We start from the raw sequence: 110,589 nt of genomic DNA, 5'->3' as shown, positions 1-110,589 counted from the left end.
AATCAGAAAATGACGACGATTCAAGGTCATGGCTCAGCTCCGGAAGGTTTGGTTATTTGATGAGAGCAGTCGACAGGAACGGGAAGATCGAGAGCAGGACCAGCAGCACGCAGGCCGCGAAGAAGAAGGGCAAGGTCACGATGAACATCTTGCCGGTCTTGGCCCCGGTGACGGCGGAGGCCACGAAGAAGCACAGGCCCACCGGCGGGGAGAGGAAGCCCAGCACGAGGTTGATCACCACCACCACGCCGAAATGGATGGGGTCGATGTGATAGACCTCGGTGGCGATGGGCAGGAGGATCGGAACCGTCATGATGAGCCCCGGCGCCCCGTCGATGACGGTGCCGATGACGAGCAGCACCACGTTCACCAGCAGCATGAAGGAGATGGGGTCGTGGGCCGCGGCCTTCACCCAGCTTGCCACCTCCTGCGGCACCCGTGCATAGATGAGCACCCAGGTGAGCACGGCCGCCGCCGCGACGAGGAACAGCACGGCGGCGGAATAGAGCCCCGCACGCAGGAACATGGCGGGAAGCTGGGAGAAGTGCAGCTCCTTGATCCAGTAGCGCCCCACCAGCGCCGCCGCGACCGCGCCCACCGCCGCTGCCTCGGTGGCATTGGCAAGGCCGGTGAGGATGGAGCCGACGATGACGAACGGGATGAGGAGCGTCGGCGCGCTGTCGAGGATCACCGCGCAGCGCTGGCGCAGCGACATGCGCTCCGCGCGGGGGTAATTGTAGATGAAGCCCATGAGCGCGATGACGATGCAGAACAGGCCCGTGAGCAGCACGCCGGGAATGATGCCGGCGATCAGCATGTCGCTCACCGGCACCTGCGCCATCACGCTGTAGACCACGAACATGATGGAGGGCGGGATGATGGGCCCGAGCATGCCGGCATAGGCCGTGAGCCCAGCGGCGAAGGTCTTGTCGTAGCCCTTCTTCTCCATCTCCGGCACGAGGATCTGGGCCATGATCGCCACCTGGGCGGTGGCCGAGCCCAGGATGGAGGAGACCAGCATGTTGGCGATCATGTTCACATAAGCGAGCCCGCCCTTGATGGAGCCCACAAAGGCCATGGACAGGTCGATGATGCGCCGGGTGATGCCGCCGCCATTCATGATCTCGCCGATGAGGATAAAGAGCGGGATGGCGATGAGGCCGTAGCTGTCCACCCCGCCGAAGAGCTGGCTCGGATAGGTCTGGTAGAGCAGCGGATTGCCCGTCGCCTCGATGAAGACGATGCCGGCGAGGCACAGGCACAGGCTGATGGGCACGCCCACCAGCATGAAGGCGACGAAGGCCGCGGTGGTGACCATGTCAGCTCACCCCTTCCGCCGCCGCGAGCGCCGAGCGCCGCATGGGCGCAGCCGCAAGGCCCAGGTCCTCCATCAGGTTCGCGAGGCCGTGGATCACCATGGAGACCGCGAAGAGCGGCATGACGAGGCTCACCGCCCAGGTGGGCCAGCGCAGCGTCTGGGTCTGCTCCGTGTAGAGGAAGTTGAAGGTCTGCCCGGCATGCTCGCGGGCATCGAACCCGGCGCTGGCAATGCCCACGGGGTCCATCCACACCCAGCACATGGCGGCGAGCGCAAGGCCGAAGGCCACCAGAAGCAGCGTCGATATCACCTGCGCGAGGCGCGCCATCTCGGGGGAGAGGCGCTCGGTGAGCAGGGTTACCGAGAAGTCGAGCCGCAGGCGGGTCATGGCCGAGGCGCCCACGAAGGTCAGCCACACCACCGCATAGATGGACGCCTCATCCACCCAGTAGAGCGGGATGCCGGTGTAGCGGGTGACGACGTTCAGGAGGATCAGCCCGGTCAGAAGGAACATGAAGCCCGCGATGGCGGCCTTTTCCACCTTCAGCAGTCCCTCGGAGAGCTGGACGAGGAGGTTCAGGCCGCCGCCGCGGCGTGCGTCCTGGGGGCTGCGGGACATCGGCTGGGCATTCCTTGTGCATGTGCGAAAAATAAGCTTCCCCAACGAATGTAGATTTTATACATTTTCATCGTCAATCCCCTTCCTCATGTTTTTCGGCTAGTCCCGCCTGATGACCCCCCGCCTGAAGCACCGCACGCTGTCCGCCGCCATCGTCGACCAGCTGCGGCTCGCGATCCTCAACGGCACCCACCCCGCCGGCACTCAGCTTCGGCAGGATGCGCTGGCGGAAGCCTATGGGGTGAGCCGCATCCCCGTGCGCGAGGCGCTGTTCCAGCTGGATGCGGAAGGGCTGGTGCGCATCACGCCCCAGAAGGGCGCCATCGTTTCCGAGCTGTCGGTGGGCGAGATCAACGATGTGTTCGAGCTGCGGGCCATTCTGGAGCCGCGCCTGCTGGAGCGCTCCCTGCCGGCCTTCGCGGACGGCGACCTCGTTCTGCTGGAGGACATCCAGGCCCGCTTCATCGCGGCCACCTCGGTGCGGGACGTGGCGCAGTTCGGCATCCTGAACGCCGAATTCCACATGGCCCTCTACCGCCATGCCGATCTCCCCCGCACCCAGGTGATCGTCGCCTCCCTCCTGCAGACCAGCGACCGCTACACCCGCGTGCAGCTTTCAAACGCGGCGGCCATGGCGGTGGCCGTGGCCGAGCATGCGGAGCTGATCACGCTGTGCCGGGCGGGGGATAAGGAGGGCGCGTGCGGCCTCCTCAAGCGGCACATCGAGACGGTGCATCGGGATCTGCTGCGGGTGGTGGAGAAGGGGACCTGAGGCCGGCACTGCCTTCGCGCCCGGGGCGATCCCGATCATATCGGCTTTAAAGCCTCACATCCGCACGCCATCATCCGCCCATGTGCGGACGATTCGCCCAGGGGCGCGAGCCCATCCATTACATCCAACGGTTCGGGGAGCATTGGCTGGACCGGGTCATCCCCAACGTCCCGGCCCGCTACAATGCGGCGCCGACGCAGGATGTGCTGGTGATCCGCCGGAACCCGAAGACCACGCGCGGAGAACTGGGCGTGCTGCGCTGGGGGCTGGTGCCCAATTGGGCGAAGGACACCACCATCGCCTTCAAGACCATCAATGCCCGATCCGAGACGGTGCGCACCACCGCCGCCTTTCGCGACGCCTGGAAGGCTGGGCGCCGCTGCGTCATCCCGGTGGACGCCTTCTATGAATGGAAGCCGGGCACAAACCCGAAGCAGCCTTATGCCATCGCCCAGCAGGACGGCGCGCCGCTGGCGCTCGCCGGGCTGTGGGACGGCTGGAAGGATCCCGCCTCGGGCGAATGGCTGCGCACCTTCACCATCCTCACCTGCGCGCCCAACCCCTTCATGGCCCAACTCCACGACCGCATGCCGGTGATCCTGCCGCACGACGGGGTAGAGCACTGGCTGTCGGCGCCGGACGGGTCCGAGGCGTTGCGGCCTTATGAGAGCGAGGATTTGAGGATGTGGCCGGTGTCCACGCGGCTGAACTCGCCGCGGAACGAAGGGGCGGATCTGCTGGAAGAAGTGACGCCGGCTGTGCCATTGACGCTGGCGCTGGGTGACTGAAGCGGCCCGTCAACACAGCGACACCGTCATGCCCGGGCTTGTCCCGGGCATCCACGTCTCTCCATGAGTCCGCACTCAGCGGAACCCCGTGGATCCCCGGATCAAGTCCGGGGATGACGAGCGGAAAGGACGCCTAAAGCTTCCGCGGCACGGGCGCCTCGTCCTCGTCCACCAGCGGACCCGGGTCGTCCGGCAGGGGCGGCAAAGCGACGATGGGGTCCGGCGCAGGCTGCACCGGCCGGGGGCGGGCGCCGTTGGAGGATGCGGGCGGCGGCGGAGGGGCCGGCGGGGGTGGAGGCGGCGCGGGAGGCTCCGGCGCGATTTCGGCTTCCACCAGCTCGATCTTCGGCTCCGGCGGCGCCACGGCGGGAACCGGCACGGCGGCGATGGCATCGCGCACGCGCTCGGCCTCGTGCTCGAGGACCGGGGTCGCGGAGACGCCGGGCGGCACCTCCCACATATAAGCGTCCAGGCGGCCGGTGACGGGCGAGATGGCCGCCCATTGGTCGGACACCACACCATCGGCGATCCAGGCCGGATCGCGCGGGGCACGCACGGCACGGGCGGCCCATTCACGGGCCTTGCCAATGTCGGAATGCTCGCGGGCTTCCAGTTCCGCCATCAGGAAGCAGATGCGCTGGGTCGGCTCCTGCGCGAGGGGCGAGAGCACCGCCCGCGCCTCGGCGAATTCCTGCGCGTCGATGGCCGCATGGGCGAGGGCGATGACGCTTTCCGGGTGCCCCGGCGCCTTGCCGGCCAGCACGCGGATGCGCTTCAGCCGGTCCCGCGCCGCATCGCCCGGCCGCAGATGGGCATAGGCCTCCGCAAGGTCGGGATGGGGGGTCACCGCATAGGCCTCGGTGATGATCTTGGCCGCGCGCCGCATGTCGCCGGCCGCGCCCAGGAGGCGCCCGGCCACGGCAGCGGCGGGAACCAGAGTGGGGGCGAGGCGCACCGCCTCGATGGCGCGCTCCTTGGCCACCGGGGGCTCGCTGATCTCCAGCGCCATGGCCTCGGCGGCGAGCAGCACCGCGCGGTGGCGGCGGTGGGTCGTCTTGTCCATGGCGCGGGCCGCCATCTGCCGTTCCAGCACGGCGCGGGCGCCGGCATAGTCACCGTCCGCGCACCGTGCCTCGATCACCGCATCCGCCGCCCAGGCGAGGGCCGGCGCTTCGCGGGCGGCCTCCTCGGCGAAGGCGCGGGCGGAATCGGTCTCGCCCGCGCGCCGGGCCTCGATATAGAGGCCGCGCAAAGCGATGAGCCGCGTCTCCGGCGCTTCCAGCATGATGCGGAAAGAGCGGGCGGCAAGGTTTCCGTCGCCGTCGAACTGGGCGGACTGGGCCGCCAGCAGGTGCGTCAGCGGCTCGTGGGGGAGATAGCGCGCCGCCTCGTCGCGGGCGGCGCGGGCCTGGGCGCCATCACCGGCGCCGATGGCCATCAGGCCGCGGGAGAGCGCGTTCCAGCCCTTCTCGCGCCGGCGCCGGCGCGAGAAGCCGGCGAGGAGCCGGGGAGAGGAGAACAGCAAGGCGATGAGCCGCCAGACCAGCAGCAGCACCGCGCTGAAGGCGGCCAGCGCCGCGAGCGCCACCGGCACGGTGGTCTCCAGCCGCCAGCCTTGCCAGACGATGACCATCTCGCCCGGCCGGTCGGCGAGCCAGGCGGCGCCGAAAGCGATGCAGGCCAGAACGATGAGGAGCAGGACGAGACGGATCACGGCACCTTCCCGGAAATGGCGGCGAGCGCCTGCTGATAAAGGGCGGAGGCGGTGTTGGCGGCGTCGCGGCGTGCCGCGATCTCGGCGGTGATGTCTTTCAGCTTCGCCTTGGTCGCGGGCGGCAGGGCCTCGATCTGCTTCAGGGCAAGGTCGAGGTCTCCGGCACGTGTCGCCGCCACCACCGCATCGAGGGCCGCCGCGTCATCCGGACGGGCTGCGGTCTCGGCGGGCTTCAGCCGCACCAGGGTCTCGGCGCTGGAGACGATGCGATCCATGATCGAGCTACCGGAGGCGGCATCGGCCGCCCCGGGGGCTGCGGACGCACCCGGGGCGCGGGCAGCGTCGGCGAGGCGCTGCGCCAGCTTGGCGGGCGGGGCATAGCCCTGGCTGGCATTCTGCGCGAACGGGTCGAGCGAGCCGGCCGAGGGGCCGAACACGGCGCGGGCGGCATCCAGCTCGGCGGCAAAGGGCCGGCCGGAGAGGATCGCATCCTTCAGCGCGCCCAGCACCACGACGGCGGCGGAGGCCCGGTCCAGCGACACGGCGGCGGTGGCGACCTCGTCCACGCGCTTGTTCACTGCCGCGACCTGCCCCGAGACGGCCGCCACCTGCGGCCCGAGGCCGGCGGACTGGGACGCGGCGGCGGTGAGCGCCTGCACGCTCTGCTTGAGGCCGGCCACTTCCGTCTGCGTCGCGGCGAGTGCGCGCTGCAGATCCGCGGCCGGCTGGCCCGCAGCCTCCAGCTTGGCGAGCCGCCCGTCGAACTGGGTGACGCGCCCATCAAGCTGGGTCAGGCGGGTGTCCACGTGCGCCAAGGGCTGGGAGATGTCGACCGGCTGGCGCGCTTCCAGCGCGGTCAGGCGCTGGAGCAGCGGCTGAAGGTCGGTGGTGGGCCCGAGCTTCAGGCTGCCGGTTTCCACGAGGCCGTAGGCGACCGCGCCGGCCGCCAGGGCGCCCGCCACCGCCCCGATGGGGAGGGCAAGCCAGGGCGAGGGGCCCTGGCGGGATTGGCGCACGGAGGCAGCCGGCGCCTGAGGCCCGCGCGCCGCGGCCGGTTCACCATTAGCCGGGGCATCGTTTGGAGAGGGCAGCGGTTCGTCCACGGCGCCCTCGGGCGCGAGGCGCGCCACGGCCGCCTCGATGGCGGCGGGCGAAGTCGGCGCGTCGGGACGGGCGGCATCCTGCCGATTCGGATCGTCGCTCGCCATGGCCTCCTCGTCCGTCTCTGCCGGTCCCTATGGGCTTAAACCGGCGGCATGCCGGGAGCAACCTCGGCCGCTTCCCCCAGCAGTGCCAGCAAGGCCTCTTCATGGGGCTGCGGGGCAAGCGTGACCGCCATTCCTGCCGCCGCCAGCGGTGCGGCGACAGCCTGCGAGAGGCAGAAGTGTCGCAGCGCACGGAACGGTTCCATCTGCCCCGCCTCGGAGACGCAGCGCAGAAGCGCGCGCACCGTTCGGGGAGAGAAATGCAGCGCGGCGTCCAATGTCCCGTCCCGAAGGGCAGCGCGCGTCTCTGAACTGAGCGCCTCGGCCTCCGGCGCGCGATAGACGATGTGGGTGATGACGCTCACGCCCCGCGCCGCCAGCAGGGTGGCGAGATCCGCCGCGCGGTCCTCCCCCGCCGGGTGAAAGATGCGGGCACCGGGCTTGAGCCTTTCGGCAAGAGTGCGGGCGAGCGCGGCGGCGTCCCCTGCGCAATCCATGACATTCAAAAAGCCGGCCGCCCGCGCCTCGGCGGCGGTGCGGCTGCCCACGGCAAAGGCGGGAAGGCCCTCCAGCCGCCCCGCGACGGCCCGGGCGGCATTGGGGCTGGTGAAGGCCACCGCGTCGAACGGCCCCGCGGGAAGCGGCGCGCCGGTCTCCACGATGCGCAGCATGGGATCGCTCACCACCTCATGCCCCAGCCCGCGGAGCCGCGCGGCGGTCAGCGCGGCGCCGGGCTCGGGACGGGTGAGGAGGATGCGCATGGCCTAGAGGCCGAGTGCCCGCGCAGGCGCGGACTGGCGCAGCTCCGTCCCGCATGCGGCGCCCAGGCGCGCGGCGTCCGCCACGGGCGCGCGGACGTCCGCTTCGGCAGCATCCCGCCCGTCCGGGCTCAGGACCAGGCCCTTCAGCCGCACCTCCCCGCTTTCCACAGTGGCGAGGCCCGCAATGGGGGTGCGGCAGGAACCGTCGAGCGCCGCGAGGAAGGCCCGCTCGGCGGCGAGCGCGATGCCGGTGGCGCGGCAGGCAATGGCGACGATGGCGGCGTTGGTCGCCTCGTCCGCGATGCGGGTCTCGATGGCCACCGCGCCCTGGCCCACGGCGGGCAGGAAATTAGCGGTGTCGAGGACGGCGCTGGCCTCATTCGCGATGCCGAGCCGGTCGAGGCCGGCCAGTGCCAGCAGCGTGCCGTGGAATTCGCCGCCGCGCACTTTGGCAAGGCGCGTCTGCACGTTGCCGCGCAACAGCGCCACGTCCAGGTCCGGCCGCAGCCGGCGCAACTGGGCCTCGCGGCGTAGGGAAGCGGTGCCGATGCGCGCGCCTTGCGGCAGGTCGGCAAGGCCCGCACCCTCCCGCTGGATCAGGGCATCGCGCACGTCCGCGCGGGGCAGGTAGCCGGCTAGGTGAAGGCCTTCGGGAAGGAAAGTGGCCACGTCCTTTGCCGAATGCACGGCGAGATCGATGCGGCCGTCCGTCAGCGCCTCCTCGATCTCTTTGGTGAAGAGGCCCTTTCCGCCGGCCTCCGCCAGGGCCCGGTCCTGGATGCGATCGCCGGAGGTGCGAATCACCTCCACGACAATGCTTTCCGGCGTCCGGCCGAGCGTTTGGGCGAGCGCGTCGCGCACCGCGTGGGCCTGCCACAGGGCGAGCGGCGAGCCGCGCGTGCCGATGGTGAGGCGTGCATTGAAGGCGAGGGGGAAGGCAGGGCTGGCTTGTGTCATGGCTATTGGCGATGATAGCCGGGAATCGTGGCGCGATGGAGCGGCGTTCCGGCGCGGGCATCCGGTGAGGAGGACGAGGTGGCGGACCTGCTGGTGCTGGGCATCGAAACGACCTGCGACGAGACGGCGGCCGCCGTGGTCTCGCGCTCGCCGTCCGGCGCGGGCCATATCCTCTCCAATGTCATCCGCAGCCAGATCGAGGACCATTCGCCCTATGGCGGCGTGGTGCCGGAGATCGCGGCCCGCGCCCATGTGGAAATGCTGGACCTCGTGATCGCCGAGGCCATGCGCAATGCCGGCATCGGCTTCAACGACCTTGCCGCCATCGCCTCGGCGGCGGGGCCGGGGCTGATCGGCGGGGTCATCGTCGGCCTCACCACGGCGAAGGCCCTGGCGCTGGCCTCGCACCGGCCGCTGGTGGCGGTGAATCATCTCGAAGCCCATGCCCTCACGGCCCGGCTGACCGACGGCATCGCCTTTCCCTATCTGCTGCTCCTGGTCTCCGGCGGCCACACCCAGCTTCTGGCGGTGGAGGATGTGGGCCGCTATCGCCGCATCGGCACCACCGTGGACGATGCGGTGGGCGAAGCCTTCGACAAGGTGGCGAAGATGCTGAGCCTGCCTTATCCCGGCGGCCCGGAGGTGGAGCGGCAGGCGGCGCTGGGCGATGCCGACCGCTTCTCCTTCCCGCGCCCCATGTTCGGCCGGCGCGAGCCGGACTTTTCCCTTTCCGGCCTGAAGACCGCCGTGCGGCTGGAGGCCGACCGGCTGGCCCCGCTCAGCGAGGACGATGTGGCGGACCTCTGCGCCTCCTTCCAGGCGGCGGTGGTGGACCTGATCTGCGACCGCGTGCGCGCCGGCGCGCGGCATTTCCGCGACCTTGTGGGCAGCGCGCCCACCGCCCTCGTGGTGGCCGGCGGGGTGGGGGCGAACGCCGCGATCCGGGTGGCGCTCCAGAAGACCGCCGCCGAGATCGGCACGCGCATCGCCGTGCCGCCGCCCGCGCTCTGCACCGACAATGGCGCCATGATCGCCTGGGCGGGCGCCGAGCGCCTGTCGCGCGGTCTCACGGATTCCTTAAGCATCAGCCCGCGCGCCCGCTGGCCGCTGGACCCCGCCTCCGCCGGCGCCAAGGCGTGAGCATGGACCGTTTTGCACGCATCGGCGTGGTGGGCGCGGGCTCCTGGGGCACGGCGCTCGCCAATGCGGCGGCACGCGCCGGCCGCGACGTGGTGCTCTGGAGCCGGGATGCCGCCCAGGCGGCTGACATGGCGGCGACGGGCGAGAATCCGCGCGGCCTGCCGGGTGTGAAGCTGGAAGCCGGCGTTCGGCCCAGCGCCGACCTGTCCGACCTTTCGGAATGCGACGCGCTGCTTCTGGTGGTGCCGGCCCAGGCGTGCCGGGAGGTTGCGTTCGCGCTGGCGGAGGTGGTGCCCGAGGGCACGCCGCTGGTCTCGTGCGCCAAAGGCATCGAGCGCGGCACCGGCGCGTTCGTGACCGACGTGATCACGGCCGCGGCGCCGAGCCTTTTGCCGGCTGTCCTGTCCGGCCCCAGCTTCGCGGCCGACGTGGCGAAGGGGCTGCCCACCGCGGTGACCCTTGCCGCGAGCAACCTGTCCCTCGCCCGGGATCTCGCGACGGCGCTCGGCTCCGGCACCTTCCGGCTCTACCATTCCGCTGATGTGCGTGGGGTGGAGATCGGCGGCGCGGCGAAGAATGTGCTGGCCATCGCCGCCGGCATCGTCGCGGGGCGCCGGCTCGGGGCCAGCGCGGGCGCGGCGCTGACCGCTCGCGGCTTTGCGGAGCTTCTGCGCTTCGGTGCCGCCTTCGGCGCACGGCCCGAGACGCTGACCGGCCTCTCCGGCCTCGGCGACCTCATCCTCACCGCCTCGGGCCCGCAATCGCGCAACTTCGCCCTCGGCCTTGCTTTGGGTGAGGGCAGAGCGGCGGGCGGCAAGCTGGCGGAAGGGGCCTATACGGCGAGCGTGCTGGTGGAGATGGCCGCCGCCCACGGCATCGACATGCCCATCTGCTCGGCGGTGGATGCGGTGCTCACCAACCGGCTCACCATTGCGGATGCCATCGAGGCCCTGATGGCCCGGCCGCAAAGGTCGGAGACGGCGGAAGGGTAGGGGAACAGGGCGCTCTTGTCCTGGACAAGCGAGCGCGTAGCGCGAGTGCAGATCCGGGACCCAGCGCAAGACTCCGGCGAAGCCGGCATGAGCGACCAGCGTGGAAGCGCCATCGCCGCGTAGCGGCGCCGGCGGGGTGAAGCGCCTTCGGCGGTTCTTTGCGCTGGATCCCGGATCTGCGCTCAAGCTTCGCTTTCGCTTGTCCAGGACAAAGCGGAAGCACATGTGTCCGCAGCAGGCTCGTTTGGGAATGGGTGAAATCCTCCCTTCTCTTGCCGCAAAGCTGAGGCTGGCTGCGGCCGTTCTTTGAGGAATACAGCCATGCTGACGCGGCGCTCGATTCTTGCTGGCGGTCTTGCCACGGCCCTCCTGGGGCGCGGCGCCTTTGCGCAACAGCCGGCGAACGATCCCCTCCAGGCGCTCATCGACGAAGAATGCGCCCGCGCACGGGCGCAGCAGAATGCCAAGCTGGCTTTGGTCCTGGGCATGGTGGGGCCGCAGGGCAAAGGGCGGCTGCTGTTTGCCGGCAGCGACGGCCTCACCAACCCCATGGGCCAGCCCCTCGCGCTCGACGCCAGGACGCCGTTCGAGATCGGCTCCATCTCGAAGGTCTTCACCTCGGCTTTGCACTACCGCACGCACGGGCCCTTCCAGGGCACGCTCGGCTCCTGGCTCGGCAACAGCGCGACCTTGTCTTCCGGCGTGGCGGCTCTGACGCTGGAGAACCTCGCCACCTACCGGCCCGGTTTGCCCCAGGACAATCAGGGCGGGGCCTACCCGCCCGGCACACTGATGAATTTCAAGAGCCTGTTCGGCTATCTCTCCAGCTACCAGCCGCCGTCCGCCCAAGGCACCTGCTATGTCTATTCCAACCTCGGCTGGTCGCTCCTCGCCATGGCGGGCACCGGCATTGCGGGCGCGACGGCGGAGGGCTTCGCCAATCGCTATAATCGCAAGCTGAAGGATTTCTGCGCCACCTTCGGCGCGCCGGATACCGCCTGGTTCCGGCCCGACATGAAGCCGCGACTGCCCCTGGGCTACACCAAGCCCTGGCGGCCTTTGCCGCCCGGCACGCCCTATCGCCCCGTGAGCCCCACTGGCGTCGGCTCCGGCGGCATCATCTCCACCGGCGCGGACATGCTGGCCTATCTCCGGCTGAACATGGGGCTTCTGGAGGGTGGGCTTTCCGACCCGGCGCTCGCCTACCAGCAAGGCGCGGGTATCCAGACACCCGCGTGCAAAGGCCAGGGCGCGCCGCACACGTCTTACGGCTGGTTTCGCGCCAGCATGCAGACGCCGGGCGGACCCGTGACCGTGCTGAACAAGAATGGCGGCGTTGCGGGCTTCACCTCCTGGATGGGCTTTTCCGCCTGGCAGGGCACGGGCAAGCCGTCGCCTTACGGCCTCTTCGTGCTGGCCAACGGCCCCGTGGCAACGCCCACCGGCCTCAGGGCGATGAAGCAGCTTCTGGGCGTGTGAGCCTCACCCGCCCGCAAGGCGCGGCCAGAGGAACCGGAAGAGCAGCACGGCGGCGATGATCCAGACGGCGACCACCGCGATCATCCCCGCTTTGCTCACGGGCCGCCCCTCTCGCTCCGCCGCCGCGGTGCGGAACTCCGCCATCAGCGGCGCCGGGATCAGCCGCACCGTCAGAAGGATGCCGAGGGGCACGATCAGCAGATCGTCCAGATAGCCCAGCACCGGCACGAAATCCGGGATGAGGTCGATGGGCGAGAGCGCATAGGCGGCGACGGACGCCGCTGCCACCTTGGCGAGGAGCGGGGTCCTCCTGTCGCGCGCGGCGATCCACAGCGCGATCACGTCCCGCTTGATACGGCGCGCCCAGTCCTTGGCGGCGGTGAGCCACGCGCTCATGGCCCATCTCCGCCCCAAGGCCGCATCAGCTTTGCGACGCCAGCGCCGCCTTGATGAGCGCCTGCGCGTCCTCGCTCGCCCATTCGGCAGGGCCGGCAAGGAAGCCGATCTCGCAGCCATTGCCGTCCACCAGCAGCGTAGTCGGCAGACCGAAGCCGCGGCCGGCGGCGCGCAAGGCGGAGAAGGTCTTGGTGCCGGGGTCGGCATAGAAGGAAAGGGACTTCACGCCGATCTCGTTGAGGAACGCCTTGGGCTTCTCCGCATCGCGGGTGTCGAGATTGATGGCCACCACCTGGAACCTGTCCCCGCCCAGGGTCTGCTCCAGCGTGTCCAGCGCCGGCATCTCCTTGCGGCAGGGCACGCACCAGGTGGCCCAGAGGTTCACCAGCAGCAGCCGGCCCTTGAAATCGGCAAGGCTCATGGGGGTGCCGGCGGCATCTGCAAAGCTCAGCGGCGGCAGGCGGCGCGGCTCGGTGGCAAGCGAGAAGGCGGCAATCTCGCCCTTGGCGAGGCCCTTCAGGCGCGCGGCCGCTTCCACCGCCGGCGCGCAGGCCGGATCCTTCACGGGCGCGGCGGCCGGCTGCGCCTCATTCTGCGCCACTTGCGGCGCTGGCGCATTGCGGGAGCCGCCCTCCATCACGTATAGGGCGAGCGCCCCGGCCAGGGCGCCGGCCACCACCGCCGCGCCGAGCACGGCGATCATGCGCCCGCGTCCGGTCTGTTGTGCGGGGGGCGGGGTCGGGGCGTCGGGTTCGGTCATCAAGGAGGTCCGTCATGAGCAACAAGATGTGGGGCGGGCGGTTCTCCACGGGCCCGGATGCCATCATGGAGGAGATCAACGCCTCCATCGGCTTCGACCAGCGTCTTTACGCCCAGGACATCGCCGGCTCCAAGGCCCATGCGGCCATGCTGGCCGCCCAGGGCATCGTCGCGGCGAAGGATGTCCAGAAGATCCAGAAGGGTCTAGACACGATCCTGTCAGAGATCGAGGCGGGCACGTTCACCTTCCGGCGCGACCTCGAAGACATCCATATGAATGTGGAGCAGCGCCTCGCCGACATGATCGGCCCGAGCGCCGGGCGGCTCCATACCGCCCGCTCGCGCAACGACCAGGTGGCCACGGACTTCCGCCTCTATGTGCGCGACACCATCGACGCCCTGGACGCCCAGATCGCGGACCTGATGAGCGCGCTCTGCGAGAAGGCACTGGCCCATGCCGCGACCGTGATGCCCGGCTTCACCCATCTCCAGACCGCCCAGCCCGTGACATTCGGCCACCATCTCATGGCCTATGTGGAGATGCTGGGGCGTGACCGTAGCCGGCTGAGCGATGCCCGCGCCCGGCTGAACGAATCGCCCCTCGGCTCGGCGGCGCTGGCCGGCACCTCCTTCCCCATCGACCGGGACGCCACCGCCAAGGCGCTCGGCTTCGACCGGCCCACCGCCAATTCGCTCGACGCCGTCTCCGACCGCGACTTCGTGCTGGAGACCCTGGCGGCCGCGTCCATCTGCGCCATCCACCTCTCGCGCTTCGCGGAAGAGGTGGTGATCTGGACCTCGCCCTCCTTCGCGCTCATCAAGCTGTCGGACAAGTTCACCACCGGCTCGTCCATCATGCCGCAGAAACGCAATCCCGACGCCGCCGAGCTGGCGCGCGGCAAGGCGGGGCGCATCGTCGGCGCCCTCACCGGCCTGCTGGTGGTGATGAAGGGCCTGCCGCTCGCTTATGCCAAGGACATGCAGGAGGACAAGGAAGGGGCGTTCGACGCCTTCTCGGCCCTCTCTCTGGTGATCGCCGCCTGCGCCGGAATGGTGCGGGACCTGGAGCCGGACGCCGCCCGCATGCGCGCCGCCGCCGGCCAGGGCTATTCCACCGCCACCGATCTTGCGGACTGGCTGGTGCGCTCGCTGGGCATCCCGTTCCGCGAGGCGCATCATGTGACGGGGCGCATCGTCGCCATCGCCTCTGAAAAGGGCGTGCCGCTCCACCGCCTCACGCTGGAAGAGATGCAGAGCGCGGACAAGCGCATCACGCAGGACGTGTTCTCCGTGCTCTCGGTCACGAAATCCGTGGCGAGCCGGACCTCTTATGGCGGCACCGCGCCGGTGCGCGTGCGCGCCCAGGCCCGGCGCTGGCTGAAGAAGCTCCAGCCGAAGGCCCGCTGACCCGGAAGGCCGCTTCAGATGGCCGCACCTCGCTTCGACGACGCCTTCCGCACCCGCCTGCACGATCTGCTCGTCTGGCGGCGGGACGTGCGGCTGTTCCGGCGGGACCCGCTGCCGGACGGTATGCTGGAGCGGCTGGTGGAGGCCGCGTGCCTCGCCCCCTCCGTGGGGCTGAGCCAGCCCTGGCGGTTTGTCGTCGTCGAGGACGCAGCCCGGCGTCAGGCGGTGCGCGCCTGCTTCGAGGCGTGCAATGCCGAAGCGCTGGCGCGGCAGGCGCCGGAGCGGGCCGCCTCCTATGCCCGGCTGAAGCTCGCCGGGCTGGACGATGCGCCCTGCCACCTCGCCGTGTTCGTGGACCGGCAGACCCGGCAGGGCCACGGCCTCGGCCGGCTCACCATGCCGGAGACCATCGACTATTCCGCCGTCATGGCGGTGCATACCATGTGGCTTGCCGCGCGGGCGGAGGGCATCGGCCTCGGCTGGGTGTCCATCCTCGACCCTGAAGAGGTGACGCGCGCCTTGGACGTGCCGGCGGACTGGCGCTTCATCGGCTATTTCTGCCTCGGCTATCCCCAGGCGGAGGCGGAGACGCCGGCGCTGGAGCAGCTGGGCTGGGAGCGGCGGCGGGCGGCTCTTTCCACCATCGTGCGGCGGTGACGCCCGCCATTCCCTCGCGCTCGCAACCCGGAAGAAGCCCGGAGATGACAGCCCGTTAGGGACGCCGCCACCCAAGGGCTCGCCTTTGCCGCCGCCGCCGCTATAGTGGCGGCGAATTCGCCTGGAACTGCCGCACCGTGTCTTTCCGCCCCCTCCTTCTGTCGTGCGCCGTCGCCCTCGCTCTGGCGGGCTGCGGCGTGAAGGGTCCGCTCGAGCTGCCGCCGAACGCCAATGGGACGCAGCCGCCGCAGGCCAGCACCCCGCCGGGCCCCGCGCCCAGCACCATGGCGCAGGATTCGCGGCAGGCGAGCGAGCAGGCGTGGGGCGCCAATCCGGTCGATACCGGCGGCATCAACCCGCCTGACATGCCGGGCAATTCGGTCTCGCGGCCCGCACCGGCCGCCACCACCACGACCCAGAAGTCCTTCTTCCTCGACTTCCTGCTCTGAGGGCAGGCACCTCCCATGCATCATTTTGCTCATCGCGACGGCCGGCTTCATGCCGAGGACGTCGATCTGACGGCCCTCGCCCGCAGCGTCGGCACGCCGTTCTATTGCTATTCCACCGCCACCCTCGAGCGCCATTACCGGGTCTTCACGGAGGCCTTCGCCGGGCGCGACGTGACGCTCTGCTATGCGCTCAAGGCCAATTCCAACCAGTCGGTGATCGGCACCCTCGCCCGGCTCGGCGCAGGCGCGGACATCGTCTCGGGCGGCGAATTGAAGCGGGCGCTGGCGGCCGGCGTGCCGCCGAAGCGCATCGTCTTTTCCGGCGTCGGCAAGACGCGCCAGGAAATGGCGGATGCGCTCGATGCCGGCATCCTCTGCTTCAACGTGGAGAGCGAGCCCGAGCTTGAGGCGCTCTCCGAGGTGGCGAGCAGCATGGGCGCCCGCGCGCCCGTCTCCATCCGCGTCAATCCCGACGTGGACGCCAAGACCCACGCCAAGATCTCCACGGGGAAGTCCGAAACCAAGTTCGGCATCCCCATCTCCCGCGCCCGCGCCGTCTATGATCAGGCCGCGCGCCTGCCGGGCATCGCCATTTCCGGCGTGGACATGCATATCGGCAGCCAGATCACCGACATGGCGCCGTTCGAGAACGCGACCCTGCTCCTGGCCGGTCTCGCGCGCGATCTCCTGGCCGCAGGCCACAAGCTGCACCACATGGATCTCGGCGGCGGCCTCGGCGTGCCCTATGCCGCCTCCGACCCGGTGCCGCCCGCGCCCACCGCCTATGCCGAAGTGATCACCCGCGCGCTCGGCGACCTGAAGCTGCCGCTGGTCTTCGAGATGGGGCGGATGATCGTCGCCAATGCCGGCATCCTCGTCACCCGCGTGCTCTATCTGAAGCGGGGCGAGAACCGCACCTTCGTGATCGTGGATGCGGCCATGAACGACCTCATCCGGCCGACCCTCTACGAGGCCCATCACGACATCGTGCCCGTGACGGAGACGGCCGCTGCCGGGGAGGTTTCGACCGTGGACGTGGTGGGCCCGGTCTGCGAGACCGGCGACTATCTCGCCCTCGGCCGCGCCATGCCGCTGCCGGAGCCGGGCGATCTCCTCGCGGTGATGACCGCGGGCGCTTATGGCGCGGTGCAGGCCAGCACCTACAATACGCGGGCTTTGGTGCCCGAGGTGCTGGTAAACGGCGGTGACTGGGCTCTGGTGCGCCCCCGCGTCACGGCCGAGGCCTTGATTGCGCTGGACAAAACAGCTCCCTGGCTGGGCTGACAGGTATCGGGGAAGAGCAGGAACCCACTGCTCCCCATCGGGTTGATCCGCAAAGGAGTTACCCGATGGACAGCTCGACACCCGCGCGAGAGCGCATGCACACCGGCAGCGAAGCCCGGCGGGAAACCTCTGCCGCGCCCCCCGATCACATCCATTTGCTGGAAATGATGGAGCGCGAGGAGGGCCGCCACGCCTCGGTCGCGGACCAGCCCTCCTGGCAGCTCTGGGGCATGATGGTCGGCTTCATGGCCGCCGGCGCCGCCATCCTCGCCATCCTGTCGGTCTCCGCCGCCTGAACGGTGGCAGGCACTAGGACGAATCGACATTCACTCTTGGAGACTATGGCACCAAGTGCCGTCATGCCCGGGCTTGTCCCGGGCATCCACGTCTCTCCTTTAAGCCCGCACCCGGCGGAGCCCAGTGGATGGCCGGGACAAGCCCGGCCATGACGGCAGCAATGGCGGTGAACCTGCTTCTTTCTGAATGCCGATTGGCTTCGGCTTCGTCCCGATCTGGCACATCGCCGCTTCCGCAAGCGAACCCGCCGGGAACAGGCCGTGTCCGAATCGAACATCGCCCGCCGGTCACGTTCTGTTCACGCTCATGGCCGGGCGTCCCAAAACGGGACAGCGCCACCCTCCACCTGGAACTTCACGCGAACATCCCGTGTCCGAATCGGCAGCCGGCGTAAGGTCCTGTTCCGTTCCCGGCCGGCGCGTCATGACCCTTGCTCCTTGGCCTCGGCCATGGCCTTATCGCCGCGCCGGATGCTCCATGCCGGCGCCTGCGGGAGACGGCCCATGCCGGTGAGCGGACCCAGCCTGTTCGTCCTCGTTCTTCTCGCACTGGCCATTGCCATCGTCTTTGCCGGGGTGAAGACAGTGCCGCAGGGCTATGAATTCACCGTCGAGCGGTTCCGGCGCTATACGCGCACGCTCAAGCCCGGCCTCAACCTGATCCTCCCCTTCATCGACCGCATCGGCAACAAGGTGAACGTCATGGAGCAGGTCCATGACGTGCCGACCCAGGAGGTCATCACCAAGGACAATGCCACCGTCGCGGTGGACGGGGTGGTGTTCCATCAGGTGTTCGATGCGGCCAAGGCCAGCTACGAGGTCTCGCGGCTCGAAGTCTCCATCCTCGCCCTGACCACCACCAATATCCGCACCGTCATGGGGTCCATGGACCTCGACCAGCTCCTGTCCCATCGCGACGAGATCAATGAGCGCCTGCTGCGGGTGGTGGATGCGGCGGTCTCGCCCTGGGGCGTGAAGATCAACCGCATCGAGATCAAGGACATCGTGCCGCCGGCAGACCTCGTCGCCGCCATGGCGCGGCAGATGAAGGCGGAGCGCGAGAAACGCGCCATCGTGCTGGAGGCGGAGGGCCTGCGTCAGGCGCAGATCCTGAAGTCTGAAGGGCAGAAGCAGGCCCAGATCCTGGAAGCCGAAGGGCGCCGCGAGGCGGCCTATCGCGACGCGGAGGCCCGCGAGCGCCTGGGCGAAGCCGACGCGAAAGCCACCGCCATCCTCTCCAGCGCCGTGTCGGGCGGGGATCCGGCGGCGCTCAATTATTATATCGCCGAGAAATACGTGAAGGCGTTCGAGCGCCTCGCTTCCGCGCCCAACCAGAAGGTGGTGCTGATGCCCTATGAGGCGACGGCGCTGCTCTCCACCCTCGGCGGCATCGGCGAGCTGGCCCGCGAGGCCTTCGGCGGTGCGGCGGCGCAGGCGCCCCGGCGCGCCTCGGCGCCGACCGGACCAGCCGTTTCCCGCCCGCCGGAGGCGTGACCATGAATGTGGCCTGGTTCGCGCTGAGCCCCTGGGGCTGGTTCGTGCTGGGGGGCATCCTTCTGGTGCTGGAGATCTTCATTCCCGGCGCCTCCCTGGTCTGGCTCGGCATCGCCGGCTTCATCACGGGCCTCATCGGCTTCGCCATTACGCTGCCCTGGCAGGCGCAGATCTTCATCTTCGCCGTGCTCGCGGTGCTGGCGGTGATCGTGGGGCGGCGGCTGTCCCCCGCACAGGGCGAGGCCAGCGACCGGCCCTTCCTCAACCGCCGGGCGGACGCGCTCGCCGGCCGGATCCTCTTCCTGGAAATCCCGATCCATGGCGGTGTCGGCGCGGTGCGGGTGGACGACACGCTCTGGCGCGTCGAAGGCCCGGACCTTCCCGCCGGAGAGCGCGTGAAGGTGGTGCGCGCCGAAGGCGCCGTCCTGATCGTCGAGCCCGCCGACCAGGGGACCCCGACCGCATGACCACCCCCGCCCGGGAACAGCCGGCCTCCCTCGACGCCTTCCCCTTTCGCCACAGCATATCGACCCGCTGGGCGGACATGGACATCTACGGCCACGTGAACAACGTGGTCTTCTATTCCTTCTTCGATACGGCGGTGGCCGCCTATCTGATGGGAAGCGGCGTGCTCGATCCCTGGAAAAGCCCGGTCATCGGCCTCGTGGTGGAGACGCGCTGCGTCTATTTCCGGGAGGTCAACGTGCCGGAGCCGGTCATAGCCGGGGTGAAGGTGGGGCGGCTCGGCAGCAGCTCGGTGCGCTACGAGATCGGCATCTTCCAGGGCGAGGACACGGCCGCCTGCGCCCAGGGGCATTTCGTCCATGTCTATGTGGATCGGCAGACGCGACGCCCCGTGCCGCTGCCGGAGGAGATGAGGGCGGCGCTGGGGAAGCTTGTGGTGTGAGCACGGTAGCTCCCTCTCCCGCTTGCGGGGGAGGGGGCGGATCAAGCAAAGCGACGCTGGTAATTGCGGGCATTCACCCTTCCCCCTCCCTAACCCTCCCCCGCAAGCGGGAGAGGGAATGGCAAAGGGGGCTGCCCCCTCAAGGCCCCAGCAGATCAATCAAAGGCGGGATCAGCGGCTCATCCGCCGGCGGCATGTCCAGCTCGCGCAGCTTGCCGGCGCGCACCCATTTCAACGCCGTATGCTCCAGCGCCTGGACCCGGCCATCCCAGCGCCGGCAGATCCAGAGCGGCATGAGCAAATGGAAGCTGTCATAGGCATAGCTGGCGAAGGTGAGGGGGGCGAGACACGCCTCCTTCACATCGATGCCCAGCTCTTCCTTCAGCTCGCGGATGAGGGTCTCCTCGGGCCGCTCGCCCGGCTCCATCTTGCCCCCGGGAAACTCCCAGAGGCCCGCCATGGCCTTGCCCTCGGGGCGCTGGGCCACCAGGACGCGCCCGTCCGCATCGACGAGCGCACAGGCCACGACCAGGGTGATCTTCACGAACGGTAGTCGCCGTTGATGGCGACATATTCCTTGGTGAGATCGCAGGTGAGCACCCGGTCCGCGCCCTGGCCGAGGCCGAGGTCCACGGTGAGGTCGATCACGTCGTTCTTCATGTATTCCGAGACCGTGGCCTCGTCATAGGTCGGGTCGCGCATGCCCTCAGCGGCGACGCGGATGTCGCCGAAGGAGATGGCGAGGCGGTCGCGGTCGGCGGGCTCGCCCGCCTTGCCCACGGCCATCACCACGCGGCCCCAATTGGCGTCCTCGCCGGCCACCGCCGTCTTCACCAGCGGCGAATTGGCGATGGACATGGCGATGCGCCGCGCCGACTTGCGCGAGACCGCGCCGGTCACATGCACGCGCACCAGCTTGCGGGCGCCCTCGCCGTCGCGGGCCACCTGCTCTGCAAGGTCCGCCAGCACCTTCTGGAGCGCCTTGCGGAAGGTGCGCACGCGCGGATCGTCATAGGACTTGATGGCCGCGACCCCGCGCGCCTTGGCGGCGCCGGTGGCGAACAGGAGGAGCGTGTCGGAGGTGGAGGTGTCGCCGTCGATGGTCACGGCATTGAACGTGTCCCGCACGCCCTTCGACAGCATCTTCTGGAGCACGTCGGCGGCGATGGGCGCGTCAGTGAAGACGAAGGAGAGCATGGTCGCCATGTCGGGGGCGATCATGCCGGCGCCCTTGGCCATGCCGGCAATGGTCACGTCCACCCCGTCCAGCGCCACGGTCACGGTGGCGAGCTTGGGGAAGGTGTCCGTGGTCATGATCGCCCGCGCGGCGTCGATCCAGGGACCCGGCGCGAGACGGTCGGAAGTGGCCTGGAGCACGCCGCCGAACTTGGTGGCGTCCAGGGGCTCGCCGATGACCCCGGTGGAGGCGAGCAGGATTTCAGACGGCTTGCAGCCGAGCGCGCGGGAGGCGATCTCGGCGGTGAGCTCGGTCGCCTCACGGCCCTTGATGCCCGTGAAGGCATTGGCATTTCCGGAATTGACCACGAGGCCCCGCGCCTTGCCCTTCTTGAGCACGGAGCGGCACCATTCCACGGCCGCCGAGGGACAGAGCGAGCGGGTGGTCACGCCGGCCACCGTGGTGCCGGATGTGAAGGCCGCGAGCAGGACGTCGGTGCGGTCCTTGTAGCGGATGCCGGCGGCGGCGGTGGCGAAAGTCACGCCGGGAACCGGCGGCACCTGGACCTCGACCTTGGGCGCGAGGGGGGATACGGACGCAGACATAGGCCCACCTTTGGCGTCGCCGGGGAGTCGGCGGGGTTGGATGTGCCGCAGGTCGCGGCAAGAGGCAAGGGGCGGGCATGGACGCCCGCGAAAACAAAAGGCCGCCCGAAGGCGGCCTTTCACCCGAAGGAGCGCGAAGCTCAGTTCTTGGGCGCAGCCGGGGCTGCGGGGGTCGCAGGCGCAGCGGCACCGGCCGGAGCAGCCGGAGCAGACGCAGCGGCGGTCTTCTCCACCTTGGCGTCGGCACGCAGCTTGGTCACGAGGTCGGTCTGCGCCTTGCGCACCAGATACTGGTCGATCTGGTCGGAGACCTGGTCATAGGTCGGCACGGGCTTCGTGCGCTTGTCCTCGACCTTGATGACGTGCCAGCCGAACTGGCTCTTCACAGGGTCGGACACCTGGCCCTTGTCCAGCTTGAACGCCGCTTCGGCGAATTCCGGGACCATCTGGTCCTTGGTGAAATAGCCGAGATCGCCGCCGTCCTCGGCGCTGTCCTTGGAATTTTCCTTGGCGAGCTTGGCGAAGTCCTCACCGGCCTTGGCCTTGGCGGCGATCTCCTTCGCCTTGGCCTCGTCATCCACCAGGATGTGCCGGGCGTGGACCTCGGTCTCCGGCTTGTTGGACGCGACGAACTCCTCATAGGTCTTGCGCTTGGCGTCCTCGGTGACCGCCTTCTTCGCCTCGGAGTTCATCAGCGCCTCCATGAGCGCCTTGGTGCGGGCATAGGCGATGCGCTGCTGGAAATCGGGGGTCTGGTCCAGCTTCTGCGCCGCCGCCGCCTGGGCGAGGAGCGTCATGTCGGTAAGGAAGGAAAGGACATAGTCCTTGCGCTGGTCGCCCTGCACCTGCGGCAGGCCGGGACCGATATCTTCTTCCGCGATGACCACTTCGCTGGCGCGGATGGGGGTGCCGTTCACGGTGGCGACCACCGGATCGGCATCGGACTTGGTGGCGGTCTGGCCGGCGGCCGTGGCAGCGGGCGCCGCCTGGGCGGGTGCTGCGGGCTTGGCCGGAGCGGGAGCCTGGGCCTGCGCCACGCCAAGGGCGAGCGCCGAAAGAGCGGCCGCCAGCACGGCGGTTTGGGCGGAACGCGTCATGTGCGGTTGTCCTTCGTCTGACCTCAGGGGCGCCCCCGCAGGGCCCTCCCGGCGGCGCGCACCCTCGCTCAGCTTCAAGAACCATGCAAGGGGACTGCACGCTGCTTTTACCGCCTCGACTCTCGCCATGACCCTATGGCAAGGACGGGGTGGCAAAGGGGCATTCCTGCGGCGGAGCGGAGCCCGTGTGAGAAATCCGCACGAGCGGCCTTCCGCTTCCGCGCGTGAAGCTGTATAAGGCGCGCCTCCAATCCAGAAAGATGGTTTCGCTGGCCCGCGCGAACCGACGCTGCGGGCGGGGCTGAACACAACGTTTGCCGGAGTTTTGGACATGGCTGTCCCGAAGAGAAAAACCTCGCCGTCCCGTCGCGGCATGCGCCGCTCGGCTGACGCGCTGAAGCAGCCCACCTATGTCGAGGACAAGGATTCCGGCGAGCTTCGCCGTCCGCACCACCTCGACCCGAAGACCGGCATGTATCGCGGCCGGCAGATCCTGAAGCCCAAGGCCGAAGCCTGAGGCTTTGAAGGCGCCCGTTCAAGCGGGCGCCGGCCGGGGTGCGACATGGCTGCGCAGGGCGCAACCTATTGATTGTACTGCCGCCTCGGCCTTTCTTCCGCATCAAGAGCGGTGACTTTTCCGCGTGGATGTGCGACCCATCGGTGACTGCTTCGGCCGGGCAACGGCCCGGGCCGCCGAGGAGGACGCATGCTCACGCCCATCCCGCTGCTGATCGTTCCCCTCGCCATCTACAACATCATCGTCTTCCTCACCCCCGGCGTGGAGTGGGGCGCCTCCATCGCGTCCATCGCGATGATGTCGGGCGCCACATGGCCGATCACGGTGGGCGACGCATTCCTCGCCTTCTGCCTGTTCATCCTCCTGTTCGAGGTGCTCAAGGCGACCCGCATCTCCTCGCGATCGATCATCGATCACATCCTGTCCATCCTGGTGTTCGTGCTGGCTTTGGTTGAATTCCTCCTGGTGCCTCAGGCGGGCACGTCGGAATTCGCGTTGCTGGTGGCCATCATGCTCCTGGACGTGATCACCGGCTTCTCGGTCTCCGTCCGCGTCGCCCAGCGGGATGTCGCGTTAACTCCCCCCAATGGGTGACATACCGCGCCGTCCCGGCGTGCTAGTGTTGGTATCCTGATCTTCTGGAATTGATCGTGAACGTGCCACCCCCCCGCGAGGCGCAGCCGGCGCACGCTTCCACCATACCGGAAGGCGACGCCTATTCCTTCGCGGGCATGTCCACGCGCGGCCAGCTCATGGACGCCTTGGCCGATATGATGGGGCCTCACGGCGCGCCGGGCGGCTGGTGTCTGCTTCTTGTGGGCATCGACCATCTCGGCCGCATGAACGACAGCTTCGGCTTCGAGGTGGCGGACCAGGTGGTCGCCGAGATTGCCCGGCGTGTCAGCGTGCGGACCGGGACGCCGGACATCATCGCGCGCTTCTCGGGCAGCAAGTTCGCCATTCTCGCGCCCTGCCCGGACGCGCCGGGACATGCGGAAATGCTGGCCGGGCAGATCGGCTGCGCCATCCGCAGCACTCCGGTCGAGACCTCGGCGGGGCCCATGCCGGTGAACGTCACCATAGGCGGCGTCCTCGCGCCGCCGCGCGGCACGCAATCGGAGGTGATTGCGAACGTCCAGGAGGCGTATGACCTGGCCAAGCGCCACGGGCGCGGCTCCTTCCACCTCTTTGAGCGCGATCCCGCGCTTGAGCAGCGGCGGCGGACAAACCAGAAGACCGCCGAGGAAATCGTCAGGGCCATCTGGGAGGGGCGCGTCTCGCTCGCGCTGCAGCCGGTGGTGGACATGCGCAGCCGCCTGCCGGTCTTCCACGAGGCGCTCGCCCGCATCTCCCCGGTGCCGGGCGCCAGCCTGAAGGATGCCGGCCAGATCGTCGAAGCGGCCGAGCGGCTCGGGCTGATGGGCCTGCTCGACCGGCACATCCTCGTGCTCGCGACCCAAGCGCTGCATCGCGATGCGGACCTTCGCCTCTCGGTGAACGTCTCCCCTTCCTCCATCGCCGATCGGGAATGGCTGCATCTTTTCGCCGGCGAAGTGACGTCGGAGATCGGGCCGCGCCTCATCCTCGAAATGACGGAATCGGCGGCAGTGCACGATCTCGCCATGGTGCGTGCCTTCGTGTCGGAAGCGCGGGCGCGGGGCGCTCGGGTCGCGATCGACGATTTCGGTGCGGGCTCCACCTCGTTCCGCAACCTGCGCAGCCTCGGGGTGGACATGGTGAAGATCGACGGCAGCTTCGTCGTGAACATGCGCACATCGGCAGACGACCGGGCCTTCGTCCGGGCCCTGATCCAGCTCGCACGCCAGCTCGGCCTCACGACGGTGGCGGAATGGGTGCTGGATGAGCCCACCGCCCAGGAGCTCGCCGAAGCCGGCTGCGATTATATCCAGGGTGAGCTGACCGGGCTGGCGACGCCCTATGAGATGCCGGGTGAAGCCCGAAAGGGCGCAGGCCAGCCAACGCCTTGCCCGGGCTCGCCCCAGGCCTCTCCTGCATGATGCAGCCCTCGCGCGTCTGAGATGGCCGGATCACGTCCGGCCACGACGCGAGGGAAGCAGGAAGCCGCCTAACTACTCCGAGCCTTCCGGCTTGGAGGCCAGCTTTTCCAGCTTCTGCTGCATGTCCGCCATCTGGCGCTTCAGCACTTCCAGGTCGTCGGCAGGCCGCTGCTCCGGCGCGACGGGCGTGGCACCCGCGACGCCTTCCTCACCCTTGTTGAAGGGCAGGAAAATATTGAAGGCGCGCTCGAACATTTCCATGTTGCGCCGCACATGCTCATCGAACCCGCCGAAGGGTGTTCCCGTCAGCGTTTTCGCCACATGGTCGCGCATCTTCTCCTGCTCTTTGGTGAAGCTGTCGATGGACATTTCCAAGTAACGCGGAACCATCATCTGCATGCTGTCGCCATAGAAGCGGATGATCTGCCGCAGGAAGGCGATGGGCAGAAGATTCTGGCCCTTGTTCTCCTGCTCGAAGATGATCTGCGTCAGCACGGAATGAGTGATGTCGTCGCCATTCTTCGCGTCATAGACGACGAAATCCTCGCCTTCCTTGACCATGTTGGCGAGATCTTCGAGCGTGACGTAAGTGCTGGTGCCGGTGTTGTAGAGCCGGCGGTTGGCGTACTTCTTGATGGTGACTGGCTCTTGGGTCTTGGCCATTTCGCGCATCCGTTTCCTCGTTCCACTTAGAAGGGTACGGCGTTTCCCGCGGCGCGGCTACTGTTTTTGTGCGCAGCATGACAAGTCATTGTGCGCAGCATAATACGTTCTCACGCCTCGCTTTCTTGCCCTCGGCTGCGCTCCCGCATTGACATTGGCCGCCATTGACACGACATCGCACGGCAACGGACGATGCGCTGCACGGGGCATGGCATGTCGGACCGGTTTCGCCCGCAAAGGCCCCTCGCCTGCAGGAGATCAGCATGAGTGACGACGTCGTCATCGTCGGGGCCGCGCGCACCCCGGTGGGTTCGTTCAACGGAGCCCTCGGCTCCCTTCCTGCGCATGAGCTCGGCGCCATCGCCATCAAGGCCGCTTTGGAGCGCGCGGGCGTGAGCTCGGAAAAGGTGACCGAGGTGATTCTCGGCCAGGTGCTGACCGCCGCCCAGGGCCAGAACCCCGCCCGCCAGGCCTCCATCGCCGCCGGCGTGCCCATCGAGAGCCCCGCCTGGGAAGTGAACATGGTGTGCGGCTCGGGCCTGCGCTCGGTGGCGCTGGGCGCCCAGGCGATCCTGACCGGCGACAGCGACATCGTGGTGGCCGGCGGCCAGGAATCCATGAGCATGTCCACCCATGCCGCGCACCTGCGCAACGGCACCCGCATGGGCTCGCTGGACCTCACGGACACCATGATCAAGGACGGCCTGTGGGATGCCTTCAACGGCTACCACATGGGCAACACCGCCGAGAACGTGGCGACCAAGTATCAGATTACCCGCGCCGACCAGGACCAGTTCGCGGTCGGCTCGCAGAACAAGGCCGAAGCCGCCCAGAAGGCCGGCAAGTTCAAGGAAGAGATCGTCCCCGTCACCATCTCCACCCGCAAGGGCGACGTGGTGGTGGACACGGACGAGTATCCCCGCCACGGCGCGACCATCGACGCCATGGCGAAGCTGAAGCCGGCCTTCGTGAAGGACGGCACGGTGACCGCCGCCAACGCCTCCGGCATCAATGACGGCGCCGCCGCCGTGGTGCTCATGAGCGCGAGCCGCGCCGCCGCCGAAGGCAAGAAGCCCCTCGCCCGCATCGTCTCCTGGGCGCAGGCCGGTGTGGACCCCGCCGTCATGGGCACGGGCCCCATCCCTGCCTCCAAGGCAGCGCTGGCGAAGGCCGGCTGGACCATCGACGACCTCGACCTCATCGAGGCCAACGAGGCCTTCGCCGCCCAGGCCATCGCGGTGAACAAGGAACTGGGCTGGGACACCTCGAAGGTGAACGTGAACGGCGGCGCTATCGCCATCGGCCACCCCATCGGCGCCTCGGGCACCCGCATCCTGGTGACCCTGCTGCACGAGATGGAGAAGCGCGACGCCAAGAAGGGCCTCGCCACCCTGTGCATCGGCGGCGGCATGGGCATCGCCATGTGTGTCGAGCGCGACTGACGCTTAAGGACTACGCCTTATGAAGGCCGGTTCCGCCCCCTTATCGGGGAACGGGACCGGCCTTTTGTGTTTTCATACGTTTGTTTCGCGACAGGACGACGCGGAAGAAAGGTGTCGAACACGTGCGTGACGTTGCGTAGAAGCAAAGTGGTCGGCACTGCTTCGGGTTCAAATAACCAAAGCAAACTCAGAGGGAGAGAAACATGGCGCGTACCGCTCTCGTGACAGGCGGAACCCGTGGCATCGGCGAGGCCATCTCCATCGCGCTGAAGGGCGCCGGCTACAACGTGGCCGCCAACTATGCCGGCAACGATGCGGCCGCCGCCGCCTTCAAGGAGAAGACCGGCATCCCCGTCTTCAAATGGGACGTGTCCGACTTCGAGGCGTGCAAGGCCGGCGTCGCCCAGGTGGAAGCCGGCCTCGGCCCGGTGGACGTGCTGGTGAACAATGCCGGCATCACCCGCGACGCCACCCTGCACCGCATGACGCTGGAGCAGTGGAACGCGGTCATCAACACCAACCTGAACAGCGCCTTCAACATGTGCCGGCAGGTGATCGAGGGCATGAGGGCGCGCAAGTTCGGCCGCATCGTCTGCATCTCGTCCATCAACGGACAGAAGGGCCAGTTCGGCCAGACCAATTATTCCGCCGCCAAGGCCGGCGAGATCGGCTTCGTGAAGGCGCTTGCGCAGGAGAGCGCGGCGCTGGGCATCACGGTCAACGCCATCGCCCCCGGCTATATAGCCACCGAAATGGTGCGCGCGGTGCCCGAGGACGTGCTGAAGAAGATCATCTCCACCATCCCGGTGGGCCGGCTCGGCGAGCCGGAGGACATCGCCCGCTGCGTGCTGTTCCTGGCGGGCGAGGATGCCGGCTTCATCACCGGCTCCACCCTCACCGCCAATGGTGCGCAGTACATCACCTGATTGAAGGCAGAAGAGCTGCCGTCATGGCCGGGCTTGTCCCGGCCATCCACGGGGCTCCGCCAGGTGTGCACTCAAAGAAGAGGCGTGGATGCCCGGGACAAGCCCGGGCATGACGAGGCGTTGGGGAGGGGAATGACCGAACGGCTCTCGTCCGGCACCGCGACGCGCATCGGCCTCATCGCCATCGCCCTCTGGTCCACCCTCGCCCTGGCCACCGCCGCCACGGGCGCGGTGCCACCGTTCCTGCTCACAGCCCTCACCTTCTTCATCGGCGGGCTCGTCGGCCTCATCGCAGCCCTGCGCGGTCCCGGCCTCCGCGTGCTGCGCCAGCCGCTCTCCGCTTGGCTGCACGGTGTCGGCGGGCTGTTCGGCTACCACTTCCTCTATTTCACCGCGCTCAAGCTCGCCCCGCCGGCCGAAGCCGGGCTCATCAACTATCTCTGGCCGCTGCTCATCGTGCTGCTCTCGGCACTGCTGCCCGGTGGCGGGCTCCGGCCGGCGCATATCCTCGGTGCGCTGCTGGGGCTCGCCGGCGTCGTGACGCTGCTGGTGGGCAAGGGCCTCACGGGCTTCAGCCCGGCCTACCTGCCCGGCTATCTCGCGGCCTTCGCCGGAGCCTTCATCTGGTCCACCTATTCGGTGGCCTCGCGCCGCTTCGGCCGGGTGCCCACGGAGGCGGTGGCGGGCTTTTGCCTGGGCACGGCGCTCCTCGCCTTCCTCTGCCACCTCGCCTTGGAGCCTGCCATCTGGCCCTCGGGCGGGCGGGAATGGTTCGCCGTCATCGCGCTCGGTATCGGCCCGGTGGGCGCCGCCTTCTATGCCTGGGACATCGGCATGAAGCGCGGCGACGTGCGCTTTCTCGGCGTCGCTTCCTATGCGGCGCCGGTGCTCTCCACCCTGCTCCTGGTGCTCGCCGGCTATGCGGAGGCCAATTGGTCGCTGGGCGCGGCCTGCGCCCTCATCGTCGGGGGCGCGGCCCTTGCCGCCAGGGCAGGGCGTCATTGACTTGTCAGAGTGCGGTTGAGGCTTTAGCACTCCGCGCCAATCATGATGCCCGCTGAAGAGCGGGTCACACAGGAAAGTCCCATGGCCACCCACAAGCTCCTCCTTCTTCCCGGCGACGGCATCGGCCCTGAGGTCATGGCGCAGGTGAAGCGCATCGTCGCCTGGCTGGAGGCGGAGGGCCTCGGCTCCTTCGCGCTGGAAGAGGACCTGGTGGGCGGCTGCGCCTATGACGCCCACGGGGTCGCCATCTCCGAAGGCGCCATGGAGAAGGCCAAGGAAGCCGACGCCATCCTGCTCGGCGCCGTGGGTGGTCCCAAGTGGGCCAACGTGCCGTACGAGGCGCGCCCGGAAGCCGGCCTGCTGCGCCTGCGCAAGGACCTCGCTTTGTTCGCGAACCTGCGCCCGGCCTTGTGCTACCCGGCGCTGGCGGACGCCTCCTCGCTGAAGCGCGAGATGGTGGAAGGCCTCGACATCCTGATCGTGCGCGAGCTCACCGGCGGCGTCTATTTCGGCGAGCCGAAGACCATCCTCGACCTCGGCAATGGCCAGAAGCGCGCCATCGACACCCAGGTCTACGACACCTACGAGATCGACCGCATCGGCCGCGTGGCATTCGAGCTGGCCCGCACCCGCCGCAACAAGGTGACCTCCTCCGAGAAGCACAATGTGATGCGCTCCGGCGTGCTCTGGAAGGACGTCATCACCGCCCTGCACGCCAAGGACTACAAGGACGTGGAGCTGGAGCACCAGCTGGCGGATTCGCTCGCCATGCAGCTCGTGCGCTGGCCCAAGCAGTTCGACGTGATCGTCACGGACAATCTGTTCGGCGACATCCTCTCCGACATCGCCGCCATGCTCACGGGCTCGCTGGGCATGCTGCCGTCCGCCTCGCTGGGCGCGGTGGACGCGAAGACCGGCCGCCGCGCGGCGCTCTATGAGCCTGTGCACGGCTCGGCGCCCGACATTGCCGGGCGCGGTATCGCCAACCCCATCGCCATGATCGGCTCACTCGCCATGGCGCTGCGCTATTCCTTCGGCATGGGTTCTGTGGCCGACCGCATCGAGGCCGCCATCGCCGCCGTGCTCGCCTCCGGCAAGCGCACCAGCGACATCCGCACCACCGGCTCCACGGTGATCGGCACCGAGGACATGGGCGACGCCATCATCGCCGAACTGGGCGCTGTCCAGGCGTGATGCTCCGACGGCTGGGACCCGGTCCCGGCCGTCCATACGCGCGCAAAAGGCCCGTCACTCCACCTTGATGTCGTGGGATTTGGCCACACGGGCCCATTGCGCGATTTCGCCGGCGAGGAAATCGCGCAACTCGGCGGGCGTGCTGCCGATGGGTTCGGTACCGGCCGCCCGCAGCTTCTCCGACACCTCCGGAGACTTCACCGCCTCCTGAACGCGGGCGCTCAGCAGCTGCACGATCTCGTTCGGCGTGCCGGCCGGGGCGAAGATGCTGTACCACTGATTGACTTCCACGCCGGTGACCCCCGCCTCCTTGAAGGTGGGCACATCGGCCACGGGCGCGAGGCGGTGGGACGAGGCGATCGCGAGCGCGCGCAGCTTGTCCTGCTTCAGATTGGTCCCCACGCCCTGGATGCTGATGAACAAAGCGTCCACATGCCCGCCCATAACGTCGGACAGCGCCGGAGCCGCCCCCTTATAGGGCACATGGGCGAGGTCCGTTCCGGTCTGGGCGCTGAACTGCACCATGGCGAGATGCTGAAGCCCCCCAATGCCGTTCGAGGCATAAGTGAGCTTGCCCGGCGCGTCCTTGGCCTGACGGATGAAGTCGGCGAGATCCTTCACCTTCAGGCTCGGGCCCACCACCAGGAGGAAGGGCTGGACCGCCACGAGGGAGATCGGCGCGAAGTCCTTCTGCGGATCGTAGGGCAGGCGGGGCGACACGGCCGGGTTGATGGCGTGGGTGTCGGAGATGGCGACAAGAAGGGTGTAGCCGTCCGGGGCGGACCGGGCCACGAATTCGCTGCCGATGGCACCCGAAGCCCCGCCGCGATTGTCCACCACCACCGGCTGGCCGAGGCTCGCCGACAGCTTTTCCCCGATGAGGCGGCCGATGAGATCCGCCGAGCCGCCCGGAGGGTAGGGGACGACGAGCCGTATGGAGCGGGTGGGATAATCGAGCGCCGCGGAGGGCGCGGCCCACAGTGCGGCGCAGGCCATGGCGAGCCCCGCCAGGGCGCGGCGGGACAAGACTGGCGCGCCGCGAGGGTGCGCTTGGCGTTTCTGTTTCATCCTGTTGGTCCTCCCGGTTTGTTGTTCTGATGGTGCCGTTCAGGCGGCCGCCCGGCTGCCTTCGCGCTCGACCACCTGTCCCTGGCCGCGCAGCATCGACTGCACTTCGCCGATATCGAGGGCGCGGGGCGGCACGCCCTTCAGCGCCGCGAGCGCCGCCATGGTCCCCGCTGCATGGCCGGTGGCCATGCAGACGGGCTGGCCGCGGGCCGAGGCGGACGCGGCATGGGTGGCGGAGATGGCCCGGCCGGCGACGACCACATTCTCCAGCCCCTCGGGCAGGAGCGTCCGCGCGGGCACGCCATAGGAGCGCATGATCTTGCTGAGGTCGGTGCCCCCGACCTTCGCCGCGCCGCTGGGGGCGCCCACGTCGTGGATATCGAGGGGGTAGGCGCCGCGCGCCACCTGGTCGGGAAAGTCCCGCCCGCCCATGACGTCTTCCGCCGTGAGCACATACTCACCGAGGATATGGCGCGTTTCACGCACGCCGACCTGGAACGGGGTGGAGACGATGTAGCACCCCCCGAATCCGGGCACGTATTTGCGAAGGAAGCGCGTCCCTTCGAGGATCTGGAGCTGCGTCTCCACTTCCGCCCGGGTGAGGTCGTCGGGATCGGTGCCGCGAATGCCGTGGACGCGGGTGATGTTGATGGTCACCTCGTTGCGGCCCGGGAGCGGATTGAAGCCGAAATAATCGCGCGGGATGGTGTAGTCGCCCGCCGCGCGGGCCTTGCGGATCAAGGCGCCGAAGCCCGCGACACCGACGCCGGGCTGCTTGCGGAATTCGGCAATGCTCGACGTGCCGCCTTGCTGGTCGGGCGGAAGCTCGAAATCCTCGGGATGGGCTTCCAGATAGGCCCAGGTGCGGTCGAGATCGACGCCGCCCACGCGGAAGATGGCCGACACCGGCTGGACGAGGCTGTCCCCCTCGCGGCCATAGCTGAAGCGCGCGCCGGACAGGGCCGCGAGGTCGCCATCGCCCGTGCAATCGACGAAGCAGGCGGCGGGGATGACTTCGAGGCCGGCCTTGTTCGCCACGCGGATGGCCTGGACCGTCCCGTCCTGCGTCAGGGTATCCACGAGATAGGAATGGAACAGCAATTTCAGGCCGGAGGCCTGCGCCATCTCGATGAGGCGCAGCTTCAGCATTTCCGGGTCCTGGCCCATGATGGAGCCGTGGCGCGGATGCTGGGTGACAATGGTGGCGCCGCCCATGTCGCGCATCCCATCGATCAATTCGGCGCCGATGCCGCCGAGTGCCGGTACACCTTCGCCGTCATTGACGCCCTTCAGCGACATCCCTAGCGTCAGAACACCACCGAGCGTGCCGTACTGCTCCACGAGCAGCGTCTTCGCACCGGTGCGGGCTGCCGCAATTCCGGCGATCGCACCGGCCGTGCCCCCCCCCACCACGACCACGTCGAAACCTTGCCGCAACCTCATGTCCCACGCTTCCTCTATGCCAGCCGGAGTATCGTCTCATCGATCTCCATCGTCTTTCATGTTATGTTGTCATAACAAGTAGAGTTCCGCAATGCCTTCTCTCCCCTCCGAGCGTCTGATCCCGCTCTACCGACAGGTGTCGGACCAGCTGCGCGCGGCGATCATGGCGGGGGAGTTTGCTCCCGGCGCGGCCCTGCCGAGCGAAAGCGAATTGTGCACGCGCTTCAGTGTAAGCCGCATTACGGTGCGCAAGGCTCTCGACGAATTGGTGGAGCGACGCCTCATCGTCCGGCGGCAGGGCGTGGGCTCCTTCGTCCGGGAGGAGACGGAGGCGACCTGGTCCATGGCGCTCACGGGCGTTCTGGACGAAGCGCTGGCGCCGCACCGCTTCGTGGTCTCCCAGGAAAGCACCTCCGCCCCGCCTCCCGAGCTCGCAGCTATCGCCGCGCTTCCGGCGGGCATGCGGATGAAGATGTTCGCGGGAACGAACCTCTTTCCCGACGGCACCCCCCTCATGTTCCTGAGATACTATTTCCCCGGCTTCATCTCGGATCGGCTCACCTCCGCCATGCTGGAGGGGCCGGTGGCGCCTTTCCGGCTGGTGGAGCAGGTGGCGGGGATCGCCATCGACCACGCCGTGCAGATGACCGAGCCGGCCATTGTCGACCCTATCGCGGCGAACGCCATCGGGCTGGCGCCGGGGACTGCCATCCTGCGTTCGCTGCGCGTCTATTTCGACCTGCGCGGCCGCGTGGTGGAGCTGCTCGACGCCACCTACCACCCGGCCCACTATCGGCTGCAGGCGACGCTCTATCCTTCAGCCACGCGCCCGTCCGCTCCGCCAAGCTGAGCGGACGGGCTTACTTATTGAAGAGAGGCAAATTTACCATCTGACGGGAATCGCAAAGCGATTCCCGTCAGATGGATTTGGCTCTGGCTCACCGCCCCACGAACACCTGGTCGAGGATGGCGCCGGAGGCGAACTGGTCGGCCTGCACCTTGTTCCAGCCGCCGAACACGTCTTCCACGGTCACGAGGCGAACTTCCGGGAACTGGCCCGGAAACTGGTCCATGACCGCCTTGTTGTTCACCCGGTGGAACGCCTTGACCGCGACGGTCTGGCCGGCCGGCGTGTAGAGGAAGTCGAGATAGGCGGTGGCGAGCGGGCGCGAGCCGCGCTTGTCCACGACCTTGTCCACCACCGCCACCGGGAATTCCGCGAGCAGGCTCACGGAGGGGATGACGGTCTTCAGGTTCTTGTCCTTGTAGAGCAGCTCGATGGCGCGGGTCTCGGCCTCGAAGGAGACCAGCACGTCGCCGGTCTCGCGCTCCACGAACGTGGTGGTGGAGCCGCGGCCGCCCGTGTCGAACACCGGCACATTGGCCAGCAGCTTCTTCACGAAGGCATTGGCCTTCTCGGCGTCGCCCTTGAACTGCTCCAGCGCGTAGGCATAGGCGGCGAGATAGGTGTAGCGCGCATTGCCCGAGGTCTTCGGGTTCGGGAAGATGACCTTCACGTCGTCGCGGATGAGGTCGTTCCAGTCCTTGATGTTCTTCGGGTTGCCCGCGCGCACCAGGAAGGCCGGGAAGGAATAATAGGGCGAGGCGTTGTTGGGGAACTTCTTCTGCCAGTCCTTGGCGACGAAGCCGGCCTTGGCGAGAACATCCACGTCCAGCACCTGGTTGAAGGTGACTACGTCCGCCTCGAGCCCCTCGATGATGGCGCGGGCCTGGCGCGAAGTGCCCGCATGGCTCTGGTTGACGGTCACTTCCTGACCGGTCTTCTGCTTCCAGAGAGGGATGAACTCCGTGTTCTCGGCGGTGAACAGCTCGCGGCCGATGTCATAGGAGACGTTGAGGATGGAGTTCGGCCCCTTGTATTCCGACTGGGCGAAGGCGAAGCCGGGCGCCATCAAAGCGGCAAGGCTCAGGGTCGAGAAGGCGCGGCGGGTCAGCATCGGGCTCTCCTAATTACGCTCTAACGACGTAATTTATGGTAATTCACGATTGATTATTACCACGCGGCAGGCGTGGATTCAAATGGGCCCATCCGCTTACCCAACGCGCTCCCTCTCCCGCTTGCGGGGGAGGGCTGGGGAGGGGGCAGATGCGACCTCTCTATTTTCCCGGCGTTTCCGGCCTGCGGCCGCCCCCCTCCCTGACCCTCCCCCGCAAGCGGGAGAGGGGACGGTGTGGTTATGGGGAGGAAGGGCCTATGCCGCGCTCTTCTTGTTCTGCCGGTTGTGCACCAGATCATCCACCACGGCCGGGTCCGCCAGCGTGGAGGTGTCGCCCAGATTCTCGAACTGGTCCTCGGCGATCTTGCGCAGGATGCGGCGCATGATCTTGCCCGAACGGGTCTTGGGCAGGCCCGGGGCGAACTGGATCAGGTCGGGAGAGGCGATGGGGCCGATCTCCTTGCGCACCCAGGTGACCAGTTCCTTGCGCAGCTCCTCGCTGGGCTGCTCGCCGGCCATGAGGGTCACATAGGCGTAGATGCCCTGGCCCTTGATGTCGTGCGGGAAGCCCACCACCGCCGCTTCCGAGACCTTGGGATGGGCGACGAGCGCGCTCTCCACCTCGGCGGTGCCCATGCGGTGGCCGGAGACGTTGATCACATCGTCCACGCGGCCGGTGATCCAGTAATAGCCGTCCGCATCCCGCCGGCAGCCGTCGCCGGTGAAATACTTGTTGGGATAGGTGGAGAAATAGGTCTGCTCGAAGCGCGCATGGTCGCCATAGACCGTGCGCATCTGGCCCGGCCACGAATCCGCGATCACGAGATTGCCCTCGGCCGCACCGTCCAGCACCTTGCCCTCGGCATCCACCACCTGCGGCTTCACGCCAAAGAAGGGATGGGTGGCCGAGCCGGGCTTCAGCGCGGTGGCGCCGGGCAGCGGGGTGATGAGGATGCCGCCGGTCTCGGTCTGCCACCAGGTATCCACGATGGGGCAGCGGCCGTCGCCGACCACCCGGTGATACCATTCCCAGGCTTCCGGATTGATGGGCTCGCCCACCGAGCCGAGGAGGCGGAGCGAGGCGCGCGACGTCTTCTTCACCGGCTCCTCGCCGCTCTGCATGAGCGCACGGATGGCGGTGGGCGCGGTGTAGAAGATGTTGACCTTGTGCTTGTCGATCACCTCCCAGAAGCGGGAGTTGCTGGGATAATTGGGCACGCCCTCGAACATGAGGGTCGTCGCGCCGTTCGCGAGCGGGCCGTAGACGATGTAGGAATGGCCGGTCACCCAACCCACGTCCGCCGTGCACCAATAGATATCGCCCTCGTGATAATCGAAGACGTAATGGTGCGTCATGGAGGCGTAGACGAGATAGCCGCCGGTGGTGTGCAGCACGCCCTTGGGCTGCCCCGTGGAGCCCGAGGTGTAGAGGATGAACAGCGGGTCTTCCGCGTTCATGTGCTCGGAGGGGCATTCGTCGGTCACGAGGTCCGCCGCCTCGTGATACCAGACGTCCCGGCCCGGCTCCATGTTCACGGTTCCGCCGGTGCGGCGGACCACCACCACATGGTCCACCCCGCCGCCGAGGCGTTCGATGGCGGCGTCCACATTGGCCTTCAGCGGCACCTTGCGGCCGCCGCGCAGACCCTCGTCGGCGGTGATGATGCAGCGGGATTCGCAGTCCGAGATGCGCCCGGCGAGGCTATCAGGGGAGAAGCCGCCGAACACCACCGAATGGATCGCCCCGAGCCGCGCGCAGGCCAGCATCGCATAGGCCGCCTCGGGGATCATGGGCATGTAGATGGTGACGCGGTCGCCCTTCTGGACATCCCGGTTGCGCAGGACGTTGGCGAACCTGTTCACCTCCGCATGGAGCTCGTTATAGGTGATCTTCCGGGATTCGGCGGGGTCGTCCCCTTCCCAGATGATCGCCACCTGGTCGCCGCGGTCGGCCAGATGCCGGTCGATGCAATTGTAGGCGACGTTGGTGACGCCGTCCTCGAACCATTTGATGGAAACCTTGCCCGGCGCGAACGAGGTGTTCTTCACCTTGGTGAAGGGTTCGAACCAGTGGATGCGCTTGCCGTGCTCGGCCCAGAAGCTTTCCGGGATCTCGACCGATTGCCTGTAGAGCTCGGCATAATAGTCCGCATCCACGAAGGCGCGCTCAGCCCATTCCGCGGGGACGTCATAGATCTTGTCGGTCATGGGTCGTTTCCCCTCCATCGGGCATGGGGCGCAATGGGCGCCGCCTTTGGTTGGCTGGATTATGATGAGCGCCCAGGGGCTCCACAAGGCGCCGGAGCCGAGACTTTGGGCGAACGCAGCGCCGGGCGGGCGCGGGCCTCTTGCCGCACCCTCCGGCCTGTCGGCGAAGCGGGCTTCGCCTTATAGAGCCGGGATGCATTCCTCTGTCGGCAAACGGCCATGATGATCTGGGTCCGCATCCTCCTTTTTGCCGCCGGCCTGTTCGGCGCAGCGGGTGTCGCGGCGGCGGCGGTTGCGGCCCATCTGTCCGGCGGCAGCTCGCTCGCGACGGCGGCGCAATTCCTCATGATCCACGGCGCTGCCCTTGCGGGCATCAGCGCCGTCGCGCTTCAGATCTCTCGCGGGCGGGGCGCGCTGCTCGTGGGCGCGAGCGCAATTGCCATCGGCACGCTCCTATTCTCGGGCGATCTCGCCCTGCGCGCCTTGATGGACATCAAGCTTCTGTGGGGCACCGCGCCATTCGGCGGCACCCTGATGATCGCAGGCTGGCTCGTGGTCGCGGCCGGCGGCGCTATGGCCGCCACACCGCGCCGCTGAGTGGAGTTAGCCGGTTACATCCGGAACTTGGCGTTCTGCCCCAGGTCTGCACGCTTCTCGCCCAGAATGGCCGACGCCATCTTGAAGCCGGTGGTCAGCGTGCCGTCGCCCTGCCAGACCTCCGCCTGCTCGGGCGTGACCTTCAGCAGGAGCGCATTGGGATCGTCAGGACCCGCGGGGAAATAGGCCTCCATGGCGGTGGACCAGATCTCCTTCAGCTTCGCCGTGTCGCGCACCAATTGGGCGGCGCCGGAGACGGACAGGTAGAAGCGGTCGCCCTCGTCCATGAAAGCAAGGCAGACCTGCGGGTTGCGCTCGATCTCCTCGTCCTTGGCCGCATGCACGTCGGTGACGAACCACACGGCGCCGTCAGCGGGCTTCGCCACGGGCGCCATGGGGCGCGCGCGCAGGCGGCTGCCATCCATGTCGATGAGCATGCAGGAATGGCGGCTCGCCATTTCCTCCCAGATGTCTTGGATGTCCATGATGCGCACCTCGTCTCACCGCCCCGTCGTGCAACGGCGGGGAGGGGCGGGTGTTCCCGTCAGGCCGCCTTCGGGCGCCAGACGCAGGTGCGCTTGATCTCCATGTCCTCCAGCTCGCGGGTCACCGGCACGCTGAATTCGGCCAGCTGCTCCAGCCGGTCCTTGGGCAGATAGGAGCGGCCGGGATCGCCGATCAGCACGAGGGCGCCTCTGCGGGAGAGGGACAGCAGCCAGTCGAACACGCGGGCGGCGAGATCGCGCTCGTAGCAGATGTCGGCGGCGAGAATCACGTCCCAGCCGTCATCGCTGTCGATCAGGTCATCGCCCGCGGGCGAAAGGGCGACGCCGTTCGCGGCACCGTTGAGGCTGATGGCCGCCAGCGCGAAAAGATCGATGTCCGCGCACACCACCCGCGCCGCGCCCGCCTTGGCGGCGGCTATGCCCACGAGGCCGGAGCCGGAGGCGAAATCGAGCACGGTGCGCCCCGCAACCAGCTCCGGCCGATCGAGGATGAAACGCGCCAGCGCCTGCCCGCCGGCCCAGGCGAAGGCCCAGAAGGGGGGCGGCAGGCCCATCTCGCCCAGCTCCTCCTCCGTGCGGTGCCAGAGCGGCACCGCCTCGTCGGCCACATGAAGGTTGATTTCGGGGACGAGCGGGACGGGCCGCAGGCGGGTCTCGGCGCGGACAAACGCTAGGGGATCAAGGCTCACGCTCACATGGCGCCATAGGCGAGGATCATGTCCCATTCCGCGTCCGTGACCGGCTGGACGGAGAGGCGGGAGAACTTCACCAGCGCCATCTCCTGGAGGCGCGGATCGCCCTTGATGGTCTCAAGGGTCACCGGCGTCTTCAGCGGCTTCACCGCCTTCAGGTCCACCATCACGAACTTGCCCGTGGCGTCCGAGGGGTCGGGATAGGCTTCGCGGATCACCTCGACGATGCCGACGATCTCCTTGCCCTCGTTGGAATGATAGAAGAAGCCCTGATCGCCTTTCTTCATGGCCATGAGGTTGAGCTTGGCGGCATGGTTGCGCACGCCATCCCAATGGGTGCCCTTGGCGCCCGCCTTCACCTGATTGTCCCAAGACCATTTCTCGGGCTCGGACTTGTAGAGCCAATGGGCCATCTGGACCTCCGGAACGGCGTTGGGCTGGGACCTTGGCTTTAGCGAGCCAGCGATACAATTGGCAAGGCTGGTTTTCGGGGCGGCCCGGTTGAATCTCGGGTTCCGCCTGTTAGGGTCACGGCCGCTTTAAGGGAGGCATTCATGGTCTATGAGATTGCGCAGCTCACCATCAAGGACGGCGAAGAGGCCGCGTTCGAGGCCGGCGCCAAGAAGGCCGTGCCCCTGTTTCAGCGGGCCAAAGGCTGCATGGGCATGAGCATCGAGCGCTCCATCGAGAACCCGCAGCACTATACCCTGATCGTGGAATGGGAGACGGTGGATGACCATATGGTCCATTTCCGCAACTCCCCCGATTTCCAGGAATGGCGTGGCCTTGTGGGCGGTACCTTCGCAGCCCCGCCCCAGGTGCACCACACCCAGGTGGTGCTGGACGGGTTTTGATCTTCAATGCACGAGCCGTCATGGCCGGGCTTGTCCCGGCCATCCACGGGGCTCCGCAAATACTGAGCCAACGGATGGACGTAGATGCCCGGGACAAGCCCGGGCATGACGGTCTTCCAGCTCACCGCGTCGGAACAGGCTTCTCGCCGCGATAATCGTAGAAGCCGCGGTGGGTCTTCCGGCCGAGCCAGCCGGCCTCCACATATTTCACCAGCAGCGGGCAGGGCCGGTATTTCGAATCCGCCAGCCCCTCATGGAGCACCTGCATGATGGCAAGACAGGTGTCGAGGCCGATGAAATCGGCCAGCTGCAGCGGCCCCATGGGATGGTTCGCGCCGAGCTTCATGGCCCGGTCGATGGCATCCACCGAGCCGACGCCCTCATAGAGGGTGTAGATCGCCTCGTTGATCATGGGCAGCAGGATGCGGTTGACGATGAAGGCCGGAAAGTCCTCGGCCACCGCATAGGTCTTGTGCAGGCGGGTGACGAACTGCTTCGAGCTTTCGAACGTGTCGTCATCGGTGGCGATGCCGCGCACTAGCTCCACCAATTCCATCAGCGGCACCGGATTCATGAAATGAATGCCGATGAAGCGCTCGGGCCGGTCGGTGGCGGCGCCGAGGCGGGTGATGGAGATTGAAGAGGTGTTGCTGGCGAGCAGCGCTTCCGGCCGCAGGATCTTGCAGAGATCGGTGAAGATCTTGCGCTTCACCTCTTCCCGCTCGGTGGCGGATTCGATGACGATGTCGCAATCGGCGAGGCCTTCCATCGCAGGCACCGCGGCGATGCGGCTGAGCGCCTCCTGCCGGGCCTCCTCCGTCACCGTGCCGCGCTGCACCTGCTTGGCCATGTTGCCGTTGATGGTGGCGAGGCCCGAGCGGATGCGGTCCGCATCCGCGTCGTTCAGCATCACGTCATAGCCGGCCAGCGCGCAGACATGCGCGATGCCGTTGCCCATCTGACCGGCGCCGATCACTCCGACCTTCTTGATCTCGAGCGGCATGATGCTTTCGTCTTTCGCCTTCCTGGGGGCTTTCGCCCGTCAGCCCTTCGCCTTGGCGATCTCCGCCTTGAGCTCGGGCACCAAGGTGAACAGATCGCCCACCAGGCCGTAATCGGCAACCTGGAAAATAGGCGCCTCCTCGTCCTTGTTGATGGCGACGATGACCTTGCTATCCTTCATGCCGGCGAGATGCTGGATGGCGCCGGAAATGCCCACCGCCACATACAGCTCGGGAGCGACCACCTTGCCGGTCTGGCCGACCTGGAGGTCATTGGGCGCATAGCCCGCATCCACCGCGGCGCGCGAGGCGCCCACGGCCGCGCCGAACGCATCCGCCAGGGGCTCGATCACCTCGGTGAACTTCTCCTTGGAGGCGAGCGCGCGCCCGCCGGAGACGATGATGCGCGCCGCCGTCAGCTCGGGACGGTCGGACGAGGACAGGGCCTCGTCCACGAACGAGGAGACGCCCGGATCTTCCGCCGCGCCCACGCTCTCCACGGGGGCGGAGCCGCCCTCGCCGGTGGCGGCGAAGGACGCGGTGCGCACGGTGATGACCTTCTTGGCCTCGCCGCTCTGTACGGTCTGGATGGCGTTGCCCGCATAGATGGGCCGCTCGAACGTGTCGGGCGCCACCACCTTGATGATGTCGGAGACCTGCATCACGTCCAGCAGCGCGGCGACGCGCGGCAGCACGTTCTTCACCGAGGCGGTGGAGGGGCCGAGGATGGCGTCGTAATTGCCCGCCAGCGAGACGATCAGCGCCGCCAGGGGCTCCGCGAGGCGGTGGGCATAAATCGGGCCGTCGGCGAGGAGCACCTTCTCCACGCCCGAGAGCTTGGCGGCGGCATCCGCGATGGCGGAGACATTCTCGCCCGCCACCAGGATATGAACCGGCGCGCCGAGGGCGACGGCAGCAGTGAGGGCCTTGGCGGTGGTGCCGTTGAGGCTCTTAGTGTCGTGTTCGGCGATCAGCAAAGTCGTCATCAGATCACCCCAGCCTCGTCCTTCAGCTTCGCCACGAGTTCGGCCACCGAACCCACCTTCACGCCCGCCTTGCGGCCGGCGGGCTCCGACGTCTTCAGCACCTTCAGGCGCGGCGTCACATCCACCCCGTAGGCGTCCGGCGCCTTCTCGTCGATGGGCTTCTTCTTCGCCTTCATGATGTTGGGGAGCGACGCATAGCGCGGCTCGTTGAGGCGCAGATCGGTGGTGACGATGGCGGGCAGGGTCAGCTTCACCGTTTGCAGACCGCCGTCGATCTCGCGGGTGACCGAGACGGAGCCCTCTTCGAGAGCGACCTTGGAGGCGAACGTGCCCTGGCCCCAGCCGAGCAGCGCCGCCAGCATCTGGCCGGTCTGATTGGCGTCGTCGTCGATGGCCTGCTTGCCGAGGATGACGAGGTCGGGCTTCTCCTCGCCCACCACGCCCTTCAGGATCTTGGCCACGGCCAAAGGCTCGGTGGTGGCATCGGTCTTCACCAGGATGCCGCGGTCGGCGCCCATGGCAAGCGCGGTGCGCAGGGTCTCGGAGGCCTGGGCGGGGCCGATGGAGACCACCACCACTTCCGTGGCCTTGCCGGCTTCCTTCAGGCGGAGCGCTTCTTCGACTGCGATCTCGTCGAACGGATTCATCGACATCTTGACGTTGGCAAGCTCGACGCCGGAACCGTCGGATTTCACGCGAACCTTCACGTTGAAATCGACGACACGCTTAACGGGGACGAGGATCTTCATACGGTGTGCGCTCCCTAGCCCGGCTTACTGAGTAAGGCTTCGGGAAGGACTCCCGAGCTCGTTTGCCGCCGCGGGACCCGCAGCGCAGCAAAACCTTGGGGGCGGCAACGTAGGAGTGGCCCGAAACCCTGTCAACGCTCAAGGAAAGGGCGGCTTACTTCTCCCGGAAGGAGCGGGTCAGCGCATCGGTGAGCGGCCGCGTCAGATAGGACATGACGCTGCGTTCCCCGGTGTTGAACACCACCTCCGCCGGCATGCCCGGGCGCAGGCGCGCCTTCATGTCGTCGGGCACGTCCGTGTTGCTCACGGCGACCACCGCTTGATAGTAGGGCTGGTGGGTCTGCTCATCCATCAACCGGTCCGGCGACACGCTGCGCAGCTCGCCGACGATGAGCGGCGTGGTGCGGGAATGGAAGGCGGGGAAGCGCACCTCCACGCCGTCGACCCCGTTGTGCAGGCGGTCGATGTCGGTGGTGGGCACCTGGGCGTCGACGATCAGCTCGTCATTCTGCGGCACCACTTCCAGCATGGTGTCGCCCGGCCGCACCACCGCCCCGACCGTATAGATCTTCGGGTTGATGTTCTGGACCACGCCGGCGCGGGGCGCCCGGATGTCGATGCGCTTCAGAACATTCTCGGAGATGTTCAGCTTTTCCTTCAGGTCGGAAATCTTCTGGCGCGTCTCGACGATCTGCTGGGCGATCTCCTCCTGCTGCTTCTGGGTCAGCTGCTGGATCTGCATCGACATTTCGCCGATATTGGCCTGCGCCTTGGCGGTGTCGGCGATATTGCGGCCGACCACGCCCTGCAGGCGCGCCTTCTCGCGCTGGAGCTGGGCGAGGCGGGGCTTGGAGACGAGGCCCTTGTCGGAAAGCTTCTGGATGCCGTCCAGCTCGTCGTCGATATAATAAAGCTGCTGGTCGGCGGAGGCGCGCTCGCGGGTGAGGCCGTCAATCTCGGTCTCGCCCTGCTTGATGCGGTTCTTCAGGATGCCCACCTGCCCGTCCATGGAGGACTTGCGGTCGCGGAACTGCGCCTCCTGGTCCGCAATGGCCGCCTTCACCACCGGGTCGGAGGCACGGGCGAGGAGGGTTGGCGGGAAGGTGACGGCGTTGGCCATGGCGCGCTCGGCGTCCAGGCGGGCCTCGGTGGCAAGCTGGGTGTCGAGCTGTGCGCGCACCGAATCAAAATTGGCGAGCGAGGAGGTGGGGTCGAGGCGGAACAGGACCTGGCCGGCCGTCACCACCTGGCCGTCCTTCACCAGGATCTCCGCGACGATGCCGCCTTCCAGGTGCTGCACCACCTGCCGCTTGCTCTCCACCGAGACCACGCCCGGCGCGATCACCGCGCTCTCGATGCTGGCGAGGGCCGCCCAGCCGCCGAACACCCCGAACGTGAGGATGATGACGCCGTATCCCATGGACGCCACGCGGCGATAATCGCCCGTGGGCACCGGCGCGGGAAGGCCGGAGACCGGGTCGGTCAGCGGGCTGTCGGTGGGCACGGGCGGGAGGACGATGTCCTTCACCGTCGCGAGGTGCTTGCGCGCATCGGCGATGAACGGGCGGGCACTCTCCGGCACGTGCTGAGATATCCTGGCGCGCAGATTGCCGAAGAACCCGGCATCGGCGGGCGCCGGGGGCTCACCCGAAGCGGGGGCGCCGGACATCTGGCTGGTATTGGGCGTCTCGTTCATCTCACGCCTCCGCTGGCTGAGCCTCGACGCGCGGCGCCGGCGCGCCCTCGGGGCGCACGAGCCGCGGGCCGAGCACCTTCGCCAGCACCTCGTCGCGGGGGCCGAAACCGTGCACCGTGCCCTCGTTGAGAAGGAGGATAAGGTCGCACAGGCCGAGGCTATTGGTCTTGTGGGTCACCAGGACGACGGTGGAGCCCGCCTTCTTCAGCGCCTGCACGGCCGTGGTGAGCGCCTGCTCGCCCGCCGCGTCGAGGCTGGCATTGGGCTCATCGAGCACGATCAAGGCCGGCTTGCCATAGATGGCGCGAGCGAGGGCCACGCGCTGGCGCTGGCCGCCGGACAGGGCCGCGCCGCTCTCGCCGATATCGGTGTTGTAGCCCTGGGGCAGGCGCTGGATCATCTCGTGCACGCCGGCCATCTGGGCGGCCTCGACGATCTTCCCCTCATCGCGCACGCCGAAGCGGGCGATGTTGTCGGCGATGGTGCCGGCGAACAGCTCCACATCCTGCGGCAGGTAGCCCAGGGACTTGCCGAGCTGCTCCGGGTCCCAATGCGACAGGTCCGAGCCGTCGAGCCGCACGGCCCCGGCGGTGGCGGGCCACACGCCCACGAGCACGCGGGCGAGGCTCGACTTTCCGGCCGCGCTGGGGCCGATGATGCCGAGCGTGGCGCCCGCCTCGACCGCGAAGGAGACCCCGCGCAGCACCGGAACCTCGCGGCCCGGGGCATGCACCACGAGGTTCTCCACCTGCACGGCTCCGGTGGGGTCGGGCAGGCGCATGCGCTCGTGCTGGGTCGGCAGCATGCGCAGCAGCTCCTGCACGCGGCGATAGGCCGAGCGGGCGGAGACGATGCCCTTCCAGTTGCCGATGGCGGTCTCGATGGGCTGGATGCAGCGGCCGACCACGATGGAGGCGGCGATCATCATGCCGGGGGTGATCTCGCGATTGATGGCGAGATAGGCGCCGAGGCCGAGGATCATGCTCTGCATGAAGACGCGGTTGAACTTGGTGGCCGAAACCAGGAAGGCCGCGCGGTCCGAGGCGAGGCCCTGCCAGCCGAGCGCGGCGCCCCGATGGGTGGCCCAGCGCTGGCGCAGCTGGCGCACCATGCCCATGGCCTGGAGCACCTCGGCATTGCGGAAAGTGGTGACCGCCTGGTTGTTGGCGCTGATATTGGCCTTGGTGGCCCGGTCGAGGATCGGCCGCGTCACCCGGTCATTGGCGAAGGCGAGGCAGCCGGAGATGAGGCAGGCCAGGACCGCCAGGATGCCGTACCAGGGGTGCAGCATGGTGGCGAAGATGATGTAGATGGGCACCCACGGCACGTCGCAGAAGGCGATGAGGCCGGCGCCGGCGAAGAAGTCGCGCACCGTGTCCACGTCGCGCAGCGCCTGCACGTGGCTCGGAGAGGGCTTGCGCAGCGAGGCGCGCTGGACGGCGTCGAAGGCGGATTCCTTGACATTGTCGTCGAACTTCACACCCGCGCGCACCAGAAGCTGGGTGCGGAAGGTCTCCAGCGCGGCCCCCACCGCATAGAGCACGGCGACGATCAGGGTCAGCAGCACCAGCGTCTGGATGCTCCGCGAGGAGAGCACCCGGTCATAGACCTGCATCATGTAGATGGAGCCGGTGAGGCCCAAAAGGTTGATGAAGAAGCTGAAGGCGACCACGCTCCACATGGCCGGAACCACGGCGCGCACTGCAAGATCGAGCGCGGTCGCCGGCAATGAGGCGTGCGCGTGAGACGCCGAGATCGGCTGTGCCATGGATCACCCGGTTCGATGCCGCCCCCCCGTGAGGCGCCGAAAGTCCCTCGGTTTCTCGCTTGTCGCCGCAATCCCGTCCGCTGGCAAGCCTTACGCGACACGCGCTGCGCGCAAAGACCTAAAACTCCGTGAAACCGGCCGGTTTCTCGGCCTTCGCGGCCATTGTCCCAAAGGTATTTGGGACGTTCGGGCGCATGCGCGCTTCGCACTCGCCGCATAGGGGTCTTCGCGCTCGCAAAAAACGTTCTAGACTGGGGGCAAAGCAATCCAGGGTAGGAACAGGCATGTCGAGCGCGGTCTGGGCAGTGATCGGTGAGCCGGTCGAGGATAGCAGCGACAAGGACCGGCCGCTGCGCGAGGACATCCGGCGCCTCGGGCGGCTGCTGGGCGACACGGTGCGCGAGCAGGAGGGCGAGCCGATCTACCATCTGGTGGAGATCGTGCGGCGCACCTCGATCCGCTTCCACCGCGATGCGGACGAGGGCGCCCGGCAGGAGCTGGAGACCATCCTGGGCGAGCTGTCCCCCGATGTGGCGGTGCAGATCATCCGCGCCTTCAGCTATTTTTCCCACCTCGCCAACATCGCCGAGGACCTGCACCACACCCGCCGCAACCGGGCGCACGCCATCGCCGGCTCGGCGCCCCGCGCCGGCACCGTGGCCAACGCCTTCGCCCGCGCGGCTGCCGCCGGCAAATCGGCTTCGGACCTGCGCGCCTTCTTCGCCGAAGCGCTGATCAGCCCCGTTCTCACCGCCCATCCCACCGAGGTGCGGCGCAAGAGCACACTGAACCGGGAAATGGAGATTGCCGGGCTTCTGGACCACGCCCAGCGGGTGGAAGCGACGCCGGAGGAGGCGAAGGTCCAGGAGGAGGGGTTGCGCCGCGCCATCCTCACCTTGTGGCAGACCGCTTTGCTCCGGCGCATCAAGCTTACCGTCATCGACGAGGTGACGAACGGCCTGTCCTATTACGACTACACCTTCCTCCAGGAGCTGCCGCGCCTGTTCTGCGCCATCGAGGATCATCTGGAAGCGCTCGATCCCGAGGGCGCGGCGGAGGTGCCCTCCTTCCTGCGCATCGGCTCCTGGATCGGCGGCGACCGGGACGGCAACCCCTTCGTGACGGCCGAGGTGCTGCGCGAGACGGTGAAGATGCACCGCGAACGCATCATGCGCTTCTATGAGGAGGAGGCGGTGGCCCTCGCCGCCGAGCTCTCTTTGGCGAGCCGGCTGGTGAAGGTGTCCGAGAAGATGCAGGCCCTCATGGCCCTCTCCCCCGACCAGGGCATGAGCGGCCGCGAGGAGCCCTACCGCCTCGCCCTCGCCGTGGTACTGGCGCGCCTGCGCGGCGCGGCCGCCGTCCTTCGGGGCGAGCCGGCCGTGCCCGCGGCGCCTGGGCTCGAACCCTACCCGAACGCGGCGGCCTTCAAGGCCGACCTCGACATCATCCACCGCTCCTTGTCGGAGAACGGCTCGCGCATCCTGGCGCGGGGCCGGCTGCGCCTGTTGCGGCGGGCGGCGGACTGCTTCGGCTTCCACCTCGCCGCGGTGGACCTGCGCCAAAATTCCGATGTGCATGAGCGCACCGTGGCCGAACTGCTGGAAGCGGTCGCGCCCGGCACCGCCTATGAGACCCTGGACGAGGAGGCGCGTATCGCCCTTCTCACGAGCGAGCTTTCCAATGCCCGGCCGCTGGCCTCCCCCTTCCTCGCTTATTCCGAGGAGACCCGGTCCGAGCTCGCCATCCTGAATGCTGCCGCCGACGCCCATGCACGCCTCGGCGAGGCGGTGATCCCCAATTGCATCATCTCCAAGACCGAGGGCGTCTCCGACATGCTGGAGGCGGCGCTGCTGCTGAAGGAGGTGGGCCTCGTGCGGGCCGACGGCACCAGCGCGCTCAACGTGGTGCCCCTGTTCGAGACCATCGGCGACCTCCAGGCCTGTGCCGAGGTGATGGACCGCCTGTTCTCCATCCCCGCCTACAAGGCGCTGGTGGAGAGCCGGGGCGGCGTGCAGGAGGTGATGCTCGGCTATTCCGACAGCAACAAGGATGGCGGCTTCGTCACCTCCGGCTGGGAATTGTACAAGGCCGAGATCGGCCTCATCGAGGTGTTCAGGCGCCACCATGTGAAGCTACGCCTGTTCCATGGCCGCGGCGGCTCCGTAGGCCGCGGCGGCGGGCCGAGCTACGACGCCATTCTTGCCCAGCCGGGCGGGGCGGTGAACGGTCAGATCCGCCTCACCGAGCAGGGCGAGATCATCTCCTCGAAATATTCCAACCCCGAAGTCGGCCGGCGCAATCTTGAGATCATGGTCGCGGCGACCCTCGAGGCGACGCTGCTCCAGCCCGGCGAAACGGCGCCGCGCCCGCATTTCCTCGCCGCCATGGAGGAATTGTCAGAGGCCGCGTTCGACGCCTATCGCGGCCTCGTCTACGAGACGCCGGGCTTCGAGGATTATTTCTGGTCCTCCACCGTCATCTCCGAGATCGCGACGCTGAACATCGGCTCGCGCCCGGCCTCGCGGAAGAAGACGCGGGCCATCACCGCGCTCAGGGCCATTCCCTGGGTGTTCTCCTGGGCGCAGTGCCGGCTGATGCTGCCCGCCTGGTACGGCTTCGGCACCGCCGTGGACGCTTTCCTGAAGACGCGGCCGGGCGGCATGGCGGAGCTTCAGGCCATGTACGGGGAATGGCCGTTCTTCCGCACGCTCCTGTCCAACATGGACATGGTGCTCTCAAAGAGCTCGCTGGCGGTGGCCTCGCGCTATGCCGAGCTGGTGGAGGATGTGGAGCTGCGCGAGCGCATCTTCTCGCGCATCAAGGCGGAATACGAGACCTCGGTGGCGCGGCTGCTGGAGATCATGGGCCAGAACACGCTGCTGGAAGGCAACCCGCTGCTCGACCGCTCCATCCGCAACCGCTTTCCCTATCTCGACCCGCTGAACCATGTGCAGATCGAGCTTCTGAAGGCGCACCGGCGGAACGAGGCCATAGGCGCCACGGGTACCGACCCGGACGACAAGGTGCTGCACGGCATCCAGCTCACCATCAACGGCATCTCGGCCGGCCTGCGCAACAGCGGGTGATCCCGTCACTCGTACCGGTCATGCCCGGGCTTGACCCGGGCATCTGCGGCGATCCCTTAGGCTGCACCCGACGGAACCCCGTCATGGCCGGGACAAGCCCGGCCATGACGGTTGCCCTTTGAGATACCGCCGAGACGATCCGCGCCTTGCCTCGCCGTGCCCGATCTTCTATGACGCAGGCTTAACGGCCCCGGACCAAACCGGGGCTTTGCTTTGTTTGCGCGGCCTGATGGGCCGACAGGGCGGAGGACCCCAACCGTGGCCAACGTGGTGGTGGTCGGCTCGCAATGGGGCGACGAAGGCAAGGGTAAGATCGTCGACTGGCTGTCCGAGCAGGCCGACGTGGTGGTGCGTTTCCAGGGCGGGCACAATGCCGGCCATACCCTGGTGGTGAACGGCGTCACCTATAAGCTCTCGCTGCTTCCCTCGGGCGTCGTGCGCCCCGGCAAGCTTTCGGTCATCGGCAATGGCGTGGTGCTCGATCCCCAGGCGCTGGTGGATGAGCTCGCCCGCCTTGCCGCACAGGGCGTCGTGGTGGGCCCCGACCGGCTGCGTATCGCCGAAACTACGCCCCTCATCCTGCCCGTGCACCGCGAGCTCGACGCCCTGCGCGAGAATGCCGCGAGCCCGGAGACGCGCATCGGCACCACGCGCCGCGGCATCGGCCCGGCCTATGAGGACAAGGTGGGGCGCCGCGCCATCCGCCTCGTCGACCTCTCCGACACCTCGACCCTGCCCGCCAAGGTGGAGCGCCTGCTCACCCACCACAATCTGCTGCGCCGGGGCCTCGGCCTTCCCGAGGTGGACCCGGCGGCGCTGATTGCCGAGCTGGAGGCCCTCGCCCCCCAGGTCCTGCCCTTCATGGACCGGGTGTGGGAGCTGCTGGACAAGGCCCGCCGCGCCGGCAAGCGCATCCTGTTCGAGGGTGCCCAGGGCTCGCTGCTGGATATCGACCACGGCACCTATCCCTATGTGACGTCCTCCAACACCACCGCGGCCTCCGCCGCCACGGGGTCGGGCGTGGGGCCGGGGGCGCTGGATTACGTGCTGGGCATCACCAAGGCCTACACCACCCGCGTGGGCGAAGGCCCCTTCCCCACCGAGCTGACCGACGAGATCGGCCAGACGCTCGGCTCCGTGGGCCGCGAGTTCGGCGTGGTCACGGGGCGTCCGCGCCGCTGCGGCTGGTTCGACGCGGTGCTGGTGCGCCAGACGGTGAAGACCTGCGGCATCCACGGCATCGCCCTCACCAAGCTCGACGTGCTGGACGGGTTCGACGAGATCAAAATCTGCGTCGGCTATCGCCTCGATGGGAAGGAGATCGACTATCTCCCCGCCGAGAGCGGCGCGCAGACCCGGCTCGAGCCCATCTACGAGACCATTCCCGGCTGGCGCGAATCCACCGCCGGCGCCCGCTCCTGGGCCGATCTTCCCGCCGGCGCGGTGAAATATGTGCGCTGGGTGGAAGAGCTTATCGGCTGCCCGGTCGCCATTTTGTCCACGAGCCCGGAACGGGACGACACGATTCTCGTTCAGAATCCGTTCCAGGCTTAACCAAGGCTTTGCCTCTCCGGGGCAATCTTTTCGCACATGGCCGATTATTACCCCCTCCTGGTCCGCGCGATCGCCGGCCTCGCCCAGAATACCGGCGAGACGCGCAAGGTCGTGTTCGACCGGGCGCGGGCCGCCTTGCTGAAGCAGCTGCGCAGCGTCGAGCCGCCGCTGCCGGAAGGCGAGATCGGCCGGGAGCGCCAGGCGCTGGAAGACGCCATCCGGCGCATCGAGGCGGAGAACAAGACCGAGACGCCCGAGCCCGAGGAGCCGCCGGTCCGCGTCACCCGCGAGCCGCCTCCCCGCCCCGCCCCGCCGAAGCCGTCCGAACCCGCTCCTACCCCGCCCCAGCAGGCGGAGCCGGTGGCGGTGGACCCGGAGGATCTCGGGGGCGAGGATGAAACGCCCGCCTCCACCGCCCGGCGGCCCACCGTCGGGCGCGGGCATGTGGGCGGGCGCCATGAGCGTCCCCGCATCGCCAAGGGGTCTGATGAGCCCAAGGCGCCGCGCTGGCAGAAGACCGTACTGCTCGTCTTTCTGATCGGCGTCCTGATCGCCGGTGGCGCCTATGCGGTGGTCAATCGCGACAGCCTGTTCGGCCAGGGGCAGCGCCAGACCGCCACCGCCCCCACGGCGCCTGCGGCCACAGACGCGCCCAAGAGCGCCGACCAGCCCAAGAGCACGGACCGGGTGACCCAGGCCGGCGGCGGGGATACCCGCGCGCCGGTGGCACCGCCGCGTGCCGCCAGCTCCACCACCCAGCGCGCCTATCTGTTCGAGGATGCGGGCGGCTCTGCCCAGAGCGTGCAGACCTATGAAGGCACGGTCACCTGGAAGACCGAGACCTTCAATGCCGGCCCCGGTTTGCCGCCGGACGTGGGCATCCGCGCCGACCTGCAGATCCCCGGCCGCATGTCGGTGAGCTTCACGCTCCGCCGCAATGCCGACCAGGCGCTCCCCGCCTCGCACACCATCGAGATCAGCTTCACCCTGCCGCAGGACTTCGCCTATGGCAGCATCACCAACGTGCCGGGCGTGCTGATGAAGCAGACCGAGGGCGCGCAGGGCGCGCCCCTGGCCGGCCTCTCGGTGCGGGTGAACCCCACTTACTTCCTCGTGGGCCTTTCAGCGGTGCCGGCGGACAAGGAGCGCAACATCCAGTTGCTCCAGACCCGCCCCTGGATCGGCTTCCCCATGGCCTATGCCAACAACAAGCGGGCGGCCATCGCCTTCGAGAAGGGCACGCCGGGCGACCAGGCATTCCAGGATGCCTTCTCCGCCTGGGGCGAGCTGCTCCCGCCGCAGCCCCCTCCGCCCATGCCGGCGACGCCCGGCGGCGGGTGATAGCCGTCATCTGAAGAATGCTGTCATGGCCGGGCTTGACCCAGCCATCCACGTCCATCCCTCAGCTCCCAAGTGGGAAAGCCCGCACCAGCGGCTCCCCGTGGATGCCCGGATCAAGTCCGGGCATGACCGTTGGGTGCGGGCGAAGACGCCCTGAAATCCCCTACCCTTTCCCGTCTTTCCTCAAGCTCTTGAGCGCGTAGAGCGCGTCCAGTGCCGCTCGCGGCGTCAGCTCGTCGGGATCGATGCCATCCAAGGCCACGCCCAGCTTGTCGTCCAGCGGCGCCTGCGCCGCTTCCGGCGCCGGGCGGCGGACGGCGGCGAACAGAGGCAGCTCATCCAGAAGGCGCTGCGCCGGGGAGACGCGCTCGGCCGCTTCCAGCTCCGCCAGCACCGCCTTGGCGCGGGCGATCACCGCTGGCGGAAGCCCGGCGAGGCGCGCCACCTGGATGCCGTAGGAGCGGTCCGCAGCGCCCTGGACCACCTCGTGCAGGAACACCACCTCGCCCTGCCATTCCGCCACCTTCACGGTGGCGTTGGTGAGCCGGACGCAGCGCTGGGAAAGCGCGGTCAATTCATGGAAATGGGTGGCGAACAGCGCCCGGCAGCGGTTCACCTCGTGCAGATGCTCCAGGCTCGCCCACGCGATGGACATGCCGTCGAAGGTGGCCGTGCCGCGGCCGATCTCGTCCAGGATTACGAGGGAGCGCGACGTCGCCTGGTTCAGGATGGCGGCGGTCTCCACCATCTCCACCATGAAGGTGGAGCGCCCCCGCGCCAGATCGTCCGCCGCCCCCACCCGCGAGAACAGGCGGTCGACGACGCCAAGCCGGGCGGCACGCGCCGGCACGAAGCAGCCGGCCTGGGCGAGCACGGCGATGAGCGCGTTCTGGCGCAGGAACGTGGACTTACCCGCCATGTTGGGGCCGGTGACCAGCCAGATGCGCCCGCCTTCCAGCCCCACGGGCGGGGAGAGGTCGCAATCATTCGCCACGAACGGGCCCTTGGCGCGGGCCAAAGCCTGCTCCACCACCGGGTGGCGACCGCCTTCGATGGAGAAGTCGAAATCCTCAGTCATGTCAGGGCGCACATGACGCTCGTCCACGGCGAGGCGGGCGAGGGAGGCGTGGACGTCCAGTTCCGCCAGCGCCTCGGCGGCGGCGCGGATCTCGTCCGAGGCCTCCACCACCGCGCCCGCGAGCCGGTCGAACAGCGCCTGCTCGATGGCCAGCGACCGCTCGCCGGCCGAGGCGATGCGGCTTTCCAGGTCCGCCAGCTCCTGGCTCGTAAAGCGCACCGCGCCGGCCAGCGTCTGGCGATGGGTGAAGGTGGCGAGATGAGGCGGCTCGCGCAGGCGCTCGCCATTCTGCGCCGTCACCTCCACGAAATAGCCCAGCACCGCATTGTGCCGGATCTTCAGCGACTTGATGCCGGTCTCATCCACATAGCGCCGCTCCAGCGCAGCCACCACGCGGCGGCTCTCATCCCTGAGGCCGCGGGTAGCGTCGAGGTCGGGGTCGTAGCCGGGGCGGATGAAGCCGCCGTCGCGGCGCAGGTGGGGCGGCTCCTCCACCAAGGCGGCGAGGAGGTCGCGGGCGAGCCCCGGCTCCGCCCGCGCCAGCGCGGTGGCGCAGCGGGCGAGGTCCGCCGGCGGCTCCCCTGAGAAAGCGGCGGCCAGCGCGAATCCCTCCTCCAGCCCCTGGCCGATGGCGAGGAGATCCCGCGGCGAACCGCGGCCCAAGGAGAGGCGCGACAAGGCGCGGGCAAGGTCCGGCGCGGCGGCGAGGCGGCGGCGGAGGGTGGAGGTGAGCTCGGGATCCTCGGTCAGATAGGCCACCGCGTCATGGCGGGCGCGGATGGCGGCGATGTCGGTCAGGGGCTCGGAGAGGCGGCGCGCCAGAAGCCGGGCGCCGGCCGCCGTCACGGTGCGGTCGATGGCGGCCAGCAGCGAGCCGCGCCGGTCGCCGGAGGTGGTGCGCACCAGTTCCAGGTTCGCGCGGGTGCCGGCATCGATGAGCATGGCCCCACCGTCCGCTTCGTGGCTGGGCGGAGCGAGGGACGGGCGGGCGCCGAACTGGGTGCGCTCCACATAGGAGACGATGGCGGCAGCGGCGATCAGCTCCGCCCGGCTGAAGGTGCCGAAGGCGTCGAGTGTGGCGACGCGGAAGAACTGGGCGAGCCGCTGCTCGGCCCCCGCCCCCTCGAAACCCTGCCGCGGCAAGGGCGTGACGGCGGGCAGGCCGTCCCATACCTCGCGCAGGTCCGGGTCGTCATAAAGGGTGTCGGAGAGCAGCACTTCCGCCGGATCGATGCGGGCGAGGTCCGCCGCAAGGTTCGCGCGGCTGGAGGCCGCCACCCGGAATGCACCGGTGGAGACATCGGCGAAGGCGAGACCGTACGCATGGGCCTCCTCCCCTGCCCGCACCCGCGCCACCGCGAGGAGCACGTTCTCGCGCCGGGCATCCAGCAGCGCGTCCTCGGTGATGGTGCCGGGGGTGACGAGGCGGGTGACGTCTCGGCGCACCACGCTCTTGGAGCCGCGCTTGCGCGCCTCCGCCGGGTCCTCCAGCTGCTCGCAGACCGCGACGCGGAAGCCCAGCGCGATGAGCTTGTGGAGATATTCCTCGGCGCGGGAGACCGGCACCCCGCACATGGGGATGTCCTCCCCCAGATGCTTGCCGCGCTTGGTGAGCACGATGCCCAGCGCCTGCGCCGCCTTCTCCGCATCCTCGAAGAACAGCTCGTAGAAATCCCCCATGCGGTAGAACAGCAGGCAATCGGGGTTGGCCGCCTTGATCTCCACATACTGGGCCATGACCGGGGTGACGTAGCCTTCGTCCCGCTTGGCCTGCGGCGGCTCGGCCGGAGCGGGCTCGGCCGGGCGGATGTCGGCCGGCGTCCAGGCGGCCTCCTCGACGGGCGGATCCTTCGGGGCGGGGTTCTGGGCTGCGTCCTCGGTCATGGCCGCACGCTAGTTGGCGGCGCGGCGGGAGGGAAGCGATGCCCGCGCGCCATCCCCGGTCTCGTGAAGTTTCCTCCCCGGCACGTTGCCCCCTCCCCCCTTGAGGGGGAGAGCTGGGGTGGGGGTACGGCGCCGCTAGAACTGCCGCCGCCGGCGCAGACGGGGAGATACCCCCTCCTTGCTCTCCCCCTTAAGGGGATCGTTGCAATACTCGCCCAAGGACGCGGATGGCTGAGTTTTCCGCCTCTCCCCGAGGGGGAGAGGTCGACGCCGTAGGCGGCGGGTGAGGGGGCTCCGGCGGTTCAGGATTGGAGAGAGTGGTGCCCCCTCACCCCAACCCTCTCCCCCGCGGGGAGAGGGGGCACGGCGCCGGCCTCCCGAGGAATATTGCAACGGTCCCTCAAGGGGGGTGAAATCCGCGAGGACATGCCCCCAAAAGCAAACAGCCCCTCCGAAGAGGGGCCGTTGTTTCGTCTGCGACCGGCTGGGCCTGACGGCCCGTCCTCACATGAACTGGCGCAGCAGGATGTAGATGCCGCCGGAGAGCAGGATGGCCACCGGAAGCGTCAGCACCCAGGCCATGGCGAGGTTGCGGATGGTGGACATCTGCAGCCCGGACTTGTTGGCCGCCATGGTGCCGGCGACGCCGGAGGAGAGCACGTGGGTGGTAGACACCGGCAGGCCGTAATGGTCCGCCGCGAAGATGGTGCCCATGGCCACGAGCTCGGCCGCGCCGCCCTGGGCGTAGGTGAGGTGGGTCTTGCCGATCTTCTCGCCCACCGTGACCACGATGCGCTTCCAGCCCACCATGGTTCCGAGGCCGAGCGCGATGGCGACCGCCACCTTGACCCAGAGCGGGATGAACTTCGTCGCCTCGTCCAGCGAGCGCTTGAAGGCGGCGAGATTTTCCTTGGTCTCCGCGTCGAAGGCGGGCTCGCCCGTCTTGGTCATGAAGCGGATGGTCTCGGAGGCCAGATACATGTCGTTGCGCATGTTCGGCACCGAGGCGGCAGGCACCTGGGCGAGGGTGGAAGTGGTGGCCACCATGGCCCCCATTTCACGGGCGATCTGCGCCAGGGCCGGCACGGTGTCCGGCTTCAGCTCGCGGTCGCGCACATAAGCGGTGAGGATCGCCCGGGGATCGCCGGTCACCGATCCAGGCGCGCCGTTCTTGGTCAGGGAGGCGGCCGTGGCGGCGGTGAGCGCGCGGAACTGGGCGACGTCGGCCGGGTCCACCGCGCGGTTCAGCGCATAGGCGGTGGGCACGATGCCGATGAGGATGAGCATGATGAGGCCCATGCCCTTCTGCCCGTCATTGGATCCGTGGGCGAAGGACACGCCGGTGCAGGTGAGCACCAGGAGGCTGCGAATCCACCACGGCGGGGCCTTGCCTTCCTTCGGCTCCTTGTAGAGCGCGGGGTTCTTCACCAGGGCCTTCAGCGTGAGCAGAAGCAGGCCGGCGGCGAGGAAGCCGACGACGGGCGAGAGCAGGAGCGAGTAGCCGATATTGGCCGCCTGGCTCCAGTCCACGCCCGAGGTGCCGCTATGGCCCTGGTAGATCTGGTTGGCGATGCCCACGCCCATGATAGAGCCGATGAGCGTGTGGGAGGAGGAGGCCGGCAGGCCCAGATACCAGGTGCCGAGGTTCCAGATGATGGCGGCCACGAGGAGCGCGAACACCATGGCCATGCCGGCGCCCGAGCCCACGTTCAGGATCAGCTCCACCGGGAGGAGCTGGATGATGCCGAACGCCACCGCGCCCGAGGACACCAGCACGCCGAGGAAGTTCCAGCAGCCCGACCAGACCACCGCGAAATTCGCCGGGAGCGAATTCGTGTAGATCACGGTCGCCACCGCATTGGCGGTGTCGTGGAAGCCGTTCACGAACTCAAAGCCGAGCGCGATCATGAGCGCCAGCAGGAGCAGGATGAAGGGGATGATGGCGAGCGAGCCGGGTTCGGCCGCCTGCACATCGGTCCAGATGGACCAGGCCACATACATCAGGCCGCCCAGGAGGACGGCGAAGAACAGGAAGGTCTGCATCATGCCCGGCGGCTTGTCGGGAATGACGCTCGAGGACGGTTTATGCTTGTGATGGTGGTGGCCCGTTGCCGGACTGGCCGCCTCGCTCATGGTCGTCCCCTATGCGCCTTTGGACATGAGGCCGCCTGGATGCGCCATGTCGATGACGCACGCATGACGGTACTCGCATGACGTTGGGGTAGAGGGACGTAAGCCGGCCTATTCCGCCCCCAGCCGCCGGCAGAGCAGATCGAGCTGGTCGAGGTCGGAATAGCGGATGCGCAATTCGCCCGCCTCCCCCTTCGACTGGAGCGAGACGGCGAGGCCCAGCACGTCCGACAGGCGCTTCTCCAGGGCTCTGGTGTCGGCGTCCTTGGGGGCGGCGACGCGGTTGGCGATGGCGGTCTTCGCCTTGCCGAGATTTTCCACGTCGCGGACGGTGAGGCCCTTCTCCATGATCTGCCGGGCAAGCTTCTCGGGATCGTCGTGGGACAGAAGCGCCCGGGCGGCGCCGGGGCTAATGCGACCGTCGGCGAGATAGACCTTCACCCCTTCCGGCAGCTTCAGCAGGCGCAAAGTATTGGCGATGTGGGGCCGGCTCTTGCCGATCACCTTGGCAAGGTCGGCTTGGGTATAGTCGAACTGCGCCATCAGGGCCTCGTAGCCCTGGGCCTCTTCCAGCGCGTTGAGGTCGGCACGCTGGACGTTCTCGATGATGGCGACTTCCAGCGCCTCGCGCTCGTTGAGCTCCACCACCACCACGGGCACGTCGTGGAGCCCGGCCTTCTGCGCCGCGCGCCAGCGGCGCTCGCCGGCGACGATCTCATAGCGGTCATGCCCCAGCGGGCGCACCACGATGGGCTGGATGATGCCCTTTTCGCGGATCGAGGCGGCAAGCTCCTCCAGCCCGTCCTCGCGGAAGCTGCGGCGGGGGTTGCGCGGGCTCGGGCGCACGAATTCGATGGGCACGGCCGAGCCGGCCCGGCCCTTCTGATTGGGCGCGGGCCGCGTCTCTTCCGGCCCCATCTCCCCGATCAGCGCCGCCAGCCCCCGCCCGAGCCGCGAACGGCCTTCCTCCGCCATGATGCGTCGTTCCTTATCTTAACGTTGGGGGCCTGCCCCTCTGATTTCGTCATCCGGGGATCCACGGGGCTCCGCCGGGGTGATACCAGCGGCGAGGCGTGGATGCCCGGATCAAGTCCAGGCATGACGTGCGTTTATGCTGCCGCGTGCCGCTTAAGCCGCCACCGCCCGCGCCGCGCGCTCGCGCTGGATGACTTCCGAGGCGAGGCGCAGATAGGCCTGGGAGCCGGCGCATTTCAGGTCATAGAGCAGCACCGGCTTGCCATAGGACGGGGCTTCCGAGACCCGCACATTGCGGGGGATCACCGTGTCATAGACCTTCTCGCCCATGAAGCTGCGCACATCCTGCATCACCTGGTCGGAGAGGTTGTTGCGGTTGTCGTACATGGTGAGGACGATGCCGTGGATGGTGAGCTCCGGGTTCAGCGCGCCGCGCACCTGCTCCACCGTCTTCAGGAGCTGGGACAAGCCCTCCAGCGCGAAGAACTCGCACTGCAGCGGCACCAGGATGGCGTTCGCCGCCGCCATGGCGTTCACCGTGATGAGCGACAAAGAGGGCGGGCAGTCGATGAGCACATAGGTGAAGGGCGGCGCGTCCGGGTCCGCGGCCAGGGCCCTGAGCGCATGGCGCAGGCGGAAGGCGCGGTCGCGCTCATTGGCGATCTCCAGCTCCAGGCCCGAGAGGTCCAGGGTGGAGGGCGCCACATAGAGCGCGGGCACGCCGCTCTCCTGCACCGCCTGCGAAAGGGTCGCCTCGCCGGTCAGCACGTCATAGGTGGAGACCTTGCGGCGCGAGCGCTCGATGCCGAGGCCCGTGGAGGCGTTGCCCTGGGGGTCGAGGTCGACCACCAGCACAGTCTCCCCGATGGCGGCGAGCGCGGTGCCGAGATTGATGGCCGTGGTGGTCTTGCCCACCCCGCCCTTCTGGTTGGCGAGCGCAAGGATGCGCGGCGTGACGCCGCCAATGATGGGGGCGGTGGACGAAGGGTCGATCATGTGGCGCGTGTCCGCGTGTGGCTCACCCCGCCTTCGGTCCCGAGGGACCGGCCGGCGTGGGGGAGGAGGCCGCTTTCTCCGCCCGCGTCACCAGCAGGACCCGTCCGTCGGGGTCGCTGAGGCTGCGGCGAAGTTCAACGTCGAGTGTCCAGTCTTTGCGGGCGGCGGTCAATTCGTTCTGCGCATCCTTTCCTTTCGGAAATAGTCCCAAAGCCCCGGCGGCGAGGAAGGGCGCGGCGAGGTCGAGCAGCTTCGGCAGCGGCGCCAGCGCGCGGGCGGAGACCACGTCCGTGCCCGGCGCAAGCTGCTCCGCCACCTCCTCAATGCGCTGGGGATGCACGCTTACCGGCAGCCCGGCCCGGCGGGAGGCCTCGCGCAGGAAGGCGGCCTTGCGGCTGTCGCTCTCCACCAGCGCCACCTTCGACCCCTCCCGCTCCGCCAGGACGGCGGCGATGACGAGACCGGGAAATCCGCCGCCCGAACCCAAATCCACCCAGGAGAGTGGCTTTTCGGGAACATGGTTAATGAGCTGTAAAGAATCGGCGATGTGGCGCGACCACAGGTCCGGCAACGTCGCCGGCGCGATGAGATTAATCGTTTTCTGCCAATGGGTTAGAAGATCTACAATGAGATCGAGGCGCGCGAGTGTTTCACGTGAAACGGCCTTTTCGACCGCGCTACGGCCGTCCGATACAGCTCTCTTCACCCCGGGCGTAGGCACCTACGACCTCATCTCATACATGTCGTCGGGGCGAATCGGCCCGCGATGAACACCATCCCCGAAATTCACAGGGCCACCGGCTCGGTCGCCCTCTCCTTGGCACCCTGCCGCCGGGCATGGGTGACGAGGAGCGCCAGCGCCGCCGGGGTCATCCCCTCCATGCGGCCCGCCTGCCCCACCGTGCGGGGGCGCACGCGGGCGAGCTTCTGCTTCAGCTCGTTGGAGAGGCCGGGCAGGTCCGCGTAGGCAAGGTCCTCGGGGAGGATCAGGTCCTCGTCCCGGCGCAGCGTGGCGATGTCCGCCGCCTGCCGGTCCAGATAGACGGCATACTTGGCGTCGATCTCCAGCTGCTCGGCGATAGCCGGCGAAAGACCTGCGAAGTCCGGCCAGATGCGGGTGATGACGCCCATGTCCATGTCGGGATAGGCGAGGAGATCGAAGGCCGTGCGGCGCTGGCCGTCGCGGTTCAGCGCGAGGCCGAAGGCGGCGGCCTCGTTGGGGGTGATGCTCACCGCCTTGGCACGGGCGCGGGCACTCTCCAAGGCGGTCGCCTTCTCCGCGAAGGCGCGGATGCGCTCCCGGCCCACAAGGCCGAGGGAGACGCCGCGCGGGGTGAGGCGCTGGTCCGCATTGTCGGCCCGCAGCGTCAGGCGATATTCGGCGCGCGAGGTGAACATGCGATAGGGCTCGGTGACGCCGCGCGTGACGAGGTCGTCCACCATCACCCCGAGATAGCCCTCGGCCCGGTCGATGACGATGCCGTCCCCGCTCTGGCCCTCCCCTCCCCCGGCGCGGCGCGCAGCATTGAGGCCGGCGAGCAGCCCCTGCGCCGCCGCCTCCTCATAGCCGGTGGTGCCGTTGATCTGGCCGGCGAGAAACAGGCACGGCGCGCGCTTCGCCTCCAAGGTGGGGGCCAGCTCGCGCGGGTCCACATGGTCGTATTCGATGGCATAGCCGGGGCGCAGGATCACCACCCGCTCCAATCCGGGAACGGTTGCAAGAAGCGCCTGCTGCACGTCTTCCGGCAGCGAGGTGGAGACGCCGTTGGGATAGACGGTGTGGTCATCGAGCCCCTCGGGCTCCAGGAAGATCTGGTGGCCCTCCCGGTCGCCGAAGCGCACCACCTTGTCCTCGATGGAGGGGCAATAGCGTGGGCCGGTGCTCTCGATGCGCCCGGAATACATGGCCGAGCGGGAGAGGTTGGCGCGGATCACATCGTGCGTCGCCTGGGTGGTGCGGGTGATGCCGCATTCCACCTGGGGGTTCGGCAGATGGGTGGTCAGCGTCGAGAAGGGCTCGGGCACCTCGTCACCCGGCTGCATCTCGAGCGACGCCCAATCGATGGTGCGGCCATCGAGCCGTGGCGGCGTTCCTGTCTTCAGGCGGCCGAGCGCGAGGCCGAGCCGCGCCAGCGTGCCCGACAGGCCGAGCGAGGGCTTCTCGCCCATGCGCCCGGCGGGGATCTGCACCTCGCCCATATGGATGAGGCCATTGAGGAAGGTGCCTGTCGTGAGAACCACGGCGCCACAGGAGAAGGCGCGTCCGTCGGCCAGGAGAAGGCCGGCGACCCGACCCTCCTTCAGGATGAGGTCGTCCGCCTCCCCTTCCACGATGGTGAGGTTCGCCTGCGCCGCGAGCGCGGCCTGCATGGCGCGGGCATAGAGCTTGCGGTCCGCCTGGGCGCGCGGCCCGCGCACCGCCGGGCCCTTGCGCCGGTTGAGCAGGCGGAACTGGATGCCGCCCGCATCCGCCACCCGGCCCATCAGCCCGTCCAGCGCATCCACCTCGCGCACCAGATGGCCCTTGCCCAGCCCGCCTATGGCCGGGTTACAGGACATGGCGCCAATGGTCGCCGCGCTCATGGTGACGAGCGCCGTGCGCGCGCCGAGCCGCGCCGCGGCGGCCGCCGCCTCGCACCCGGCATGCCCGCCGCCCACCACCATCACGTCGAACGTCGTATCCATCTTGGCCCGTGTCCCTGCCGCGCGCGGCATTGTTCGCGGCTCTGTGGAAACGCCACTTTCGCGGCGCGGTCAAGGCAGGGTTGCGCGCTCGTGCCTGGCTCGGGTGACAAGGCCGGTGTTTCACGTGAAACATGCCGGCGCCGACTGCGGAGCTGACGCATGACAGAGACCAAGGACGATCTCCCCATTCTCACCTTGCCCAGCCTGAAGGCGTGGGAGGAATGGCTCACCCGCGAAGGCCCCTCCGCCTCGGGCGCCTGGCTGAAATTCGCGAAGAAGGGTGCGGCGGAGGCGACCCTCTCCAAGCAGGACGCCATCGACGGCGCGCTCTGCCATGGGTGGATCGACGGGCAGATCGGCCGCCTCGATGCGCATCACTGGCTCATCCGCTTCACCCCGCGCCGGCCGCGCGGCCTGTGGTCCAAGCGCAACCGCGAACGGGCGGAGGAACTGATGAGCGCCGGCCGGGTGACGCCCGCGGGTGTGCGGGAGATCGAGGCTGCGCAGGAAGACGGCCGCTGGGCTGCGGCCTACACCTCCCAAGGCAAGGCGGAGGTGCCGGCCGATCTCGCTGCCGCTCTGGAAGCAGAGCCAAACGCGAAGCGCTTCTTCGCGACGCTCACGGGCGCGAACAGATACGCCGTGCTGCACCGGGTCCACACGGCCCGGACGGAAAAGACGCGGGCCGCCCGCGTGGAGAAATTCGTCGCCATGCTGGCGCGGGGCGAGACGATCCATCCGGTGAAGGGGAAGGCGGAGAATTAGACAGCGGCCGCTTTCAGGGGGGCAGCCGCAATCCCCTCTCCAGCTTCCGGGAGGATCAGGGAGGAAGGGGTGCTCGCCGCAGATCCGGATGCGGTGCTCTGCTTCAGGTGCCCCCTCCCCACCCTCCCGCAAGCGGGAGAGGGAGCTTGGCGCACCGGCTGGAACAAGAAAGCGGACGCACAGCGGGGGCTTTGTCTGAGCCCGGTGCGGACAGGACGATCCCATTCCGTGAGGGAGAGCCTTTGGACTTGGCAAGCACCGCTCCCGCACAGACCGCCGTGTTTCCCTCTCCCGCTTGCGGGGGGAGGGTTAGGGAGGGGAAAGGTGCTTGCCGCAGATCCGGATGCGGCGCTCTGCTTGAAGAGCCCCCTCCCCAGTTCTCGCCCGCAAGAGGGAGAGTGAGCTTGGTGCGCTCGGGTTGATGTGCGAGGCGGGCAAATGCGCATCGCAGACTCTGGCGCCGCGGGATGCGGGCGAGACAATCCATTGATGGCTTTGACGGCCCCCGTTCAAGCAGACCACCCCAGTCCCCTCTCCCGCTTGCGGGGGAGGGTTAGGGAGGGGGAAGAGTGCTGACCGCAGACCCGGATGCGTTGCTCTGCTTGAGAGCCCCCTCCCTAGCCCTCCCCCGCAAGCGGGAGAGGGAGTCTGACGGGCGTATCGCAACGATCCCCCGGGGGAGAGGTTTGAATAGGGTGGCTAGCGTCACCACAATTGTCTGAGCTGGCCATCCCGGGCCGCTTTCTTGCGTGAAGAATTCCCGGCTCAAGCCCGGGGATGACCGATGGAAAGGGAAGCCCGCGTCATCGGCGGCATGGCGCCTATGAAGCATCACCCTCTCCGGCAGTGGGCGAAATCACCGCCTACCCTCCCCTCACTGATCGTCATGGCCGGGCTTGACCCGGCCATCTACGAGGCTCCGCCGGGTACAGCTTCAAGGATAGATGTGGATGCCCCTGCCCGGGCATGACCGGGATCTACGCCATACCCCGTCCTTGGACGTCGATTGGCTCTAAGCGCTTTTCCAACCTCAGAAAGAGACGTTCGGATCAAGTCCCGCCTTGGCGGCCGGGCCGAGCGTACAAGCCCAAACGGAAATGTTTCACGTGAAACATCCCTCACTTGCCGATGCAGAAGGTGCGGAACAGGGCGTCCAGCACATCCTCCACATCCACCCGCCCCACCACTGCATCCAGCGCCCGCGCGGCGAGGCGGAGGTCTTCGGCGAACAGCTCTTCGCCCTGGGCTTCCGCCGCCCGCGCCAGATGCTCCAGCGCCGCTTCCAGCGCGAACCGCTGGCGCGCCCGCGTGATCAAGGCCGGCTCGCCGCCGGCCAAGGTTTCCGCCCGCGCCGAGATGAGGCGGACGAGATCGTCCATGCCGTGCCCGGTCAGAGTCGAGATGGCGAGCGCTTCGCCCTCCACCATCACCCCGCCCGTATCCCCTTCCCCGATATCCGCCTTGGTGCGCACGGGAATGGCCAGGGAGAGGTCCGGCGGCGGGGGCGCATCGTCCGGCGACAGCCATAGGACAAGGTCTGCCGCCGCGGCGCGGGCCCTGGCGCGGCGCACGCCCTCGGCCTCGATCTCGTCCTCGGTCTCGCGCAAGCCTGCCGTGTCAATAAGGGTGACGGCTTGGCCGGACAACTCCAGATGGACCTCCAGGATGTCGCGCGTGGTGCCCGGAATATGGGAGACGATGGCCGCCTCGCGGCCCGCCAGGCGATTCAACAACGTGGACTTGCCCGCATTGGGCGGCCCGGAAATGGCGATGGCGAGGCCGTCGCGCACGCGCTCGCCGCGCTCCGCATCGCTGAGGGCCGCCTCAAGCTCCCCCTTCAGGAGCGCCGCCTCCCGGCGCGCAGGGGCGGACAGGTCTTCCGGCACGTCCCCTTCGTCGGAGAAATCGACGGTGGCCTCCACCAGCATGAGCGCCTTGACCAGCCGCTCGCGCCAACCCGCCACCTGCCGCGACAGGGCACCGGAGGCGAGCGCGAGCGCCTGGCGGCGCTGGGCCTCGGTCTCGGCGGCGATGAGGTCGGCGAGGCCCTCCACTTCCGCAAGATCCATCTTGCCGGAGGCATGGGCGCGCCGGGTGAACTCGCCGGGATCAGCGGGACGGAACCCCGCAAGCGAGCCGAGCGTTCGCAAAACCGAAGCCACGACGGCCCGCCCGCCATGGAGATGAAGCTCCACCACATCCTCCCCCGTGGCACTGGCGGGTGCGGGAAAGAACAGGAGCAGCCCGCGATCCAGCGGCGCGCCAGCGGCGTCGCGCAGGGTCGCAAGCATCGCCTGACGGGGCGGGGGAACGCGCCCCGCCATCAGACGGGCGGCTTTCTGGGCCAAAAGTCCGGAAATACGGACCAATGCAACCCCGGAGGGCACGCGACCGCTGGACAAGGCGAAGATGGTGTCGGATGACGGCACAAAAATACCCTCAACTCCACATGGAGCACGGATGAGCGAGAATCGCCTGACGGCAGAGACCAGCCCCTATCTGCTCCAGCATAAGGACAATCCTGTCCATTGGTGGCCCTGGGGCCCGGCGGCCTTCGAGGAGGCGCGCCGCACCGGAAAGCCCGTGCTGCTCTCCGTCGGCTATGCCGCCTGCCATTGGTGCCACGTCATGGCCCATGAGAGCTTCGAGGACCCCATGGTTGCCGGCCTCATGAACGACCTGTTCGTGAACATCAAGGTGGACCGCGAGGAACGCCCCGACGTGGACCAGATCTATATGGGCGCGCTCTACCAGTTGGGGGAGCCCGGCGGCTGGCCGCTGACCATGTTCCTGGACGGCGAAGGCGCCCCCTTCTGGGGCGGCACCTATTTTCCCAAAACCGCGCGCTATGGCCGACCGGGCTTCACCGACGTGCTCCAGCAGGTCTCACAGGTCTATCGGGAGAGCCCGGAGAAAATCCGCCAGAATCGCGAGGCCATCCTCTCCCGCCTCGCCGCCGCGGCGCGCCCGGAAGGCCGCGTCACCATCGGCCTGAAGGAGTTGGACAAAGCGGCGAGCCAGATTTCCCAGCTGTTCGACAGGGTCCATGGCGGGCTTCGCGGCGCACCGAAATTCCCCCAGAGCGGCCTTCTGGAGCTGATGTGGCGGGCGGGCGGGCGCACCGGCGACGAGGCGCTGCGCGCCACCGCCGCCTTCACCCTTAACCGCATGTGCGAGGGCGGCATCTACGACCATCTGGGCGGGGGCTTTGCCCGCTACAGCGTGGACGAATTCTGGCTGGTGCCGCACTTCGAGAAGATGCTCTACGACAACGCCTTGCTGCTGGAGCTGCTGGCGCTGGCCCATGAGGAGACCGGCGATCCCCTCTTCCTTGCCCGCGCGCGGGAAACGGTGGGCTGGCTGAAGCGGGAGATGACGACGCCGGAAGGCGCCTTCTCCGCCTCCCTCGATGCCGACAGCGAAGGCCATGAAGGCCGCTTCTATGTGTGGACGAAGCGCGAGATCGAGGCCGTTCTGGGGGCTGCGGATGCGGCCTATTTCGGCGATTTCTACGACGTGAGTGCGGAAGGGAACTGGGAAGCGTCCGTCATCCTCAACCGCACGAAGGCGGGCGATGTGGCCGAGGCGGATGAGGCGCAGCTCGCGCCCATGCGGGAAAAGCTGCTGGCGGAACGGGGAAAAAGGGTGCGGCCGGGGCTGGACGACAAGGTCCTTGCCGACTGGAACGGCCTGATGATCGCGGCGCTGGCCCGCTCCGGCGCCTTCCTCGGCGAGGCGGACTGGGTGGAGATGGCGGCCCGCGCCTTCGCCGCCGTGTGCCGGCTCATGGAGAAGAACGGGCGGCTCGGCCATGCCTGGCGGGACGGCCGGCTGCTCTTTCCAGGCCTCGCCTCGGACCTTGCCGCCATTGCCCGCGCGGCGGTCGCGCTGCACGAGGCGACGGGCGAAACGGCATATCTCCAGAAGGCCGAGGCCTTCCTGGAGGCGCTGGAAGCGCACCATGCGGACCCCGCAACGGGCGCCTATTTCCTCACCGCGGACGATGCGGATGCCCTCGTGGTGCGCCCGCTTTCCACCATGGACGAGGCGCTGCCGAACTATAATGCGGTGGCCGCCGACACGCTGGTGCGCGTCGCTGCCCTCACCGGCCGGGGCGATCTGAGCGAGCGCGCCGACCGGATTCTCACCGCCCTCTCCGGCACCGTTGCGGCCAATGCCATCGCCCACGGCGCGCTTCTCAACGCCATCGGCACCCGCCTCTCGCTGGCCGAGATCGTCGTGGTGGGGACCGAGCACGAGCGGTTCGCGCAGGCCGCATTGCGCCTCCCCTTCCCCGACCGGGTGGTGATCCGCGCCGGCGCGGCGGCGGATCTGCCCCCCGGCAGCCTCGCCCGCGCGCAAGCGGAGGCCGCGCCGGCGGCCGGAGCGGCCTTCATCTGCCGCGATGGGCGCTGTTCGCTGCCGGTGACGGACCCGGACGGGCTGAAAGCGGCACTCGACGCCGGAGCCGGCCAAAACGGTGGTTTTGCGCCGGCTTAAGAAAGTGATGGCCTCCAGAATGGACTGGGAAGCCCACCAGCGGCCGTTTTATCTCGGAGGATGCGAAGGTCGTCGAAGGGCCGAAGCAGCCGGCCACGCGCTTCCTATTGAAGCAACTTTCAGGTGCATTCCGATTGTAAATGAGTCTTCTGCGTGTACTGCGCAGGCCGCGTCAGGCCATGGCCTTCCGGCGGGGTGAGGTCTGCGCCTCCGGTCCCGGAGCAACCGATTCGCGCGACACACCGGCGAGAAGCGCGGCATCCTGCCGACGGTCGGCGGGTGTGCGGAGCAGATCGGTGACCACCGCCTCCACTACCTCCGCCCAGCGATACCAGGACAGTCGGGTCGCGTTGGCGCGCAGGGCCGCCAGGGTCGCGGGCGCCTCCATCTCCAGGATGCGCGCGACCAGCTCCTTCATGTCGGAGAAATAGGCGCCCTCCTCCCCCAGGATCTCGCGGGCCACCAGCGTATTACGGGCGATCACCGGCGTGCTGTGGGAGATGGCCTCCAGCAGCGGCAGGCCGAAGCCCTCCGCGAGCGAGCCGAAGAGCAGCGCGTGCGCCCCCTCATAGAAGGCGGCGAGGCTCGCATCATCGAGGCCTTCGAACCAGAACAGATGCGTGCCGAGCCAGGGCGAGTTCTTGATGCTGTCGACGATGGGCTCGCTCATCCAGCCGTGCCGGCCGACGATCACGAGCGGGCGCTCATATCCCTCGCCCCAGAGATGCTCCAGCGCGGCGATGACGTCCGCATGCCCCTTCTTGGGCTCGAGGGTGCCGACCATGAGCCATGGCCGGCGCGCCAGCAGGTCCGCCACGCCGTCATCGAGCCGGGCCGCTCCCGTCACGCGCTCCGGGGCGGGGTCGAAGCCGTTATAGGCGATGCTGCCGCGCACCGCATGGCCTTGCCATTCCCCATAGGCCCTCACCTGGGAGAGGGTCTGCTGGGAGATGCAGTAATAATGGCTCACCGTGCTGAAGGAGCGCGACAGGCGCTGGGCGAAGTCCTGCCGCCAGGGATACTGGTAGAAGGTCGGCATGGTGACGGGCAGGATGTCGTGCACCAGGAACACCACCTCGGCGCCCCCGGCCCGCGCGGCCTCATAGGCCTCCATCTCCATGTCGTGCCAGTAGCCGGGGCAGAAGAGGATATCCCCTTCTCCCAGCTCGATGCGCTCGCCCACCTTCCGGCGCGCGGTGGCGCGGTGGCGGATGTTGGGCACCAGATCGGCGGCCCACTGGGCCACGGCAAGCATGGTCTTCTTGACCGGCCGCAACGGAAAAAGGGCCGCGACGAGATTGGCGCCCTGGAGGATCACCCGCGACCCATAGCGCACGGCTTCGAGCCAGACCCTGAAAAGCGGGTTGGACCTGGGCGCGGACCGGGCGGGGGTATTGATCTCGACGGCGGCGCGCCGATGGAAGCCGTCCTGGGCGAATTCCGCGGGGATCAGTTCCACGCCGGCACGCGCGGCGACGGCTGCGCCGTGGACCACATACTTCTCCACCACCCGGGGAATGCCGGTGGGGGCGGGATGGGGTGCGATGAACGTGCAATCGACGATGATACGGCGGACGCCGGGTCGAGATGCGTTCAAGTCAGCATGAACCGCCGGCACATCCATCGAATATCAATTCTCTCAAATTGCCCCGCTGACGGTGGCCATTTGCGCTCAATTTAAAGGGGGCGAAGGATGGATTCGGCGTCCATTTTCCCAGGCTCGTAATGCCGTAACATGGGGGTTTTGAAGCGTCAAACCGACGCGCGCGGTGCCCCATCGGCAGACAGGACGACATCAAAAGACCGGCCCGGTGAAGCCCGCATCGCGCATGCAGGCGCCGACGAGGACGGCCCGCGCCTCCCCGCTCGCATTGGGGTCGCCGCCCGTGGGCGGCAGCCAGTTGGGGCGGGGTGCGCAGGAGGCGCCCCACACGGCGTCGGGCCGGCAGGCCATGCCGTTATTGGAATAGATGCCCGGCGCCACCATGATATTGGCGGAGATGTTGGGCAGCTTCTGCAAAGCAAGCGACTGGCAGCGGCGCAGCGCGAGATCGTAACCCTGCTGCGCCGCGACGGGCTTGGCCTCCTCCGGCGCGCAGGCGGGGAGGCAGAGCATGGCGACGGCCATGACGCAAAGTCGCATCATGTGCCCCATCCTGCCCGCCTCCCGCGCAGCAATCCAGCCATCGGCCGGAGCGTCAATTCTCCACCGGCCGCCAGCCATCATTGAGCAGGCAGGCGCGGGTCAGAGCCTCGCGGCCTTCCTCGTTGGCATCCCGGGTGGAATAGCGCGGCGGGTTCCAGACCTTTTCCCGCGTGCAGATCTTGGTGCCGTTGGGACCGCCCGGCACGCAGTTTTCCTTCCCGTCCGTAAAGCCGCCGGAATAGGACATGTACTGGACTTGGTTCGCCGGCAGCTTGGTCCAGGACTCCGCCTCGCACTTGGCACGCGCCACGTCGTAATCCTGCTGCGTGGCGCCAGGCTTGGACATTTTCTCAACGCAACCCGACAAGAAAAGGCCGAGTGCAAGCAATGAAAGAGTACGTAACAGCATCTACAATCCCCCAGGATCAAACGCCCAATCCCTAATATTACGTCAATACGCAAATCAGAAGACAGGAAAGCAGGGGAAGGCACAGGAGTGGTCAGGGGACATGCTGTGCGAGCGGCTGGCCGATGCCAAACGAGCCGCACTCCCTCCCCCGCGGACGGGAGAGGGAGAGGTGTTCGATCGTCAGGTGTTCATGGAATCGAAGAAGTCCGAATTCGTCTTGGTCTGCCGCAGCTTGTCCAGGAGGAACTCGATGGCGTCGACGGTCCCCATGGGATTGAGGATGCGGCGCAGCACGTACATCTTCTTGAGCACGTCCGCCGGGACCAGCAGCTCTTCCTTGCGGGTGCCGGAGCGGGTGATGTCGATGGACGGGAACACGCGCTTGTCGGAGACCTTCCGGTCGAGGATGACTTCCGAGTTACCGGTGCCCTTGAACTCTTCGAAGATCACTTCGTCCATGCGCGAGCCGGTATCGATGAGCGCGGTCGCGATGATGGTGAGCGAGCCGCCTTCCTCGATATTGCGCGCCGCGCCGAAGAAGCGCTTGGGCCGCTGGAGCGCGTTCGCGTCCACGCCGCCGGTGAGCACCTTGCCCGAGGACGGCACCACCGTGTTGTAGGCGCGGCCGAGGCGGGTGATGGAATCCAGGAGGATCACCACGTCGCGGCCGTGCTCCACCAGGCGCTTGGCCTTCTCGATCACCATTTCGGCGACCTGCACGTGGCGCGAGGCCGGCTCGTCGAAGGTGGAGGAGACCACCTCGCCCTTCACCGAGCGCTGCATGTCGGTCACTTCCTCCGGCCGCTCGTCGATGAGCAGGACGATGAGGAAGCATTCGGGGTGATTCGCGGTGATGGACTTCGCGATGTTCTGGAGCAGAACGGTCTTACCCGTGCGGGGCGGGGCGACGATGAGGCCGCGCTGACCCTTGCCGATGGGCGAGACGATGTCGATGATCCGGGCGGAATAATCCTTCTTGGTCGGATCCTCGATTTCCAGCTTCAGCCGCTCGTCGGGATAGAGCGGTGTCAGGTTGTCGAAGTTGATCTTGTGCCGGGTTTTTTCCGGATCTTCAAAATTGATGGTGTTGACCTTGAGGAGGGCGAAGTAGCGCTCGCCTTCCTTGGGGGACCGGATCTGGCCGTTGACCGTATCGCCGGTGCGCAGGCCGAAGCGGCGGATCTGCGAGGGGGAGACATAGATGTCGTCCGGGCCGGGCAGATAATTGGCGTCGGGGGAGCGCAGGAAGCCGAAGCCGTCCTGGAGCACCTCGACAACGCCCTCGCCGATAATCTCGGTTTCGCTCGCCGCCAGCTGTTTGAGGATGGCGAACATAAGCTCCTGCTTGCGCAGGGTGCTCGCATTCTCCACCTCATTTTCTTCGGCGAAGGCGAGCAGCTCGACGGGGGTTTTGGACTTGAGATCCTGTAGTTTCACTTCCCGCATATGGGAAAGCCTCGAAATCTTGAATGGGCCCTGTGGCTCCTGAAAGAAAGCCGGGCTGATGGGGATGGGGGAATCGCAGGTCTTCAGGAAAGCCGGGCTATTTGGCTCCGCCTTACGCGCCGACCCAGTCTCTGACGTGACCGGAGAAGCGAAGCGCGCATTGCCTGCGTTGGGGAAAGCACATGAACCATAGCGGAACCGCGCGGGTCAGCGCAAGCCCCGGTTATTCACATGACTGACATTTGGGGGAGCGGCACGCTGGGCGCAAGGGCAGCCTGCGCGGCGTTGCCCCATTCCCTCTCCTTGGAGGGGACCGCTGCACTGTTCGTTCAAATGCTCGGTGGCTGTGTTCTTCACCTCTCCCCGAGGGGGAGAGGTCGGCTGCATCGCAGCCGGGTGAGGGGGCCCCGGCGCTTCAGGACCTGAGGGGGTGGTCCCCCCTCACCCCAGCCCTCTCCCCCACGGGGAGAGGGAGCACGGCGCACTGGTCACCTGATCCCGCCTCTCAGTCGTCATGGCTCACGACCGGCCTCGGAGAATCCCCGGGTCGCGCCCGGGGATGACCACTGAAGAAATGGTTCGCCGAGGGCGCCCCGCTCAAAGAACCTTTGCGCCGTCCTCGAAGGACAGGCGCGGCAGGCGGTCCATAACCTTGGAGGCATCGCCATGGCCGAGGGCAGCGATGAAATTGGTCTTCACCTTGCCATCGGGGAAGAATTCCGCATCCACCTTGGCATTGTCGAAGCCGGACATGGGGCCGACATCGAGGCCCACCGCACGGGCGGCGATGATGAAATAAGCGCCCTGGAGCGACGAGTTCCGGAAGGCGTGCGGCTCGACCATGGCCGGAATGTTCACGAACAGGTCGCGGAAGCCGGGATTGTGCGGGAAGAGCTCGGGGATCTTCTCATAGAATTCCAGGTCGTAGCCGATGATGGCGATGACCGGGGCGTCGAGGGCTTTCAGATTGCCTTCCATCAAGGCGGGCCGCAGCCGTTCCTTGGCTTCGGGCGTCGTCAGGAAGACGATGCGGGCCGGCTGGGTGTTGGCCGAGGTCGGGCCATAGATCATCAGATTGTAGAGGTCGCGCAGCTCTTCCTCGGAGACCGGCTGGTTGGTCCAGCCATTCTGCGAGCGGGCCTTGAAGAAGAGGGTGTCGAGGGCGGCGGGATCGACTCTGTAGGTCATGGGAGCACCTGTGGCGAAATTGGCCGCCAACGCGGCCTCATCCCCGGACCTAAGCCTTCCGCAGATGAAGTCCAAGACACTGGGATGCAAGCATTTCGTTGCATTGATGCAATGACGTAGGGGCCCCAGGTGGAACATAGTCCCCTCTCCCGCTTGCGGGGGAGGGAGCCTGATCCCTCTGGTCCCTCCCGAATTTTGCAACGGTCCCTCCTCCGCCCTGAGAAATCGGCAGAGGCGCAGCGCAGCGAACATCGCTATGGTCCGCCCGCTTCCCGCCCCGAGTGCCCCATGCCCGCTTCCTCCCCCATCGACATCGCCGCCATGCTCGACCAGGTGCGCGCCCATGTGCGCGACCTGCCGGAGAGCGGCATCGTCGAGGTGATGAATTACGGCCGGAAACGCGACGGCACGATCCCGCTCTGGGCGGGCGAGGGCGACGTGCCGACCCCCGCCTTCATCTGCGAGGCCGCCGCGCGCTCGCTCCATGCGGGGGAGACGTTCTACACATGGCAGCGCGGCCTGCCGGAGCTGCGCGCGGCCATTGCCCGCTACCATGCGCGGCTGTACGGCATCCCGGAGGATCCGGAGCGCTTCTTCGTCACCGGCTCCGGCATGCAGGCGATCCAGATCGCCTTCGCCATGGCCTTGGGCGCGGGCGACGAGATCCTCATCCCCTCCCCCGTCTGGCCTAATGCGCCGGCCGCCGCGCAGAAGGTGGGTGCGCACCCGGTCTATGTGCCGTTCCATTACGGCCCGGAGGGCTTCACCCTCGACCATGCGCGGTTCGCCGCCGCCGTGACGGAGCGCACCCGCGCCATCTTCCTCAACACGCCGGCCAACCCCACCGGCTTCGTCGCGACCCATGAGGACCTGAAAGCCCTGCTGGCACTCGCCCGCAAGCACGGGCTCTGGATCATCGCCGACGAGATCTATGGCCGCTTCCATTATGAGGGCGGCCGCGCCCCCTCCTTCCACGACGTGATGGAGGAGGGCGACCGCATCCTGTTCGTCCAGACCTTCTCGAAGAACTGGGCCATGACCGGCTGGCGCGTCGGCTGGATCGAGGCGCACCCCGCACTCGGCCAGATCATCGAGAACCTCATCCAGTATTCCACCTCGGGGGTGGCCGCCTTCATGCAGCGCGGCGCCATCGCGGCGCTGGAGGAGGGCGAAGGCTTTGTCGCCGAGCAGGTGGCGCGCGCCCGGCACGGACGCGACCTCGTGGGCGACGTGCTGCTCGCCACCAACCAGGTGAACCTCGTGAAGCCGCCGGGCGCCTTCTACTTGTTCTTCGGCATCGAGGGGGAGGACGACGTCCGCCGCCTCGGCCTGAAGCTGGTGGACGAGGCGGGGGTTGGGATCGCGCCGGGCACCGCCTTCGGCCCCGGCGGGGAAGGCTTCATGCGCCTGTGCTTCGCGCGCGGGGAAGGTCAGCTCGCGGAAGCGGCGCAGCGGCTTGCCGCCTGGATCGGGAGGCGCCCGGGGCGCTAAGCGCCGCGGCTTGAAATACGTATGGCGGTTTTCTTCTCTCCCGCATTGTTCCGGGCGGCGCTGGTGCCGACCCTTTCCACACTCGCCGCCGGCGCCCTTGGCGGCCTTGCCTTCCAGGCGCTCAATTTCCCGGCCCCCTGGATGTCCGGCGCCCTCATCGGCGCCACCGCTCTGGTGCTGTGCAAGCGGCCGGCCATGATGCCCGAGCCCTTGCGCTTCCTGTGCTTCCTCATCCTCGGCAGCTCCATGGGAACCGCGCTCTCGCCGGATATGCTGGCCCAGGCGGCCACATGGCCCGTGAGCATGGCCTTCCTCGCCATCAGCCTCGTGGGGGTGATGGCGGGGGTGACCCTGTTCCTCATGAAGGTCGCCAAGTGGAACCTGGAGACGGCCTTCTACGCCTCCGCGCCCGGCGCGCTCTCCACGGTGCTCGCCATGGCGGCGGCGAGCGGATCCGACATGCGCCGCGTCGCCTTCGCGCAGACCATCCGCATCTTCCTGCTGGTGGCGCTGCTCACCCAGATCCTTGGAAATGCCGGCGCCGGCCACGGCCCGGTCATGGCGGCCCCGCCCGCTTCCTCGCTCACCGACATCGTCGTGCTGCTCCTCACCAGCCTTGCGGGCGGGCTCATCGCCGCCAAGCTGCGCGTCCCCGGCGGGCTGCTGGTGGGCGCGCTCGCCGGTAGCGCTGTGCTGCACGCGGCAGGTTTCTCCGACGCCCGGCTGCCGGACGTGCTCCTGGTGCCGGCCTTCATCGTGCTGGGATCGAGCGTGGGCATCCGCTTCCAGGGCACCACGTGGGCCACCTTGCGCGACTGCCTCCTCGCCTCGCTCGGTGCCTTCCTGGTCGCCATGGCGGTCTCGGTGGCGTGCGCGCTGGCCGCCGCATGGCTGACGGGGGATGATCCCGGCAAGCTGGTGACCGCCTTCGCGCCGGGCGCGTTGGAAACCATGACCGTGCTGGGCTTTGCCCTGGGCTACGACCCCGCTTTCATGAGCGCGCACCACATCTTCCGCTTCGCCGGGCTCTCCGTGGCGCTGCCGCTTCTGGCGCACCTGATGTTCCAGGTGCGGCGCAAGCTCTGACCCTGAAGGCCAGCTTCAACCTCACAGGTTCGTGTTGGGTGGCGCCGTTGCGCGAATCCTGTGCATCGCCGCACAAAGCAGAGCCGGCGGTTGGGCCGGTGCACCGGAACGGGAAGATCAGATGTCCTTCATCGACGATTTGGCGCTGCTCGCAGGGCGGCTCCTGATGGCCGCCCTGCTGCTGCCGTCCGGCTTCAGGAAGATCACCGATCTCGGCGGCACCACCGCCATGCTGGGCCGCATGGGCGTGCCCTATCCCGACATCCTCTCCATCGTCGCCGCCGTGGTGGAGGCGGGAACGCCGATCCTGCTGATCCTTGGGCTCCTGCCCCGCATCACCGCCATCCTGGCGGGCGGCTTCGTGCTGGTGGCGACCCTCATCGCCCATCGCTTCTGGGACATCCCCGATGCGGGCCCGGCCATGATGCAGCAGACCCAGTTCCTGAAAAACATGGGCATCATCGGCGGCCTGATGTTCTATTTCGTCGCCGGCCCGGGCCGCTTCGCGCTGGGCAGGAAGGGATAGACCCCGTTCCTCTTCGTCGTCATGGCCGGGCTCGACCCGGCCATCTCGCAGAATTCTTGGAGATCCCCGGGTCGAGCCCGGGGATGACGGCCTCAAGCGGAAGCGCCGAACCTGTGCAATCCCGCGCCGTTGGTGCGCAGCCAGGCTTCCGCCGTGCGCCGGCCGGGGAAGATACGCTCCACATTGCGCCAGTAGCGCGGGCCGTGATTCATCTCCAGCCGATGCGCCACCTCATGGGCGGCGAGGTAGTCCAGCACGTGCGGCGGGGCGAGGACGAGCCGCCAGGAGAAGGACAATGCCCCGTCCGCCGAGCATGAGCCCCAGCGGCTCGACGTGTCGCGCAGGGTGACCGGGCCGGTCTCCACCTTCAGCGCCACCGCATGCCGGCGTACCGCCTCGATGAGGTCCGCGCGCGCCTGCCGCTTCAGGAAATCCAGCACCCGCCGGGACAGATGCGGCGCATCGCCGGCGACGCACAGCAGCATCTCGCCGTCCGCGCCGGGCTCCACCCAGCAGGTGCCCCGCGCGCCGGGGCGGTGGACGATGTGGTGCGGCTCGCCGCGCAGCGGTATGATCGCGCCGTCCACGAAGGGCACCGTCTCCGGCAGGCGCACGAGACGGGCCCGCACCCAGGCGGCATGGCGCTGCACGAAGGCGGCGGCGGTGGCGAAGGAGACGCCCGGCGGCGCGGTGACGGCAACGTCACGTGTGGCGGCGCGCACCCGCAGCGTCAGGCGGCGGGCCGAGGGGTGCCGGCGCACGGCGACGCGCACCACCTCCTCATCGAGCGCAAGCTCGATCCATTCCGGCGCCCGCACGGGGGGCGTCCTGTCCTGCCTGCGAAAAAGCATGGCAATCCAAGGGAAACGGGTTCTGGCGGAGACCCTGCGCGGCTTTGCCGGCGCGGGGAATCGCTTTCGATCCCATCCTAGGATGCGATTGGCGCCCATGGAAAGGGGGCGCGAACGGCGCCCCCATGGGGATGTTTGACCGGAACGGCGCGCCAAGCTTCAGGTGGTAACGAGGCGCGGCCGCAGGGTGGTGACGGTGGCGCCCTCGCTCGTGCCCTCGGTGCGGCGCGGCAATTCCTGGCTCAGGATGAAGTCGGAGATGCGCGGGGCGATCTCGGCGCGGAAGCGCGAGCCGTTGAACACGCCGTAATGGCCGACCCCCGGCTGGAGCCAGTGGGCGCGCTTGTCCTCGGGCACGTTGGTGCACAGGCGATGGGCGGCAAAGGTCTGGCCGACGCCGGAAATGTCGTCCTTCTCGCCTTCCACCGTCATGAGCGCCACGTTGCGGATGGCCTCCAGGCGCACGGGCTGGCCGCGATGGGTCATCTCGCCCTTGGGCAAGGCATGGGTGACGAAGACCTTCTCCACGGTCTCGAGGTAGAAGGCCGCGTCGAGATCCATCACGGCGAGGTATTCGTCGTAGAATTCCCGGTGCTTCTCGGCCGAATCCCCGTCGCCCTGGATGAGGTGGCGGAACAGGTCCGCATGGGCGATGAGGTGGCGATCCAGGTTCATGGTCATGAAGCCATTGAGCTGGAGGAAGCCGGGATAGACCTCGCGCATGGCGCCGGGATGGGGCCAGGGCACGTTGGTGATGACATTGCGGCGGAAGAATTCCGCGCCCCGCTCCACCGCCAGCTGGTTCACCGCCGTGGGGGATTCGCGGGTGTCGATGGGCCCGCCCATGAGGATCATGGATTTCGGAACGAAGGGGTCCTCCATCTGCTCCATGCGCGCGATGGCCATGGCGACGGGCACCGCCGGCTGGCACACGGCGAGCACGTGGCAGTCGCCGCCCATGCGGTGGAAGATGGAGATGAGATAGTCCACATAATCGTCGAGCCCGAAACGGCCCTCGGTCAGGGGCACCATCTTCGCGTCCGCCCAGTCGGTCACATAGACGTCGTGGGTGGGGAGGAAGGCTTCCACGGTGCCGCGCAGGAGGGTCGCGTAATGGCCCGACATGGGCGCGACGACGACGAGCTTGGGCTGGGGCCGGCGCGGGGGATGCTCGAACGCGCGCTCGAAATGCAGCAGCCGGCAGAAGGGCCGCTCCCACACGGGATTGATATGGACCGGAACCCGCATGCCGCTCACCAGCGCATGGGGCAGGCGCCATTCGGGCTTCGCATAGCGGCGCGTCGCGCGCTCGAACAGCTCGAAGCCGGCCGCCATGGACTTGCCCATGCTGGTATGGGCAGCGGGGTTCATGGGGTTCTTGAAAAAGAGGCGGCTGGCATCGGCCATGGCCCTGGATGGATTGAGCGCCGCGTGGGCCATCTCATATATCCAATAGAGTGGAGCGGAGAGGGTCGTCCCGCTCACGGCGGGCTGCTTAACAGCGCCGCCGAATTCACCTATGGCCATCTTGGAACCTCATCCTCGTTTCAGATGCAGACAGTGTCGTGCGGGTGTCAAACGGTCAATCACGACCAAAGATCCATGAGATGATTTTTCCCATCGTGCACAACTATGCTTGCGCCAAACTCCCTAACGACTAAACAACAGGCAGGCTAGAACGCACGATCACGCTACCACCCGAACGGCATATGACAGTGTAACTTCTTGAATAAAGACGCTTTCCGTCGGTGTATGGTTCCATCTTCCCGTCAAGCTTCGGCCGAGCCCATGATCGCCTCCTCTTCCATCTTCTCAAATTTCCCGCACGGAAGGTCTTTGGGCCTCAGGCTGGACACCCTGATTCGCCTGCGCTGGCTGGCCGTGGTGGGCCAGACCGTGTCCCTGTTCGTGGTCCATGTGCTGCTGGGCTTTCCCCTGCCCGTCATCGCGTGCCTTGCGGCGGTGGCGCTTTCGGCGGTGGTGAACCTGCTGCTGCGGGTGCGCTTTCCCATCGCCCGGCGCCTTAGCGACCTCTCGGCGGGGCCCTTGCTCGCCTATGACGTGCTGCAGCTCACGGTCCTGCTCTACCTCACGGGCGGGCTCAACAACCCGTTCGCGCTGCTCTATCTCGCCCCGGTGATGATCTCCGCCGCCGCTCTCTCCTGGACGACGACGGTGACCCTCGGCCTGTTCGCCATCACCTGCGCGGGCGCCGTGGGCCTCTGGCATGAGCCTTTGCCCTGGTCCGGCCCCGACCGGCCCATGCTGCCGGACCTGTTCCTGGCCGGCATGTGGGTGTCCATCTCGGTCTCCATCGGCTTCATCGGCCTGCATTCCTGGCGGGTGGCGGAAGAGGCGCGCGAACTGGCCGACGCCCTCGCCGCGACCGAGCTGGTGCTGGCCCGCGAGCAGCATCTCTCCCAGCTCGACGGCCTCGCCGCGGCGGCGGCCCACGAGCTCGGCACGCCGCTCGCCACCATCGCTCTGGTGGTGAAGGAGATGGAGCGCTCCATGGCGCCCGACAGCCCCCATGCGGACGACGTCTTCCTGCTGCGCGATCAGGTGAAGCGCTGCCGCGACATCCTCCAGACCTTGACCTCTCTCGGCTCTGGCGATGCCCCGTTCGACCGCATGCCGCTCTCGCACCTTCTGGAAGAAGTGGTTGAGCCGCATCGCAATTTCGGCATCACCATCTCGGTCGCCCTGCCCGAAGACCGGGACGATGAGCCGGTGCTCGCCCGCAATCCCGGCCTCATCTACGGGCTCGGAAACCTGGTTGAGAATGCGGTGGACTTCGCCAAGACACGGGTGGAGCTGGAAGCCCGCTGGACCACCACCCGCATGGAGATCGTGGTGCGCGACGACGGGCCGGGCTTCGCCCCGGAAGTGAGCGACCGCATCGGCCAGCCTTATGTGACGAGCCGCGCCCGTGACCGGCAGGCGCCGGCGGAGGAGGAGAGCGGCCTCGGCCTCGGCTTCTTCATCGCCAAGACCCTGCTGGAGCGCACGGGGGCCACTTTGTGGGTGGAGAACCGCCCCCAGCCGGTCACCGGCGCGGAGGTGAAAATCTCCTGGATGCGCAGCGCGCTCGCCATCGATGCATAAAAACGCGACAAAACGCCACGTTCGGCCCTATTCTCCCCCCAAAGCGGAGTAAAAGCCGCGGCAAGTTCCGCGTCCCAAGGAAGAAAACCATGGTCGAGACCACCCTGCCCGAGATCGAGGGCGAGCGTTCTGTTCTGCTCGTGGACGATGATCGCTCCTTCCTCCAGCGCCTCGCCCGCGCCTTGGAGACGCGGGGTTTCGCTGTCTCCACCGCCGAGACGGTGGCCGATGGGCTGGCCTTGGTGGAAAGCTCGGCGCCGGCCTATGCCGTGGTGGACATGCGCCTCGGTGACGGCACGGGCCTCGACGTGATCTCGGCGCTGAAGAAGAACCGCCCCGGCGCCCGCGCGGTGGTGCTCACCGGCTATGGCAACATCGCCACCGCCGTGACCGCCGTTAAGCTTGGCGCCGTGGATTATCTGGCAAAGCCCGCGGATGCCGACGACGTGGTGGCGGCCCTGATGGCGAGCGGCGACCACAAGCCGTCTCCTCCGGAGAACCCCATGTCCGCCGACCGGGTGCGGTGGGAGCATATCCAGCGGGTCTATGAATTGTGCGGCCGCAACGTCTCCGAGACCGCCCGCCGCCTCTCCATGCACCGCCGCACCTTGCAGCGCATCCTGGCGAAGCGCGCGCCGCGCTGAGGGTCACGCCTTTATGGTGATCCTTGCCCCATGGGGAACTCGCAGCTAAAGTAGTTAAAATGACTACTTTATGTGTGCCGCGACATGGATGAGGTTGTTTCCGCCGCCGATGCCAACCGCAGATTTTCCGTTCTTCTGCGGGGGGTCCGCGACGGGCACAGCTATGTGGTGACAAGCCACGGCCGGCCCGTCGCGCGGATTGTTCCGGCCCATGGCGAGAACGCGTCGACTTCGGGCGCACGGGCACTCCTGTTGGCGCGCCTCGAAAAGCAGCAGGTCATCGAGGCGGGTCGCTGGACGCGCGAAGAGCTTTACGAGGACGATCGGTGAGGGTCGCGCTCGACACCAATGTTCTTGCCTATGCGGAGGGTGTTAACGGACTGGAGAAGCGGGACGCCGCGCTCGATCTGGTGCGGCAGCTTTCGCAGGCACCAACGGTCATCCCCGTCCAGGTCCTCGGCGAATTGTTCAATGTTCTCGTCCGCAAGGCCGGACGGTCGCGCGCTGAAGCCCGCGAAGCGATCCTCGGCTGGCGCGATACGTTTCTCGTGGTTGAAACCTCGCCCGACATCATGGCGGCGGCGGCAGACCTCGCGACGGATCATCATTTCGGCATCTGGGATGCGGTCATCCTCGCCAGCGCCTCACATGTCGGATGCCGGGTGCTTCTCTCTGAAGATCTCCAGGACTCTTTCACCTGGGGCGGCGTAACGGTGGTCAATCCTTTCGCATCACCCGGGCACGCGCTTCTGACAGCGGTGCTCACACCCCCGGGCAGCCGATGATCGCCACGCGCTCGCCCTAAAGCTCCCCCAGCCCCCGCAGCTCCGGGTCATACAGCAAGGAGAGCCGCCCGGCCCCCGCCCGTGCCAGGCGGATGAGCATGGCCTTGCGGGTGGCCGCGGGCAAAGGATGCGCCGGCGCCGGGCGCAGCATCTCGGCCCCGAAGGCGTCGCCCACGAGAATCCCCACGTCGTCGGGCAGGATCTCGGTGGGAAAGTCCGGGGTCACCGCGAAGAACAGACGGTCGCAATGGAAGCGGTATTCCGGCCATTTCACATCGGTGCGGAAATCCGTGACCGAGGACTTGATCTCGATGATGGTGATCTCGCCCTTCAGGTCGATGGCCGTGATGTCCGCGCGCCGGCCGGAGGCGAGGCAGAATTCCGGGATGCCCATGAGCCCGAGCGCCGCGAGGTGCCGCAGCACGCCGCGCTGGAGCGCGAGGGCGGTGGGCGACTGGCGGCCGTCGATCTTCAGGGCCGGCTCGGTGATCACGACGACATCTCCGCTTCCAGCCCCTCCCCGCGTCGCTCCTGCTTGGCGGCGCGCGCCCGCGCGATGGCGGCGTTGAACTCGCCCCCGAACAGGAAGATGGTCGCCGTCAGATACAGGAAGACGAGCGCGATCATCACCGAGGCGAGCCCTGCATAGGTGGTCACGTAATTGGCCGGAAATTCGGCGAGGTAGAAGCCGAAGGCGGCCGCAGCGATGAGCCACAAAGCGAGCGTGATGCCGATGCCCGGCGCCACCTCCTTCAAGGTGCGATGCCCCGCCGCCAGCCATTTGTGGGCCACCACGAGGCCGATGATGAGCACCACGGAGGTGGCGAGATAGCGCGCCAGCGTCACAGCCGGGGCGAGATGCCGGACGGCGGGAAGGTGGATCTCGATGAGCCTCCAGAAGAGGGGCCCGAGCACCACCAGGAAGGACAAGGCCAGCATGCCGCCGGCGCCGATCAGCACATAGACGATGGATTCCAGGCGCAGCCGGTACCAGGCGCGCTCCTCCCGCATCTGATAGGCCCGGTTGAGCCCGATGCGCAGGCTCTCCACGCCATTGGAGGAGAAATAGATGGCGAAGGCGACGCCGAAGGTCAGCAGGTCGGCGCGCACATGATTGACCACGTTGTAGATCTCGCGGGCCAGCGGCTCGGCTACCTGGTCCGGCCAGGTGTCGAGGATGAGCTGGATGGTCTCGTTGGCCAAAGGCCGCAGGTCGAGGAAGGCGGCGAGGGAGGTGACGAAGATCAGGAACGGGAACAGCGACATGAGGATGGACAGGGCGATGTGGCTGGCGATCGCCCATCCATCGTCTGCGACGAAGGTCCAGAAGGCATCCATGACGATGTGGTAGCCGCGCCGCAACATGCCGCTTTTCCGCTCCGTGGTCGTCTCCAGCATCAGTCGCGAACTCATAAACGAGGCAGCCACGGATGGGGAGCGGCCCTGGTTCGTCAGTCAGGCGAGCCGCTTGGACATATAAACCCGCCGCAAGCCCTTCTCCTCCACCCTGTGCGTTTCAGAGTATCCAATGCGAGAATAGAGCTCGATATTTTCCGTCATGGCTTCGTTCGTATAGAGCCTGATGGAGCGATAGCCTGCGACGCGTGCGGCCTGCTCTGCAAACTCCAGCATCGCGCGCCCCAAGCCCGAGCCCTGCGCAGCAGGGGCAACCGCGACGTTATCGAGCAGCATCGCATCATGCTGGGGGATGAGGACGAGAACCCCCTGCACCATGCCGGAGCACTCCACGACGTGCACGCGCCCCTCGTCGATCAGAGCGCTGTAGTCATCCAGCATGGGACCCGGCTTGCGCCCTATCCGGGCCTCATAGCGGGAATATGCGGCCTGGACGATCTCCTGAATGGCCCGCAGGTCATCGTGGGTGGCCGGGCGAGGACTGTGTCTCATCTCCTCACGTTGCTCGGCCGTAATAAGCACTCAGGCTGCGCTCGCGCCTTCGTCCTTGGGCAGATAGCTGGCCCACAGCGCCTTCTCCCCCAGGCTCTCCACGAAAGCCGTGTGGGCGGCGATGTCCTCGGCCGTGAGGCGCGACGGCAGGGGAACCGGGCGCTGGCGGGCGGCGGCGACCTCGGCGGCCACAAGGCGCGGCGCGCTGGTCTCCTCCTCCACGAGGCCCACCAACATGGCCTGCCGACCGCCCAGGAGCTCGCTATAGACCTCCGCCAGAAGCTCGGAATCCAGCAGCGCCCCGTGCTTCACCCGGCGCGATGAATCGATGCCGTAGCGGTTCATCAGCACGTCGAGGCTGTTCGGCCCGCCGGGATGCTTGCGCCGGGCGAGGGCCAGCGTGTCCACCACGCGGTCGCGGGCGATGACCGGACGACCCGCCCGCTCCAGCTCGGCATTGAGGAAGCCGATGTCGAAGGCAGCGTTGTGGATCACCAGCGTGTCGTCGGCGATGAAAGCCAGGAACTCGTCGGCCTTGTCCGCGAACAAAGGCTTGTCGGACAGGAACTCGGCAGAGAGGCCGTGAACGTTGAACGCCTCCTGCGGCATGTCCCGCTGGGGGTTGAGATAGATGTGGAAGACGTTGCCCGTGAGGATGCGGTTGACCATCTCCACGCAGCCGATCTCCACCAGCCGGTCCCCCTTGAGGGGATCGAGGCCCGTGGTTTCGGTGTCGAGCACGATCTCGCGCATTGTCTGTCCCTCAGTCCCGCCGGCCCGGCCCGCTCAAGGCGCGCACGATGCCCTGCACCTGGTGCCGCGCCGCCGAGAAGTCCCGGCTGGTGTCGATGACGAAATGGGCGCGGCGGCGCTTTTCCGAATCGGGCATCTGCTTGCCGAGGATGAGGGCAAACCGCTCCGGCGTCATGCCCGGACGGCCGAGAACCCGCGCGGCTTGCACAGCTTCCGGCGCGCTGACCACCGCCACCGCATGGACACGCTTCTCACCCCCCAGCTCCAGCAGAAGCGGAATGTCCAGCACCACCAGCCGGGCGCCTGAGGCGCGGGACTTGGCGAGGAATTGCTCCTCGCAGGCGCGCACCAGGGGATGGACGATGGCCTCGAGCTGCTTCAAGGCCTCGGGATTGCCGAGAACGCGCTGGGACAGTGCCGGGCGGTCGATCACTCCATTCCGGGCAACGCCGGGAAAGGCGGCTTCCACGAGCGGCACGGCCTCATTGCGGTAGAGATCGTGGACGGCGGCGTCCGCATCATGCACCGGCACGCCCTCGGCGGCGAACAGGCCGCCGGTGGCGGACTTGCCCATGCCGATGGAGCCGGTGAGGCCGAGAATCCACATCCCTTAAGCCTTCCACATGGTTCAGGCTTCCAGCTGGCCCTTGGCGCGCAGATCTTCGACGATCAGCGCGCGCAGGCCCGCATCCACGACGGGCCGCACGCCGAACCAGCGCTCGAAGCCCGGCACCGCCTGGTGCAGCAGCATGCCGAGCCCATCCACCGTGGCAAGGCCCCGCGCCTTGGCGGCCTTCAGGAAAGGCGTTTCCAGAGGCACATAGACCGCATCCGTCACCACCGCATCCACGCGGGCGGGGGTGAGATCGATGTTAAGGGCTTCATGGCCCTTCATGCCCAGCGAGGTGGTGTTCACGATGAGTCCGGCTTCGCCCATGGGGCCGGCGATATCCCCAAGCCCGATGGGATGGACGCGCGGGCCGAAAAGGTCCGCCAACGCTTCCGCCCGCTCCAGAGTGCGGTTGGCAAGCCACAGCTTTTCCACACCCCGGTCCAGCAGCCCGTCGACGATGGCGCGCGAGGCCCCGCCGGCACCCAACACCAAAACTGGCCGACCGGACTTGAACCAGCCGGGCGCGCCCTCGTCGAGATTCGAGAGGAAGCCATAGGCATCGGTATTGCCGCCCATCATGCGGCCGCCCTCGAACCAGATGGTGTTCACCGCTTCCAGCCGCCGGGCGGTCTCATCCGCCTCGTCCACGGCCCGGAAGGCGATCTCCTTATTGGGCGAGGTGACGTTGCAGCCCTGGTAACGGGTCGCGAGGTGCGCGAAGAAATCCGGCGCCGTCTCCGGCGGCACGTCCTCGCGGCCATACTCGCCATCGATGCCGTGCTTCTTGATCCAATAACCGTGCAGCATGGGCGAGCGGGAATAGGCGGCCGGATGGCCGACGACGCAGATGCGGGTGGTCACGAAACAAGTCCTTCGGCGCGCAGGAAACCCAGCAGCGGCAGCAGCGGCAGGCCGAGAATGGTGAAATGATCACCCTCGATCTTCTCGAACAAATGCACCCCGAGGGATTCCAGCTGGTAGCAACCGACCGAGCCGAGAATGGCCGTGCCGGCGGCATCGAGATAGGCGTCGATCTCCGCATCCGAAAGCGGGCGCATAGTGAGGCAAGCGCTCTCCACCGTCTCGAACAGCACCTCCTCATCCTTCACCACGGCAACCGCGGAATGGAGAACATGGGTGCGGCCAGCGAGCCGGGCGATCTGGAGCTTCGCGGCCGCCCGGTCCGGCGCCTTGTGGAAGACGAGGCCACCGAGCGCCAGGGTCTGGTCGGCGCCCACCACATAACGGTCGGGATCAAGCTTTGTGGCACCGGCCAGCGCCTTGGTCCGAGCGAGGAGCCGCGCAATATCATCGGGCGCCGCCTCGGCCGCGGGAGCCTCGGCTTCCATTTTCCGCTCGTCCACGTCGGCGGAGACGATCTCCACCGGAATGCCCGCCGCCTCCAGCACCGCGCGCCGTGCCGCGCTTTTCGAGGCGAGCACCAGGGGGTGGGCGCCGCACCACAGGCTCATGTCTCCACAATGCTCCGGCGGCGGCGCTCATTGAGGTGGCCGATGATGGCGGCGGCGGTCTCCTCGATGGAGCGGCGCGTCACGTCGATCATGGGCCAGGCATTGCGGGCGCACAGGCGGCGGGAGAAGGCCAGTTCCTCGGACACCGCCTCGCGGTCCACATAGGCCGCGCTGGGAGACGCCGCATTCAACCCCAGAAGGCGGTTCTGGCGGATTTCCACGATGCGCTCGGGGCTCGCCACCAGCATCACCACCAGAGGCTTCTTCAGCTTCTCCAGATTGGGCGGCAGCGGCACGTTGGGCACCAGCGGGATGTTCGCCGTCTTCACCCCGCGATTGGCGAGATAAATGGAGGTGGGCGTCTTGGAGGTGCGGGAGATGCCCATGAGCACCACGTCCGCGTCTTCCAGATCCTCGGTCATGTGCCCGTCATCGTGCATGACGGTGAAGTTGAGCGCGTCGATGCGCTTGAAATAGGTGGCGTCCAGCGCGTGCTGCCCGCCGATGCGCGGCTGCGGCTCGCCGCCGAGATAGGCCTGGAAGAGCTGCACCACCGGCGCCAGCACGGAGAGGAAGGGCACGCCCAATTCGCGGCACCGGTTCTTCAGCCGTTCGCGGATGTCCTTGTCCACCAGGGTGTAGAGGACGATGCCGGGATTGGTCTCCACCTCGGTGAGCACCCGCTCGAGCTGCTTCATGGAGCGCACGAGGGGATAGACGTGCTCGATGGGCAGCACGTTGGAATATTGCGCGCAGGCCGCCCGGCCCACATTGATCAGCGTCTCCCCGGTCGCGTCGGAGACGAGATGCAGGTGAAAGTATGCGGGCTGCGTAACCTTCTCGCCACTCACGCGTTTCAACTCCTGAAGGCGGATCGCAGGCTCCTTCGGAACGCGCGATCGCACACTTGTCCACGCCCCTGTGGACGGCGTGTGCAGGAAGGCATGCCCGAAAGGCCCACGCAAGGCGGTCCTGCGGATAGTGGGAATATCCATCCACATTTCAGCCTCTGGGGACGCCACGAAACGCCCTGGCTGTGAACTCATGTGGACGTTCGCCCTGCAGCACGCCCCTTAACCTTTGATTAACCCACTTTGCCGGCGCAAGAACGGCGGTGCGTCATGGTGCCGGAGAGGGGTGTGCCCTGTGGACCGGTTGTCGATGGCGTTGGGAATGGTTAATCAACCGTTAAGACTCAAAAGACTCTCTCTTTAAAAAGATTCCTTTAATTTTAAGTGGGATGGGGAATGACCCGAGCCTCCGCGAGCCGTTCGCCCTTTCTCGCCGTCCTCGATGGAGCCTCGCTCAACCCTCCTCCGCTCTGGATGATGCGGCAGGCCGGGCGATATCTTCCCGAATATCGCGAGGTACGGGCCAAGGCGGGGGATTTCCTCACGCTCTGCTACACGCCCGAGCTCGCCGCCGAGGTGACCCTCCAGCCCATCAAGCGCTTCGATTTCGATGCCGCCATCATCTTCTCGGACATCCTCGTGGTGCCGCATGCGCTGGGCGTCGGCCTGAGGTTCGAGACTGGCGAGGGCCCGCGGCTCGATCCCGTGACCGATGCGGCGGGCCTGGCGCGCCTGTCGGAAACCCTCGATCCCGCGCGGGTGGGACCGGTCTACGAAGCCCTGGCGCGTACCAAGGCGGCCCTGCGGCCCCATACAGCGCTCATCGGCTTCTGCGGCGCGCCCTGGACGGTGGCGACCTATATGGTGGCCGGCAAAGGCACGGACGATCAGGGACCGGCCCGGCTCCTGGCCCTACGCGAGCCGGAGCTGTTCCAGAAGCTCATCGACCTGCTGGTGGAAGCGTCCATCACCCATCTCGTCGGCCAGATCGAGGCGGGCGCCGACGTGGTGCAGATCTTCGACACCTGGGCGGGCGTGCTCGATCCCATCTCGTTCGAGCGCTGGTGCCTGGAGCCCTTGGGGCGCATCGCCGCCGGCATCTGGGCGCGCCATCCCGAGGCGCGGATCATCTCCTTCCCGAAGGGGGCGTCGGTCCAGGCGCTGACCCGCATCGCGGCGCTCGGCGTGAATGCGGTGGGCCTCGACTGGACGGCCGACCGCGCGAGCCTGCGCAAGTTGGGGGAAAAGACCGCGCTCCAGGGCAATCTCGACCCGTTGCGCCTGATCGCCGGCGGGGCGCAGCTCGACGAGGAGATCATCCGCATCCGCAACGACTTCGACGGTCTGCGGCACATCTTCAATCTCGGCCACGGCATCCGCCCCGAGACACCTATCGCCCATGTGGAGCGGATGGTGGAGAAGGTGCGGGACCTCTGACGCCTCCTCGTTTTTGCAGGCGTCATCCCCGGGCTTGACCCGGGGATCTCTCTCCACCCGGTTTCCCGGGAGATGGCCGGGTCAAGCCCGGCCATGACGCGCATTTCGCTGGCCGGGTCTTCCTGCCGCCTTTGCTCGCGCGCGCCGCCCATGGCACAAGCCTGTCGAGATCCATTCCAACAAGGCGTGCGCATGCTCTATCTCTGGATCAAGGCGCTGCACATCATCGCCGTCATCTCCTGGATGGCGACCTTGCTCTATCTGCCGCGCCTGTTCGTCTATCATTGCGGCGCGCCGGTGGGCTCGCAGCAGTCCGAAACGTTCAAGCTCATGGAAAAGCGGCTGCTGCGGCAGATCGCCAATCCCGCCATGGCCCTCACCTGGCTGGCCGGCCTCTATCTCGTCTGGGACGGCGGCTGGTACACGCAGGGCTGGATGCACGCGAAGTTCGCCCTCGTGATCGCCATGTCCGCCTTCCACGGCATGCAGGCCAAGTGGATGCGGGAATTCGCCACCGACCAGCGCGGGCGCACCGAGCGCTTCTTCCGGATGGTGAACGAGGTGCCGGCCCTTCTCATGATCGGCATCGTCATTCTGGTCGTGGTGAAGCCGTTCTGAGGCTAGGCTGAGCCTATGAACCCCAAGCGCCAGATCCACGAGCCCGGCCACCAGCGCAAGTTCATGGTGATCGTGGACGAGACCCCGGAATGCGACCGGGCGGTCTATTATGCCTCGCGCCGCGCGGCCCGCACCGGCTCGGGCGTGGTGATGCTCGGCATCCTGGAGCTGGAGGATGTGCGCCAGCAATGGCTCGGCGTCGCCGACCTCATGCGCGCCGAGGCCACCGAGGCCATGCAGGAGCGCATCGACCATTTCGCCGCCCGCGCCCGGCATATTTCCGGTGTGGCGGCGGAGGGTGTGATCCGGGAGGGCACCAAGGCCGAGGCGATCCTCTCGCTGATCGCGGAGGACCGGGACATCGCCGTGCTGGTGCTCGCCGCCGGCACCGGGAGCGAGGGCCCCGGCCCGTTGGTGGGATTTCTCGCGGGCCCTGCCTCGGCGCGCTTTCCCATTCCGGTCACCATCGTGCCGGGCGCGCTTTCCGACGAGGAGCTGGACGCGCTCGCCTGATAACTTGTTCCAGGTCACTTGTTCCAGGTGACGCGGTACGGCCCGTTGTCGATATGGATGTGGCCCGAGCGGTAGATGCCGAGGCCCTGCACCCGCGGGTCGGCCCTCAGATAAGCAATCACCGCGCGACGTGTGCCGGTGGCGACCTTGAAGTCCACGGCGCGGCAGGCACGGTGGAGGCTTGCTTTCCGCGTGCCGGCGATGACCGCGCCGGGCCGGTTCGTGGAGATGACCTCAACAGCACCGAACTTGGCGGAGACGTCGGACAGCACGGCTTTCAGCGTATCGGGCACGCAATCGGTGCTGGTCTGGCCCGATTGTGACCGCGCCGGGGCTTTGCGCGCCTTGGCGTGGGCCGGGGCGAGGGCGGTGAGGGAGACGAGGACAAGCAGGACAAAACGCAGGATGAGCGCCAATCAAGGCTCCTATGGACGGGGGAATGTGAAAAGGACGAGCCCGCGCGCACGGCGGTCAGGGCTGCGATGGCCGGGCCCAATGGGGGTCTTATCGGCGGGCCGGGGATGTGACGCCCGGATGCGGCACGAATAAGGCGCACCGGACAAGCACTGCAACTTAGCGTGGGCGGTGCCGCAATGAGACTGGCCCCCGCCGCCGGTTTCCTGCCAACATGCGGGGGGTTCGCGACAGGGGGACGAGGTGAAGCTGTTCGAGGCGCGCCGGCCGGCGACGCTGGAAGACGTGTCGTGGCTGCGCAAGGCTTTGCGCCGGCAGTTCGCCCAATTGCGCCTCGGCGCCGATGTGGCCGACGAGATCGTGCTGGCGGTGGCGGAGCTGGCCGCGAACCTCGTGACCCACGCCGATCCCCCGCCCAGGGAACTCGCTTTGGAAGCGGTGCTGGACGGCATCGTCCTCACCATCACCATCGAGGACGATGGCGGCCCCTTCTCGGAATTCGACGCCCGCTGGGCGCGCGCATCCCTGGCCGGGGCGGCGGACGGCATGTCCGGCCGTGGCCTTGCCCTGGCGCGCCGGGCGCTGGACCGGGTGACCTATGTCCAGGGCCCGCCCAACCGGCTCACCATCCGCCGCCTCCTGGCGCGCCGGCGACCCCTGATCCTCGTGGTGGAGGACGAGGAAGTGCTGCTGGAGACCTATCTCGGCCTCCTGGAACCGCACTATCGCGTGCTCGCCGCCGCCAATCTGAAGGATGCGCTGGAGGTGGCGGCCGCCACCACGGTGGATCTCATCCTCACGGATTTCCACCTGGGCTCCGAGCCTGGAACGGCGCTGGTGCAGGCGCTGGAGGATGACAGCGAGCGCCCGCCCATCCCTTTCGTCATGATCACCGGCGATCCCTCCGTGCGGGTGCGGGCGCTGGAGCTCGGGGTGGACACCTTCCTCACCAAGCCGGTGCAGCCGGCCGCGCTGCTGGAGACGGTGGCGCTCGCCCTGGTTCGCTCCACCCGGCAGAGGGCGCGGCTGCTGCGCTATTTCGGCGCCGCGCTGGAGAATCTGGTGCGCCCCGCGCTGCCGGAACGGCTCGGGCCGTTCAACCTCGCCTTGCGCTACGAGACGGCGGACATCGGCGGCGGCGACCTCGTGGTGCACCTGCCGCGCGCCGGGGCCGAGCGCATCGTGCTGGTGGACGTGATGGGCCACGGCATCAATGCCAAGGCCGGCGCGGTGGCGCAGGCGGCCATGATCCGCGCGCTGGACGTGGGCGAGCAGCTCGGCCCCTCGCAATATCTCACCCGCTGGTCGAACCTCATCTTCTCCGAGCCCGGCTTCGACGCCGCCATGGCCACTGCGTTGGTGGTGGACCTGTGGGAGGACGGGGCCATCGAGATCGCCTCCGCCGGCCACCCCTACCCCATGGTTCTCTCCCGCGCCGGCGCGCGGGCGGTGGCCGCCGACGGGCCTCTTCTCGGCTTCGCCCAGGATGCGCGCTATGAGAGCGTGAATCTGAGATTGGAATGGGGCGAGCGGCTGCTGCTCGCCACCGACGGCCTCGACCCGACGGAGCTGGCGAGCGGCGGCCCCTGCCCCGACTGGCTGATCGCGGAGGTGCACGCGCGCTCCCGCCAGCCGCTGGCGAAGGTGGTGGCCGGCGTCTCCACCCAGATCGCCGCGCGTCTCGGGCCGGACCCGGAGGATGACTGGGTGCTGATCCTCATCGAGGGCATGTCCGCTGCGGAGAAAGCTGGCGGGCTGCCCGCCATGGCGGTGCCGGCGTCGCCGGAGCCCTCGTCCATGCCCGAGCCGGCGCGCCCAGCCCCGGCGCCGGACCTTCCGCCGGTGAATTCTCCCGCTCCCGAGACCAAACTCGACCTTTCAGGCGTGGGCGCGCTGCGCCAGGCGGTGGGTGAGGACAGCTTCCGCCGGCTCGCCGGACGGTTCGTGGAAAATGCCACCCACCGTTTTGCGGAATGGGAGGAGCTGGTGGCGCAAGGGGACGCGCAGGCGCTGATCCCCTCAGCCCACGCCTTTGCCGGCGTGCTGGGCCAGTTCGGCCTTGCCGGCACGGCGGCGCTGGCGCGGCAGGTGGAGCATGAAGAGGACCCCGCCGCGCGTCTGCGTCTTGCCGGCGAAGTGGCCACGCAGGGCCGGCCGGAGCTGGAAGCGTTCAAGGTGTGGCTGGAGGCGGGTGGCTGACAATCTCCCTCGAGGTGGTGAGCACTCCCTCTCCCGCTTGCGGGGGAGGGAATGACGCGACAGTTTCCTTAACGGCAGCGTGCGAGCGCCGGCGGATTGTTACTTCCCCTCGCCCGCCGCATGAAGCGCCGCGAGGCCCTCGCGATAGGTCGGATATTTCAGCGCGACCCCGAGCTTTTCCTTCATCACCGCGTTGCGCACGCGCTTGTTGCCCGCCCAGAAGGTGAGCGCCATGGGGCTCATCTCCCGCGCGGCCTCCTCGAACGGCACGGCCGGCGGCGGCGCGAGGCCCAGCAGGCTGGCCGCATGGACCACGGGCTCGCCGGGCGCGGTGGGAAGGTCGTCGGTGATGTTGGCGACGCCGTCGAACCGCCGCTCCACCACCGCGCGGATGCTGGTGGCGATGTCGTCCACATGGACCCGGTTGAAGACCTGCCCCGCCTTGTCGATGCGCCGGGCCTGCCCGGCGCGCACTTGCACCAAAGCATTGCGCCCCGGCCCGTAAATGCCGGCGAGGCGCAGGATAGCGACGGGAACGCCTTTCCCGCGGCCGAACGCCTGCCAGTCCGCCTCGGCGGCGACGCGCCGCTGCAGGCGCAGGGAGCCGGGGCGGGGGAGGGTGGTTTCGTCCACCCAGGCGCCGTCATGGTCGCCATAGACCCCCAGCGTGGTGAGATAGATCACCTGGGCGAGGCGCGGGCTGGCCTTGAGCGCCGGCCCCGCCACGCGCAGCAATGGATCTCCGTTGCCGTCCGGCGGGGCGGAGAGGAGGAGCACATCGGCCTCGGCGATGGCGGTTCTGAGCGCCGGCGGGAGGGTTTCGCCGTCGAACACGATGCCGTTCACCTCAAGTCCCGGCTGGGCGAGATCCGCCAGATTGTGCGCAACATCGGCATTGCGGCTGGTGCCGAAGGCGCGGGCGAACAGGCCGGTCTCCTGAACCAGGAGATGGCGTCCGCAATAGCCGAGGCCGACGGCGAGCAGCGTCCTCATGCGGCCGCCGGGGGGAGGGCCGCCCGCCATTCCTCGGCAACCTCCGCATCCTCTTCGCTGCGCGCATGCTGCGCAGCAATCTGTGCGAAATCCGCCGTGGGAAGAAGGCGCGACAGCGCCCAGACGGCCGCGCCGCGCACCAGAGGCTCGGGGTCCGACAGCAGGTCCGCGGCCTGCGGCGCGAAGCCCGGATCGCCGGAATTGCCTATGGCCACCAGCACGTTGCGCACCATGCGGGCGCGCCCCGTGCGCTTGATGGGGCTTTTCGCGAAGCGGGCGCGGAAGGCGGCGTCGTCCAGGGCGGCAAGCTCCTTAAGGGCCGGGGCCTTGTTCTCGGCGCGGGCGGCGAGCTTCATCTCGCGCCCTTCCGCGGCGAACTTGTTCCAGGGGCAGGCGGCGAGGCAATCGTCGCAGCCATAGATGCGGTTGCCCATGAGGGGCCGCAGATCGCGCGGGATCGGGCCCTTATGCTCGATGGTGAGGTAGGAGACGCAGCGCCGAGCGTCGATCTGGTAGGGCGCGGGAAAAGCGCCTGTGGGACACGAATCGAGGCACGCCCGGCACGCGCCGCAATGATCGCCGGAGGCGGTATCGGGCGGCAGCTCCAAGGTGGTGGCGATGGCGCCGAGGAACAGCCAGGAGCCTTTGGCGCGCGAGACGAGGTTGGTGTGCTTGCCCTGCCAGCCCAGCCCGGCCGCCATGGCGAGGGGCTTTTCCATGAGCGGAGCGGTATCCACGAACACCTTCACGTCGCCTTCGCCGGCCTCCGCGAGGAGGGCGCGGGCGAGGCGCTTCAGCTTCGCCTTGATGAGCTCGTGATAATCCTCGCCCCTGGCATAGACGGAGATGGCGCCGTTTGTGCGCTCTTCGAGGATGGAGCGGGGGTCCTCGTCCGGCCCGTAATTGAGGCCGAGCATGACGACGGCGCGGATCTCGCCCCACAAAGCGCGGGGATGGGCGCGGCGCTCCAGGGTGTCCGCCATCCAGCCCATGTCGCCGTGGCGCTGCGCGGCCACCCATTGAGCGAGGCGGGGGCCGGCTTCGGGCACGGCATCGGGGTCGCCGATACCGAAGGCGTCGAAGCCTTCGGATGCGGCGAGGGTGCGGAGATGGGATTTCAGGCTGGAGAGGCGGGAGTGCTCAACCTCTCCCCGAGGGGGAGAGGTCGGCTGCGCAGCAGCCGGGTGAGGGGGCTCCGTCGCTTCAGAATTGAGAGGGTGGTTCCCCCTCACCCCGACCCTCTCCCCCTCGGGGAGAGGGGGATTGCTGGCGCGGATGATCCATTCGGGAGAACCCTCCCCCCTTGCGGGGGAGGGCAGGGAGGGGGGTGTCTCTCCGTTCGCGCTGGCGGTGGTGGTCTTGGCGGCATCATACCCTCCTCCCCAACCCTCCCCCGCAAGGGGGGAGGGAGAGAAAGACGCGGGAGAGAGAAGGGCGTCGGAGGGTGCCGGATCGGCCGGAATAGCCCTCTCCCGCTTGCGGGGGAGGGTTGGAAGGGGGAGATCGCCGGGTGCGGTATTGGGGGGCACAGAGCGGCCTTCGGCCGGCCCCCCCCCCAGCCCTCCCCCGCAAGCGGGAGAGGGAGCTTGGTCAGCGGCGGAGATATTCAGAAGTCCAGGTCCGTATAGGTCTTGGAGGCCGGCATGCCCGGAATGCTGTCGCTCAGCAGGCCGCGGAAGGTCGGCCGGGATTTCACCCGCGCGTACCATTCCTTCGCGTGCTCGTCCTCGTCCCACGGCACATCGCCCAGATAATCGGCCACGGAAAGATGGGCGGCGGCCGCCAGATCCGCATGGGTCAGGCGGTTGCCGGCCAGCCAGTTCCGCGCCTTGGCTAGCCATCCGATATATTTGAGATGATAGCGGATATTGGCCCGCGCCGCGCGCAGCACCGTGGCGTCGGGGGAGCCGCCGCCCTGGTCCGCCTTCATGTAGCGCTTGTAGATGCGCTCGCGCACCAGATGGTCGGTGACGTCGAGGAACATCTTCTCGTTGAACCAGGCCACCAGCCGGCGCACCTCGACCCGGTCCGCCGGATTCTCGGGCAGCAGCCGCCGGTCGCCCAAGGCGAGGCCGCGCGTTTCGTCGAGATATTCGGCGATGATGGAGGCGCCGGGAACGGACGGGGCCTGCTGCTCCACCATCACGGGGGTCTCGCCGGCGGGGTTCAGCGCCAGGAAGTCCGCGCGGCGCTCCCACACGCGCTCCTCCACCAGATCGGGCTCGATGCCATATTCGGCGAGCACGAGCCTGATGAAACGCGAATGGGGGCAGAAGGGATGGTGGTGCAGATGCATTTTGGGGATTTCGCCGCTCCGGCGTTCTCGGTCTAGAGATGTTCTCGCGGTGCCGCAAGACGCAATGACCGGCGCCGATGTGGCAATGCCGCCACATGGTGAACCAAAGGAAACACCTCTCCCTGGGACAATACCGCCCGTTCACGAGCGCGCGATTGCGCGCCCGGATGGGAGGCCGCAGGATGCCGGCGCCGTGTCGCCGCGCGGCTGATTCCCCGTAAAGCGGACGGACCCATGACCCTCGGCACCATGCTCGAAGCCCTGTTTCTCGGTGTTCTGGAAGGGCTTACCGAGTTCATCCCGGTCTCCTCCACAGGCCATCTCCTGCTTGCCGGGCACTTTCTCGGCTTCGAGAGCACGGGCAAGACCTTTGAGGTGCTGATCCAGCTCGGCGCGGTGCTGGCCATCCTGACCGTCTATTTCCAGCGCTTCCTGCGCGTGGCCATGATGCTGCCCTCCAATCCGGGCGCGCGGCGCTTCGTCCTCGGCATCCTCATCGCCTTCCTTCCCGCCGCCGTGATCGGGGCGGCGGCCCACGGCTTCATCAAGGCGGTTCTGTTCGAATCCCCCATGCTGATCTGCTGCACGCTCATCATCGGCGGCGTGGTGCTTTTGTTCATCGACCACATCGCGCCGGAGCCGCGCTACAACAACGCCATGGGCCTGCCGCTCTCCATGGCGCTCAAGATCGGCCTCTGCCAGTGCGTCGCCATGATCCCAGGCATGTCGCGCTCGGGCTCCACCATCGTGGGCGCCATGCTGTTCGGCGTGGACAAGCGGGCGGCGGCGGAATTCTCCTTCTTCCTCGCCTTGCCCACCATGGCCGGGGCGTTCGCCTATGACCTCTACAAGAACCGCAACGCGCTCTCGTTCGATGACGGGCTGCTCATCGCCATCGGCTTCGTGGCGGCCTTCTGCGCGGCGGTGCTGGTGATCCGCAGCCTGCTGGATTTCGTCTCCCGCCACGGCTACGCGCCGTTCGGCTGGTGGCGCATCGGCGTGGGCGTCACGGGGCTGGTGGCGCTGATGGTGTTTGGGTGAGGGGTCCCATCGTCATCCCCGGGCTCGACCCGGGGATCTCTTGCCGTTGCAGTATGCTCCCGGACTGCTGAGAGATGGCCGGATCAAGTCCGGCCATGACGTTCATAAGCGAGGGGAAACCTCAAAAATCGCTGGCGATGCCGCCCACTTCCCAGTCGCCGTAGCGCACCGGCTCCTTGCCGCCGCGGCCGTTGAGCTCCTTCGGCATGGCCTGCGCGGCCGCGTCGATGGCGGCGCGGCGCTCGGCGGCTTCCGCAAGGGCGCGCTTGGCGGCATCGCTCAAGGGCCGTTCCTCGGGAACCAGGGTGGCCGGCTCGAAGGCTTTCTTTTCATAAGTCATAAGCTGTCTCTCCCACGCCCCGCCATCCTTGCCCCCCGCCTTTAGGCATGCTAGCGACCCGCGACCTCGCCGGGGGCGAGCACGCAGACCTTTAGGAGACGAGCATGGCGACGCAGAATGGCGGCCCGACGGACAACAAGGCGCCCGCGCTCAACGTGCTCGCGCAATATATCAAGGATCTGTCGTTCGAAAATCCCAATGCGCCCCGCTCGCTCGCCAATCCCGGCGGCCAGCCGGACGTGAGCATCCAGATCAACGTGAATGCCCGCCCGCTCCAGAACGAGGAGTTCGAGGTTGAGCTGAAGATCGACGGCAGCGCCACGGTTCAGGGCACCACCCTGTTTGCCTTCGACCTCGTCTATGGCGGCATCTTCAAGGTCCGCAACGTTCCCGAGCAGAGCCTCCAGCCGGTGGTGCTCATCGAGTGCCCGCGCCTGCTCTTCCCCTTCGCCCGCCAGGTGGTGGCCGAGGCGGTGCGCGGCGGCGGCTTCCCGCCCTTGATGATCGACCCCGTGGACTTCGCTGCCCTCTACCAGCAGCGCATGGCCGCCGAAGCGCAGCGCCTCGGCACCGCCGGGCAGGCGTGAGGGGCGTTCGCGCCTTCATCATAACGGCCCTGTGCCTCGGCGCCCTTCCGGCGCGGGCACAGGCCCCGACGGTCCTCGACTGCACTGGCCCGTTCGCGAAGCAGGCCAACCTGGCTGCTGCGGAAAAAGCCTTCGGCGCCGAGAATGTGCGCCGGGGCGAAATCTATGTGGGGGAGGGCGCCACCGAGACCGGCACCCTCGTTTTCGCCGACGACCCCAAGCGGCGCATCGAAATCCTCTGGCACGATACCGACCGGCAGCGCCGGCCCGCCTTGATCCGCGTGGGCGACGGCTCGGAATGGCGCGTTGCAAGCCCCGGGGGCCAGACGATCGCCATCGGCGCGCCCCTTGCCGAGGTGGAGAAGCTGAACGGAAAGCCGTTCACGCTGTCCGGCTTCAGCTGGGACTATGGCGGCTACGTCACGGACTGGAAAAAGGGCAAGCTCACCAGCCCCCCGAGCGGGTGCCATTTTGGCATCCGGTTCGAGCCTGACCCGAAGGCGAGCGAGAAGGCGCAGAACAGCGCCTCCGGCGACACGGAATTCTCTTCCGCATCCACCGCCATGCGGGCGGTGAGGCCGTTCGTCAGCCAGATCACACTCGGCTGGGCGGAATAGAACCGTCTCCGCAGCCGATGGCGGCATGGATGGCGGTGCAGTGCCGCACGAGGTTCTCGTGCGCCATCACGAACTGCCGGAGCGGTGTCTCGATCCGGAAAAAATAGATGTTGGCGATGAAGCCGTAGATGGCTGCGTCGATGCTCGTGGGCTTCGGCCCGAACACATAGCCTTCCGCCGGGATGAGGTTCGCCAGCACCCTCAGGTCCGCGAGGCCGCGCGCATAGGTCGCCTCCGGATCGTAGCGGCCGATGCCCTGGTAGTGATAGCGCTGGAAATTGAACGCGCGTGCCTTCTGCAGGCCCTCGTCCGTCAGGCTCGGATGCTCGCGCTGCAGCGCCGCGCTGAAGGCGGGCCAGAAAGCGTCGTCCTTCCAGCGGGAATAGGACATGACCCAGTAAAGGTCATCCAGCAGGCGGGTGACGAGGAGCGCCGTGTCGCGCTGCGCGGGGGTGAGGCCCGCATCGAGGGTGAGGGCATGCTTTAGGGTCAGGTGGGCGATGATCGCCGCGCTGTCGCCGACGGTCTCGCCATCCTCGACCATATAGGGCAGCTGGCCGCGCGGGGCGGCGGAGGCGTCGAAGATGTGCTCGTGCGTGAAGGGAAGGCCGGCAAGCCGCAGGAATGCGAAGACCTTGAGGCCGTAGCCGTTATTGTCGGCGACGCCGAAAAGCTCGGGATAGGAATAGAGCGTGATCATCGCGTTCCTCCATCGGGGCAGGGCCTATCCCATCTCGCCCGGCCGGCCAAGCTTCGGCTTTGGCGGCGTTCATCGCCGGGTCCGCTCAAAACAATGTCGTGACCGGGACAACCCCGCCATGAAACATGCCGCAGCGCACCTTTGACGGGGCGGGCGCGATTCAGGCGTTGCGCGGACGCGCGTGCGGGATAAGGATTGGAAAAATTCCGCACCGCACAACCAGAGGGTTCACCGTCATGTCGAGCAGCGCCGCGCTCCGCAGCGTCGAGGAAGGAAACATCGACGCCGTCGCCCTTGGCCGCACCGCGAGCGGCCTTCTGGAGAAGCTGCTGGCGGAGGCCACCTCCGCCGTGCGGGCGCGGGTGAGCGAGGGCGGCAGGCTCTCCACCAAGCTGCTCGATGAGGAGCAGCGCGCCACCCACGGCCTCGCCTGGCTCGCAACCTACGTCTTCGGCGTGCGCGAGCTGGTCCATTACGCTGACCGGCTCACCGAGATGGGCAAGTTCGGTGAGACCGAGAAGCTGCTGGTGCAGATCGGCATCGGCGAATATGTCGCCCAGATCCTCGGCGGCATCTCCATGAGCCAGGGCGAGGTGGTGCGCCTCGAAGACCTGTTCGTCGCCCCGGACCTCGTCGCCGAGCTGCGCGCGGACGCGGCCATCGCCGGCCTCCTGTGCGGCGGCAACACCTCTGCCGCCCGCGCCGCGCTCGCCGCCATCATCCGCGAGACCGGGCCGACCACCATCGGCGATGCCGGCCTCGACGAGACCATGGAGGCCATGCGCACCGAGATGCGCCGCTTCGTGGAGGCGGAGGTGGCCCCCCACGCCCATGAGTGGCACCTGGAGAACGCCTATATCCCCATGGAGGTGATCCAGGGCCTCGCCGATCTCGGCGTGTTCGGCCTCACCATCCCCGAGGAATATGGCGGCCTCGGTCTGCCCAAGGAGGCCATGTGCCTCGTCACCGAGGAGCTGTCGCGCGGCTATATCGGCGTGGGCTCGCTGGGCACCCGCTCGGAGATCGCGGCGGAGCTGATCCTCGGCGGCGGCACCGACGCACAGAAGGACAAGTATCTCCCGAAGATCGCCTCGGGCGAGATCCTGCCCACGGCCGTGTTCACCGAGCCCAATACCGGCTCCGACCTCGCCTCCCTGCGCACCCGCGCGGTGAAGGAGGGGGAGGTCTACAAGGTCTTCGGCAACAAGACCTGGATCACGCACCCTGTCCGCGCCGATCTGATGACGCTGCTGGTGCGCACCAATCCGGCCGAGCCCGGCTATAAGGGCCTCTCCATGCTGCTGGCGGAGAAGCCGCGCGGCACGGACGCGGACCCGTTCCCCGCCAAGGGCATGACGGGGGGCGAGATCGAGGTTCTGGGCTATCGCGGCATGAAGGAGTTCGAGATCGGCTTCGACGGCTTCGAGGTGCCGGCCGACCAGCTCCTCGGCGGGGTGGAGGGGCAGGGTTTCAAGCAGCTCATGAACACGTTCGAGGCGGCGCGCATCCAGACCGCGGCGCGCGCCGTGGGGGTGGCGCAGTCGGCCATGGAGACGGGGCTGCGCTATGCGGAGGAGCGTATCCAGTTCGGCAAGCCGCTGATCGCCTTCCCGCGCGTCGCCGACAAGATCGTGATGATGGCGGTGGAGATCGCCATCGCCCGCCAGATCACCTATTTCGCCGCTAGAGCCAAGGACGAGGGCCGGCGCACGGACCTGGAAGCGGGCATGTCCAAGCTTCTGGGCGCCCGGGTCGCCTGGGCGGCGGCGGACAATGCGCTGCAGATCCACGGCGGCAACGGCTTCGCGCTGGAGTACCCCGTCTCGCGGCTGCTCTGCGATGCCCGCATCCTCAACATCTTCGAGGGCGCCGCCGAGATCCAGGCCCAGGTCATCGCCCGGCGCCTCCTGGAGGGCGGGAACTGAGGGGGGCCGGCTCCGCCTCGTCCTCCTCCTCCTCCTCCCCCGGCACATATTCCAAGATGTCGCCCGGCTGACAGTCGAGCGTGGCGCAGATGCGCGCCAGCGTGTCGAAGCGGATGCCGCGCACCTTGCCGGATTTCAGGAGCGAGACATTCTGTTCGGTGATGCCGATGCGTTCCGCCAGCTCGCGCGAGCGCATCTTGCGCCGGGCGAGCATCACATCCAGCGTGACGATGATGGGCATGCTCAGACGAAGCCGGCATGGTCTTCGGCGATGCGGGCCGCTTCGTGCATCACGAGGCCCACACCGATCAACAGGACGCCAAACAGCGCGCACAGCATGTCCTGGCTGCCGATGCTCAGCGCGAGCATGCGCTGGCCCGAAGGGTTTCCCGCCGTCACCACCACGCTCAAGGCGGCCCCGGCGAGGGGGCTGAGGAAGGCCTGCGCGAGAACCGTCCCGCCGAACAGCTCAAGCCGGCGCGCGAGGGTGGGCGTGATCATGCGGCCGGTGGCGAAGTCCTGGAAGATGCGGCGCACCTGGAGCAGGCCGTAGGCGAGCGCGAGCAGCGGCACCGCCGTGAGCAGCAGGCCCAGGGTCTGCACCCACGGGCCGAGGGTGGCCGTACCCGGCAGGCCGATGCGCGGGAGCACGGCGGCGCGCACCCAGTCCTCCCGCAGCCAGATGCCCAGCTCGCCCGCCACGAGGAGCACCAGCAGAAGGGTCGTGAGGTGGGCGAACAGCCGGCCCAGGCGGGCGAGGCGATCCAGGCGGGGATTTCGGACAAAGCCAGACATGACGGCTCCCTGAACTTGACACAGCTAAAATTTATCGTAATTCGATAAAAAATCAAGTCCTCGGAGCAAACATCATGCGGACGTTTCCCTCGCTGCGCGGTTTTGCGCTCGGCACGGCCCTTCTGGTGTCCGCTTGTTCCCACATGCCGCTGGCCAGCATGGCCCGGCTGAGCAGCTTCGATCCCATGCGCGCGGACCTCGCCGCGCTTCGCGCCGCGGTGCGGATGCCGTCCGGCATCGCTCCCGTCCCCGGCGGTGCGGGGCTGGCGCTGGCCTATTGGCGGGAGGGAGAGGAGGACGGCCGGCGCATGGAGGCCATCACCCTGGAGGAGGTGAAGGCGCCGGAGGATGCCGCCTCCCTCGTTGCGGAGAAGGGAATGGCGGTGGCGGTGTTCCGCATACCGCCCGCCGACCTTCCGCGGCTGGAGGCGATCCGGGCGGAGATCGAGACGGCGCGTGCGGAGGATCAGGCCGGCGGGCGCCGGCCGCGCGGCTCGCTCTCGGTCTCTATGAAAGGCTGCGTGCGCGGCCCGGTGCCGGACGGCCCGTTGCCGGTGACCACCTATCTGAAGATCGCGCAAGGCGGGGACTTCATCCCCCTCCTGCGCGATGTGGATTTGCGCAGCCTCAAATCCCCCGACGGGCGGATGACGGCCGAGCCGCTTCAGCCCTGTTCCTGATGGGCCTCCCGCGATTGCTGCGGTGCAGCATAATCAGGGACGCGCCTGCCGCTCCTTCACGATCTGCAGGCTGCCGATCACCGAGCCCAGCACGCACAAGGCGAGGATGTAATGGGCGTGGGCGAAGGGATCGATCTGGAGCGCCAAAGTCACGGCGAGCGGGGTGAGGCCGCCGAACACCGCATAGGCGACATTGTAGGAGAAGGAGACGCCGGAAAAGGCCACGGAGGGCGGGAAGGCCCGAACCATGATGAAGGGCACCGCCGAAATGATGCCCACAGTGAGGCCGGCCAGCGAATAGAGCGGCAGCAGCAGGTCCGGCCGGGCGCCCACCGTGTAATAGAGCGCAAGGCACGCCGCCCCGAGCGCGGCCGAACCGAGGCCCAGCACCCGCCCCGCGCCGAACCGGTCGCACAACCAGCCGGTGATGATGCAGCCGGCAGTGAGGAAGAAGGTGGCGAAGCTGTTGGCGGTGAGCGCGGTGGGGGCGGGGATGCCGTAGCGGGTCTGCAGCAGGGTCGGGGTCATGAGGATGACCACGACGATGGCGCCGGACAGCAGCCAGGTGAGCAGCATGGAGATGAGCACCGTCCGCCCGTGCCGGCGGAGGACCACGCCCACGGGAAGGCCCTCGGCCAGCGCCTTGCGCGCCTTCATCTGCTGGAACACGGGCGTTTCCGCCAGCCATGAGCGCAGATAGACGGCGCAGAAGCCGAACACGCCGCCCAAGAGGAAGGGAATGCGCCAGGCATAGTCATGGATGTCCTGCGGGCTGAAGCTGCGGTTGATGGCGGTGGCCACCAGCGAGCCCAGAAGGATGCCGGCGGTGAGCCCCGCCGTGAGGATGCCGCAGGCGAGGCCCACGCGCTTTGCCGGCACATGCTCGGACACGAACACCCAGGCGCCGGGCACTTCCCCGCCAATGGCCGCGCCCTGGAGCACCCGCATGGCGAGCAGCAGGATGGGCGCGGCGTGGCCGATGGTCTGGAAGGTGGGCAGGCAGGCAATGCCGAAGGTGGAGATCGCCATCAGGAAGATGGAGAGGGTGAACATGCGCTTGCGGCCGAGCTTGTCGCCGAAATGCGCGAGCACGATGCCGCCCAGCGGCCGCGCGAGATAGCCCGCCGCGAAGATGCCGAACGCTTGGAGCTGCACCAGCCAGTCGGGAATGCCGGGCGGGAAGAAGAGGTTGCCCAGCACCACGACGAAATAGACGAAGATAATGAAATCGTAGAATTCCAGCGCGCCGCCGAGGGCGGAGAGGCCTAGCGTGCGCATGTCTTCGCGGCTGAGACGGGGGACGGTTCTCAGGGGCATGTCAGTCATGGGCGTCCCTTTGCGCGTGGAACGACGCAAGTTCAAGGGAATTTCACCCCTCTGCGCGCATAGCTTCATTGCGCGAAAGGGATGCGTCACGAAAGGAAATGGCGCCATGGGTGTACTCTCGACGCCTCGCATCGGGCTTGCCGCCTGCCTCGTCCGGCTCGTCCTGTGCCTCTTGCTGATGGCTGCGGTGAGCGGGCTGGGCGCGCTGGCCACCTATCCCTCCATCCCCACCTGGTATGCCGGCCTTGCCAAGCCCGCCTGGACGCCGCCGAACACCGTCTTTCCCATCGTCTGGACCGCGCTCTACACGCTCATGGGGATTTCGCTCTGGCGGCTGTGGGACCGCGCGCCGGACGGCCCGGCCCGGCGCGAGGCCATCGGCCTGTTCCTGGTGCAGCTTGCCTTCAACGCCGTCTGGTCGCCGGTCTTCTTCGGCCTGCATGCGCCCTGGCTCGCGCTCGCCATCATCCTGGCGCTGCTCGCGGCGCTCATCGCAGCCATGCGCGCGGCCTTCCGGGCGGACGATGTCGCGGGCTGGCTGCTTCTGCCGTATCTGCCGTGGGTCTGCTACGCGGCGACGCTGAACGGGGCTATCGCGGTCCTGAATTGACGGCGGCGCGAAGCGGGACGAAGGTGCGCCTCATGCTGTCCTGGACCATTTACCTCCTCATCCCCATCGCGCTCGCGGCCGTTGCCGGCGTGCTGGTGCTCGGGCTCGTCAATCTCGCCTCCGGCGGTACGCCGCAGCGGTCGCAGAAGCTGATGCAGCTCCGCGTGCTGTTCCAGTTCCTGGCCATCGTCCTGGTGATGATCACCATCTACGCCATGGGCCGGTAGGCTCAACTCGCTTAGGCATCATGCCCGGGCTCGGCCCGGGCATCTGGAGCTAAGGAAAATGGCCGGGACGAGCCCGGCCATGATGCTGCCCGGAGGCGGCCTTTCCTCACCGCATTCCGATGGTCGTCAGGTCCTGGAACCAGTGCTGGGCCTGCACGAAGTCCTTCACCTTCGGCGAGAGGGCGTGGGGATTGGTATCGTGCACCACCCAGACCAGGACCGCATCGTCCACCACGGTCTGGTGCACCTGCGCCATCAACTGGTCCTGCTTCGTCACGTCGAAGGTCTTCTTGGCCTCATCGATGAGCGCATCCACCTTGGGATTGGAGTACCAGCCCCAGTTCACGCCCACCGGCGCCACCTGCCGACTGTCGAAGAAGCGGATGATGGCGTAGAGCGGGTCGGAGGTGACATAGGCGATGTTGTTCGCCGTGATGCCTTCATTGATGGGGTCCTTCGCCCCCTTGCGCCAGTGGGTGTAGAGGGTCTCCAACTCCACCACCTTGAAGTCCACATCCACCCCGATCTCCTTGAAGGAGGCCTGAATGAACTCGTTCATGGGCAGCGAGAGCATCTGGCCCGTGCCGCCCTGGGCGATGATGAAGGTGGCCTTGACCGGCTTCTCCTTGGAATAGCCCGCCTCCTTCACCAGCTTGGCGGCGGCCTCGGGGTCATATTTCAGGTCGAAGGTGGGCTTGCCGAACCAGGGGCTCTGCGGATCCACCTGACCCTTGGCGGGCTTGGCGAGGCCGTTCATGAGGGCGACGATGCTGTCGCGGTCCACGGCGAGGTTGAGCGCCTTGCGCAGCTTCACGTCGGTCCAGGGCGAGCCGGGCAGCACCGAGAGGTGGTAGTTCCACACGTGGGGCGTCACGTTCTCGACGATCTTCATGCCCGCGCTCTTGAGCTGGGGCACGGCGTCGGGCGCCGGGGTCTCGATCAGGTCCACCTGTCCGGCGAGCAGCGCGTTGGTGCGGGTGAGTGCCTCGGGAATGGGCACCAGGATCATCCGGTCGGCCTTGGGGAGGCGGGCCTTGTCCCAATAGTCCGCATTGCGCACCAGCTCCAGGCGCTCGCGGGGCACCAGCTTGTCCAGCTTGAAGGGGCCGGTGCCGGAGGGGTTGGAGGCGAACTTGTCCCAGTCCTTGCCAACCTTCTCGTACTGGGCCGGAGAGGAGACCAGGAACCAGAGCATCTGGTAGGGGAAGAACGAATCCACATCCTTGGTGGTGATTTCTACCGTCATGTCGTCCACCTTGCGGTAGGACGCGACGGAGGGCAGGCGGGTCTTCACCTGCGCGGACTGGCGCTTGTCGAACTGGGGCGCCTTGTCGTCCAGCACCTTGTCCAGGTTCCAGATCACCGCATCGGCGTTGAAGGCGCTGCCGTCATGGAACTTCACGCCGGGACGCAGGGTGAAGATCCACTTCTTCGGGTCGGCGGGGTCCACCTTCCATTCCGAGGCGAGGCCCGGCACCAGCTTGCCCGGCCGGTCCGCCACGTTCATTTCCCAGGCAACCAGGGGATCGTAGAGGGTATAGCCGGTGAATTGATAGGCACCTGCCCCGCGATCGGGCTGCCCCGTGGTCAGCGGGATGTCGGCCATGGAGATGCCGTAGCGGACCACATTCTCCGCGCGAGCCGTTGCAGCGCTTGCAGCTATGGCGAGGCCGAATACGGCCGAGGCGATAAACGATAATTTGCGAGGCATCCCGCGTCCTTCCCTCCTGACGGAAAGGAACCTGCTTCGCAAATTGTATGCCGTGTGCCGTATGTGCTCAGGGGAGCGGCATCACACTTTTGTATACGTATGGGGCGGCTCGCTTGTCCCGGACAAGCGACGGCGCAGCCGGAGCGCAGATCCGAGACCCAGCGCGAAAGCACGCCTCCGCTGCGCGGCAGCGAAGGCTCATTGAAGCGCCTGCGGCGGTCTTCTGCGCTGGGTCCCGGCTCTCCTTCCACTGCGCTTCGCTGCGTTGCAGTCGGCCAGGACAAGGCGGAGCAAGGACCTCACGCACTCCGCTTGAGCGGCCGCGGCGCCGAGCGCGCCCAGTTGAAGACGCGGTGCGGGCGCACCTCGCCCCCGGTGGCATCGCCGATGGCGATGAGCGAGCCCTGGCAGCTCACCGACACATGGCCGTCGACGATGGGTGCGTCGCGCCCGCGCAGGATCACGCTTTGGCCGCAGCGCATGCGGTGGGCGTCGGCCGGGGTCACGGAGATGCCGATCAGCTCCTCCAGCGCCACGTCCACGCCTTCCAGCGCCTCGAACAGCTCCACATCGCCTGCCTCAGCGCGCGCGGCGAGCTCCTCGACGGTGACGAGGTCCTCCTCCAGGAACGGCCCCACCGAGGCGCGCCGCAGCATGGAGACATGGCCGCGCGTGCCGAGCATGCGGCCGAGGTCGCGGGCGATGGCGCGCACATAGGTGCCCTTGCCGCACTGGGCCTCCAGAACGGCATGATCCGCATCTGGCCGCTCCACGAGCTCAAGCCGGTGGATCACCACGGGGCGCGCCTCCAGCTCCACCACCTCGCCTTCGCGGGCGAGGTCGTAGGCGCGGTTGCCGTCGATCTTCAAAGCGGAATAGGCCGGCGGCACCTGGAGGATCTCGCCGCGGAAGGCGCCGAGCGCCGCGCGGATCTCCTCGTCCGTGGGGCGCACGTCGCTCTCCACCACCGGGCGGCCCTCGGCATCGTCCGTGTCCATCTCGATGCCGAAGCGCACGGCGAAGCGGTAGGTCTTCCGGCCGTCCATCACATACGGCACGGTCTTCGTCGCCTCGCCCAGCGCGATGGGCAGGCAGCCGGAGGCCAGCGGATCGAGGGTGCCGGCATGGCCGGCCTTCTTGGCCGCGAACAGGCGCTTCACCACCGCCACAGCTTGCGTGGAGGTCATGCCGGAGGGCTTGTCCAGCAGAACCCAGCCGTCCACGTCGCGCTTGGGCGCGCGGGGGCGCTGCTCGCGATTGCGGTCGCCGCGTCCCTCGCCACGCCCGCGTCGCTCGTCCTGGCGCTCGTCCCGGCGTTCCGGGCGGGGGGCCTCGGCGGCGGGGGCCTGTTCCTGGCGGACCTCGTCTTCGGTGCGCATCATTCGTCCGTCTTCTTCTCTTCGTCGTGGTCGAGGTCGCGCGCCACTTCCGGCGAGCGCAGCAGCGCATCGATGTGCCGGGCTTCCTCGAACGAGGTGTCTTCCCGGAACCGCAGGTCCGGCACCGACTTCAGCTCCACGCGCCGGGCGATCTCGCTCCGCAGGATCTTCACATTGGCGGCGAGGGCCTTGATGACCGGGACGACATCCTTGCCGCCCAACGGCATCACGTAGCAGGTGGCGATCTTCAGATCGGGCGACATGCGCACTTCCGGCACCGTGATGATGTGGCCGGAGAGCACGGGGTCGATGATGTGGTCGCCGCGCGAGAGCACGTCGGCCAGCGCATGGCGCACCAACTCGCCCACGCGCAGCATGCGCTGGCTCGGGCCAGCGCCCGTCTTGTTCTGTGGCTTCATTGTCCTGAACCTTCAGGCGACGCCCATGCGCCGCCTCTCCATGTGAGAAGCCCGGCGGACTTGGACCGCCGGCCCCTGAAATGATCAAAAGCCCCTTTGCCCTCGCGGGAGAGGGGTTGGGGTGAGGGGGCGCCGCCGCTGATGCGACATCGCGGGATATGGCGCTATCGCGCCAGACCCCTCACCCGCCTCGTTTCGCTCGGCACCCTCTCCCGCAAGGGGAGAGGGAACAAGGTCACAGCGAACGCTGCACCACCTCGACGCGGTAGCATTCGATCACGTCGCCGGCGCGCATATCCTGGTAGTTCTCGAAGGACATGCCGCATTCCTGGCCCGCAACCACCGTGTTCACCGCATCCTTGAAGCGGTTCAGGGTCGCGAGCTTGCCTTCGTGGATCACCACGTCGGCGCGGATGAGGCGGACATGCTGGCCGCGCTCCACCGTGCCGTCGGTCACGCGGCAACCGGCAACCTTGCCCACCTTGGAGACTGCGAAGATCTCCAGGATGAGGGCGTTGCCCAGCATCGTCTCGCGATTGATGGGGGCGAGGAGGCCGCTCATGGCCTTCTTCACGTCGTCCACCAGGTCGTAGATGATGTTGTAGTAGCGGATCTCGATGCCGGCCTGAGCGGCGGCATCGCGGGCTTCCTTGTTGGCGCGCACGTTGAAGGCGATGATCGCGGCGCCCGACGTTTCCGCCAGCGTCACGTCGCTCTCATTGATGCCGCCGGCGCCGGAATGGATGATCCGGGCCTGGACTTCGTCGTTGCCGACCTTCTCCAGCGCGCCGATGATCGCTTCCACCGAACCCGACACGTCGCCCTTGATGATGAGCGGGAATTCCTTCCGGCCGGTTGCCCGGACCTGGCTCATCATCTGCTCGAGCGAACCGCGCATGGTGGCGGAACGGGCCGCCGCCTTCTCGCGCTTCTGGCGCTGGCGGTAGTCCGTGATCTCGCGGGCGCGGGCTTCGTTCTCCACCACCGCGAGGCGGTCGCCCGCCTCCGGGGTGCCGTTGAAGCCGAGCACTTCCACCGGGACCGAGGGGCCGGCTTCGTCCACATTCGCGCCGGTGTCGTTGATGAGGGCGCGCACGCGGCCCCATTCGGCACCCGCCACGACGATCTCGCCGATCTTCAGCGTGCCACGCTGGACCAGGACGGTGGCCACGGGGCCGCGTCCACGGTCGAGCTTGGCCTCCACCACCGTTCCTTCCGCGGGACGGGTCGGGTCGGCGGTGAGGTCGAGCAGCTCGGACTGGAGCGCGATCGCCTCCAGAAGCTTGTCGAGGTTGATCTGCTTGGTGGCGGAGACCTCCACTTCCAGGGTCTCGCCGCCCAGGCTCTCCACCTGGATCTCGTACTGGAGCAGCTCGCTGCGCACCCGCTCGGCCTTGGCGTCGGGCTTGTCGATCTTGTTGATGGCCACGATGATCGGCACGCCCGCCGCCTTGGCGTGGGCGATGGCTTCCGCCGTCTGGGGCATCACGCCGTCATCGGCCGCCACCACCAGCACCACGATGTCCGTCACCTTGGCCCCGCGGGCGCGCATGGCGGTGAAGGCGGCGTGGCCGGGGGTGTCGATGAAGGTGATCTTGCTGCCCGAGGGCGACGTCACCTGATAGGCGCCGATGTGCTGGGTGATGCCGCCGGCTTCGCCGGAGACCACGGCGGTCTTGCGGATGGCATCCAGCAGCGAGGTCTTGCCGTGGTCGACATGGCCCATGATGGTCACGACAGCGGGACGCGGCTGGAGCGATTCCGGCGCGTCGGCGGTATCGAACAGGCCTTCTTCCACGTCGGATTCCGACACGCGGCGTACCGTGTGGCCGAACTCCTCGGCGATGATCTGCGCGGTGTCCGCGTCGATCACGTCGGTGATCTTGAGCATTTGGCCCTGCTTCATCAGCAGGCGGATCACGTCCACGCCCCGCTCCGACATGCGGTTGGCGAGTTCCTGGATGGTGATGGTCTCGGGCAGGATCACCTCGCGGAGGACCTTCTCCTTGGTCTCCTGCACCCGATGCCCGGTCATGCGCTGGGTGCGGCGCCGGAACGAGGCGAGCGAACGCTGGCGCTCGTCATCGCTCGAAAGCGCGTTGGCCAGCGTCAGGCGGCCACGGCTCTTCTCGGCGGCGCCGGGAGCCTTGGGGAGCTTGACGGGGGCAACGGGACGCACGGCGCCGGGGCTCCGGCGAAGGGCGCCACGGCGCTCCTCCTCCTCGGTCTCAGCAGCGGCGGTCGCGCCGGCGGGACGGGGGGTGAGGGGGCGCGGCGCGGCGGTGCCGGGGGTCGTGCTCGTGGTGGCACGGGCGGCGCCGGCCTGCTCCTCGCCGCCGAAGCGCTTGCGGGCTTCCTGCTCGGCCTTGCGCTTGCTCTCGTCGTCGTGGGCGCGGCGGCTCTCTTCCTCGCGCTTGCGGGCCTCGGCGGCCTCGCGCTCGGCACGCTCGGCACGCTCGCGCTCCGCACGGCGACGGGCCTCCTCCTCGGCGACGCGGCGCTCTTCCGCCATGCGCCGCTCTTCAACTTCGCGGACGCGGGCATCGGCCAGCGCGCTGGCGCGGGCGACGCGCTCTTCCTCGGTGAGGGTGCGCAGCACCACGCCCGAGCCCGAAGGCCGGTTGGCGCCGGGACGGCCGGGGGCGGCACCGCCACCACCGCGACGGTCCTGGCCCCGGTCCTGGCCCCGGTCGGACCCGCGCTCCTGGCCGGAACGCTGGCCGCCGGAGGCGCCGCCGCGCTGCGGCGCGGACGAGGAGCCGCCGGCACGCTGCGGGGCGCCGGAGCGGCCGGGAGCCTGGGATGAGGAGGCGCCGGAGCGGGCCGGCGCGGAGGACGCAGACGGGCGGCTCTCGGCGGCACGGCTCGGGGCCGGGGTGGGGGCAGGAGCTGCCGGAGCAGGTGCCTTCGCTTCCACGGGAGCAGGCTCGGGCGCAGGCGCAGGCGCTTCAACCGGCGCGGCCGGCGGAGGCGGCGTTGCGGGAGCTTCCGGGGCCTTGGCCTCGACCGGGGCGGGCGCAGGCGCGGGGGCAGGGGCGGCCACAGGAGCCGGCTGGGGGGCGGGCGCGGGGGCCGGCTCCGCCGGAGGCGCCTTGGCCTCGACGGGGGCGGGCGCTGGCGCCGGCGCAGCCGGACGGGGCGCGACCGGCGCGGCGGCGGGCGCCGCGGGGCGCGGGGGCGCAGCAACAGGAGCAGCCGGCGCGCTCGCAGGCGCAGCCTCGCCCGGCGCGAACACACGCCGCTTCACCTTCTCCACCACCACGGCCTTGGAGCGGCCATGGCTGAAGCTCTGGCGAACCGTTCCCTGCTCCACCGGGCGCTTCAGGGTGAGCGTCTTGCCGGGGGTGGGATGAAGCGTCTTGTCGCCGGGGGTCTTAGTGTCGTTCATTCCGTATCCGTTCCTGGCATCCGTTCGGGGCGCTGGCATAGCCGATCGTGCGCGCTGGCTGACGTTCCCGTCCTCCAACGCTCGAGCTTTCGGCAGCGCGCGAGCAATCCCGCGGTCGTCGGATGCGCGAGCAGCGCAGCGTGTACCACATTTGACCGCCCGAGCGCCAAGTCCAATTCAACGCCCGAGAAACAGTCGATGACCGCCACCACGCTCTCTTCCCCCACGGGGCTATCGGGGTGGCGGGCGGCATAAGCGCGACGGGCGGCCCCGTCGAGCTTGCGCACCCCGTCGGGGCGCGCATCGGCGGCGTGCAGCAGCACCGCCACATTTTCAGAAGCAAGGGCCGATTCAACCTTGGCGTTGCCGGTGACCAGCTGCCCCGCTTTGTTGACGAGGGACAGGGCCGCGCGGGCATCGGCGAAGAGCCGTGCCTCCACGAGATCGGGAAGGTCGTCCTTGGGCGCGCCCTTGCCGCGGAAGGCGCGGCCGAAGGCCCGGCGCTTCAGCGCGGTGTCGAGCGCCGCCCGGGTGGCGGTGAC

107 protein-coding genes (2 of these 107 only partly in view) are annotated in these 110,589 nt (G+C 67.9%); 46 read left to right on the top strand and 61 right to left on the bottom strand.

The features are described from left to right. The 3 genes in view from ABLE91_RS10500 to ABLE91_RS10490 are tightly spaced (at most 22 nt apart) and all read right to left on the bottom strand, a layout consistent with a single transcriptional unit that may run on beyond the window. Positions 1 to 30: the 5' end (the start) of a TRAP transporter substrate-binding protein gene (locus ABLE91_RS10500; protein ID WP_348930761.1), read on the bottom strand. The gene continues 972 nt to the left of window position 1, outside the view; the window shows 30 of its 1,002 coding nt (coding positions 1-30); the start codon lies at positions 28 to 30; its stop codon lies off the left edge, out of view. Positions 31 to 52: 22 nt separating this feature from the next. Continuing rightward, positions 53 to 1,318: a TRAP transporter large permease gene (locus ABLE91_RS10495; protein WP_348930760.1), complete on the bottom strand. Its 1,266-nt coding sequence runs from the start codon at positions 1,316 to 1,318 to the stop codon at positions 53 to 55. Between the two features lies 1 nt (position 1,319). Continuing rightward, entirely contained in the window at positions 1,320 to 1,937 is a 618-nt protein-coding gene (locus ABLE91_RS10490) for a TRAP transporter small permease (RefSeq protein ID WP_348930759.1), read from the bottom strand. 112 nt (positions 1,938 to 2,049) lie between these two features. Between ABLE91_RS10490 and ABLE91_RS10485 the strand changes: the two genes are divergently transcribed. Then, positions 2,050 to 2,709 (top strand): GntR family transcriptional regulator, encoded by a 660-nt coding sequence (locus ABLE91_RS10485; protein ID WP_348930758.1) that lies wholly within the window; start codon positions 2,050 to 2,052, stop codon positions 2,707 to 2,709. A gap of 80 nt (positions 2,710 to 2,789) precedes the next feature. Beyond that, complete coding sequence (locus tag ABLE91_RS10480) at positions 2,790 to 3,497, top strand: SOS response-associated peptidase (protein ID WP_348930757.1); 708 nt, start codon at positions 2,790 to 2,792, stop codon at positions 3,495 to 3,497. A gap of 133 nt (positions 3,498 to 3,630) precedes the next feature. Here ABLE91_RS10480 and ABLE91_RS10475 read toward each other — a convergent pair whose 3' ends face one another. From ABLE91_RS10475 to hemC, 4 genes are read right to left on the bottom strand one after another with little or no spacing between them, the layout of a single operon-like run. Continuing rightward, entirely contained in the window at positions 3,631 to 5,211 is a 1,581-nt protein-coding gene (locus tag ABLE91_RS10475; protein ID WP_348930756.1) for a heme biosynthesis protein HemY, read from the bottom strand. Next, positions 5,208 to 6,419 carry a COG4223 family protein gene (locus tag ABLE91_RS10470; RefSeq protein ID WP_348930755.1) on the bottom strand — a complete coding sequence of 404 codons (1,212 nt, stop codon included), beginning with the start codon at positions 6,417 to 6,419 and terminating at the stop codon, positions 5,208 to 5,210. The genes ABLE91_RS10475 and ABLE91_RS10470 overlap by 4 nt, the downstream gene beginning before the upstream one ends. A gap of 35 nt (positions 6,420 to 6,454) precedes the next feature. Beyond that, positions 6,455 to 7,177 (bottom strand): uroporphyrinogen-III synthase, encoded by a 723-nt coding sequence (locus ABLE91_RS10465; protein ID WP_348930754.1) that lies wholly within the window; start codon positions 7,175 to 7,177, stop codon positions 6,455 to 6,457. Between the two features lie 3 nt (positions 7,178 to 7,180). Then, complete coding sequence (gene hemC / locus ABLE91_RS10460; RefSeq protein WP_348930753.1) at positions 7,181 to 8,134, bottom strand: hydroxymethylbilane synthase; 954 nt, start codon at positions 8,132 to 8,134, stop codon at positions 7,181 to 7,183. Between the two features lie 78 nt (positions 8,135 to 8,212). Between hemC and tsaD the strand changes: the two genes are divergently transcribed. From tsaD to ABLE91_RS10445, 3 genes are all read left to right on the top strand, one after another. Further along, positions 8,213 to 9,274 (top strand): tRNA (adenosine(37)-N6)-threonylcarbamoyltransferase complex transferase subunit TsaD, encoded by a 1,062-nt coding sequence (gene tsaD, locus ABLE91_RS10455; RefSeq protein ID WP_348930752.1) that lies wholly within the window; start codon positions 8,213 to 8,215, stop codon positions 9,272 to 9,274. Positions 9,275 to 9,276: 2 nt separating this feature from the next. Next, entirely contained in the window at positions 9,277 to 10,266 is a 990-nt protein-coding gene (locus ABLE91_RS10450; RefSeq protein WP_348930751.1) for an NAD(P)H-dependent glycerol-3-phosphate dehydrogenase, read from the top strand. Positions 10,267 to 10,587: 321 nt separating this feature from the next. Further along, positions 10,588 to 11,745, top strand: coding sequence for a serine hydrolase domain-containing protein (locus tag ABLE91_RS10445; protein ID WP_348930750.1), 1,158 nt, complete (start codon positions 10,588 to 10,590; stop codon positions 11,743 to 11,745). 3 nt (positions 11,746 to 11,748) lie between these two features. Here ABLE91_RS10445 and ABLE91_RS10440 read toward each other — a convergent pair whose 3' ends face one another. Both ABLE91_RS10440 and tlpA read right to left on the bottom strand, forming a co-directional pair. Further along, positions 11,749 to 12,141 (bottom strand): YkvA family protein, encoded by a 393-nt coding sequence (locus ABLE91_RS10440; protein ID WP_348930749.1) that lies wholly within the window; start codon positions 12,139 to 12,141, stop codon positions 11,749 to 11,751. Positions 12,142 to 12,166: 25 nt separating this feature from the next. After that, on the bottom strand, positions 12,167 to 12,901 hold the full coding sequence (tlpA, locus tag ABLE91_RS10435; protein ID WP_348930748.1) for a thiol:disulfide interchange protein TlpA: 735 nt from the start codon (positions 12,899 to 12,901) through the stop codon (positions 12,167 to 12,169). Positions 12,902 to 12,915: 14 nt separating this feature from the next. On the opposite strand from tlpA, the gene argH reads away from it, so the two are divergent. From argH to ABLE91_RS10395, 8 genes are all read left to right on the top strand, one after another. Beyond that, complete coding sequence (gene argH, locus ABLE91_RS10430) at positions 12,916 to 14,307, top strand: argininosuccinate lyase (protein WP_348930747.1); 1,392 nt, start codon at positions 12,916 to 12,918, stop codon at positions 14,305 to 14,307. Positions 14,308 to 14,325: 18 nt separating this feature from the next. After that, on the top strand, positions 14,326 to 14,964 hold the full coding sequence (gene bluB, locus ABLE91_RS10425; protein WP_348930746.1) for a 5,6-dimethylbenzimidazole synthase: 639 nt from the start codon (positions 14,326 to 14,328) through the stop codon (positions 14,962 to 14,964). 137 nt (positions 14,965 to 15,101) lie between these two features. Then, entirely contained in the window at positions 15,102 to 15,413 is a 312-nt protein-coding gene (gene lptM, locus ABLE91_RS10420) for an LPS translocon maturation chaperone LptM (RefSeq protein ID WP_348930745.1), read from the top strand. Positions 15,414 to 15,428: 15 nt separating this feature from the next. Next, positions 15,429 to 16,697, top strand: coding sequence for a diaminopimelate decarboxylase (gene lysA, locus ABLE91_RS10415; protein WP_348930744.1), 1,269 nt, complete (start codon positions 15,429 to 15,431; stop codon positions 16,695 to 16,697). Between the two features lie 65 nt (positions 16,698 to 16,762). Then, the gene (locus ABLE91_RS10410; protein ID WP_348930743.1) at positions 16,763 to 16,993 is read left to right on the top strand and encodes a hypothetical protein; all 231 of its coding nucleotides are present in this window, start codon (positions 16,763 to 16,765) and stop codon (positions 16,991 to 16,993) included. A gap of 510 nt (positions 16,994 to 17,503) precedes the next feature. After that, entirely contained in the window at positions 17,504 to 18,487 is a 984-nt protein-coding gene (locus ABLE91_RS10405) for an SPFH domain-containing protein (protein WP_348931199.1), read from the top strand. Positions 18,488 to 18,489: 2 nt separating this feature from the next. Beyond that, the gene (locus ABLE91_RS10400) at positions 18,490 to 18,954 is read left to right on the top strand and encodes an NfeD family protein (protein ID WP_348930742.1); all 465 of its coding nucleotides are present in this window, start codon (positions 18,490 to 18,492) and stop codon (positions 18,952 to 18,954) included. Continuing rightward, a complete protein-coding gene (locus ABLE91_RS10395; protein WP_348930741.1) occupies positions 18,951 to 19,394 on the top strand; it encodes an acyl-CoA thioesterase in 444 nt (147 codons plus the stop codon). The genes ABLE91_RS10400 and ABLE91_RS10395 overlap by 4 nt, the downstream gene beginning before the upstream one ends. A gap of 139 nt (positions 19,395 to 19,533) precedes the next feature. Here ABLE91_RS10395 and ABLE91_RS10390 read toward each other — a convergent pair whose 3' ends face one another. The 3 genes from ABLE91_RS10390 to ABLE91_RS10380 form a co-directional block, all read right to left on the bottom strand. After that, on the bottom strand, positions 19,534 to 19,938 hold the full coding sequence (locus tag ABLE91_RS10390) for a (deoxy)nucleoside triphosphate pyrophosphohydrolase (RefSeq protein WP_348930740.1): 405 nt from the start codon (positions 19,936 to 19,938) through the stop codon (positions 19,534 to 19,536). Next, the gene (gene argJ / locus ABLE91_RS10385) at positions 19,935 to 21,176 is read right to left on the bottom strand and encodes a bifunctional glutamate N-acetyltransferase/amino-acid acetyltransferase ArgJ (RefSeq protein ID WP_348930739.1); all 1,242 of its coding nucleotides are present in this window, start codon (positions 21,174 to 21,176) and stop codon (positions 19,935 to 19,937) included. Before argJ ends, ABLE91_RS10390 begins: the two co-directional genes overlap by 4 nt. Positions 21,177 to 21,316: 140 nt before the next feature. Continuing rightward, the gene (locus tag ABLE91_RS10380; protein WP_348930738.1) at positions 21,317 to 22,273 is read right to left on the bottom strand and encodes a peptidylprolyl isomerase; all 957 of its coding nucleotides are present in this window, start codon (positions 22,271 to 22,273) and stop codon (positions 21,317 to 21,319) included. Positions 22,274 to 22,604: 331 nt separating this feature from the next. Between ABLE91_RS10380 and rpmF the strand changes: the two genes are divergently transcribed. The 3 genes from rpmF (at position 22,605) to ABLE91_RS10365 (ending at position 24,808) form a co-directional block, all read left to right on the top strand. Continuing rightward, positions 22,605 to 22,790: a 50S ribosomal protein L32 gene (rpmF, locus tag ABLE91_RS10375; protein ID WP_348844083.1), complete on the top strand. Its 186-nt coding sequence runs from the start codon at positions 22,605 to 22,607 to the stop codon at positions 22,788 to 22,790. 189 nt (positions 22,791 to 22,979) lie between these two features. After that, entirely contained in the window at positions 22,980 to 23,384 is a 405-nt protein-coding gene (locus ABLE91_RS10370) for a hypothetical protein (protein WP_348930737.1), read from the top strand. A 56-nt stretch (positions 23,385 to 23,440) separates the two neighbouring features. Further along, positions 23,441 to 24,808 (top strand): EAL domain-containing protein, encoded by a 1,368-nt coding sequence (locus ABLE91_RS10365; RefSeq protein WP_348930736.1) that lies wholly within the window; start codon positions 23,441 to 23,443, stop codon positions 24,806 to 24,808. A 72-nt stretch (positions 24,809 to 24,880) separates the two neighbouring features. Here the strand turns inward: ABLE91_RS10365 and phaR are convergent, their stop codons facing one another. Continuing rightward, the gene (gene phaR, locus ABLE91_RS10360; protein ID WP_348930735.1) at positions 24,881 to 25,471 is read right to left on the bottom strand and encodes a polyhydroxyalkanoate synthesis repressor PhaR; all 591 of its coding nucleotides are present in this window, start codon (positions 25,469 to 25,471) and stop codon (positions 24,881 to 24,883) included. A 263-nt stretch (positions 25,472 to 25,734) separates the two neighbouring features. Here phaR and ABLE91_RS10355 point away from each other — a divergent pair, with 263 nt between their 5' ends. The 4 genes from ABLE91_RS10355 (at position 25,735) to leuB (ending at position 30,038) form a co-directional block, all read left to right on the top strand. Then, the gene (locus tag ABLE91_RS10355) at positions 25,735 to 26,913 is read left to right on the top strand and encodes an acetyl-CoA C-acetyltransferase (RefSeq protein ID WP_348930734.1); all 1,179 of its coding nucleotides are present in this window, start codon (positions 25,735 to 25,737) and stop codon (positions 26,911 to 26,913) included. 203 nt (positions 26,914 to 27,116) lie between these two features. Beyond that, the gene (gene phbB / locus ABLE91_RS10350; protein WP_348930733.1) at positions 27,117 to 27,839 is read left to right on the top strand and encodes an acetoacetyl-CoA reductase; all 723 of its coding nucleotides are present in this window, start codon (positions 27,117 to 27,119) and stop codon (positions 27,837 to 27,839) included. A 132-nt stretch (positions 27,840 to 27,971) separates the two neighbouring features. Next, a complete protein-coding gene (gene yddG, locus ABLE91_RS10345) occupies positions 27,972 to 28,844 on the top strand; it encodes an aromatic amino acid exporter YddG (protein WP_348930732.1) in 873 nt (290 codons plus the stop codon). Between the two features lie 81 nt (positions 28,845 to 28,925). Beyond that, positions 28,926 to 30,038, top strand: coding sequence for a 3-isopropylmalate dehydrogenase (leuB, locus tag ABLE91_RS10340; protein WP_348930731.1), 1,113 nt, complete (start codon positions 28,926 to 28,928; stop codon positions 30,036 to 30,038). 54 nt (positions 30,039 to 30,092) lie between these two features. Here leuB and ABLE91_RS10335 read toward each other — a convergent pair whose 3' ends face one another. Together ABLE91_RS10335 and ABLE91_RS10330 are read right to left on the bottom strand one after the other, a co-directional pair. Beyond that, positions 30,093 to 31,064 carry a Bug family tripartite tricarboxylate transporter substrate binding protein gene (locus ABLE91_RS10335; protein WP_348930730.1) on the bottom strand — a complete coding sequence of 324 codons (972 nt, stop codon included), beginning with the start codon at positions 31,062 to 31,064 and terminating at the stop codon, positions 30,093 to 30,095. Positions 31,065 to 31,145: 81 nt separating this feature from the next. After that, positions 31,146 to 32,549 carry an FAD-dependent oxidoreductase gene (locus ABLE91_RS10330; protein ID WP_348930729.1) on the bottom strand — a complete coding sequence of 468 codons (1,404 nt, stop codon included), beginning with the start codon at positions 32,547 to 32,549 and terminating at the stop codon, positions 31,146 to 31,148. Between the two features lie 91 nt (positions 32,550 to 32,640). Here ABLE91_RS10330 and ABLE91_RS10325 point away from each other — a divergent pair, with 91 nt between their 5' ends. Further along, a complete protein-coding gene (locus ABLE91_RS10325; protein ID WP_348930728.1) occupies positions 32,641 to 33,399 on the top strand; it encodes a GntR family transcriptional regulator in 759 nt (252 codons plus the stop codon). An 88-nt stretch (positions 33,400 to 33,487) separates the two neighbouring features. On the opposite strand, the gene ABLE91_RS10320 is transcribed toward ABLE91_RS10325, so the two are convergent. Both ABLE91_RS10320 and acs read right to left on the bottom strand, forming a co-directional pair. After that, positions 33,488 to 34,507: a sulfate ABC transporter substrate-binding protein gene (locus ABLE91_RS10320; protein WP_510181932.1), complete on the bottom strand. Its 1,020-nt coding sequence runs from the start codon at positions 34,505 to 34,507 to the stop codon at positions 33,488 to 33,490. A gap of 255 nt (positions 34,508 to 34,762) precedes the next feature. Further along, the gene (gene acs, locus ABLE91_RS10315; RefSeq protein ID WP_348930727.1) at positions 34,763 to 36,715 is read right to left on the bottom strand and encodes an acetate--CoA ligase; all 1,953 of its coding nucleotides are present in this window, start codon (positions 36,713 to 36,715) and stop codon (positions 34,763 to 34,765) included. Between the two features lie 219 nt (positions 36,716 to 36,934). Between acs and ABLE91_RS10310 the strand changes: the two genes are divergently transcribed. Next, positions 36,935 to 37,312: a DUF423 domain-containing protein gene (locus tag ABLE91_RS10310; protein WP_348930726.1), complete on the top strand. Its 378-nt coding sequence runs from the start codon at positions 36,935 to 36,937 to the stop codon at positions 37,310 to 37,312. A 14-nt stretch (positions 37,313 to 37,326) separates the two neighbouring features. On the opposite strand, the gene ABLE91_RS10305 is transcribed toward ABLE91_RS10310, so the two are convergent. The 3 genes from ABLE91_RS10305 to ABLE91_RS10295 are packed head-to-tail and all read right to left on the bottom strand — an operon-like array spanning position 37,327 to position 38,923. Further along, on the bottom strand, positions 37,327 to 37,797 hold the full coding sequence (locus ABLE91_RS10305; RefSeq protein WP_348930725.1) for a pyridoxamine 5'-phosphate oxidase family protein: 471 nt from the start codon (positions 37,795 to 37,797) through the stop codon (positions 37,327 to 37,329). A 59-nt stretch (positions 37,798 to 37,856) separates the two neighbouring features. Next, complete coding sequence (locus ABLE91_RS10300; RefSeq protein WP_510181931.1) at positions 37,857 to 38,507, bottom strand: class I SAM-dependent methyltransferase; 651 nt, start codon at positions 38,505 to 38,507, stop codon at positions 37,857 to 37,859. Between the two features lie 2 nt (positions 38,508 to 38,509). Next, positions 38,510 to 38,923, bottom strand: coding sequence for an EVE domain-containing protein (locus tag ABLE91_RS10295; protein ID WP_348930723.1), 414 nt, complete (start codon positions 38,921 to 38,923; stop codon positions 38,510 to 38,512). A 141-nt stretch (positions 38,924 to 39,064) separates the two neighbouring features. Here ABLE91_RS10295 and ABLE91_RS10290 point away from each other — a divergent pair, with 141 nt between their 5' ends. Next, a complete protein-coding gene (locus ABLE91_RS10290) occupies positions 39,065 to 39,364 on the top strand; it encodes an antibiotic biosynthesis monooxygenase family protein (protein WP_348930722.1) in 300 nt (99 codons plus the stop codon). A 121-nt stretch (positions 39,365 to 39,485) separates the two neighbouring features. Here ABLE91_RS10290 and ABLE91_RS10285 read toward each other — a convergent pair whose 3' ends face one another. The 5 genes from ABLE91_RS10285 to ABLE91_RS10265 form a co-directional block, all read right to left on the bottom strand. Continuing rightward, the gene (locus ABLE91_RS10285; protein ID WP_348930721.1) at positions 39,486 to 40,367 is read right to left on the bottom strand and encodes a 3-hydroxybutyryl-CoA dehydrogenase; all 882 of its coding nucleotides are present in this window, start codon (positions 40,365 to 40,367) and stop codon (positions 39,486 to 39,488) included. A 39-nt stretch (positions 40,368 to 40,406) separates the two neighbouring features. Continuing rightward, a complete protein-coding gene (locus tag ABLE91_RS10280) occupies positions 40,407 to 41,351 on the bottom strand; it encodes an electron transfer flavoprotein subunit alpha/FixB family protein (RefSeq protein WP_348930720.1) in 945 nt (314 codons plus the stop codon). Beyond that, the gene (locus tag ABLE91_RS10275) at positions 41,351 to 42,100 is read right to left on the bottom strand and encodes an electron transfer flavoprotein subunit beta/FixA family protein (RefSeq protein WP_348930719.1); all 750 of its coding nucleotides are present in this window, start codon (positions 42,098 to 42,100) and stop codon (positions 41,351 to 41,353) included. Before ABLE91_RS10275 ends, ABLE91_RS10280 begins: the two co-directional genes overlap by 1 nt. A 154-nt stretch (positions 42,101 to 42,254) precedes the next feature. After that, the gene (locus ABLE91_RS10270) at positions 42,255 to 43,796 is read right to left on the bottom strand and encodes an HlyD family type I secretion periplasmic adaptor subunit (protein WP_348930718.1); all 1,542 of its coding nucleotides are present in this window, start codon (positions 43,794 to 43,796) and stop codon (positions 42,255 to 42,257) included. A 1-nt stretch (position 43,797) separates the two neighbouring features. Then, the gene (locus tag ABLE91_RS10265; protein WP_348930717.1) at positions 43,798 to 45,564 is read right to left on the bottom strand and encodes a type I secretion system permease/ATPase; all 1,767 of its coding nucleotides are present in this window, start codon (positions 45,562 to 45,564) and stop codon (positions 43,798 to 43,800) included. A gap of 284 nt (positions 45,565 to 45,848) precedes the next feature. Here ABLE91_RS10265 and ppc point away from each other — a divergent pair, with 284 nt between their 5' ends. From ppc to ABLE91_RS10250, 3 genes are all read left to right on the top strand, one after another. Further along, positions 45,849 to 48,650 (top strand): phosphoenolpyruvate carboxylase, encoded by a 2,802-nt coding sequence (gene ppc, locus ABLE91_RS10260; RefSeq protein ID WP_348930716.1) that lies wholly within the window; start codon positions 45,849 to 45,851, stop codon positions 48,648 to 48,650. Between the two features lie 258 nt (positions 48,651 to 48,908). After that, a complete protein-coding gene (locus tag ABLE91_RS10255) occupies positions 48,909 to 50,204 on the top strand; it encodes an adenylosuccinate synthase (RefSeq protein ID WP_348930715.1) in 1,296 nt (431 codons plus the stop codon). Between the two features lie 36 nt (positions 50,205 to 50,240). Further along, positions 50,241 to 51,545: a hypothetical protein gene (locus ABLE91_RS10250; RefSeq protein WP_348930714.1), complete on the top strand. Its 1,305-nt coding sequence runs from the start codon at positions 50,241 to 50,243 to the stop codon at positions 51,543 to 51,545. Positions 51,546 to 51,708: 163 nt separating this feature from the next. On the opposite strand, the gene mutS is transcribed toward ABLE91_RS10250, so the two are convergent. From mutS to mnmG, 6 genes are all read right to left on the bottom strand, one after another. Next, complete coding sequence (gene mutS / locus ABLE91_RS10245) at positions 51,709 to 54,507, bottom strand: DNA mismatch repair protein MutS (protein ID WP_510181930.1); 2,799 nt, start codon at positions 54,505 to 54,507, stop codon at positions 51,709 to 51,711. 504 nt (positions 54,508 to 55,011) lie between these two features. Then, positions 55,012 to 56,553 (bottom strand): inorganic phosphate transporter, encoded by a 1,542-nt coding sequence (locus tag ABLE91_RS10240; RefSeq protein WP_510181937.1) that lies wholly within the window; start codon positions 56,551 to 56,553, stop codon positions 55,012 to 55,014. 195 nt (positions 56,554 to 56,748) lie between these two features. Beyond that, positions 56,749 to 57,612, bottom strand: coding sequence for a ParB/RepB/Spo0J family partition protein (locus ABLE91_RS10235; protein ID WP_348930712.1), 864 nt, complete (start codon positions 57,610 to 57,612; stop codon positions 56,749 to 56,751). 153 nt (positions 57,613 to 57,765) lie between these two features. After that, complete coding sequence (locus ABLE91_RS10230) at positions 57,766 to 58,608, bottom strand: ParA family protein (RefSeq protein ID WP_348930711.1); 843 nt, start codon at positions 58,606 to 58,608, stop codon at positions 57,766 to 57,768. A 22-nt stretch (positions 58,609 to 58,630) separates the two neighbouring features. Next, positions 58,631 to 59,314, bottom strand: a complete 684-nt coding sequence (rsmG, locus tag ABLE91_RS10225) for a 16S rRNA (guanine(527)-N(7))-methyltransferase RsmG (protein WP_348931196.1) — start codon at positions 59,312 to 59,314, stop codon at positions 58,631 to 58,633. A gap of 80 nt (positions 59,315 to 59,394) precedes the next feature. Next, the gene (gene mnmG, locus ABLE91_RS10220) at positions 59,395 to 61,293 is read right to left on the bottom strand and encodes a tRNA uridine-5-carboxymethylaminomethyl(34) synthesis enzyme MnmG (protein WP_348930710.1); all 1,899 of its coding nucleotides are present in this window, start codon (positions 61,291 to 61,293) and stop codon (positions 59,395 to 59,397) included. 159 nt (positions 61,294 to 61,452) lie between these two features. Between mnmG and ABLE91_RS10215 the strand changes: the two genes are divergently transcribed. Beyond that, on the top strand, positions 61,453 to 62,058 hold the full coding sequence (locus ABLE91_RS10215) for a YdeI/OmpD-associated family protein (protein WP_348930709.1): 606 nt from the start codon (positions 61,453 to 61,455) through the stop codon (positions 62,056 to 62,058). 1,118 nt (positions 62,059 to 63,176) lie between these two features. Here ABLE91_RS10215 and mnmE read toward each other — a convergent pair. Continuing rightward, positions 63,177 to 64,487 carry a tRNA uridine-5-carboxymethylaminomethyl(34) synthesis GTPase MnmE gene (gene mnmE, locus ABLE91_RS10210; protein WP_348930708.1) on the bottom strand — a complete coding sequence of 437 codons (1,311 nt, stop codon included), beginning with the start codon at positions 64,485 to 64,487 and terminating at the stop codon, positions 63,177 to 63,179. A 31-nt stretch (positions 64,488 to 64,518) separates the two neighbouring features. On the opposite strand from mnmE, the gene ABLE91_RS10205 reads away from it, so the two are divergent. Then, positions 64,519 to 66,558, top strand: coding sequence for a thioredoxin domain-containing protein (locus ABLE91_RS10205; protein WP_348930707.1), 2,040 nt, complete (start codon positions 64,519 to 64,521; stop codon positions 66,556 to 66,558). Between the two features lie 172 nt (positions 66,559 to 66,730). Here the strand turns inward: ABLE91_RS10205 and ABLE91_RS10200 are convergent, their stop codons facing one another. The 5 genes from ABLE91_RS10200 to ABLE91_RS10180 form a co-directional block, all read right to left on the bottom strand. Continuing rightward, entirely contained in the window at positions 66,731 to 68,155 is a 1,425-nt protein-coding gene (locus tag ABLE91_RS10200) for a glycosyltransferase family 4 protein (protein ID WP_348930706.1), read from the bottom strand. A gap of 198 nt (positions 68,156 to 68,353) precedes the next feature. Further along, entirely contained in the window at positions 68,354 to 68,704 is a 351-nt protein-coding gene (locus tag ABLE91_RS10195) for a hypothetical protein (protein WP_348930705.1), read from the bottom strand. A gap of 52 nt (positions 68,705 to 68,756) precedes the next feature. Then, complete coding sequence (locus ABLE91_RS10190; RefSeq protein ID WP_348930704.1) at positions 68,757 to 69,050, bottom strand: hypothetical protein; 294 nt, start codon at positions 69,048 to 69,050, stop codon at positions 68,757 to 68,759. Positions 69,051 to 69,293: 243 nt separating this feature from the next. Next, entirely contained in the window at positions 69,294 to 70,559 is a 1,266-nt protein-coding gene (rho, locus tag ABLE91_RS10185) for a transcription termination factor Rho (protein WP_348930703.1), read from the bottom strand. Positions 70,560 to 71,156: 597 nt separating this feature from the next. After that, the gene (locus ABLE91_RS10180) at positions 71,157 to 71,747 is read right to left on the bottom strand and encodes a malonic semialdehyde reductase (protein ID WP_348930702.1); all 591 of its coding nucleotides are present in this window, start codon (positions 71,745 to 71,747) and stop codon (positions 71,157 to 71,159) included. 288 nt (positions 71,748 to 72,035) lie between these two features. Here ABLE91_RS10180 and ABLE91_RS10175 point away from each other — a divergent pair, with 288 nt between their 5' ends. From ABLE91_RS10175 to ABLE91_RS10165, 3 genes are read left to right on the top strand one after another with little or no spacing between them, the layout of a single operon-like run. Then, positions 72,036 to 73,238, top strand: coding sequence for a pyridoxal phosphate-dependent aminotransferase (locus tag ABLE91_RS10175; RefSeq protein ID WP_510181929.1), 1,203 nt, complete (start codon positions 72,036 to 72,038; stop codon positions 73,236 to 73,238). Positions 73,239 to 73,259: 21 nt separating this feature from the next. Further along, positions 73,260 to 74,324, top strand: a complete 1,065-nt coding sequence (locus ABLE91_RS10170) for an AbrB family protein (RefSeq protein ID WP_348930701.1) — start codon at positions 73,260 to 73,262, stop codon at positions 74,322 to 74,324. A gap of 31 nt (positions 74,325 to 74,355) precedes the next feature. Then, a complete protein-coding gene (locus ABLE91_RS10165; protein WP_348930700.1) occupies positions 74,356 to 74,850 on the top strand; it encodes a DoxX family protein in 495 nt (164 codons plus the stop codon). Between the two features lie 92 nt (positions 74,851 to 74,942). On the opposite strand, the gene ABLE91_RS10160 is transcribed toward ABLE91_RS10165, so the two are convergent. Both ABLE91_RS10160 and ABLE91_RS10155 read right to left on the bottom strand, forming a co-directional pair. Continuing rightward, positions 74,943 to 75,701 (bottom strand): M48 family metallopeptidase, encoded by a 759-nt coding sequence (locus ABLE91_RS10160; protein ID WP_348930699.1) that lies wholly within the window; start codon positions 75,699 to 75,701, stop codon positions 74,943 to 74,945. Between the two features lie 159 nt (positions 75,702 to 75,860). Then, positions 75,861 to 77,228: a polyhydroxyalkanoate depolymerase gene (locus ABLE91_RS10155; RefSeq protein ID WP_348930698.1), complete on the bottom strand. Its 1,368-nt coding sequence runs from the start codon at positions 77,226 to 77,228 to the stop codon at positions 75,861 to 75,863. A gap of 261 nt (positions 77,229 to 77,489) precedes the next feature. On the opposite strand from ABLE91_RS10155, the gene ABLE91_RS10150 reads away from it, so the two are divergent. The 4 genes from ABLE91_RS10150 to ABLE91_RS10135 all read left to right on the top strand — a co-directional run bounded on the left by ABLE91_RS10150 (position 77,490) and on the right by ABLE91_RS10135 (position 80,235). Continuing rightward, the gene (locus tag ABLE91_RS10150; RefSeq protein WP_348930697.1) at positions 77,490 to 78,806 is read left to right on the top strand and encodes an ActS/PrrB/RegB family redox-sensitive histidine kinase; all 1,317 of its coding nucleotides are present in this window, start codon (positions 77,490 to 77,492) and stop codon (positions 78,804 to 78,806) included. Positions 78,807 to 78,895: 89 nt separating this feature from the next. Further along, positions 78,896 to 79,450 carry an ActR/PrrA/RegA family redox response regulator transcription factor gene (locus ABLE91_RS10145; RefSeq protein WP_348930696.1) on the top strand — a complete coding sequence of 185 codons (555 nt, stop codon included), beginning with the start codon at positions 78,896 to 78,898 and terminating at the stop codon, positions 79,448 to 79,450. Positions 79,451 to 79,534: 84 nt separating this feature from the next. Then, the gene (locus tag ABLE91_RS10140; RefSeq protein WP_348930695.1) at positions 79,535 to 79,780 is read left to right on the top strand and encodes a type II toxin-antitoxin system Phd/YefM family antitoxin; all 246 of its coding nucleotides are present in this window, start codon (positions 79,535 to 79,537) and stop codon (positions 79,778 to 79,780) included. Then, positions 79,777 to 80,235: a PIN domain-containing protein gene (locus ABLE91_RS10135; RefSeq protein WP_348930694.1), complete on the top strand. Its 459-nt coding sequence runs from the start codon at positions 79,777 to 79,779 to the stop codon at positions 80,233 to 80,235. The genes ABLE91_RS10140 and ABLE91_RS10135 overlap by 4 nt, the downstream gene beginning before the upstream one ends. A gap of 16 nt (positions 80,236 to 80,251) precedes the next feature. On the opposite strand, the gene ABLE91_RS10130 is transcribed toward ABLE91_RS10135, so the two are convergent. From ABLE91_RS10130 to ABLE91_RS10095, 8 genes are read right to left on the bottom strand one after another with little or no spacing between them, the layout of a single operon-like run. Beyond that, positions 80,252 to 80,725 carry an MmcB family DNA repair protein gene (locus ABLE91_RS10130; RefSeq protein WP_348931194.1) on the bottom strand — a complete coding sequence of 158 codons (474 nt, stop codon included), beginning with the start codon at positions 80,723 to 80,725 and terminating at the stop codon, positions 80,252 to 80,254. Further along, complete coding sequence (locus tag ABLE91_RS10125) at positions 80,725 to 81,633, bottom strand: YihY/virulence factor BrkB family protein (RefSeq protein ID WP_348930693.1); 909 nt, start codon at positions 81,631 to 81,633, stop codon at positions 80,725 to 80,727. Before ABLE91_RS10125 ends, ABLE91_RS10130 begins: the two co-directional genes overlap by 1 nt. Positions 81,634 to 81,690: 57 nt before the next feature. Beyond that, a complete protein-coding gene (locus tag ABLE91_RS10120) occupies positions 81,691 to 82,143 on the bottom strand; it encodes a GNAT family N-acetyltransferase (RefSeq protein ID WP_348931193.1) in 453 nt (150 codons plus the stop codon). Positions 82,144 to 82,173: 30 nt separating this feature from the next. Further along, positions 82,174 to 82,896 carry a DNA polymerase III subunit epsilon gene (gene dnaQ / locus ABLE91_RS10115; protein WP_348930692.1) on the bottom strand — a complete coding sequence of 241 codons (723 nt, stop codon included), beginning with the start codon at positions 82,894 to 82,896 and terminating at the stop codon, positions 82,174 to 82,176. A 10-nt stretch (positions 82,897 to 82,906) separates the two neighbouring features. After that, on the bottom strand, positions 82,907 to 83,503 hold the full coding sequence (gene coaE / locus ABLE91_RS10110; RefSeq protein WP_348930691.1) for a dephospho-CoA kinase: 597 nt from the start codon (positions 83,501 to 83,503) through the stop codon (positions 82,907 to 82,909). A 21-nt stretch (positions 83,504 to 83,524) separates the two neighbouring features. Continuing rightward, on the bottom strand, positions 83,525 to 84,370 hold the full coding sequence (locus tag ABLE91_RS10105) for a shikimate dehydrogenase (RefSeq protein ID WP_348930690.1): 846 nt from the start codon (positions 84,368 to 84,370) through the stop codon (positions 83,525 to 83,527). Then, complete coding sequence (locus ABLE91_RS10100) at positions 84,367 to 84,981, bottom strand: Maf family protein (RefSeq protein ID WP_348930689.1); 615 nt, start codon at positions 84,979 to 84,981, stop codon at positions 84,367 to 84,369. The genes ABLE91_RS10105 and ABLE91_RS10100 overlap by 4 nt, the downstream gene beginning before the upstream one ends. After that, positions 84,978 to 85,832, bottom strand: a complete 855-nt coding sequence (locus ABLE91_RS10095) for a pyruvate, water dikinase regulatory protein (RefSeq protein WP_348930688.1) — start codon at positions 85,830 to 85,832, stop codon at positions 84,978 to 84,980. Before ABLE91_RS10095 ends, ABLE91_RS10100 begins: the two co-directional genes overlap by 4 nt. Before the next feature lie 396 nt (positions 85,833 to 86,228). Here ABLE91_RS10095 and hemE point away from each other — a divergent pair, with 396 nt between their 5' ends. The 3 genes from hemE (at position 86,229) to ABLE91_RS10080 (ending at position 88,400) form a co-directional block, all read left to right on the top strand. Then, positions 86,229 to 87,269, top strand: coding sequence for a uroporphyrinogen decarboxylase (gene hemE / locus ABLE91_RS10090; protein WP_348930687.1), 1,041 nt, complete (start codon positions 86,229 to 86,231; stop codon positions 87,267 to 87,269). A gap of 192 nt (positions 87,270 to 87,461) precedes the next feature. After that, on the top strand, positions 87,462 to 87,887 hold the full coding sequence (gene hemJ, locus ABLE91_RS10085) for a protoporphyrinogen oxidase HemJ (protein ID WP_348931192.1): 426 nt from the start codon (positions 87,462 to 87,464) through the stop codon (positions 87,885 to 87,887). Between the two features lie 15 nt (positions 87,888 to 87,902). Continuing rightward, complete coding sequence (locus ABLE91_RS10080; RefSeq protein WP_348930686.1) at positions 87,903 to 88,400, top strand: universal stress protein; 498 nt, start codon at positions 87,903 to 87,905, stop codon at positions 88,398 to 88,400. Positions 88,401 to 88,414: 14 nt separating this feature from the next. Here ABLE91_RS10080 and ABLE91_RS10075 read toward each other — a convergent pair whose 3' ends face one another. Further along, complete coding sequence (locus ABLE91_RS10075; RefSeq protein WP_348930685.1) at positions 88,415 to 88,816, bottom strand: D-Ala-D-Ala carboxypeptidase family metallohydrolase; 402 nt, start codon at positions 88,814 to 88,816, stop codon at positions 88,415 to 88,417. 241 nt (positions 88,817 to 89,057) lie between these two features. Between ABLE91_RS10075 and ABLE91_RS10070 the strand changes: the two genes are divergently transcribed. Further along, a complete protein-coding gene (locus tag ABLE91_RS10070; RefSeq protein ID WP_348930684.1) occupies positions 89,058 to 91,013 on the top strand; it encodes a SpoIIE family protein phosphatase in 1,956 nt (651 codons plus the stop codon). A gap of 99 nt (positions 91,014 to 91,112) precedes the next feature. On the opposite strand, the gene ABLE91_RS10065 is transcribed toward ABLE91_RS10070, so the two are convergent. From ABLE91_RS10065 to ABLE91_RS10055, 3 genes are all read right to left on the bottom strand, one after another. After that, the gene (locus ABLE91_RS10065) at positions 91,113 to 92,006 is read right to left on the bottom strand and encodes a Rossmann-fold NAD(P)-binding domain-containing protein (RefSeq protein ID WP_348930683.1); all 894 of its coding nucleotides are present in this window, start codon (positions 92,004 to 92,006) and stop codon (positions 91,113 to 91,115) included. Further along, complete coding sequence (gene queG, locus ABLE91_RS10060) at positions 92,003 to 93,127, bottom strand: tRNA epoxyqueuosine(34) reductase QueG (RefSeq protein ID WP_348931191.1); 1,125 nt, start codon at positions 93,125 to 93,127, stop codon at positions 92,003 to 92,005. Before queG ends, ABLE91_RS10065 begins: the two co-directional genes overlap by 4 nt. Before the next feature lie 485 nt (positions 93,128 to 93,612). Further along, on the bottom strand, positions 93,613 to 94,302 hold the full coding sequence (locus tag ABLE91_RS10055) for a glutathione S-transferase family protein (RefSeq protein ID WP_348930682.1): 690 nt from the start codon (positions 94,300 to 94,302) through the stop codon (positions 93,613 to 93,615). Between the two features lie 234 nt (positions 94,303 to 94,536). On the opposite strand from ABLE91_RS10055, the gene ABLE91_RS10050 reads away from it, so the two are divergent. Beyond that, the gene (locus ABLE91_RS10050; protein ID WP_348930681.1) at positions 94,537 to 95,343 is read left to right on the top strand and encodes an undecaprenyl-diphosphate phosphatase; all 807 of its coding nucleotides are present in this window, start codon (positions 94,537 to 94,539) and stop codon (positions 95,341 to 95,343) included. 121 nt (positions 95,344 to 95,464) lie between these two features. Here the strand turns inward: ABLE91_RS10050 and ABLE91_RS10045 are convergent, their stop codons facing one another. Further along, on the bottom strand, positions 95,465 to 95,683 hold the full coding sequence (locus ABLE91_RS10045; RefSeq protein ID WP_348930680.1) for a DUF1674 domain-containing protein: 219 nt from the start codon (positions 95,681 to 95,683) through the stop codon (positions 95,465 to 95,467). Between the two features lie 104 nt (positions 95,684 to 95,787). Between ABLE91_RS10045 and secB the strand changes: the two genes are divergently transcribed. Then, complete coding sequence (gene secB, locus ABLE91_RS10040) at positions 95,788 to 96,270, top strand: protein-export chaperone SecB (protein ID WP_348930679.1); 483 nt, start codon at positions 95,788 to 95,790, stop codon at positions 96,268 to 96,270. Further along, positions 96,267 to 96,887, top strand: coding sequence for a hypothetical protein (locus tag ABLE91_RS10035; RefSeq protein ID WP_348930678.1), 621 nt, complete (start codon positions 96,267 to 96,269; stop codon positions 96,885 to 96,887). Before secB ends, ABLE91_RS10035 begins: the two co-directional genes overlap by 4 nt. On the opposite strand, the gene ABLE91_RS10030 is transcribed toward ABLE91_RS10035, so the two are convergent. After that, complete coding sequence (locus ABLE91_RS10030; RefSeq protein WP_348930677.1) at positions 96,865 to 97,587, bottom strand: glutathione S-transferase family protein; 723 nt, start codon at positions 97,585 to 97,587, stop codon at positions 96,865 to 96,867. The genes ABLE91_RS10035 and ABLE91_RS10030 overlap by 23 nt on opposite strands. Positions 97,588 to 97,823: 236 nt before the next feature. On the opposite strand from ABLE91_RS10030, the gene ABLE91_RS10025 reads away from it, so the two are divergent. After that, entirely contained in the window at positions 97,824 to 99,512 is a 1,689-nt protein-coding gene (locus ABLE91_RS10025) for an acyl-CoA dehydrogenase family protein (protein WP_348930676.1), read from the top strand. Here ABLE91_RS10025 and ABLE91_RS10020 read toward each other — a convergent pair. Beyond that, positions 99,478 to 99,753: a helix-turn-helix domain-containing protein gene (locus tag ABLE91_RS10020; protein WP_348930675.1), complete on the bottom strand. Its 276-nt coding sequence runs from the start codon at positions 99,751 to 99,753 to the stop codon at positions 99,478 to 99,480. The two genes, ABLE91_RS10025 and ABLE91_RS10020, sit on opposite strands and share 35 nt — an antisense overlap. Positions 99,754 to 99,755: 2 nt before the next feature. Next, the gene (locus tag ABLE91_RS10015) at positions 99,756 to 100,307 is read right to left on the bottom strand and encodes a hypothetical protein (protein WP_348930674.1); all 552 of its coding nucleotides are present in this window, start codon (positions 100,305 to 100,307) and stop codon (positions 99,756 to 99,758) included. Between the two features lie 74 nt (positions 100,308 to 100,381). On the opposite strand from ABLE91_RS10015, the gene ABLE91_RS10010 reads away from it, so the two are divergent. Then, positions 100,382 to 100,987: a hypothetical protein gene (locus tag ABLE91_RS10010; RefSeq protein ID WP_348930673.1), complete on the top strand. Its 606-nt coding sequence runs from the start codon at positions 100,382 to 100,384 to the stop codon at positions 100,985 to 100,987. A 33-nt stretch (positions 100,988 to 101,020) separates the two neighbouring features. On the opposite strand, the gene ABLE91_RS10005 is transcribed toward ABLE91_RS10010, so the two are convergent. Then, on the bottom strand, positions 101,021 to 102,313 hold the full coding sequence (locus ABLE91_RS10005; protein ID WP_348930672.1) for an MFS transporter: 1,293 nt from the start codon (positions 102,311 to 102,313) through the stop codon (positions 101,021 to 101,023). A 106-nt stretch (positions 102,314 to 102,419) separates the two neighbouring features. On the opposite strand from ABLE91_RS10005, the gene ABLE91_RS10000 reads away from it, so the two are divergent. Next, entirely contained in the window at positions 102,420 to 102,923 is a 504-nt protein-coding gene (locus ABLE91_RS10000; protein ID WP_348930671.1) for a TspO/MBR family protein, read from the top strand. A 32-nt stretch (positions 102,924 to 102,955) separates the two neighbouring features. Next, the gene (locus ABLE91_RS09995) at positions 102,956 to 103,150 is read left to right on the top strand and encodes a twin transmembrane helix small protein (RefSeq protein WP_348930670.1); all 195 of its coding nucleotides are present in this window, start codon (positions 102,956 to 102,958) and stop codon (positions 103,148 to 103,150) included. 106 nt (positions 103,151 to 103,256) lie between these two features. Here the strand turns inward: ABLE91_RS09995 and ABLE91_RS09990 are convergent, their stop codons facing one another. The 5 genes from ABLE91_RS09990 to ABLE91_RS09970 form a co-directional block, all read right to left on the bottom strand. Next, the gene (locus ABLE91_RS09990) at positions 103,257 to 104,861 is read right to left on the bottom strand and encodes an ABC transporter substrate-binding protein (protein ID WP_348930669.1); all 1,605 of its coding nucleotides are present in this window, start codon (positions 104,859 to 104,861) and stop codon (positions 103,257 to 103,259) included. A 299-nt stretch (positions 104,862 to 105,160) separates the two neighbouring features. After that, positions 105,161 to 106,240, bottom strand: a complete 1,080-nt coding sequence (gene truB, locus ABLE91_RS09985; RefSeq protein WP_510181936.1) for a tRNA pseudouridine(55) synthase TruB — start codon at positions 106,238 to 106,240, stop codon at positions 105,161 to 105,163. Continuing rightward, complete coding sequence (gene rbfA / locus ABLE91_RS09980; protein WP_348930667.1) at positions 106,240 to 106,659, bottom strand: 30S ribosome-binding factor RbfA; 420 nt, start codon at positions 106,657 to 106,659, stop codon at positions 106,240 to 106,242. The genes truB and rbfA overlap by 1 nt, the downstream gene beginning before the upstream one ends. A gap of 235 nt (positions 106,660 to 106,894) precedes the next feature. Continuing rightward, the gene (gene infB, locus ABLE91_RS09975) at positions 106,895 to 110,047 is read right to left on the bottom strand and encodes a translation initiation factor IF-2 (RefSeq protein WP_348930666.1); all 3,153 of its coding nucleotides are present in this window, start codon (positions 110,045 to 110,047) and stop codon (positions 106,895 to 106,897) included. Then, positions 110,044 to 110,589, bottom strand: partial view of an RNA-binding protein gene (locus ABLE91_RS09970; RefSeq protein WP_348930665.1) — the 3' portion only. Its footprint extends 195 nt past the window's final position; the window shows 546 of its 741 coding nt (coding positions 196-741); its start codon lies off the right edge, out of view; it ends in the stop codon at positions 110,044 to 110,046. The genes infB and ABLE91_RS09970 overlap by 4 nt, the downstream gene beginning before the upstream one ends.

The organism is Aquabacter albus, assembly GCF_040049275.1.
Classification (GTDB): Bacteria; Pseudomonadota; Alphaproteobacteria; order Rhizobiales; family Xanthobacteraceae; genus Aquabacter.
Note: the sequence above shows the minus strand (reverse complement) of the source record. Positions and strands in the feature narration are given on the sequence as shown.

Excerpts from the sequence above, each read along its gene's own strand:
- ABLE91_RS10250 (WP_348930714.1), top strand. The coding sequence starts at position 50,241 with ATGGCCGATTATTACCCCCTCCTGGTCCGCGCGATCGCCGGCCTCGCC.
- ABLE91_RS10055 (WP_348930682.1), bottom strand. The coding sequence starts at position 94,302 with ATGCATCTGCACCACCATCCCTTCTGCCCCCATTCGCGTTTCATCAGG.
- ABLE91_RS10020 (WP_348930675.1), bottom strand. The coding sequence starts at position 99,753 with ATGCCCATCATCGTCACGCTGGATGTGATGCTCGCCCGGCGCAAGATG.
- ppc (WP_348930716.1), top strand. The coding sequence starts at position 45,849 with ATGTCGAGCGCGGTCTGGGCAGTGATCGGTGAGCCGGTCGAGGATAGC.
- ABLE91_RS10495 (WP_348930760.1), bottom strand. The coding sequence starts at position 1,318 with ATGGTCACCACCGCGGCCTTCGTCGCCTTCATGCTGGTGGGCGTGCCC.
- ABLE91_RS10395 (WP_348930741.1), top strand. The coding sequence starts at position 18,951 with ATGACCACCCCCGCCCGGGAACAGCCGGCCTCCCTCGACGCCTTCCCC.
- hemE (WP_348930687.1), top strand. The coding sequence starts at position 86,229 with ATGACCCGAGCCTCCGCGAGCCGTTCGCCCTTTCTCGCCGTCCTCGAT.
- ABLE91_RS10380 (WP_348930738.1), bottom strand. The coding sequence starts at position 22,273 with ATGACGCGTTCCGCCCAAACCGCCGTGCTGGCGGCCGCTCTTTCGGCG.
- ABLE91_RS10190 (WP_348930704.1), bottom strand. The coding sequence starts at position 69,050 with ATGTCCAAGCCTGGCGCCACGCAGCAGGATTACGACGTGGCGCGTGCC.
- ABLE91_RS10330 (WP_348930729.1), bottom strand. The coding sequence starts at position 32,549 with ATGAGGTTGCGGCAAGGTTTCGACGTGGTCGTGGTGGGGGGGGGCACG.
- ABLE91_RS10270 (WP_348930718.1), bottom strand. The coding sequence starts at position 43,796 with ATGAACGAGACGCCCAATACCAGCCAGATGTCCGGCGCCCCCGCTTCG.
- ABLE91_RS10045 (WP_348930680.1), bottom strand. The coding sequence starts at position 95,683 with ATGACTTATGAAAAGAAAGCCTTCGAGCCGGCCACCCTGGTTCCCGAG.
- acs (WP_348930727.1), bottom strand. The coding sequence starts at position 36,715 with ATGACCGACAAGATCTATGACGTCCCCGCGGAATGGGCTGAGCGCGCC.
- ABLE91_RS10015 (WP_348930674.1), bottom strand. The coding sequence starts at position 100,307 with ATGTCTGGCTTTGTCCGAAATCCCCGCCTGGATCGCCTCGCCCGCCTG.
- ABLE91_RS09995 (WP_348930670.1), top strand. The coding sequence starts at position 102,956 with ATGCTGTCCTGGACCATTTACCTCCTCATCCCCATCGCGCTCGCGGCC.
- ABLE91_RS10155 (WP_348930698.1), bottom strand. The coding sequence starts at position 77,228 with ATGGCCATAGGTGAATTCGGCGGCGCTGTTAAGCAGCCCGCCGTGAGC.
- hemJ (WP_348931192.1), top strand. The coding sequence starts at position 87,462 with ATGCTCTATCTCTGGATCAAGGCGCTGCACATCATCGCCGTCATCTCC.
- ABLE91_RS10325 (WP_348930728.1), top strand. The coding sequence starts at position 32,641 with ATGCCTTCTCTCCCCTCCGAGCGTCTGATCCCGCTCTACCGACAGGTG.
- ABLE91_RS10400 (WP_348930742.1), top strand. The coding sequence starts at position 18,490 with ATGAATGTGGCCTGGTTCGCGCTGAGCCCCTGGGGCTGGTTCGTGCTG.
- ABLE91_RS10320 (WP_510181932.1), bottom strand. The coding sequence starts at position 34,507 with ATGCTGACCCGCCGCGCCTTCTCGACCCTGAGCCTTGCCGCTTTGATG.
- hemC (WP_348930753.1), bottom strand. The coding sequence starts at position 8,134 with ATGACACAAGCCAGCCCTGCCTTCCCCCTCGCCTTCAATGCACGCCTC.
- ABLE91_RS10440 (WP_348930749.1), bottom strand. The coding sequence starts at position 12,141 with ATGAGCGCGTGGCTCACCGCCGCCAAGGACTGGGCGCGCCGTATCAAG.
- ABLE91_RS10010 (WP_348930673.1), top strand. The coding sequence starts at position 100,382 with ATGCGGACGTTTCCCTCGCTGCGCGGTTTTGCGCTCGGCACGGCCCTT.
- yddG (WP_348930732.1), top strand. The coding sequence starts at position 27,972 with ATGACCGAACGGCTCTCGTCCGGCACCGCGACGCGCATCGGCCTCATC.
- phaR (WP_348930735.1), bottom strand. The coding sequence starts at position 25,471 with ATGGCCAAGACCCAAGAGCCAGTCACCATCAAGAAGTACGCCAACCGC.
- ABLE91_RS10465 (WP_348930754.1), bottom strand. The coding sequence starts at position 7,177 with ATGCGCATCCTCCTCACCCGTCCCGAGCCCGGCGCCGCGCTGACCGCC.
- ABLE91_RS10145 (WP_348930696.1), top strand. The coding sequence starts at position 78,896 with ATGGTCGAGACCACCCTGCCCGAGATCGAGGGCGAGCGTTCTGTTCTG.
- ABLE91_RS10065 (WP_348930683.1), bottom strand. The coding sequence starts at position 92,006 with ATGAGGACGCTGCTCGCCGTCGGCCTCGGCTATTGCGGACGCCATCTC.
- ABLE91_RS10470 (WP_348930755.1), bottom strand. The coding sequence starts at position 6,419 with ATGGCGAGCGACGATCCGAATCGGCAGGATGCCGCCCGTCCCGACGCG.
- ABLE91_RS10410 (WP_348930743.1), top strand. The coding sequence starts at position 16,763 with ATGGACAGCTCGACACCCGCGCGAGAGCGCATGCACACCGGCAGCGAA.
- ABLE91_RS10195 (WP_348930705.1), bottom strand. The coding sequence starts at position 68,704 with ATGATGCGACTTTGCGTCATGGCCGTCGCCATGCTCTGCCTCCCCGCC.
- ABLE91_RS10445 (WP_348930750.1), top strand. The coding sequence starts at position 10,588 with ATGCTGACGCGGCGCTCGATTCTTGCTGGCGGTCTTGCCACGGCCCTC.
- ABLE91_RS10370 (WP_348930737.1), top strand. The coding sequence starts at position 22,980 with ATGCTCACGCCCATCCCGCTGCTGATCGTTCCCCTCGCCATCTACAAC.
- ABLE91_RS10080 (WP_348930686.1), top strand. The coding sequence starts at position 87,903 with ATGAACCCCAAGCGCCAGATCCACGAGCCCGGCCACCAGCGCAAGTTC.
- ABLE91_RS10125 (WP_348930693.1), bottom strand. The coding sequence starts at position 81,633 with ATGCTGGAGACGACCACGGAGCGGAAAAGCGGCATGTTGCGGCGCGGC.
- argH (WP_348930747.1), top strand. The coding sequence starts at position 12,916 with ATGAGCAACAAGATGTGGGGCGGGCGGTTCTCCACGGGCCCGGATGCC.
- ABLE91_RS10215 (WP_348930709.1), top strand. The coding sequence starts at position 61,453 with ATGACAGAGACCAAGGACGATCTCCCCATTCTCACCTTGCCCAGCCTG.
- bluB (WP_348930746.1), top strand. The coding sequence starts at position 14,326 with ATGGCCGCACCTCGCTTCGACGACGCCTTCCGCACCCGCCTGCACGAT.
- mutS (WP_510181930.1), bottom strand. The coding sequence starts at position 54,507 with ATGACCGAGGACGCAGCCCAGAACCCCGCCCCGAAGGATCCGCCCGTC.
- rbfA (WP_348930667.1), bottom strand. The coding sequence starts at position 106,659 with ATGAAGCCACAGAACAAGACGGGCGCTGGCCCGAGCCAGCGCATGCTG.
- ABLE91_RS10150 (WP_348930697.1), top strand. The coding sequence starts at position 77,490 with ATGATCGCCTCCTCTTCCATCTTCTCAAATTTCCCGCACGGAAGGTCT.
- ABLE91_RS10005 (WP_348930672.1), bottom strand. The coding sequence starts at position 102,313 with ATGACTGACATGCCCCTGAGAACCGTCCCCCGTCTCAGCCGCGAAGAC.
- ABLE91_RS10205 (WP_348930707.1), top strand. The coding sequence starts at position 64,519 with ATGAGCGAGAATCGCCTGACGGCAGAGACCAGCCCCTATCTGCTCCAG.
- ABLE91_RS10000 (WP_348930671.1), top strand. The coding sequence starts at position 102,420 with ATGGGTGTACTCTCGACGCCTCGCATCGGGCTTGCCGCCTGCCTCGTC.
- ABLE91_RS10305 (WP_348930725.1), bottom strand. The coding sequence starts at position 37,797 with ATGGACATCCAAGACATCTGGGAGGAAATGGCGAGCCGCCATTCCTGC.
- ABLE91_RS10170 (WP_348930701.1), top strand. The coding sequence starts at position 73,260 with ATGGCGGTTTTCTTCTCTCCCGCATTGTTCCGGGCGGCGCTGGTGCCG.
- ABLE91_RS10175 (WP_510181929.1), top strand. The coding sequence starts at position 72,036 with ATGCCCGCTTCCTCCCCCATCGACATCGCCGCCATGCTCGACCAGGTG.
- ABLE91_RS10310 (WP_348930726.1), top strand. The coding sequence starts at position 36,935 with ATGATGATCTGGGTCCGCATCCTCCTTTTTGCCGCCGGCCTGTTCGGC.
- ABLE91_RS10275 (WP_348930719.1), bottom strand. The coding sequence starts at position 42,100 with ATGAAGATCCTCGTCCCCGTTAAGCGTGTCGTCGATTTCAACGTGAAG.
- ABLE91_RS10280 (WP_348930720.1), bottom strand. The coding sequence starts at position 41,351 with ATGACGACTTTGCTGATCGCCGAACACGACACTAAGAGCCTCAACGGC.
- ABLE91_RS10490 (WP_348930759.1), bottom strand. The coding sequence starts at position 1,937 with ATGTCCCGCAGCCCCCAGGACGCACGCCGCGGCGGCGGCCTGAACCTC.
- ABLE91_RS10120 (WP_348931193.1), bottom strand. The coding sequence starts at position 82,143 with ATGAGACACAGTCCTCGCCCGGCCACCCACGATGACCTGCGGGCCATT.
- ABLE91_RS10030 (WP_348930677.1), bottom strand. The coding sequence starts at position 97,587 with ATGATCACGCTCTATTCCTATCCCGAGCTTTTCGGCGTCGCCGACAAT.
- phbB (WP_348930733.1), top strand. The coding sequence starts at position 27,117 with ATGGCGCGTACCGCTCTCGTGACAGGCGGAACCCGTGGCATCGGCGAG.
- mnmG (WP_348930710.1), bottom strand. The coding sequence starts at position 61,293 with ATGGATACGACGTTCGACGTGATGGTGGTGGGCGGCGGGCATGCCGGG.
- ABLE91_RS10450 (WP_348930751.1), top strand. The coding sequence starts at position 9,277 with ATGGACCGTTTTGCACGCATCGGCGTGGTGGGCGCGGGCTCCTGGGGC.
- ABLE91_RS10050 (WP_348930681.1), top strand. The coding sequence starts at position 94,537 with ATGACCCTCGGCACCATGCTCGAAGCCCTGTTTCTCGGTGTTCTGGAA.
- ABLE91_RS10230 (WP_348930711.1), bottom strand. The coding sequence starts at position 58,608 with ATGATCGACCCTTCGTCCACCGCCCCCATCATTGGCGGCGTCACGCCG.
- ABLE91_RS09990 (WP_348930669.1), bottom strand. The coding sequence starts at position 104,861 with ATGCCTCGCAAATTATCGTTTATCGCCTCGGCCGTATTCGGCCTCGCC.
- ABLE91_RS10240 (WP_510181937.1), bottom strand. The coding sequence starts at position 56,553 with ATGATGCAGACCTTCCTGTTCTTCGCCGTCCTCCTGGGCGGCCTGATG.
- ABLE91_RS10285 (WP_348930721.1), bottom strand. The coding sequence starts at position 40,367 with ATGCCGCTCGAGATCAAGAAGGTCGGAGTGATCGGCGCCGGTCAGATG.
- truB (WP_510181936.1), bottom strand. The coding sequence starts at position 106,240 with ATGCGCACCGAAGACGAGGTCCGCCAGGAACAGGCCCCCGCCGCCGAG.
- ABLE91_RS10355 (WP_348930734.1), top strand. The coding sequence starts at position 25,735 with ATGAGTGACGACGTCGTCATCGTCGGGGCCGCGCGCACCCCGGTGGGT.
- ABLE91_RS10290 (WP_348930722.1), top strand. The coding sequence starts at position 39,065 with ATGGTCTATGAGATTGCGCAGCTCACCATCAAGGACGGCGAAGAGGCC.
- ABLE91_RS10180 (WP_348930702.1), bottom strand. The coding sequence starts at position 71,747 with ATGACCTACAGAGTCGATCCCGCCGCCCTCGACACCCTCTTCTTCAAG.
- dnaQ (WP_348930692.1), bottom strand. The coding sequence starts at position 82,896 with ATGCGCGAGATCGTGCTCGACACCGAAACCACGGGCCTCGATCCCCTC.
- ABLE91_RS10140 (WP_348930695.1), top strand. The coding sequence starts at position 79,535 with ATGGATGAGGTTGTTTCCGCCGCCGATGCCAACCGCAGATTTTCCGTT.
- ABLE91_RS10295 (WP_348930723.1), bottom strand. The coding sequence starts at position 38,923 with ATGGCCCATTGGCTCTACAAGTCCGAGCCCGAGAAATGGTCTTGGGAC.
- ABLE91_RS10235 (WP_348930712.1), bottom strand. The coding sequence starts at position 57,612 with ATGGCGGAGGAAGGCCGTTCGCGGCTCGGGCGGGGGCTGGCGGCGCTG.
- ABLE91_RS10160 (WP_348930699.1), bottom strand. The coding sequence starts at position 75,701 with ATGCTTTTTCGCAGGCAGGACAGGACGCCCCCCGTGCGGGCGCCGGAA.
- ABLE91_RS10480 (WP_348930757.1), top strand. The coding sequence starts at position 2,790 with ATGTGCGGACGATTCGCCCAGGGGCGCGAGCCCATCCATTACATCCAA.
- lysA (WP_348930744.1), top strand. The coding sequence starts at position 15,429 with ATGCATCATTTTGCTCATCGCGACGGCCGGCTTCATGCCGAGGACGTC.
- argJ (WP_348930739.1), bottom strand. The coding sequence starts at position 21,176 with ATGTCTGCGTCCGTATCCCCCCTCGCGCCCAAGGTCGAGGTCCAGGTG.
- secB (WP_348930679.1), top strand. The coding sequence starts at position 95,788 with ATGGCGACGCAGAATGGCGGCCCGACGGACAACAAGGCGCCCGCGCTC.
- infB (WP_348930666.1), bottom strand. The coding sequence starts at position 110,047 with ATGAACGACACTAAGACCCCCGGCGACAAGACGCTTCATCCCACCCCC.
- rpmF (WP_348844083.1), top strand. The coding sequence starts at position 22,605 with ATGGCTGTCCCGAAGAGAAAAACCTCGCCGTCCCGTCGCGGCATGCGC.
- rho (WP_348930703.1), bottom strand. The coding sequence starts at position 70,559 with ATGCGGGAAGTGAAACTACAGGATCTCAAGTCCAAAACCCCCGTCGAG.
- leuB (WP_348930731.1), top strand. The coding sequence starts at position 28,926 with ATGGCCACCCACAAGCTCCTCCTTCTTCCCGGCGACGGCATCGGCCCT.
- ABLE91_RS10265 (WP_348930717.1), bottom strand. The coding sequence starts at position 45,564 with ATGGCACAGCCGATCTCGGCGTCTCACGCGCACGCCTCATTGCCGGCG.
- tlpA (WP_348930748.1), bottom strand. The coding sequence starts at position 12,901 with ATGACCGAACCCGACGCCCCGACCCCGCCCCCCGCACAACAGACCGGA.
- ABLE91_RS10025 (WP_348930676.1), top strand. The coding sequence starts at position 97,824 with ATGTCGAGCAGCGCCGCGCTCCGCAGCGTCGAGGAAGGAAACATCGAC.
- ABLE91_RS10100 (WP_348930689.1), bottom strand. The coding sequence starts at position 84,981 with ATGAGCCTGTGGTGCGGCGCCCACCCCCTGGTGCTCGCCTCGAAAAGC.
- coaE (WP_348930691.1), bottom strand. The coding sequence starts at position 83,503 with ATGTGGATTCTCGGCCTCACCGGCTCCATCGGCATGGGCAAGTCCGCC.
- ABLE91_RS10485 (WP_348930758.1), top strand. The coding sequence starts at position 2,050 with ATGACCCCCCGCCTGAAGCACCGCACGCTGTCCGCCGCCATCGTCGAC.